This is a genomic window from Serratia sp. CY27727 (assembly GCF_052169275.1).
In the GTDB taxonomy this organism is placed as follows: domain Bacteria; phylum Pseudomonadota; class Gammaproteobacteria; order Enterobacterales; family Enterobacteriaceae; genus Serratia; species Serratia sarumanii.
In genome coordinates this window covers 613159-728501 of the sequence record NZ_JBJNLB010000001.1, presented here as the reverse complement: position 1 = coordinate 728501, position 115343 = coordinate 613159, and the positions used below count along the sequence as shown (strand labels likewise).

General features: G+C 54.7%; 94 protein-coding genes, 3 pseudogenes and 1 other annotated feature (2 of these 98 only partly in view). Of the genes and pseudogenes, 58 read left to right on the top strand and 39 right to left on the bottom strand.

The features are described from left to right. The 3 genes in view from fghA to ptrR are tightly spaced (at most 29 nt apart) and all read right to left on the bottom strand, a layout consistent with a single transcriptional unit that may run on beyond the window. On the bottom strand, positions 1-751 hold the 5' portion of the coding sequence (fghA, locus tag ACJ8HB_RS03600; protein WP_047568522.1) for an S-formylglutathione hydrolase. The gene continues 92 nt to the left of window position 1, outside the view; 751 of the gene's 843 nt are visible here — the first part of the coding sequence; it begins with the start codon at positions 749-751; its stop codon lies off the left edge, out of view. Between the two features lie 14 nt (positions 752-765). Next, on the bottom strand, positions 766-1890 hold the full coding sequence (locus ACJ8HB_RS03595) for an S-(hydroxymethyl)glutathione dehydrogenase/class III alcohol dehydrogenase (RefSeq protein WP_047568520.1): 1125 nt from the start codon (positions 1888-1890) through the stop codon (positions 766-768). Positions 1891-1919: 29 nt separating this feature from the next. After that, positions 1920-2840 carry a putrescine utilization regulator PtrR gene (ptrR, locus tag ACJ8HB_RS03590; RefSeq protein ID WP_033654969.1) on the bottom strand — a complete coding sequence of 307 codons (921 nt, stop codon included), beginning with the start codon at positions 2838-2840 and terminating at the stop codon, positions 1920-1922. A 105-nt stretch (positions 2841-2945) separates the two neighbouring features. Between ptrR and ACJ8HB_RS03585 the strand changes: the two genes are divergently transcribed. The 7 genes from ACJ8HB_RS03585 to mglC all read left to right on the top strand — a co-directional run bounded on the left by ACJ8HB_RS03585 (position 2946) and on the right by mglC (position 11317). Further along, positions 2946-4103, top strand: coding sequence for a YbfB/YjiJ family MFS transporter (locus tag ACJ8HB_RS03585; RefSeq protein WP_047568517.1), 1158 nt, complete (start codon positions 2946-2948; stop codon positions 4101-4103). 244 nt (positions 4104-4347) lie between these two features. Continuing rightward, on the top strand, positions 4348-5013 hold the full coding sequence (folE, locus tag ACJ8HB_RS03580; RefSeq protein WP_004938969.1) for a GTP cyclohydrolase I FolE: 666 nt from the start codon (positions 4348-4350) through the stop codon (positions 5011-5013). A gap of 79 nt (positions 5014-5092) precedes the next feature. Beyond that, positions 5093-6265 (top strand): DUF418 domain-containing protein YeiB, encoded by a 1173-nt coding sequence (gene yeiB / locus ACJ8HB_RS03575; protein ID WP_047568515.1) that lies wholly within the window; start codon positions 5093-5095, stop codon positions 6263-6265. A gap of 127 nt (positions 6266-6392) precedes the next feature. Next, on the top strand, positions 6393-7430 hold the full coding sequence (gene galS, locus ACJ8HB_RS03570) for an HTH-type transcriptional regulator GalS (protein ID WP_033646782.1): 1038 nt from the start codon (positions 6393-6395) through the stop codon (positions 7428-7430). A 264-nt stretch (positions 7431-7694) separates the two neighbouring features. Continuing rightward, the gene (gene mglB, locus ACJ8HB_RS03565; RefSeq protein WP_033637723.1) at positions 7695-8687 is read left to right on the top strand and encodes a galactose/glucose ABC transporter substrate-binding protein MglB; all 993 of its coding nucleotides are present in this window, start codon (positions 7695-7697) and stop codon (positions 8685-8687) included. A 99-nt stretch (positions 8688-8786) separates the two neighbouring features. Then, the gene (gene mglA / locus ACJ8HB_RS03560) at positions 8787-10295 is read left to right on the top strand and encodes a galactose/methyl galactoside ABC transporter ATP-binding protein MglA (protein ID WP_033637724.1); all 1509 of its coding nucleotides are present in this window, start codon (positions 8787-8789) and stop codon (positions 10293-10295) included. An 11-nt stretch (positions 10296-10306) separates the two neighbouring features. After that, positions 10307-11317, top strand: a complete 1011-nt coding sequence (gene mglC, locus ACJ8HB_RS03555) for a galactose/methyl galactoside ABC transporter permease MglC (RefSeq protein WP_004938953.1) — start codon at positions 10307-10309, stop codon at positions 11315-11317. 66 nt (positions 11318-11383) lie between these two features. Here the strand turns inward: mglC and sanA are convergent, their stop codons facing one another. The 8 genes from sanA to metG form a co-directional block, all read right to left on the bottom strand. Next, entirely contained in the window at positions 11384-12127 is a 744-nt protein-coding gene (gene sanA, locus ACJ8HB_RS03550) for an outer membrane permeability protein SanA (RefSeq protein ID WP_039566829.1), read from the bottom strand. A 169-nt stretch (positions 12128-12296) separates the two neighbouring features. Next, positions 12297-13994, bottom strand: a complete 1698-nt coding sequence (locus ACJ8HB_RS03545; RefSeq protein ID WP_033637726.1) for an NAD-dependent malic enzyme — start codon at positions 13992-13994, stop codon at positions 12297-12299. Positions 13995-14215: 221 nt separating this feature from the next. Then, positions 14216-15100: a cytidine deaminase gene (cdd, locus tag ACJ8HB_RS03540; protein WP_047568513.1), complete on the bottom strand. Its 885-nt coding sequence runs from the start codon at positions 15098-15100 to the stop codon at positions 14216-14218. Between the two features lie 137 nt (positions 15101-15237). Beyond that, complete coding sequence (locus tag ACJ8HB_RS03535; RefSeq protein ID WP_033646779.1) at positions 15238-15933, bottom strand: CidB/LrgB family autolysis modulator; 696 nt, start codon at positions 15931-15933, stop codon at positions 15238-15240. Next, positions 15930-16337: a CidA/LrgA family protein gene (locus tag ACJ8HB_RS03530; RefSeq protein WP_033646777.1), complete on the bottom strand. Its 408-nt coding sequence runs from the start codon at positions 16335-16337 to the stop codon at positions 15930-15932. Before ACJ8HB_RS03530 ends, ACJ8HB_RS03535 begins: the two co-directional genes overlap by 4 nt. A 138-nt stretch (positions 16338-16475) precedes the next feature. After that, entirely contained in the window at positions 16476-17690 is a 1215-nt protein-coding gene (locus ACJ8HB_RS03525) for an MFS transporter (RefSeq protein ID WP_033646776.1), read from the bottom strand. Positions 17691-17820: 130 nt separating this feature from the next. Continuing rightward, a complete protein-coding gene (locus ACJ8HB_RS03520; protein WP_047568509.1) occupies positions 17821-18888 on the bottom strand; it encodes a sugar ABC transporter substrate-binding protein in 1068 nt (355 codons plus the stop codon). A 222-nt stretch (positions 18889-19110) separates the two neighbouring features. Continuing rightward, complete coding sequence (metG, locus tag ACJ8HB_RS03515; RefSeq protein WP_047568507.1) at positions 19111-21138, bottom strand: methionine--tRNA ligase; 2028 nt, start codon at positions 21136-21138, stop codon at positions 19111-19113. A 159-nt stretch (positions 21139-21297) separates the two neighbouring features. Here metG and apbC point away from each other — a divergent pair, with 159 nt between their 5' ends. After that, positions 21298-22410 carry an iron-sulfur cluster carrier protein ApbC gene (gene apbC, locus ACJ8HB_RS03510; RefSeq protein ID WP_033637733.1) on the top strand — a complete coding sequence of 371 codons (1113 nt, stop codon included), beginning with the start codon at positions 21298-21300 and terminating at the stop codon, positions 22408-22410. 45 nt (positions 22411-22455) lie between these two features. On the opposite strand, the gene ACJ8HB_RS03505 is transcribed toward apbC, so the two are convergent. After that, complete coding sequence (locus tag ACJ8HB_RS03505) at positions 22456-23085, bottom strand: phosphatase PAP2 family protein (protein WP_047568504.1); 630 nt, start codon at positions 23083-23085, stop codon at positions 22456-22458. 231 nt (positions 23086-23316) lie between these two features. On the opposite strand from ACJ8HB_RS03505, the gene udk reads away from it, so the two are divergent. From udk to asmA, 3 genes are all read left to right on the top strand, one after another. After that, entirely contained in the window at positions 23317-23958 is a 642-nt protein-coding gene (udk, locus tag ACJ8HB_RS03500) for a uridine kinase (protein ID WP_004938922.1), read from the top strand. 126 nt (positions 23959-24084) lie between these two features. Further along, positions 24085-24666: a dCTP deaminase gene (gene dcd, locus ACJ8HB_RS03495; RefSeq protein WP_004938917.1), complete on the top strand. Its 582-nt coding sequence runs from the start codon at positions 24085-24087 to the stop codon at positions 24664-24666. 44 nt (positions 24667-24710) lie between these two features. Then, positions 24711-26543: an outer membrane assembly protein AsmA gene (asmA, locus tag ACJ8HB_RS03490; RefSeq protein WP_047568501.1), complete on the top strand. Its 1833-nt coding sequence runs from the start codon at positions 24711-24713 to the stop codon at positions 26541-26543. A gap of 54 nt (positions 26544-26597) precedes the next feature. Here asmA and ACJ8HB_RS03485 read toward each other — a convergent pair whose 3' ends face one another. Next, entirely contained in the window at positions 26598-28391 is a 1794-nt protein-coding gene (locus ACJ8HB_RS03485; RefSeq protein ID WP_072021578.1) for a hypothetical protein, read from the bottom strand. Between the two features lie 270 nt (positions 28392-28661). Here ACJ8HB_RS03485 and dcuC point away from each other — a divergent pair, with 270 nt between their 5' ends. Beyond that, positions 28662-30014, top strand: a complete 1353-nt coding sequence (gene dcuC / locus ACJ8HB_RS03480; RefSeq protein ID WP_047568499.1) for an anaerobic C4-dicarboxylate transporter DcuC — start codon at positions 28662-28664, stop codon at positions 30012-30014. Positions 30015-30045: 31 nt separating this feature from the next. On the opposite strand, the gene ACJ8HB_RS03475 is transcribed toward dcuC, so the two are convergent. Together ACJ8HB_RS03475 and ACJ8HB_RS03470 are read right to left on the bottom strand one after the other, a co-directional pair. Further along, positions 30046-31629: a TerC family protein gene (locus ACJ8HB_RS03475; protein ID WP_047568497.1), complete on the bottom strand. Its 1584-nt coding sequence runs from the start codon at positions 31627-31629 to the stop codon at positions 30046-30048. Between the two features lie 242 nt (positions 31630-31871). After that, a pseudogene (locus ACJ8HB_RS03470) lies at positions 31872-32365 on the bottom strand (transposase); the annotation flags it as partial. 515 nt (positions 32366-32880) lie between these two features. Between ACJ8HB_RS03470 and galU the strand changes: the two are divergent. From galU to gndA, 29 genes and pseudogenes are all read left to right on the top strand, one after another. Continuing rightward, a complete protein-coding gene (gene galU, locus ACJ8HB_RS03465; protein WP_047568495.1) occupies positions 32881-33780 on the top strand; it encodes a UTP--glucose-1-phosphate uridylyltransferase GalU in 900 nt (299 codons plus the stop codon). A gap of 40 nt (positions 33781-33820) precedes the next feature. After that, positions 33821-34732: a sugar phosphate nucleotidyltransferase gene (locus ACJ8HB_RS03460; RefSeq protein WP_047571666.1), complete on the top strand. Its 912-nt coding sequence runs from the start codon at positions 33821-33823 to the stop codon at positions 34730-34732. Between the two features lie 266 nt (positions 34733-34998). Further along, entirely contained in the window at positions 34999-36525 is a 1527-nt protein-coding gene (locus tag ACJ8HB_RS03455; protein ID WP_047568493.1) for a membrane protein, read from the top strand. Between the two features lie 17 nt (positions 36526-36542). Beyond that, a complete protein-coding gene (locus ACJ8HB_RS03450; RefSeq protein ID WP_047568491.1) occupies positions 36543-37526 on the top strand; it encodes a polysaccharide pyruvyl transferase family protein in 984 nt (327 codons plus the stop codon). A gap of 300 nt (positions 37527-37826) precedes the next feature. Beyond that, positions 37827-38918, top strand: coding sequence for a glycosyltransferase family 4 protein (locus ACJ8HB_RS03445; RefSeq protein ID WP_047568489.1), 1092 nt, complete (start codon positions 37827-37829; stop codon positions 38916-38918). A 29-nt stretch (positions 38919-38947) separates the two neighbouring features. Further along, positions 38948-40084, top strand: a complete 1137-nt coding sequence (locus ACJ8HB_RS03440; protein ID WP_072021577.1) for a polysaccharide export protein — start codon at positions 38948-38950, stop codon at positions 40082-40084. Between the two features lie 10 nt (positions 40085-40094). Next, entirely contained in the window at positions 40095-40526 is a 432-nt protein-coding gene (locus tag ACJ8HB_RS03435; RefSeq protein ID WP_047568487.1) for an arsenate reductase/protein-tyrosine-phosphatase family protein, read from the top strand. 15 nt (positions 40527-40541) lie between these two features. Further along, the gene (wzc, locus tag ACJ8HB_RS03430; protein ID WP_047571665.1) at positions 40542-42695 is read left to right on the top strand and encodes a tyrosine-protein kinase Wzc; all 2154 of its coding nucleotides are present in this window, start codon (positions 40542-40544) and stop codon (positions 42693-42695) included. A 99-nt stretch (positions 42696-42794) separates the two neighbouring features. Then, positions 42795-43859 carry a glycosyltransferase family 4 protein gene (locus ACJ8HB_RS03425; protein ID WP_072021576.1) on the top strand — a complete coding sequence of 355 codons (1065 nt, stop codon included), beginning with the start codon at positions 42795-42797 and terminating at the stop codon, positions 43857-43859. A 47-nt stretch (positions 43860-43906) separates the two neighbouring features. Further along, entirely contained in the window at positions 43907-45082 is a 1176-nt protein-coding gene (locus ACJ8HB_RS03420) for a glycosyltransferase family 4 protein (protein WP_373275940.1), read from the top strand. 111 nt (positions 45083-45193) lie between these two features. Next, positions 45194-46627, top strand: a complete 1434-nt coding sequence (gene wbaP, locus ACJ8HB_RS03415) for an undecaprenyl-phosphate galactose phosphotransferase WbaP (RefSeq protein WP_047568485.1) — start codon at positions 45194-45196, stop codon at positions 46625-46627. 94 nt (positions 46628-46721) lie between these two features. Continuing rightward, positions 46722-47888: a hypothetical protein gene (locus ACJ8HB_RS03410; protein WP_047568482.1), complete on the top strand. Its 1167-nt coding sequence runs from the start codon at positions 46722-46724 to the stop codon at positions 47886-47888. A gap of 1233 nt (positions 47889-49121) precedes the next feature. Continuing rightward, positions 49122-52136, top strand: coding sequence for a DUF4214 domain-containing protein (locus ACJ8HB_RS03405; protein ID WP_047571664.1), 3015 nt, complete (start codon positions 49122-49124; stop codon positions 52134-52136). Between the two features lie 389 nt (positions 52137-52525). Then, a complete protein-coding gene (locus ACJ8HB_RS03400; protein WP_047568475.1) occupies positions 52526-54298 on the top strand; it encodes a type I secretion system permease/ATPase in 1773 nt (590 codons plus the stop codon). Between the two features lie 52 nt (positions 54299-54350). Beyond that, a complete protein-coding gene (locus ACJ8HB_RS03395) occupies positions 54351-55682 on the top strand; it encodes an HlyD family type I secretion periplasmic adaptor subunit (RefSeq protein WP_033637755.1) in 1332 nt (443 codons plus the stop codon). A 2-nt stretch (positions 55683-55684) separates the two neighbouring features. Further along, positions 55685-57061: a TolC family outer membrane protein gene (locus ACJ8HB_RS03390; protein ID WP_016928415.1), complete on the top strand. Its 1377-nt coding sequence runs from the start codon at positions 55685-55687 to the stop codon at positions 57059-57061. A gap of 274 nt (positions 57062-57335) precedes the next feature. Next, entirely contained in the window at positions 57336-58760 is a 1425-nt protein-coding gene (locus ACJ8HB_RS03385; RefSeq protein ID WP_047568472.1) for a mannose-1-phosphate guanylyltransferase/mannose-6-phosphate isomerase, read from the top strand. Between the two features lie 12 nt (positions 58761-58772). After that, complete coding sequence (gene cpsG / locus ACJ8HB_RS03380) at positions 58773-60146, top strand: phosphomannomutase CpsG (protein ID WP_047568470.1); 1374 nt, start codon at positions 58773-58775, stop codon at positions 60144-60146. A 144-nt stretch (positions 60147-60290) separates the two neighbouring features. Next, positions 60291-61304, top strand: coding sequence for a UDP-glucose 4-epimerase GalE (galE, locus tag ACJ8HB_RS03375; protein WP_047571663.1), 1014 nt, complete (start codon positions 60291-60293; stop codon positions 61302-61304). A 240-nt stretch (positions 61305-61544) separates the two neighbouring features. Further along, positions 61545-62666: pseudogene (locus ACJ8HB_RS03370) on the top strand (IS3 family transposase). Between the two features lie 936 nt (positions 62667-63602). Then, positions 63603-64490 carry a dTDP-4-dehydrorhamnose reductase gene (gene rfbD, locus ACJ8HB_RS03365; RefSeq protein ID WP_047568466.1) on the top strand — a complete coding sequence of 296 codons (888 nt, stop codon included), beginning with the start codon at positions 63603-63605 and terminating at the stop codon, positions 64488-64490. 281 nt (positions 64491-64771) lie between these two features. Further along, positions 64772-65317 carry a dTDP-4-dehydrorhamnose 3,5-epimerase gene (gene rfbC, locus ACJ8HB_RS03360; protein ID WP_047568464.1) on the top strand — a complete coding sequence of 182 codons (546 nt, stop codon included), beginning with the start codon at positions 64772-64774 and terminating at the stop codon, positions 65315-65317. After that, the gene (locus ACJ8HB_RS03355) at positions 65314-66132 is read left to right on the top strand and encodes an ABC transporter permease (protein WP_072021573.1); all 819 of its coding nucleotides are present in this window, start codon (positions 65314-65316) and stop codon (positions 66130-66132) included. Before rfbC ends, ACJ8HB_RS03355 begins: the two co-directional genes overlap by 4 nt. Next, positions 66122-67459 carry an ABC transporter ATP-binding protein gene (locus tag ACJ8HB_RS03350; RefSeq protein WP_047568462.1) on the top strand — a complete coding sequence of 446 codons (1338 nt, stop codon included), beginning with the start codon at positions 66122-66124 and terminating at the stop codon, positions 67457-67459. The genes ACJ8HB_RS03355 and ACJ8HB_RS03350 overlap by 11 nt, the downstream gene beginning before the upstream one ends. Further along, positions 67456-67866, top strand: a pseudogene (locus tag ACJ8HB_RS03345) (CmcI family methyltransferase); the annotation flags it as partial. The gene ACJ8HB_RS03350 and the pseudogene ACJ8HB_RS03345, both read left to right, overlap by 4 nt. A 741-nt stretch (positions 67867-68607) precedes the next feature. Next, positions 68608-71025 carry a glycosyltransferase gene (locus tag ACJ8HB_RS03340; RefSeq protein WP_373276016.1) on the top strand — a complete coding sequence of 806 codons (2418 nt, stop codon included), beginning with the start codon at positions 68608-68610 and terminating at the stop codon, positions 71023-71025. 41 nt (positions 71026-71066) lie between these two features. Further along, complete coding sequence (locus tag ACJ8HB_RS03335; protein ID WP_047568457.1) at positions 71067-71963, top strand: glycosyltransferase family 2 protein; 897 nt, start codon at positions 71067-71069, stop codon at positions 71961-71963. Next, a complete protein-coding gene (locus ACJ8HB_RS03330; protein WP_052133453.1) occupies positions 71960-72802 on the top strand; it encodes a glycosyltransferase in 843 nt (280 codons plus the stop codon). The genes ACJ8HB_RS03335 and ACJ8HB_RS03330 overlap by 4 nt, the downstream gene beginning before the upstream one ends. Before the next feature lie 166 nt (positions 72803-72968). Beyond that, complete coding sequence (gene gndA, locus ACJ8HB_RS03325; RefSeq protein WP_004938815.1) at positions 72969-74375, top strand: NADP-dependent phosphogluconate dehydrogenase; 1407 nt, start codon at positions 72969-72971, stop codon at positions 74373-74375. A 74-nt stretch (positions 74376-74449) separates the two neighbouring features. On the opposite strand, the gene hisIE is transcribed toward gndA, so the two are convergent. From hisIE to hisL, 9 genes are all read right to left on the bottom strand, one after another. Next, a complete protein-coding gene (gene hisIE, locus ACJ8HB_RS03320) occupies positions 74450-75070 on the bottom strand; it encodes a bifunctional phosphoribosyl-AMP cyclohydrolase/phosphoribosyl-ATP diphosphatase HisIE (protein WP_033654609.1) in 621 nt (206 codons plus the stop codon). Beyond that, on the bottom strand, positions 75064-75840 hold the full coding sequence (hisF, locus tag ACJ8HB_RS03315; protein ID WP_033637764.1) for an imidazole glycerol phosphate synthase subunit HisF: 777 nt from the start codon (positions 75838-75840) through the stop codon (positions 75064-75066). The genes hisIE and hisF overlap by 7 nt, the downstream gene beginning before the upstream one ends. Beyond that, positions 75822-76559 (bottom strand): 1-(5-phosphoribosyl)-5-[(5-phosphoribosylamino)methylideneamino]imidazole-4-carboxamide isomerase, encoded by a 738-nt coding sequence (gene hisA, locus ACJ8HB_RS03310; RefSeq protein WP_033637765.1) that lies wholly within the window; start codon positions 76557-76559, stop codon positions 75822-75824. Before hisA ends, hisF begins: the two co-directional genes overlap by 19 nt. Before the next feature lie 5 nt (positions 76560-76564). Then, on the bottom strand, positions 76565-77155 hold the full coding sequence (hisH, locus tag ACJ8HB_RS03305) for an imidazole glycerol phosphate synthase subunit HisH (protein ID WP_033637766.1): 591 nt from the start codon (positions 77153-77155) through the stop codon (positions 76565-76567). Continuing rightward, a complete protein-coding gene (gene hisB, locus ACJ8HB_RS03300; protein ID WP_047568452.1) occupies positions 77155-78222 on the bottom strand; it encodes a bifunctional histidinol-phosphatase/imidazoleglycerol-phosphate dehydratase HisB in 1068 nt (355 codons plus the stop codon). Before hisB ends, hisH begins: the two co-directional genes overlap by 1 nt. Further along, positions 78219-79307 (bottom strand): histidinol-phosphate transaminase, encoded by a 1089-nt coding sequence (hisC, locus tag ACJ8HB_RS03295; RefSeq protein ID WP_041034253.1) that lies wholly within the window; start codon positions 79305-79307, stop codon positions 78219-78221. The genes hisB and hisC overlap by 4 nt, the downstream gene beginning before the upstream one ends. Continuing rightward, positions 79304-80611 carry a histidinol dehydrogenase gene (gene hisD, locus ACJ8HB_RS03290; protein WP_047568450.1) on the bottom strand — a complete coding sequence of 436 codons (1308 nt, stop codon included), beginning with the start codon at positions 80609-80611 and terminating at the stop codon, positions 79304-79306. Before hisD ends, hisC begins: the two co-directional genes overlap by 4 nt. A 4-nt stretch (positions 80612-80615) precedes the next feature. After that, the gene (gene hisG, locus ACJ8HB_RS03285; RefSeq protein ID WP_033637770.1) at positions 80616-81515 is read right to left on the bottom strand and encodes an ATP phosphoribosyltransferase; all 900 of its coding nucleotides are present in this window, start codon (positions 81513-81515) and stop codon (positions 80616-80618) included. Positions 81516-81584: 69 nt separating this feature from the next. Then, positions 81585-81711, bottom strand: a sequence feature (His leader region). Continuing rightward, on the bottom strand, positions 81687-81734 hold the full coding sequence (gene hisL, locus ACJ8HB_RS03280; RefSeq protein WP_100396937.1) for a his operon leader peptide: 48 nt from the start codon (positions 81732-81734) through the stop codon (positions 81687-81689). (Overlaps the previous feature by 25 nt.) 229 nt (positions 81735-81963) lie before the next feature. Here hisL and ACJ8HB_RS03275 point away from each other — a divergent pair, with 229 nt between their 5' ends. Beyond that, positions 81964-82788: an SDR family oxidoreductase gene (locus ACJ8HB_RS03275; RefSeq protein WP_033654614.1), complete on the top strand. Its 825-nt coding sequence runs from the start codon at positions 81964-81966 to the stop codon at positions 82786-82788. Between the two features lie 15 nt (positions 82789-82803). Here the strand turns inward: ACJ8HB_RS03275 and ACJ8HB_RS03270 are convergent, their stop codons facing one another. Beyond that, on the bottom strand, positions 82804-83688 hold the full coding sequence (locus tag ACJ8HB_RS03270) for a LysR family transcriptional regulator (RefSeq protein ID WP_033637772.1): 885 nt from the start codon (positions 83686-83688) through the stop codon (positions 82804-82806). A 137-nt stretch (positions 83689-83825) separates the two neighbouring features. Between ACJ8HB_RS03270 and ACJ8HB_RS03265 the strand changes: the two genes are divergently transcribed. Next, positions 83826-85016, top strand: a complete 1191-nt coding sequence (locus tag ACJ8HB_RS03265; protein WP_094859712.1) for an MFS transporter — start codon at positions 83826-83828, stop codon at positions 85014-85016. Here ACJ8HB_RS03265 and ACJ8HB_RS03260 read toward each other — a convergent pair. After that, entirely contained in the window at positions 85007-85912 is a 906-nt protein-coding gene (locus ACJ8HB_RS03260; protein WP_094859713.1) for a LysR family transcriptional regulator, read from the bottom strand. The two genes, ACJ8HB_RS03265 and ACJ8HB_RS03260, sit on opposite strands and share 10 nt — an antisense overlap. Positions 85913-86161: 249 nt before the next feature. On the opposite strand from ACJ8HB_RS03260, the gene speB reads away from it, so the two are divergent. From speB to ACJ8HB_RS03245, 3 genes are all read left to right on the top strand, one after another. Then, positions 86162-87094: an agmatinase gene (gene speB / locus ACJ8HB_RS03255; RefSeq protein ID WP_060387490.1), complete on the top strand. Its 933-nt coding sequence runs from the start codon at positions 86162-86164 to the stop codon at positions 87092-87094. Positions 87095-87170: 76 nt separating this feature from the next. Next, the gene (locus tag ACJ8HB_RS03250; protein WP_033646725.1) at positions 87171-88556 is read left to right on the top strand and encodes a sodium:solute symporter; all 1386 of its coding nucleotides are present in this window, start codon (positions 87171-87173) and stop codon (positions 88554-88556) included. A 99-nt stretch (positions 88557-88655) separates the two neighbouring features. Continuing rightward, positions 88656-89468 carry a nitrilase family protein gene (locus ACJ8HB_RS03245; protein WP_239505021.1) on the top strand — a complete coding sequence of 271 codons (813 nt, stop codon included), beginning with the start codon at positions 88656-88658 and terminating at the stop codon, positions 89466-89468. A gap of 62 nt (positions 89469-89530) precedes the next feature. Here the strand turns inward: ACJ8HB_RS03245 and corA are convergent, their stop codons facing one another. Then, positions 89531-90514: a magnesium/cobalt transporter CorA gene (corA, locus tag ACJ8HB_RS03240; RefSeq protein WP_033637778.1), complete on the bottom strand. Its 984-nt coding sequence runs from the start codon at positions 90512-90514 to the stop codon at positions 89531-89533. 19 nt (positions 90515-90533) lie between these two features. Continuing rightward, entirely contained in the window at positions 90534-90953 is a 420-nt protein-coding gene (locus ACJ8HB_RS03235; RefSeq protein WP_033654621.1) for a GNAT family N-acetyltransferase, read from the bottom strand. Between the two features lie 131 nt (positions 90954-91084). On the opposite strand from ACJ8HB_RS03235, the gene ACJ8HB_RS03230 reads away from it, so the two are divergent. After that, positions 91085-92185 carry a PQQ-dependent sugar dehydrogenase gene (locus tag ACJ8HB_RS03230; RefSeq protein ID WP_047568439.1) on the top strand — a complete coding sequence of 367 codons (1101 nt, stop codon included), beginning with the start codon at positions 91085-91087 and terminating at the stop codon, positions 92183-92185. Positions 92186-92198: 13 nt separating this feature from the next. On the opposite strand, the gene ACJ8HB_RS03225 is transcribed toward ACJ8HB_RS03230, so the two are convergent. After that, a complete protein-coding gene (locus tag ACJ8HB_RS03225; protein WP_047568438.1) occupies positions 92199-92819 on the bottom strand; it encodes a glutathione S-transferase family protein in 621 nt (206 codons plus the stop codon). A gap of 89 nt (positions 92820-92908) precedes the next feature. Next, entirely contained in the window at positions 92909-93565 is a 657-nt protein-coding gene (locus tag ACJ8HB_RS03220; RefSeq protein ID WP_033654623.1) for an HAD family hydrolase, read from the bottom strand. Between the two features lie 288 nt (positions 93566-93853). Between ACJ8HB_RS03220 and ACJ8HB_RS03215 the strand changes: the two genes are divergently transcribed. Continuing rightward, positions 93854-94873, top strand: coding sequence for an isopenicillin N synthase family dioxygenase (locus tag ACJ8HB_RS03215; protein ID WP_094859715.1), 1020 nt, complete (start codon positions 93854-93856; stop codon positions 94871-94873). 59 nt (positions 94874-94932) lie between these two features. On the opposite strand, the gene ACJ8HB_RS03210 is transcribed toward ACJ8HB_RS03215, so the two are convergent. Together ACJ8HB_RS03210 and ACJ8HB_RS03205 are read right to left on the bottom strand one after the other, a co-directional pair. After that, complete coding sequence (locus ACJ8HB_RS03210; RefSeq protein WP_047568434.1) at positions 94933-96078, bottom strand: trans-sulfuration enzyme family protein; 1146 nt, start codon at positions 96076-96078, stop codon at positions 94933-94935. A gap of 11 nt (positions 96079-96089) precedes the next feature. Beyond that, the gene (locus ACJ8HB_RS03205; protein WP_047568432.1) at positions 96090-97457 is read right to left on the bottom strand and encodes a pyridoxal-phosphate dependent enzyme; all 1368 of its coding nucleotides are present in this window, start codon (positions 97455-97457) and stop codon (positions 96090-96092) included. Positions 97458-97924: 467 nt separating this feature from the next. Between ACJ8HB_RS03205 and ACJ8HB_RS03200 the strand changes: the two genes are divergently transcribed. Further along, positions 97925-99130 carry a serine hydrolase gene (locus ACJ8HB_RS03200; protein ID WP_033633487.1) on the top strand — a complete coding sequence of 402 codons (1206 nt, stop codon included), beginning with the start codon at positions 97925-97927 and terminating at the stop codon, positions 99128-99130. A gap of 98 nt (positions 99131-99228) precedes the next feature. Here the strand turns inward: ACJ8HB_RS03200 and ACJ8HB_RS03195 are convergent, their stop codons facing one another. The 3 genes from ACJ8HB_RS03195 to ACJ8HB_RS03185 all read right to left on the bottom strand — a co-directional run bounded on the left by ACJ8HB_RS03195 (position 99229) and on the right by ACJ8HB_RS03185 (position 101120). Then, on the bottom strand, positions 99229-99720 hold the full coding sequence (locus tag ACJ8HB_RS03195) for a fimbrial protein (RefSeq protein ID WP_223181936.1): 492 nt from the start codon (positions 99718-99720) through the stop codon (positions 99229-99231). 19 nt (positions 99721-99739) lie between these two features. Next, positions 99740-100657: a fimbrial protein gene (locus ACJ8HB_RS03190; RefSeq protein ID WP_072022384.1), complete on the bottom strand. Its 918-nt coding sequence runs from the start codon at positions 100655-100657 to the stop codon at positions 99740-99742. A gap of 133 nt (positions 100658-100790) precedes the next feature. Continuing rightward, on the bottom strand, positions 100791-101120 hold the full coding sequence (locus ACJ8HB_RS03185) for a hypothetical protein (protein ID WP_033646709.1): 330 nt from the start codon (positions 101118-101120) through the stop codon (positions 100791-100793). 665 nt (positions 101121-101785) lie between these two features. Between ACJ8HB_RS03185 and ACJ8HB_RS03180 the strand changes: the two genes are divergently transcribed. The 9 genes from ACJ8HB_RS03180 (at position 101786) to ACJ8HB_RS03140 (ending at position 110158) form a co-directional block, all read left to right on the top strand. Beyond that, complete coding sequence (locus ACJ8HB_RS03180; protein WP_025302212.1) at positions 101786-102307, top strand: fimbrial protein; 522 nt, start codon at positions 101786-101788, stop codon at positions 102305-102307. Between the two features lie 78 nt (positions 102308-102385). Further along, the gene (locus ACJ8HB_RS03175; protein WP_033654626.1) at positions 102386-102922 is read left to right on the top strand and encodes a fimbrial protein; all 537 of its coding nucleotides are present in this window, start codon (positions 102386-102388) and stop codon (positions 102920-102922) included. A gap of 46 nt (positions 102923-102968) precedes the next feature. Then, positions 102969-105503, top strand: a complete 2535-nt coding sequence (locus tag ACJ8HB_RS03170; protein WP_049234301.1) for an outer membrane usher protein — start codon at positions 102969-102971, stop codon at positions 105501-105503. A gap of 81 nt (positions 105504-105584) precedes the next feature. Then, positions 105585-106349 carry a fimbria/pilus periplasmic chaperone gene (locus ACJ8HB_RS03165; RefSeq protein ID WP_052133451.1) on the top strand — a complete coding sequence of 255 codons (765 nt, stop codon included), beginning with the start codon at positions 105585-105587 and terminating at the stop codon, positions 106347-106349. Between the two features lie 71 nt (positions 106350-106420). Further along, positions 106421-107059, top strand: a complete 639-nt coding sequence (locus ACJ8HB_RS03160) for a fimbrial protein (RefSeq protein WP_047568427.1) — start codon at positions 106421-106423, stop codon at positions 107057-107059. A 50-nt stretch (positions 107060-107109) separates the two neighbouring features. Beyond that, positions 107110-107664, top strand: coding sequence for a fimbrial protein (locus ACJ8HB_RS03155; RefSeq protein ID WP_047568425.1), 555 nt, complete (start codon positions 107110-107112; stop codon positions 107662-107664). A 24-nt stretch (positions 107665-107688) separates the two neighbouring features. Next, a complete protein-coding gene (locus ACJ8HB_RS03150; RefSeq protein ID WP_047568423.1) occupies positions 107689-108111 on the top strand; it encodes a hypothetical protein in 423 nt (140 codons plus the stop codon). Then, the gene (locus ACJ8HB_RS03145) at positions 108108-109496 is read left to right on the top strand and encodes an FKBP-type peptidyl-prolyl cis-trans isomerase N-terminal domain-containing protein (protein WP_047568421.1); all 1389 of its coding nucleotides are present in this window, start codon (positions 108108-108110) and stop codon (positions 109494-109496) included. Before ACJ8HB_RS03150 ends, ACJ8HB_RS03145 begins: the two co-directional genes overlap by 4 nt. After that, positions 109493-110158, top strand: coding sequence for a response regulator transcription factor (locus ACJ8HB_RS03140; RefSeq protein WP_047568419.1), 666 nt, complete (start codon positions 109493-109495; stop codon positions 110156-110158). The genes ACJ8HB_RS03145 and ACJ8HB_RS03140 overlap by 4 nt, the downstream gene beginning before the upstream one ends. 54 nt (positions 110159-110212) lie before the next feature. Here ACJ8HB_RS03140 and ACJ8HB_RS03135 read toward each other — a convergent pair whose 3' ends face one another. The 4 genes from ACJ8HB_RS03135 to deoC form a co-directional block, all read right to left on the bottom strand. Further along, positions 110213-111580 (bottom strand): L-serine ammonia-lyase, encoded by a 1368-nt coding sequence (locus tag ACJ8HB_RS03135; protein ID WP_033646691.1) that lies wholly within the window; start codon positions 111578-111580, stop codon positions 110213-110215. Positions 111581-111672: 92 nt separating this feature from the next. Continuing rightward, positions 111673-112971, bottom strand: a complete 1299-nt coding sequence (locus ACJ8HB_RS03130; RefSeq protein ID WP_004938697.1) for an HAAAP family serine/threonine permease — start codon at positions 112969-112971, stop codon at positions 111673-111675. A gap of 979 nt (positions 112972-113950) precedes the next feature. After that, positions 113951-114715 carry a DNA-binding transcriptional repressor DeoR gene (deoR, locus tag ACJ8HB_RS03125; RefSeq protein ID WP_094859716.1) on the bottom strand — a complete coding sequence of 255 codons (765 nt, stop codon included), beginning with the start codon at positions 114713-114715 and terminating at the stop codon, positions 113951-113953. Between the two features lie 152 nt (positions 114716-114867). Next, positions 114868-115343, bottom strand: partial view of a deoxyribose-phosphate aldolase gene (gene deoC / locus ACJ8HB_RS03120; RefSeq protein ID WP_033637798.1) — the 3' portion only. It continues 205 nt past the right edge of the window; the window shows 476 of its 681 coding nt (coding positions 206-681); its start codon lies beyond the right edge, outside the window — the gene reads right to left on this strand; it ends in the stop codon at positions 114868-114870.

Below are 115343 nucleotides of genomic sequence, written 5' to 3'. Positions count from 1 at the left end.
GCAGCGTCAGCGGCCAGTCGCGCTGGCGCGCCAGCTCCGCCAACCGCGCCGGCTGCAGCTGGTCGGCCAGGAACTGGTCGTCGTCGCCCTGGTCGATAAGGACCGGCATTTTTTCCGCGCCGCTGGCCAGCAGATGGCAGCTGTCGTACTGCAGCCACTGGCTTTCGTCGCTGCCCAGATAGGCGGTGAACGCCTTGCGGCCCCACGGCACCTGGCACGGGTTAACGATCGGCGCGAACGCCGATACCGAGCGGAAGCGCTGCGGATTGCGAAACGCCATCATCAGCGCGCCGTGGCCGCCCATCGAGTGGCCGAAGATCGACTGACGATCGCTGACGCTGAAGTGCTGTTCGATCAGCGCCGGCAGTTCGGCGCTGATGTAGTCGTACATGCGGAAGTGGCGATCCCACGGCGCCTGGGTGGCGTTCAGGTAGAACCCGGCGCCCTGGCCCAGATCGTAGCCTTCGTCGTTCGGCACCTCGTCGCCGCGCGGGCTGGTGTCCGGCATCACCAGCACCAGGCCCAGCTCGGCGGCGATGCGCTGCGCGCCGGCTTTCAACGTGAAGTTCTCGTCGTTGCAGGTCAGCCCCGACAGCCAGTACACCACCGGCGGCGGGTTGTCATCGCGCGGCGGCGGCAGGTAGATGCTGAATGTCATGTTGCAATTCAGGCTCTGCGCCGCGTGGCGATAGCGCTGCTGCCAGCCGCCGAACATGCGGTGCTCTTCGAGAAGTTCCAATGACAACGTCATCTCTGCCTCCTGGCTTATTGGTCGAAGTGGATGACGGAACGGATCGATTTGCCTTCGTGCATCAAATCGAACGCTTCGTTGATCTGCTCCAGCCCCATGGTATGGGTGATAAAGTCGTTCAGCGCGAATTCACCGTCCAGATAGCGCTCGACGATGCCCGGCAGCTGCGAACGGCCCTTGACGCCGCCGAACGCCGAACCGCGCCAGACGCGGCCGGTGACCAGTTGGAACGGACGGGTCGAGATCTCTTCGCCCGCGCCCGCGACGCCGATGATCACCGATTCACCCCAGCCCTTGTGGCAGCACTCCAGCGCGGAACGCATCACGTTGACGTTGCCGATGCACTCGAAGGAGAAGTCGACGCCGCCGTCGGTCAGCTCGACGATCACGTCCTGAATCGGCTTGTCATAGTCTTTCGGGTTGATCAGATCGGTAGCGCCCAGCTTGCGCGCCAGATCGAACTTGCTGGTGTTGATGTCGATGCCGATGATGCGGCCCGCGCCGGCCATCTGCGCGCCGATGATCGCCGACAGGCCGATGCCACCCAGGCCGAAGATCGCCACGGTATCGCCCGGCTGCACTTTGGCGGTGTTCATCACCGCGCCCATGCCGGTGGTCACGCCGCAGCCCAGCAGGCACACTTCTTCCAGCGGCGCTTCCTTGTTGATTTTCGCCAGTGAGATTTCCGGCACCACGGTGTACTCGGAGAAGGTGGAGGTGCCCATGTAGTGGAAGATCGGCTTGCCGTCCTTGAAGAAGCGGGGGGTGCCGTCCGGCATCAGCCCTTTGCCCTGGGTGGCGCGGATCGCCTGGCACAGGTTGGTCTTGCCGGATTTACAGAATTTGCACTCGCCGCACTCCGGGGTGTAGAGCGGGATCACGTGATCGCCGACCGCCACGCTGGTGACGCCTTCACCGACCGCTTCCACCACGCCGCCGCCCTCGTGGCCGAGGATCGCCGGGAACACGCCTTCCGGATCTTTGCCGGACAGGGTGTAGGCGTCAGTGTGACAAACGCCGGTGGCGACGATCCGCACCAGCACTTCGCCTTTTTGCGGTGGCATCAGCTCGACTTCTTCGATCTTCAGCGGCTGGTTCGGGCCCCAGGCAACGGCGGCGCGGGTTTTGATCATCTCCATCATAGTCTCCTCAGTGGTTTTCTTTTAAATCAGGCGATATCGACAACGTCTGATAAATCGTTGGGGGTGCTTTCATCAACAGCGGCGGTTTCCGTCTGTTCAATAATCAATTCTTTCAGCGCGCGCACGTTCGGGCCGAACGCGTCGCGGCGCCACAGCAGCCAGGTGGCGGTGTCGGCCACGTCCGGCGGCAGGGGGTGAACCCGCACCCGCTCATGGCCCGGCAGCAGGCTGAGCACCGAATGCGGGATCATCGCCAGCCCGGCGCCGCTGGCGACGCAGGCCAGCATGGCGTGATAGGACTGGATCTCCATAATTTGCCCCGGCCGCGCGCCTTCGCGCTTGAACCAGGCCTCCAGCCGCAGGCGGTAGGAGCAGCTGGCGCGAAAGGCGAACAGCGTCTCGCCATTGGCGTCTTTGGCGCTGTGGATCGGCGCGTGATCGAGGCAGGAGATCACCACCATATGTTCAGGATAGGCGATACAGCCGTTCAGCTCGTCATAGGGTACCGGGCCGTCGACCAGCGCCGCGGCCAGCGTGCCGGCGCGCACCCGATCGGCGATTTCGCCGGAGGTGCCGGTGGTCAGCGACAGCGAAACCTGCGAGAAGCGCTGGTGGTAAGCCGCCAGCAGCGAGGGCAGCCGGGTAGCGGCGGTGCTCTCCATCGAGCCGAGGGCGAAGTTGCCCGCCGGTTCGCCGGCGTGGGTGATGCTCATCGCCTCGTCGCTCAGCGCCAGGATGCGGTTGGCGTAGCACAGAAAGTTATGGCCCATCGGCGACAGGCGCAGGCGCTGTTTTTCGCGGATAAACAGATCGGCGCCCAGCTCCTGCTCGAGCTGGCGCAGCCGGGTGGTCAGATTCGACGGCACGCGGTGCAGCTGCTCGGCGGCGCGGGCGACCGAGCCGGTTTCCGCCACGCAGCAGAACATGCGAAGCTGGGTCAGATCCATAATATTCTCGTTTCGTGATGAACTTGATTAGTATTATTCAGTTTTTGTGAGTTTAATACTGCGGCATGATACTGGCAACTTTCTTTTAACCTTTTGGATGCCGATATGGCTTTACGTATTGCCTTGAGCGGTTTTGCCGCGCTGATCGTTGCGATGGGCATTGGCCGCTTCGCTTTCACCCCCCAGGTGCCGCTGATGATCGCGGAACATCAGTTCACCCTGACCGGTGCCGGGCTGGTGGCGGCGATCAACTATTTGGGCTACCTGTGCGGCGCCTACGACGCGATGCGCGCCACGCGCCACGTCGAGCGGCGTCTGTGGCTTGGCGTGTGGGGCGCGGTGGCGCTGACGCTGCTGTCGGCGCTGGCGCAGGATGAATGGACGCACGGCGCGCTGCGCTTCGTCATCGGCTGGGCCAGCGGCTGGGCGATGGTGCTGGTGGCGGCATGGACCAATGAGCGGTTGGCGCACTACGGCCGGCCGGCGCTGAGCGCGGCGGTGTTCGCCGGGCCGGGCGCCGGTATCTTCCTCAGCGGCATGCTGGCGGTGGGCATCAACACGCTGGGGCTGACGGCGGCGCAGGCCTGGCTGGTGTATGGCGTGCCGGCGCTGGCGTTGGTGGGGGCGATTAGCGCCTTTCTGCCGCGCAGCGGCGAGCTGCATCGCCCGGACGTGGCCCCGGAACCGCTGCTGCTGACGCCGGCGCTCAAACGCCTGGTGTGGAGCTACAGCCTGGCCGGGTTCGGCTACATCCTGCCGGCGACGTTCTTGTCGCAGATGGCGGCGGCGCGTTTTCCCGGCAGCCTGTTCGCGCAGTTCGTCTGGCCGGTGTTCGGCGGCGCGGCGGTGCTGGGGATCGTTATCGGCATTTTGACCCGCCATCGTCTGACCACCCAGAGCCGGCTGGCGATCACGCTGTGGATACAGGCGCTGGGCGTGCTGAGCGCCGAAGTGGTGCCGGGCGTGGCCGGCCTGGCGCTCGGGGCGTTGCTGACCGGCGGCGGCTTCCTCTGCGTGGTGCAGCTCGCCCTTCAACACGGCCGAGAACTGGCACCGCGCCATGCGCGCTACATGGCCGGATTGCTGACCACCGGTTATGCGATCGGCCAGCTGGTCGGGCCGATGCTGTCGGCGCTGTCGACCGCCTTGACCCATCGGCTGGAGCCGGCGCTGTACGTGGCGGTGGCGGCGCTGTTGGTGGCCGGTGCGCTGGTGGTGAATACCCCGGCGCGGCGGTTGGCGCAAAAAACGGCGATGCGGTGATTGAAATCCATACAAAAAGCGTGGAATCCCGCAGCCGGCCTGATTGTGCTAAATGCGAATATTTCACCTGCGGATGAAGCACTATCACTGGATAATCGCCGCGCTCTCATCTACAGTGGGGGCAAAATCTTGACCGGGTTCACGTTATCCACCACGAAAACTCTGCCGTCACGAGAGCAAGCAATTCGCCGGCCGCACGCCTTACCAGGCCGCCGGCGGGTTCCGTCCGCAGGAGAACAAATACATGACATCATTAAGTAAAGAAGCCGCGCTGGTGCATGCGGCACTGGAAGAGCGTGGTCTGGAGACGCCGCTGCGCGGGGAAGTGCTGGATCGCGAAACGCGCAAGCGCCGCATCAAAGAGCACATGACCGAAATCATGCAGCTGCTGAACCTCGATCTGTCCGATGACAGCCTGGCGGAGACGCCGCATCGCATCGCCAAAATGTATGTCGACGAGATCTTCTCCGGGCTGGACTACGCCAACTTCCCGAAAATCACCGTTATCGAGAACAAGATGAAGGTGGATGAGATGGTGACGGTGCGCGATATCACGCTGACCAGCACCTGCGAACACCACTTCGTGACCATCGACGGCAAGGCCACCGTGGCCTATATCCCGAAAGACTCGGTGATCGGCCTGTCGAAGATTAACCGCATCGTGCAGTTCTTCTCCCAGCGTCCGCAGGTGCAAGAGCGCCTGACCCAGCAGATCCTGGTGGCGCTGCAGACTCTGCTCGGCACCAATAACGTGGCGGTATCGATCGATGCGGTCCATTATTGTGTCAAGGCGCGCGGCATCCGCGACGCGACCAGCGCCACCACCACCACCTCGTTGGGGGGGCTGTTCAAGTCCAGCCAGAATACCCGCCAGGAGTTCCTGCGCGCGGTGCGTCATCACCAGGGGTGATGGCGTAGCGGGGCGACCCGCACGACGACAACAGGCGCCTGCGGGCGCCTTTTTCATGAGCGGAAGACAGCGATAAAAAATGAACAGTCACCCTCTGCCGCGCATCGCCACGCTGGACTGCGTGCGCGGCATCGCCATCCTCGGCATTTTATTGCTGAACATCAGCGCCTTCGGCTTGCCGAAGGCCGCCTACCTCAACCCGGCCTATTTGGGCATGCCGTCATCGCGCGACGCCTGGACCTGGGCGCTGCTCGATCTGTTCGCCCAGGCCAAGTTCCTGGCGATGTTCGCGCTGCTGTTCGGCGCCGGGCTGCAAATGCTGCTGCGGCGCGGCAAAAGCTGGATCCGCGCGCGGCTGTCGTGGCTGCTGCTGTTCGGCCTTGCGCACGCCATCTTCCTGTGGGACGGCGACATTCTGCTGGCCTACGGGCTGATCGGCCTGGTGTGCTGGCGCATGATCCGCGAAGCCAAAGAAACCTTCCAGCTGCTGAAAACCGGCGTAGTGCTGTATTTGATCGGCGTGGCGGTGCTGCTTTTGCTCGGCTTCGTCTCGCACGGTGAGCCGGGCAGCTTCTGGCAGCCGGGCGCGGCGGAGCTGCAGTACGAGAAGTTCTGGAAGCTGCAGGGCGGTTTCGAAGCCTGGCGCAGCCGCGCCGATCTGCTCTCGTCCAGCCTGCTGGCCATCGGCGCGCAGTATGGCTGGGAGCTGGCGGGGCTGATGCTGTTCGGCGCCGGGCTGATGCGCAGCGGCTGGCTGCGCGGCAGTTATTCCTCCGGTTATTATTTGCGGCAGGCGGCGTGGCTGCTGCCGCTTTCGGTGCTGATCCAGCTGCCGGCGGTGGCGCTGCAATGGCAGGTGCATTGGGACTATCGCTGGAGCGGTTTCCTGCTGCAGGTGCCGCGCGAGCTGGGCGCCCCGCTGCAGGCGATGGGCTATCTGGCGCTGTGTTACGGTTTCTGGCCCGCGCTGTCGCGCATGCGCATCGCCCACTGGCTGACCCTGGTGGGGCGCATGGCGTTGAGCAACTACCTGCTGCAAACGCTGATCTGCACCACGCTGTTTTATCGCTTTGGCCTCTATGAGCAGTTCGACCGGCTGCAGCTGTTGGCGTTTGTGCCTCTGGTCTGGCTGGCCAACCTGGCGTTTTCCGCACTGTGGCTGCGTTACTTCGAACAGGGGCCGATGGAATGGCTGTGGCGCAGGCTGACGCAGCTGGCCGCCGGCGAAGCGGAACCCAAAACGCTGAAGTGAGCGCCCGCCGGCAGGTTAAAAAAATGTATGTAAACGTTTTCTTTCCTGTGACGTAATTCACGCAGAGCAGCGGGCCAATCGGGGTAGGATAGCGCCACCGGCCACTACCCCGATTTCAGGATCCCGCATGCCTCCAGTTCATCCGATCACCATCCGCGACGTGGCGAAACGCGCCGGAGTCTCCGTGGCGACCGTCTCCCGCGTGCTGAACCACAGCGCGCTGACCAGCAAGGAGACGCGCGAGCAGGTGCTGCAGGCGGTGGCGGAGCTGGGCTATCGCCCCAACGCCAACGCGCAGGCGCTGGCGACCCAAAGCAGCGATACCCTGGGCGTGGTGGTGATGGACGTCTCCGATCCGTTCTTCGGCGCGCTGGTGAAAGCGGTAGACACGGTGGCGCAGAAACACCACAAATACCTGCTGATCGGCAACAGCTATCATCAGGCGGACAAAGAGCGCCACGCGATCGAAGTGCTGATTCGCCAGCGCTGTAACGCCCTGATTGTTCACGCCAAAGCCCTGAGCGATGCCGAACTGATCGGTTTTCTGGAGCAGGTGCCGGGCATGGTGCTGATCAACCGGATTATCCCCGGCTATGAGCCGCGCTGCGTCGGGCTGGATAACGTCTGCGGCGCGGAAATGGCGATGCGTCTTTTGCTGTCGCAGGGCCATCGGCGCATCGGCTATCTGGGCTCCAATCACCCGATCGAAGACGGGCCGCTGCGCCAGCAGGGCTATGCGCAGGCGATGGCCGCCGCCGGGCTGGCCACGCCGGACAACTGGCGCGCCTACGGTTCGCCGGATCTGCAGGGCGGCGAGGCGGCGATGGTGGAGCTGCTGGGGCGCAACTTACAGCTGAGCGCGGTGTTCGCCTACAATGACGCCATGGCCGCCGGCGCCATGGCGGTGCTGAAAGAAAACGGTATCACGGTGCCGCAGCATTTCTCGCTGATCGGCTTCGACGACATCCCCATCGCGCGTTACACCAGCCCCAAGCTTACCACGGTGCGCTACCCGATCGTCTCGATGGCCACGCTGGCCACCGAGCTGGCGTTGCAGGGCGCGGCAGGCCTGACGGAGCCGCAGGCCGCTCATCTGTTCATGCCGACGCTGGTGCGGCGCCATTCTGTCGCCCCCTGGCAAAGTGAGGCGACGGTCACTCTCTGACGATTTAATCTTGTGTAACCGTTTTCAATCTGTGAGAAAATTCACAGAATATTAACATCACGCCGTCTATGCTCTAGGCGTTTTCCGGCGCAAAGGCCCTTGCCGCTGCAACCTTTATCTCGCGCTGACACAGCATTTCTCGGAAATAACAAAATCCACGGACGGCAGGTGTTGAGTGGAAATCGCCTGGCCTGGGGTGTGCGCACTGCCGGTGACCATTGGCTCAAAGACGAGTAATACCCTACACAGAACCGGAGACTGACAATGAATAAGAAGGTTTTCACCCTGGCCGCCATGGCCGCAGCCATGATGTTTGGCGCCGCAGCCCATGCTGACACCCGTATTGGCGTCACGATTTACAAGTACGACGACAACTTCATGTCGGTGGTGCGCAAGGCTATTGAGAAAGACGCCAAGGCTTCACCGGACGTCACCCTGCTGATGAATGACTCGCAGAACGACCAGTCCAAGCAGAACGATCAGATCGACGTGCTGCTGGCCAAGGGCGTGAAAGCGCTGGCGATCAACCTGGTCGACCCGGCCGCGGCGCCGGTGGTTATCGATAAGGCGCGCGCAAACGATATCCCGGTGGTGTTCTACAACAAAGAGCCTTCCCGCAAGGCGTTGGACAGCTATGAGAAGGCGTATTACGTCGGCACCGACTCCAAAGAATCCGGCGTGATCCAGGGCGAGCTGATCGCCAAACACTGGCAAGCCAACCCGGCCTGGGATCTGAACAAAGACGGCCAGATCCAGTTCGTGCTGCTGAAAGGCGAGCCGGGCCACCCGGATGCTGAAGCGCGCACCACCTACGTGGTGAAAACGCTGAACGAGAAAGGCATCAAGACCCAGCAGCTACAGATGGATACCGCGATGTGGGATACCGCGCAGGCGAAAGACAAGATGGACGCCTGGCTCTCCGGCCCGAACGCCAACAAGATTGAAGTGGTGATCGCCAACAACGACGCCATGGCGATGGGCGCGGTGGAAGCGCTGAAGGCGCATAACAAGACCACTATCCCGGTGTTTGGCGTCGATGCGTTGCCTGAGGCGCTGGCGCTGGTGAAATCCGGCGCGATGGCGGGCACGGTGCTGAACGACGCCGACAACCAGGCGAAAGCCACCTTCGAGCTGGCGAAGAACCTGGCGGCGGGCAAACCGGCCACCGAAGGCACCCAATATAAAATCGAAAATAAAGTCGTGCGTATTCCTTACGTCGGCGTAGATAAAGACAACCTGTCTCAGTTTGTTAAATAAGAATTGAGATCCCGCTAAGACCCCGCCTGCGGCGCCAACACCAGGAATACCGCCGGCGGGGATGTTTACGACTGCAAGACAGTTAAGCCAGGTGTATTTATGGCCGATAGCTCACGCGAATTTCTGCTGGAAATGACGGATATCTGTAAGTCATTTCCCGGCGTCAAAGCCTTGGACAATGTCAATTTACGCGTCCGCCCGCACTCGATTCACGCCCTGATGGGGGAGAACGGCGCGGGTAAATCGACGTTGCTGAAATGCCTGTTCGGCATTTACAAAAAAGACAGCGGCAGCATTGTGTTTCAGGGCCGGGAGATCGATTTCAAGAGTTCGAAAGAAGCGCTGGAGCACGGCGTTTCCATGGTGCACCAGGAGCTGAACCTGGTGCTGCAGCGCACCGTGATGGACAACATGTGGCTGGGGCGCTATCCGACCAAAGGCCTGTTCGTCGATCAGGAAAAAATGCTCAAAGACACCCAGGCGATCTTCGACGAGCTGGATATCGACATCAACCCGCGCGAAAAGGTGGGCAACCTGTCGGTGTCGCAGATGCAGATGATCGAGATCGCCAAGGCGTTTTCCTACGACGCCAAAATCGTCATCATGGATGAACCGACTTCTTCGCTGACGGAAAAAGAGGTCAATCACCTGTTCACCATCATCCGCAAGCTGAAAGAGCGCGGCTGCGGCATCGTCTATATCTCGCACAAGATGGAAGAGATCTTTCAGCTTTGCGATGAGATAACGGTGCTGCGCGACGGCCAGTGGATCGCTACCCAGCCGCTGGAAGGGCTGGATATGGACAAGATCATCGCTATGATGGTCGGCCGTTCGCTCAGCCAGCGCTTCCCCGACAGGCAGAACACGCCGGGTGAGGTGATCCTCGAGGTGAAAAACCTGACGTCGCTGCGCCAGCCCTCGATCCGCGATGTGTCCTTCGATCTGCATCAAGGCGAGATCCTCGGCATCGCCGGGCTGGTGGGCGCCAAACGCACCGATATCGTCGAGACGCTGTTCGGCATTCGCGAAAAGGTGGCGGGCACCATCAAGCTGCACGGCAAGGCGATCGATAACCACAGCGCCAATGAAGCGATCAACCACGGTTTTGCGCTGGTGACCGAAGAGCGCCGATCCACCGGGATTTACGCTTACCTCGACGTGGGCTTCAACTCGCTGATCTCCAATATCCGCAATTATAAAAACAAGCTCGGCCTGCTGGATAACGCGCGGATGAAGAGCGACACCCAGTGGGTGATCGACGCCATGCGGGTGAAAACGCCGGGGCATCACACCCATATCGGCTCGCTGTCCGGCGGCAATCAGCAGAAGGTGATCATCGGCCGCTGGCTGCTGACGCAGCCGGAGATCCTGATGCTGGATGAACCGACGCGCGGCATCGACGTGGGCGCCAAGTTCGAGATTTATCAGCTGATGACCGAACTGGCGAAGAAGGGCAAGGGGATCATTATCGTCTCGTCCGAAATGCCGGAGCTTTTGGGGATCACCGACCGTATTTTGGTGATGAGCAATGGTCAGGTTGCGGGCATCGTTAACACCAAACAGACCTCGCAAAATGAAATCTTACGTCTCGCCTCCCTGCACCTTTAAGGATCGGAATTATGAACGCGCTAAATAAAAAAACCTTATTTACCTATTTCAAGGAAGGCGGCATTTACGTGGTGTTGCTGGTGCTGTTGGCCATCATCATCATTCAGGATCCTACCTTCCTCAGCCTGATGAACCTGAGCAACATCCTGACGCAGTCTTCGGTGCGCATCATCATCGCGCTGGGCGTGGCGGGGCTGATCGTGACCCAGGGCACCGACCTGTCCGCTGGGCGGCAGGTGGGGCTGGCGGCGGTGGTGGCGGCCACGCTGCTGCAGTCGATGGATAACGTCAACAAGGTGTTCCCGCACATGGAAACCTGGTCGATTCCCCTGGTTATCCTGCTGGTGTGTGCGGTCGGCGCGGTGATCGGCCTGGTTAACGGCCTGATTATCGCCTATCTCAACGTGACGCCGTTCATCACCACCCTGGGCACCATGATCATCGTCTACGGCATCAACTCGCTGTATTACGACTCGGTCGGCGCTTCGCCGGTGGCGGGCTTCGATCCGAAGTTCTCCACCTTTGCCCAGGGCTTCTTGCGCTTCGGCGACTTTAAGCTGTCGTACATTACCTTCTATGCGCTGATCGCCATCATATTCGTCTGGATCCTGTGGACCAAGACCCGCTTCGGCAAGAACATTTTCGCCATCGGCGGCAACCCGGAAGCGGCCAAGGTGTCCGGGGTCAACGTGCCGTTGAACCTGATCATGATCTATGCGCTGTCCGGCGTGTTCTACGCCTTCGGCGGCCTGCTGGAAGCGGGGCGCATCGGCAGCGCCACCAATAACCTCGGCTTTATGTACGAGCTGGACGCCATCGCCGCCTGCGTGGTGGGGGGCGTCTCCTTCGCCGGCGGGGTGGGTACGGTGTGGGGCGTGGTGACCGGGGTGATCATCTTTACCGTCATCAACTACGGCCTGACCTATATCGGCATCAACCCGTACTGGCAGTACATCATCAAGGGCAGCATCATCATCTTCGCCGTGGCGCTGGACTCGTTGAAATACGCCAAGAAGAAGTAGATTTACCGCAGTACAGACGACAAGGCCGGCAAAATATGCCGGCCTTTCTGTTGGGCGTTTGCCGCGTCAGGGCTGTTTGGCTTTTTGCTTCTCTTCTTTCAGCTTGTGCTCCAGCTCCACCAACTGTTCCGGCGAAACGGCGGGATAGCCCTGGGCGTCTTCCGGCACGGTGTGCATGGCGGAGATCGGGATCAGCGGGCCGAGGAAGCGCGGTTCGCGCTTGAGGATATAGAGATCGGTCAGTGCGCCCAGGCGGGCGAAGATCTCGCGGGCGCGCACCGTCATCATGTCTTTCGGCGACGGCACCGCGTAGCACTGCGCCTGAATGCCCATGTGCAGGGCGATGAACAGCGCGCGCTCGCAGTGGAAGCGCTGGGTGATGATGATGAAATCGTTGGTGTCGAACACCTTGCGGGTGCGTACGATGGAGTCCAGGGTGCGGAAGCCGGCGTAGTCCAGCACGATATCGCTCGGCGCCACGCCGGCGGCGATCAGATCGCGGCGCATGGTCATCGGCTCATTATAGCTTTGCTGGGCGTTGTCGCCGCTCAGCAGCAGGTATTTCACCTTGCCGCTGTTATAGGCGTTGATCGCCCCCTGAATGCGGTAACGGTAGTACTGGTTGATCACCCCGGTGCGGTAATACTTGGCGGTGCCGAGCACTACGCCGACCTGGCGGTGCGGCAATGCCTGCAGTTCGTCGTAGACGTAAGGCGCGGTTTTCCAGCTGATCCAGCGATCGAGCGCAATAGCCGAACCCATCAACACCGCAATGATGATGAACAGGCTGATGATCAGGCGTTTCCACATGTTGTTGCCTTACGCGCGCCGGGCTGAAAAAGATGGATCAAGGCTACTTTACCTGACCGACCTACGCAAGACGCGAACCGCCTGAAGCACGCGCGCCGCCGCATTTTTCGGCGTTTTTGCCGCACAAAAAAGCCCGGCGGAGCCGGGCTGGGTCATTTCAGCGCGCCATTCAGAACGAGGTGCGCTTGTAGCTGCGGTACTGCGGCCGCCAGAAGTTGTGTTCGATGGCTTTCGACAGCGCATCTTCGGAGGTGACGATCGCCACGCCCTGCAGCTGCGCGGCTTTACCCACTTCCATGGCGATGCACTTCGACACGCCCTGAATATCGTCGATATTCGGCAGCAGCGCGCCGTGGCCGTCGGTGGCCAGCGGCGAGCAGTCCGCCAGCGCGCGGCTGGCGGCCATCAGCATGGCGTCGGTGACGCGGGTGGCGCCGGAGGCCAGCACGCCGAGGCCGATCCCGGGGAAGATATAGGAGTTGTTGCACTGGGCGATCGGGTACAGCTGATCTTTATAGCTCACCGGCGCGAACGGGCTGCCGGTCGCCACCAGGGCGGCGCCGTCGGTCCAGTTGATGATGTCTTCCGGACGGGCTTCCACGCGCGAGGTCGGGTTGGACAGCGGCATCACGATAGGGCGTTCACAGTGCTTGTGCATCTCGCGGATCAGCTCTTCGGTAAACAGCCCCGGCTGGCCGGACACGCCGATCAGAATGGTCGGCTTGGCGTTGCGCACCACGTCCAGCAGCGAGATGGCGTCGCTGGCGGTTTCCCAGCCGGCCAGGTTGTCGCTCTTCTGCACCAGCTTGCTCTGGAAGTCGAGCAGGTTCGGCAGTTTGTCGGTCAGCAGGCCGAAGCGGTCGACCATGAACACGCGGGCGCGCGCTTCGTCTTCGCTCAACCCTTCGGACTTCATCTGCGCGATGATCTGCTCGGCGATGCCGCAGCCGGCGGAACCGGCGCCGAGGAAGGTGACGGTCTGATCGCGCAGCTGGCTGCCGGCGGCGCGGCTGGCGGCGATCAGGCTGCCGAGGGTCACCGCGGCGGTGCCCTGGATGTCATCGTTGAAGCAGCAGATCTCATCGCGGTAGCGATTCAACAGCGGGGTGGCGTTGTTCTGCGCGAAGTCTTCGAACTGCAGCAGCACGTTCGGCCAGCGGCGTTTGACCGCCTGAATAAACTCTTCGACGAAGGCGTGGTACTCCTCGCCGGAGATGCGCGGATGGCGCCAGCCCATGTACAGCGGATCGTTGAGGCGCTGTGGGTTGTTGGTGCCGACGTCCAGCACCACCGGCAGGGTGTAGGCCGGACTGATGCCGCCGCAGGCGGTGTACAGCGACAGTTTGCCGATCGGAATGCCCATGCCGCCGATGCCCTGGTCGCCCAGGCCGAGAATGCGCTCGCCGTCGGTGACCACGATCACCTTGACGTTCTGCTTGGTGGCGTTTTGCAGCATGTCATCGATGCGATCGCGGTTCGGGTAGGAGATGAACAGCCCGCGCGCGCGGCGATAGATATCGGAGAAGTGCTCGCAGGCCTCGCCGACGGTCGGGGTGTAGATGATCGGCATCATCTCGCTCAGGTGCGAGTCCAGCAGGCGGTAGAACAGGGTTTCGTTGGTGTCCTGGATGTTGCGCAGGTAGATGTGCTTGTCGTTATCGTTCTTGAAATCCTGATACTGACGGTAGGCGCGTTCCACCTGTTCTTCGATGGTTTCCACCGCTTCCGGCAGCAGGCCGTGCAGGTTGAAGTGGCTACGTTCTTCCTCGGTGAAAGCGCTGCCTTTATTCAGCAGCGGAAATTCCAGCAGAATCGGGCCGGCGTAAGGGATGTAGAGCGGGCGTTTGCTTTCGTATTCTAGTTCCATCAGTTTTACTCTTCACGTATCAGATAACTTTATTGCCGACGATCCTAAGAGATAAAGAGCAGATGTACAGCATTTGTTGCCAGATGATGAACCAGGTTGGCGTAATTATCGACAATCAAATGATTTTTTAACTAAAGAAAGTGTCTCCGGCGGCGTCGGGGCATTGTATTTGGCGGGCGGGGCTGTTAGCGGCGGAACCGGATGGCTCCGCCGTTGAGCGCTTAGAACGCGGCGCGGCTGACGTTTTGGCAGCCCAGCGCCGCCAGGGTGACGCGGGTGGCGTCCCATTGGCTGATGATCGCCTCCTGCGGTTCGGCCAGCACGGCGCGGCGGATGTTCAGGCAGTCGCCGCCGGAGATGTTCAGCAGGATCAGCGCGGCCTGCAGCGGCGGCAGGCTCGGGTTGAAGGCGGCGTTTTCCGCATAGCGGCCGGCGTAGATGATGCCGTCCGCCGTTTCCAGCGCCACGCCGCTGTGGGCGTTGCTGTACGGCGCGTGGCTTCGGTTGGCCGCCGCCAGCGCCGCCTGTGCCAGCGCATCGTTCAGCGCCAGCTGATGGCCATGATCGACCTCGTCCATCAGCAGCGAGGCGACATCCAGATCTTTCGGGCCGAAGGCGTCCGGCAGATAGTCCGCCAGCGTGGCCGGCGCGCGGCCCGGCAGACGGATCTGCAGCTCGCCGCCGCTGTTCAGTTCATTCATAAACTGGCGGCAATGGCCGCACGGCGTGTAGTTGACGGTGACCGAGGCCAGCGCCGGTTCGCCGCGCAGCCAGGCATGGGTAACTGCGCACTGTTCCGCATGTACGGTTTGCTGCAGCGGTGCGCCGCTGAATTCCATATTGGCGCCGAAATAGAGGTTGCCGCTTTGCCCGCGCGCGATGGCGCCGACGTGGAAGTGCGATATCGGGGTTAACGAGCAGGCCGCCGCCAGCGGCAGCAGCGCGAATGCCAGCGCATCATCGTCCAGCCCGCAGCCTGTGCGGATCGCTGCCGCTTGCTCGGCCGTGAACATCGCCGGAAAGTCAGGCGCGTCCAGATAGGGCTGCAGGGCGGATTGCAGTGTCGCGGGCAGTGCGCTGAACGCGGTGTGAAAACGCGGATGCATAGAAAGTCTCTCTACAGGTTAACGGGATAACATTCTAGGCAGGCCAGAGACATTAAAGTGTGATTAATGTCTCTTAATTGATGAAATTAGTGCAATGAGATACATAAATGCGAGATGTATCGCAAGTTTCACCCTGTTCAACTGAACAGGTGCAGCAGCACCGGGAACAGGAACGGTGCCAGCAGCGAGGTGATGATGCCGCAGATCACCAGCGCCAGCGAGCCGAAAGCGCCTTCCTGGTAGTCCATCTCCGCGCAGCGTGCGGTGCCCAGCGCGTGGGACGCGGTGCCCATCGCCAGGCCGCGCGCCGAGTGGGTGGTGATTTTCAACAGGTTGAACAGCGTATGGCCGAACACGGCGCCGAGGATACCGACGAAAATGACGCAGACCGCGCTGATCGCCGGAATGCCGCCGAGCGAGTCCGCGACGGCCATGGCGATCGGCGTAGTGACCGATTTCGGCAGGATAGAGGCGGCGATTTCCGGCGTGGCGCCCAGCCACAGGGCGATGGCGCCGCCGCTGATCATGGCGGTCAGGCTGCCGATGAAGCACACCGCGATAATCGATTTCCAGCGCGCGCGGATCTGGTGCAACTGCTCATACAGCGGGAAGGCCAGCGCGACGACCGCCGGCTGCAGCAGATCGTTGAGGATTTTGCTGCCCAGGAAGTAACGCTCATAGGGGATGCCGGTGAGCAGCAGCAGCGGGATGATCACCGCCATGGAAACCAGCAGCGGGTTGAGCAGCGGCATATTCAGCTTGCGCGCCAGCCAGCGCGCGGCGAAATAGACCGCCAGCGTCAGCGGCAGCGACCACCAGATTTCATGGATCATGAGTTACCCTCCGTGTCGTCGGGTTTGCCGGCGATGCGGCGCTCGCGATGAAAATAATGTGAGGTATAGCCGACCACCACCAGCACCATCAGCGTACTGATCAGGCAAGAGATAACCAGCGGGCCCAGATGCACGACGATCTGGTCGTAGTATTTCATCACCCCGACGCCGATCGGCACGAACAGCAGCACCATGTAGCGGATCAGCAGATGGCAGCCGGGTTTAACCCATTTGGCCGGCATAATCTGGGTAGAGAGCAGGGCGAACAGCAGCAGCATGCCGAGGATGCTGCCGGGAATGGCGAACGGCAGCAGCGCCGCCAGCGCGTTGCCGACGAACAGACAAAGGTAGATGAGGAGCAGAGCCCTCAGGTATTTCCAGCATAGTGTGAGCACGTTGGCCATTGTCTTTTCCCGTTTAACCGATGCATTCATCATACAATTAAACTGTGAGCCATGCCACAGATCGCGCCATGAATTCTCGCTATGGGCGCCATGCCCGATCGGCGGGTTGACAGCCCGGAATGGCCGCTACGCGCGGATTCAGCGCGCGTCTTCGGCGGTTGCCGCAGCCTGTTCTGCCAGCCGATGGCCAAGGAAGAAAAACAGCAGGCTAAGCAGCGCGCAAACGATCAACATCACGAACATCAACGGCGGCGCGGCATAGCTGAGCAGCATACCGCTCAGAACCGGGTTGATGGCGCCGCCCAGCGCGCTGAGGTTCTGTACCCCATAGTAGCTGCCTTTCAGATGCGGCGGCGCGATAAAGTCGATGAACATGTATTCCACCGGAATGACGATGATTTCGCCGAGGGTAAACACCGCCATCGCCACCATCCACAGCCAGACCGCCTGGCCGGCCATCATGAAACCGAGCAGCCCGACGATGAAAAACAGCGTGCCCAGCACCAGCCAGCGCAGCATGTTTTCCTGGCGCATGCCGCGGCTGAGCAAGTATTGCAGGGCGATAACGATGCCGGCGTTGACGATCATTACCAGCCCGATGATCTTGTAGGCGAACTCGGCGCTGGAGACGGTGATCAGGTACTGCGACAGATAGCCGGTGAACTGACCGAACACCACGGCGCCCAGGGTGCTGCCGAGAGTGAAGTAGATAAGCCGCCGATCGCTGCGCAGGATAGTCACCGTCTGGCGGAAGTTGGGGAGCGCCGCCGGTGCGGCGGCGGTTGGCGCCGGGCGCTGTTCCCGGCCGCGCAAGCGCAGGCTCAGCGCCGCCACCGTCGCCAGCGCCAACCCGCCCGACAGATAAAACGGCAGCAGCGGGCTAAGCCCGGCCACCAGCACGCCGAGCGCAGAGCCGATCGCCCAGCCGACGTTGACCAACGTATAGTTGATGGAGAAAGCCTTGATGCGCTGCTCGACCGGCAGCCAGTCGGCGAAGCAGGCCTTGATGGTGATGCTCAGCACCGAATAGCAGGTATGCAGGATCGCCAGCACCACGATGACGCCGCCGGGGCGCGGGATCCAGGGAATGGCGAAGAAGCTCAGCGCAAACAAGACAATCGACAGCAGGATCAGGCGGTTTTTGCTGAATTTGTCCACCAGATAGCCGCCGTACAGGCTGGCAAGGATGCCGAGGGTCAGGCTGACGCCTAAAATCACGCCCACGCTCTTCGGCAGCAGATGGAAATGCTCGGTGAGGTAGATGGTGATGAACGGCAGCGTCACGCCGCGGCCGATGGTCAACACCAGCGAACTGGCCAGCAGTACGTTGATCAGCGAGGGGAATCCCTTCATTCGAAGCCTGTTTATGCATACAGTTATGGGCGATGCAGATAACATAGCGTATTTTGGCGAGGACGGAAGGGGAAAGCCGATAATTAGGTTAAAAACAGAGGCTGCGTCGCCAGCCTCGTCAAAAACAGCACTATTTACCGTGTTCGGCCTGCAGCGTGGCGAACCACGGCTGGACGAAATCGCTGCTGCTGCCCCAGCCGGGGATAATCTTCGCCAGCCCGGCGACGTTGACCGGCCCCGGCTGCGCCAGCAGCAGCGCTTGCGGAATGACCGTCGCTTTGAACTGATAGCTGTCCGGCGTGCTTTCCCCGGCGATCTTGTTGGCCACCAGGCGCAGGTTGACTGCGCCGATAAGCTTCGGATCCACCGCCACGCTGACCTGCCACGGGCTGCCGGCCTCGCGCATCAGCTGCAAGTCCTGGTTGGAGATATCGATGCTGTACAGCTTGATTTCGGTGCGGCCGTTCTCTTTCAGCGCCTTGTAAGCGCCCTGGGTGAAGGCATCCCAGGTGCCCCAGATGGCGTCAATCTTGCCTTTCGGGTATTTCGCCAGCACCGCGCCCACCTTGTTGGCGGTATCGCCCTGCACGTCGGAGGAGACCGCGCCGATCGATTCCAGCTCGTGAATGCCCGGATGCTGTTTCAGCAGCTGCTGATAGGCGGCCTGGCGGCGTTCCATCGGCGGGAAGCCGGCCACCCAGAGTTTGATGATGTTGGCCTGGCCGTTGAAATCCTTCACCAGCTGGCCGAAGGAGGCGTTGGCCAGTGAAGCGTCGTCCTGCTGTGAGACGGTGACGCCGGGAACGCTGCCGCTGACGTCGGTATCGAAAGCCGCGACGGCGATGCCGGCCGCCGTGATGCGTTTGACCAGCTCGGTGGAATAGGGGGCCCGCCCCTGCGAGAGAATGATGCCGTCATATTTCTGGCTGATAGCTTGGTTGACGAAGTCCTGGAAGCGCGCGTCGTCGCCGTTGCTGAGGAAAGTGTCCACCTTGAAGCCAAGCTTGCGCCCTTCCTGAATGGCGCCCGCCAAGAATTGTGTGGTGTTGTCGTCGGAGCCGAGATTGCGGATCACCGCGATGCGCACCGGCCCCTGATGCTGAGCGATGGCGGCCGGCACGGCGGCGGTTTCCGCCGCCTGAAGCGGCAGGGCGGCCAGCAGGCTGAGGGCGAGCAGCGAAGTCTTGAGGTTTTTCATTATTATAGGCTCCAAAAAAGCGGGTTAACGATCCCGGTGAAGGTCTGTTATAGCAGTCTTTCTGTCTGGACGTCTATTTGTTGTTGCTGAGCATCATAGCGGGATGCGGCGGGCGAGGGAATCAGAGCGGTTATGACTTTTTCTTACTGTTTATAACGTTGGGTTTGAGGCATTAAAAAAGGGCCGAGCAAGCTCGACCCTTGATGTAACGCGCCGGCGCGGTTACTTGACCTGCATGCCGGGCTGCGCGCCGCTGTCCGGGCTCAGCAGGAAGATCTCTTTCCCGCCGGGGCCTGCCGCCATCACCATGCCTTCCGAAACGCCGAAGCGCATTTTGCGCGGCGCCAGGTTGGCGACCATGATGGTCAGGCGGCCTTCCAGCGCTTTCGGATCCGGGTAAGCGGAGCGAATGCCGGAGAAGATCTGGCGCGATTCGCCGCCCAGATCCAGCTGCAGTTTCAGCAGTTTGTCAGAGCCTTCGACAAAGTCGGCGCTCTTGATCAGGGCGATGCGCATGTCCACCTTGGCGAAGTCGTCGAAGGTGATGGTTTCCTGAATAGGATCATCGGCCAATGGGCCGGTCACCGGCTTGGCGGCGGCCATGTCTTCCTTCGAGGCGTTGACCATCTCGCTGACCTTGTCCAGATCGATGCGGTTGAACAGCGCTTTGAATGCGTTCACCTGATGGCCCAGCAGCGGCTGCGGGATTGCGTCCCAGCTGAGCTCGGCGTTGAGGAACGCTTCGGCGCGCTCGGTCAGCGAAGGCAGCACCGGCTTCAGGTAAGTCATCAGCACGCGGAACAGGTTGATGCCCATCGAGCAGATGGCCTGCAGATCGGCGTCGCGGCCTTCTTCCTTCGCCACCACCCAAGGTGCCTGCTCATCCACGTAGCGGTTGGCCAGATCGGCCAGCGCCATGATTTCGCGGATCGCGCGGCTGAACTCGCGGCCGGCGTAAGCTTCGGCAATGCTCTGCGCCGCGTCAACGAAGGTCTGGTACAGCGCCGGATCGGCCAGGCTGTCGGCCAGCTTGCCGCCGAAGCGCTTGTTGATAAAGCCGGCGTTGCGCGACGCCAGGTTCACCACCTTGTTGACGATATCGGCGTTTACGCGCTGCACGAAGTCTTCCAGATTGAGATCGATGTCATCAATGCGTGAAGAGAGCTTGGCGGCGTAGTAATAGCGCAGGCAGTCGGCGTCCAGATGCTGCAGGTAGGTGCCGGCCTTGATGAAGGTGCCGCGCGATTTGGACATTTTGGCGCCGTTCACCGTCACGTAGCCGTGCACGAACAGGTTGGTCGGTTTGCGGAAGTTGCTGCCTTCCAGCATTGCCGGCCAGAACAGGCTGTGGAAGTAGACGATGTCCTTGCCGATAAAGTGATACAGCTCGGTGGTGGAGTCTTTGCGCCAGAACTCGTCGAAGTCCAGATCGCCGCGCTTGTTGCACAGGTTCTTGAAGGAGCCCATGTAGCCGATAGGCGCGTCCAGCCAGACGTAGAAGTATTTGCCCGGCGCATCCGGGATCTCGAAGCCGAAGTAAGGCGCATCGCGGGAGATGTCCCACTGCTGCAGGCCGGATTCGAACCACTCCTGCATTTTGTTCGCCACCTGCTCTTGCAGCGCGCCGGAGCGCGTCCACGCCTGCAGCATTTCGCTGAAGGCCGGCAGGTCGAAGAAGAAGTGCTCGGAATCGCGCATCACCGGCGTCGCGCCGGAAACCACGGACTTCGGATCGATCAGCTCCGTCGGGCTGTAGGTGGCGCCGCACACTTCACAGTTGTCGCCGTACTGATCCGGCGATTTGCATTTCGGGCAGGTGCCTTTCACGAAACGGTCCGGCAGGAACATGCCTTTCTCCGGATCGTACAGCTGAGAAATGGTGCGGTTCTTGATAAAACCGTTTTCTTTCAGGCGGCTGTAAATCAGGGTGGACAGCTCGCGGTTTTCATCGCTATGGGTCGAATGGTAGTTGTCATAGCTGATGCCAAAGCCGGCGAAATCCTGTTGGTGCTCCTGGCTCATCTCCGCGATCATTTCTTCCGGTTTCACGCCCAGCTGCTGCGCTTTCAGCATGATCGGCGTGCCGTGCGCGTCGTCCGCGCAGATGAAATGCACTTCGTGGCCGCGCATTCGTTGGTAACGCACCCAGATATCCGCCTGGATGTGCTCGAGCATGTGGCCGAGATGGATGGAACCATTTGCGTACGGTAGCGCGCACGTCACCAATAATTTTTTCGCGACTTGAGCCATAGTGAGAACTTGCTTTCTGTAATGAATAAAAGGGCCTTCGATGTTAACCGATCGCGCCCTTCGCTGCTAGGGCGGTTTCTTGCAGGTTATATGCGTCAGCGGCAGCGCAGTTCTGATATGCTTAGCCGGAAGCTACCCATTCAAAATCAAGGAGCCGGGATGAACGCAAAATCCCCTGAGCAGACCAACCCCGAAGTTCTGCGCGCCCTGGTGACCGGTGTACTGGCCGCCTTTGAACACCCGACGTTGAAAAACAACCTGACCGCATTGAAGGCCATTCATCACTGCGCGTTGCTGGACGATGTGCTGCATATCGAACTGACGATGCCGTTTGCCTGGCAGAGCGGTTTTGAGGCGCTGCAGGCGAGCGTCGGCCCCGAATTGCTGCGCGTGACCGGCGCTTCCGCCATCGACTGGAAGCTGAAACACGACATCACGACGCTGAAACGCGCCAACGGCCAGGCCGGCATCAAAGGCGTGCGCAACATCGTCGCCGTCAGCTCCGGCAAAGGTGGGGTGGGCAAATCCAGCACCGCCGTCAACCTGGCGCTGGCGCTGGCCGCCGAGGGTGCAAAGGTCGGCATTCTGGACGCCGACATTTACGGCCCGTCGATCCCCAACATGCTGGGCACCGAACATGAGCGGCCGACTTCGCCGGACGGTCAGCACATGGCGCCAATCATGGCGCACGGCCTGGCGACCAACTCCATCGGCTATCTGGTGACCGACGACAACGCCATGGTGTGGCGCGGCCCGATGGCCAGCAAGGCGCTGATGCAGCTGCTGCAGGATACGCTGTGGCCGGATCTGGATTATCTGGTGCTGGACATGCCGCCGGGCACCGGCGACATCCAGCTGACGCTGTCGCAGAACATTCCGGTAACCGGCGCGCTGGTGGTCACCACGCCGCAGGATATCGCCTTGCTGGATGCCGCCAAGGGCATCGTGATGTTCGAGAAAGTGCATGTGCCGGTGCTGGGCATCGTGGAGAACATGAGCGTGCATATCTGCAGCAACTGCGGCCACCATGAGCCGATCTTCGGCACCGGCGGCGCCGAGAAGCTGGTGCAGAAATACCACAGCCGTCTGCTGGGGCAGATGCCGCTGCATATCTCGCTGCGCGAAGACCTGGATCGCGGTACGCCGACGGTGATCAGCCGCCCGGACAGCGAATTCGCCGAGAGGTATCGTCAACTGGCCGGCCGCGTGGCCGCGCAAATGTATTGGCAGGGCGAGGCGATCCCGACAGAGATCGCGTTCCGCGCGCTGTAATCTGCCTATCGCACTGCAAGAACCCGGCTCAAGCGCCGGGTTTTTTTATGGGATGCGGGTGGGGTTGTGCAAATCTGCCCGGGTATAAGGGCGTTCGATCTGCGCCAGCGTTTTGGCGATATGCTCCAGCAATCCCTGGGTGGGGGCCGGCTGCCGCTGCCCCATCAGCGCCAAGGGCAAGGCCAGCGCGATGGCGAAGTGCGGCCAGGAGAGATGCGGGCGCGCTTTGTTCCGTTGCAACCGCAGGAACAGTGCGCTGGCCAGGTAGCCTAAAATCAGCCCGCTGATCACCTCTGATACCGAATGCACGCGAATTTCCAGCCGCGACACGCCGATGGCGAAAGGCAATATCCATCCGGTCAGCAAAGCGATGCTGCGTATCGGGTGGGAAAAGCGGCCGGTCAACGTCCAGAGCAGTGGCGGCCAGATGCTGGCCGCGAGGGCTGAATGGCCGCTGAATCCGATGAAATCATAGCGCTCGCTGCCGATGCCCCAGCCCATAAAGGCCAGTTTGGACAGGCAGACCACCCCGCCGGTGAATCCGAAGATCAGCGCCCACTGCCAACCCGCCGCGCGGGTGGCGGGAGACATGAGCAGCAATAAAAACAGAATCAGCGCGCAGGGCAGCAGCAGCATGCTGTCGCCGAAAAAAGTCAGAAAATACCAATCCAGCACATCAATCTCCGATGAAAGGGGGGCGGGGAGCAAAAGTCAGCGCCGAGGAGTGTAACCCGTTACGGCGCGTTGCCCTAGCCGCGAGATTCTTAAAATGCCGCGTGCCCGTGGCGTGGCAGCCCGAATTCGCCCGCCGCCGCGCAATATACAGTGGCGCAATCCCCGGCGACTCCCTATAATTGTCGCGTTTTAGTTCCCCCCTTCACATTACGAAATCAGGTCTTTAATTTTATGACTGACAATCCGCATCAGTGCGTCATTATTGGTATAGCTGGCGCATCTGCCTCCGGAAAAAGCCTTATCGCCAGCACGTTGTACCGCGAACTCCGCGAGCAGGTCGGCGATGAGCACATCGGCGTTATTCCAGAAGACAGTTACTATAAAGACCAGACTCACCTGACCATGGAAGAACGGGTCAAAACCAACTATGACCACCCGAGCGCCATGGATCACAACCTGCTGTTCCAGCATCTGCAAATGCTGAAAGCCGGCAAGGCGATCGAGCTGCCGCTGTACAGCTACACCGAGCATACGCGCAAGAAAGAAACCGTCCATCTCGAACCTAAAAAAGTGATCATTCTGGAAGGCATCTTGCTGCTGACGGATATCCGCCTGCGCCAGGAGATGAACTTCTCGATCTTTGTCGACACGCCGCTCGATATTTGCCTGATGCGCCGCATGAAGCGCGACGTCAATGAGCGCGGCCGCTCGATGGATTCGGTGATGGCGCAATACCAGAAAACCGTGCGCCCGATGTTCCTGCAGTTTATCGAACCTTCCAAACAATACGCCGATATCATTGTCCCGCGCGGCGGCAAAAACCGCATCGCGATCGATATTCTGAAAGCCAAAATCAGCCAATTCTTTGAATAATGCCGCTTACATGGCCGGAAATGCGCATTTCCGGCCGGCGGCCAACTATTTGCACCCCGGCGTAGACCTTTCGCCCGTTGTGTGGCAATTTTTGTTTAGTTACGCGTTTTGATGGAGAAGAAAGACATGAGACTGTGCGACCGCGATATAGAAGCCTGGCTGGATAGCGAGAAACTGGTGATTTCCCCGCGCCCGCCGCTCGAACGCATCAACGGGGCCACAGTAGATGTCCGTTTGGGCAATCAGTTCCGCGTGTTCCGCGGCCATACCGCGCCTTTTATCGATCTTAGCGGGCCGAAAGATGAAGTCAGCGCCGCGCTGGATCGCGTGATGAGCGACGAGATTGTCCTGCCGGAAGGCGAGGCGTTCTTCCTTCATCCCGGTGAACTGGCCCTGGCGGTGACCTTCGAATCCGTGACGCTGCCGAACGATCTCGTGGGCTGGCTCGACGGCCGTTCTTCTCTGGCGCGTCTGGGGCTGATGGTGCACGTGACCGCGCACCGTATCGATCCGGGCTGGCACGGGCGCATCGTGCTGGAGTTTTACAACTCCGGCAAGCTGCCGCTGGCGCTGCGGCCGGGGATGCTGATTGGCGCCTTGAGCTTTGAGCCGTTGTCCGGCCCCGCGGCCCGGCCATACAACAGCCGGCAGGACGCAAAATATCGCGATCAGCAGGGCGCAGTAGCCAGTCGAATCGACAAGGACTAACGGCGCGGGATGCACCGTCGGTGTGGCGCTGACAAGAGGGTGGCATGAGAAGATTACTGACGACATTGGCGATTTTACTGGTGGTCGTGGTGGCGGGGATGTCCGCGCTGGTACTGCTGGTCAATCCGAATGATTTTCGCGGTTACATGGTCAAAAAGGTCGAGCAGAAGAGCGGCTACCAGCTGACGCTCGAAGGCGACCTGCGTTGGCATATCTGGCCGCAGCTCAGCATTTTGGCCGGGCGCATGACGCTGACCGCGCCGGGCGCCAAGGCGCCGGTGGTGAGCGCGGAAAACATGCGCCTTGACGTCAAACTGTTGCCGCTGCTGTCGCATCAGCTGTTTGTGAAACAGGTGATGTTGAAAAACGCCGTCATTCGCCTCACCCCCGACAGTGAAGAGCACTCGCAAGTGGACGCCCCGATTGCGCCGGCCGGCAGCGGCGCTGATGCGGCAGACGCGGCCTGGAAATTCGATATCGATAACCTGCGCGTCGTGGACAGCCTGTTGATTTGGCAGCGCGCCGACAACGAGCAAATCAATGTCCGGGACATCAATCTTACCCTGCAGCAAACGGAGAAACGGCAGGCGCGGCTGGACATCTCCAGTCGGGTCAACCGCGATCAGCGCGACCTGGCCTTCAGCATGGCGGCCGATATCGATCTGCAGCAGTTCCCGCACCAGATCGGCGCCAAGGTGACCCAGTTCAATTACCAATTGGCGGGGGCAGATATTCCGAACGGCGGTATTCAAGGCGAGGGCAATGCTCAGGTGGTCTATCAGCAGACGCCGGCGCAGATTGCCGTCAGCCAGCTGAACGTCAGTGCCAATAACAGCCAGTTGACCGGCGATATCAGCGCCAGCCTGGGGGCGGTGCCCGGCTATGTGGTGAACCTGAGTTCGGCTAATCTCGATCTCGACGCGCTTTCCGGTTGGCAATCCAGCATCAATACCGCCGAGCAGCCCGCCGTGACCGCCGCGCCGGTGATCGCCAGCCAGGTTGACGATCGGCAGCAGAACCTGGAAGCGCTGCGCGATTTCAATGCACAGCTGAATCTGCAGGCGGCGCAGTTGACCTACCGCGGTATGAACGTTACCCAGTTAGCCGTCGCGGCGGATAATCAACGCGGCCTGCTGACGCTGCATAAACTTGCCGGGCAATTGGCCGGCGGCGATTTCTCCTTGCCGGGATCGCTCGACGCTCGCGGCAATAAACCGGTGATAAACGTGCAGCCGACCCTGAACCAGGTTGAGCTCGGCACGGTGCTCAAAGCCTTCGACATGCCGCAGATGCTGACCGGCAAATTCAGCATGAAAGGAGATTTGACCGGCGATCGCCTTTCTTCACAGTCATTTGAGCACCGTTGGCGCGGTACGGCGCAGTTGGCAATGCAGGATGCGCAGTTGCACGGCCTGAACATTCAGCAATTGATCCAACAGGCGGTGGCGCGCAACGATAACAGCGTGCGCGGGCAAGACAGCTATCAGCGCTATACCGAAGTCAAAAGCGTCTCGGCGCGGGCCAGCCTGAGCCAGGGCACTGTCAAGCTCAGCAGCCTGACGGCGGATTCGCCTTTGCTGGCGTTGACCGGCGCCGGCAGTATCGATATGCCGGGAAAACAGTGCGATATGGCGCTTAACGTGCGTGTTACAGGCGGCTGGCAAGGGCGCGGCGAACTGATCGAGCAACTGCAAAAAACGCCGATCCCGCTGCGGGTTTACGGGCCGTGGCAACGGCTGAATTACCAACTGCAGGTCGATCAGGTGCTGCGCAAAACGCTGCAGGATCGGGCTAAAGATGCGCTGAACAAATGGGCTGAAAAGAACAAGGATTCGCGCGAAGGCCAGGATCTGAAGAAGCTGCTCGACAAGCTGTGATATTAGCCCCTATGGGAGAAGTACTATCATTCCTGTAGGGGCAATTAACTGTAATTAATCAGATATTTTACCGTACCCCTTCCATACACCCGGAGAACCTGATTCTACGCATCTCCAACCGTCCCAACTACCAGCTATGGGGAGGGTATTTATGACTCTATCTCCTTGATTGTAACTACCTGATGTTGGCACTGCATTACTGTAAATTGTTCGCACATTACTTGGGATTGAAATTTTCTGTTCGGCCCCAATTAACTCTTTCCCTGCAACATTGTTAGCGTAATAAACGCCATTAATGCAGTTAAAAATCACATTTCCCAGTACAGTACTATTTATAAATGAATGAGATAATTTTCTGTCATTGAGTTTGTCATTAAAATATATGTCTTTAGATACGATAACTCCATCAAAATGAACTCCTAGGGATGGATTGACAGAGCCATTTACAGACAGTTGACCTATCGAGCCGCCAAACCATCTTATAGAACCTGCCGTTTTATTTAATATGACATCAGCTGCGTAGACGTTTGAGAACTGATGATTTCCATAGTAAGCCGAAATTATTATGTTCCCTACGCGGCAATTGGATAAAGAAATATTTCCTCTTTTCCCCTCAGCCAGAGTCTTAATATCACCACCTAATGCACGCCCCCCGCTTATCGTGGTTGCGCCGTAGCCTTTAATTAATACAGCGTTTCTGAAGCGAGAACCAGCATGTTCAATTATTTGTACATCTGCATTATCAACTTCTAAAAAGTCTCTCTTTGCCCATTGATTTTGATCTCTAACCTCGGCATGTGTTTGGGTGAACATGAGCCCAATTCCACTTTTAATGCGAACATAAGGGCTGCACTTATTGTTCTCTATTTGACAGTTGTTGAATCTTATCATGTTACACGCATCATTTTTGATGGTGCTTGTTAGTAATAATGCCGGATGCGTCGTTTGTGAATTGTCGCTAACATCACCGGTAGAGTATCCACCGTCTTGTATATTGGTTGCTTCAAAAACGGAATCTTGTACTTTATCTAGCCAAAGATTGCAACCATGAAAAGAGTAGATCTGTAGATTGTTGGTGTAAATATATCCGACGTTACTAATGCGTAGTGCACTCAACGTATAGTTATTTCCATCGAAAGAAATATTTTCTATCCTCAAGCCCCAACTGAAGATCTTCTCATGATTATATTCTAAAAGTATCACATCGGGATTTTTCGGATCCTCGCTTGGTGATATTATACAGTTTCTTGTGTTGCTCCCTCTCAGTACTCCGGCCCAATTACCCGGTATCCGTAATATGCCTGGTTTAAGATAAGTGACTCCACTTGGAAAAATCAGCTCAACTCGATAGTTATTTACCATGGATTCTTGGAGTATATTTGAATTGTCCTCGCCGTACTGAGGTGAACCAATCCTGACACCTAGCCATTCAATTGGCCAAATATTTGTTGATACGGAATCAACTCTTATCCAGCACCAGATTTCATCTACTCTAATAACAATTCCATTTTTTTCCTTTAGATCTTTTGAACGAGCTGAGTAAAACTCTCCTCCACCTGTTGATTTGATATCATTAGTGGAGTAAAAGCTAACGACATCAATTTTTTGCCCAGGAAATTGGGGGGTTATTTTTCTTAATGTATCAATATCTGGGCAACGACCTATATATTTAGCACCATCATAGCCGGATAATTTTGACGAGAGAACAGATAAATTGTTACTTGAAGATAAGTCTTGTTCCGTACTGTTGGATTCGATGCTTTTTACGGTCTCTGCCGCATAGGACTTCGCTACTAAAATACCTGAGGTGCCCGCTATGATAGTTTTTACCAGATCTCTTCTGTTCATATGTCCACCCATGAAACATAATGTAAGATGAAGGATGTTAACGATAATAGCATCTGATAAAAGCTTGTAAACATTAAGTTGTTAAATGTCTTTTCCAAATGTTATGGCATTGTTATCTATGAAAATGAAGGAAATTTATTATTAGGATTGTTCTGTCATTCAAGGGGGTATCAATTTATTGCGATATTTCCTATTTTGTTTGATTTGCATCACGATTAAGTCGTGGCGTTTCCTTAGTCTATTATTTGTCTATTTTCTTTGGGATTATTTATGACTGAGCTCGCTATTGGGATTATCGTTGCTGCCTGTGTAGGTCGTTACATCATCAAAGGATATTCCGCCACCGGCGTCTTGATGGTGGGCGGGTTACTGCTGCTCGGTATCAGCGCCCTGATGGGGAAAACGCTGTTGCCGTCCGGCGCCGCGTCTACCGGCTGGCGCGCGACCGATATTATCGAATACGTCAAGATCTTGCTGATGAGCCGCGGCGGCGATCTGGGCATGATGATCATGATGCTGTGTGGTTTTGCCGCCTACATGACGCATATCGGCGCCAACGACGTGGTTGTCAAGCTGGCCTCGCGCCCGTTGCAGATGATCAACTCGCCTTATCTGCTGATGGTGGCTGCCTATTTTGTCGCTTGCCTGATGTCATTGGCGGTCTCTTCCGCCACTGGTCTCGGCGTATTGCTGATGGCGACGCTGTTCCCATTGATGGTGAACGTTGGCATCAGCCGCGGGGCGGCGGCGGCCATTTGCGCTTCGCCGGCGGCGATTATCCTGGCGCCGACCTCCGGCGACGTGGTGCTGGCAGCCAAGGCGGCGGAGATGCCGTTGGTGGACTTCGCGTTCAAAACCACGCTGCCTATCTCGATTGCCGCCATCGTCTGCATGGCCGTGGCGCACTTTTTCTGGCAGCGTTATCTCGACAGGAAGAGTGATGAACAGCATCACATCGTGGACGTCAGCGAAATCAAAACGCATGCGCCGGGGTTCTACGCGATATTGCCGTTTACGCCGATCCTCGGCGTGCTGATCTTCGACGGCAAATGGGGGCCGGAGCTGCACATCATTACCGTGCTGGTAGGGTGCATACTGTTGGCGGCCGCGATCGAGTTCGTGCGCAGCTTCAGCGCCAAACAGGTATTCAGCGGCCTGGAAGTGGCGTATCGCGGCATGGCGGACGCATTCGCCAGCGTGGTGATGCTGTTGGTGGCCGCGGGCGTCTTCGCGCAGGGGTTGAGCACCGTCGGCTTTATCAGCGGATTGATCGGGTTGGCGCAGTCGTTCGGCACCGGCGGTTTGATCATGATGCTGGTGTTGGTGGTGATTACCATGCTGGCGGCCATGACCACCGGCTCCGGCAATGCGCCGTTCTATGCGTTTGTCGAACTGATCCCGAAACTGGCGGCGCAGATGGGCGTGAATCCGGCCTACCTGGTGATCCCGATGCTGCAGGCGTCTAATCTCGGCCGCACGCTGTCGCCGGTCTCCGGTGTGGTGGTGGCGGTCTCCGGCATGGCGAAAATCTCGCCGTTCGACGTGGTGAAACGCACTTCGGTGCCGGTGATTGTCGGGCTGGTGGTGGTGATCGTGGCGACGGAGCTGCTGGTTCCCCAGTAACACAAAGGCCGGGCAATGCCCGGCCTCAATGTTAAACCTCGTAGTCCTCCGCTGGGAGAGGCGGGGTGATCTTCACTTTAAGGATGCGGTGGCTGCTGACCTCCAACGGCTCGAACAGGTAGTCACCGATCCTGATTTGTTCGCCTTCTTGCGGCACGCGCTGGCTGTGTTCCATCAATAGCCCCGCCAGCGTGTGGTATTCGCGCTTTTCTTCCAGCGGCATCGGCAAGTACAACACCAGATCTTCCAGCGGCATATAGCCGTTGGCGATCCAGCTGCCGTCCTCGTTTTGCTGAATGTCGTGGCGTGCGTCCACCTCTTCGCCGGCCTCCGGCAGGTTGCCGGCGATGGTTTCCATCACGTCCGTCAGGGTGACGACGCCTTCGACGGAGCCGAACTCATCGACCACAAAGGCAAAGTGCGTCTGCGCCTGGCGGAATTGTTCCAGGGCGCTTAACAGCGTGAGCTGTTCCGGGAAGATCAACGGTTGGCGTATCAGCGCACGTAGATCCAGCGGCGCCTGCGCCAGCTGCTGTTTGAGGACGTCGATGGTGTGGATCACGCCCAGCGGCTCATCGCTGGCGCTGCTTTCTACCACCACGATGCGCGTGTGCTGATTACGCTCCAGCAACTGCGTCAGCTTTTCCTGCGGATCGTTCAGCTCAAGGTATTCGACGTCGTGACGCGAGGTCATGATGCTGCTGACGGTGCGCTGCGCCATGCCCAACACGCGTTCGATCATGCGCCGCTCTTGCTGGTTGAAGATCTCGCCGTTTTCGCTGTCGCTGTCCGCCAGCAGGTTGGCGGAATGGCTGTCGACCTCCGCTTCTTCATGTTTACCACTCAGCATGCGCAGTACCGCCTCGGCGGTGCGCTCGCGCAGTGGCCGCACCTTTGACAGGAAACGACGGCGGTTGAACTGCGCCAGCTGGTTCAATGCCTCGATCATCACCGAGAAGCCGATCGCCGCGTAGAGGTAACCTTTCGGAATGTGATAGCCGAAGCCCTCCGCCACCAGGCTGAAACCGATCATCAGCAGGAAGCTCAGGCATAGAATAACGATAGTCGGGTGAGCGTTGACGAAGCGCGTCAGCGGCTTGCTGGCCAGCAGCATCAGGCCGATGGCGATACAGACCGCGATCATCATCACCGCCAGGTGATCGACCATCCCAACGGCGGTGATCACCGAGTCGAGCGAGAAAACGGCGTCCAGCACCACGATCTGCGCCACCACCAGCCAGAAACGTGCGCCTTTGCGCGCGCCGTGCTGCTCTTCATCCTTGCCTTCCAGCCGCTCATTAAGCTCCATGGTGGCTTTGAACAGCAGGAATATCCCGCCGACCAGCATGATCAGATCGCGACCGCTGAAGGGGTGCTCCGCGACGATGAACATCGGTTTGGTCAGCGTCGCCAGCCACGAGATGGAGGCGAGCAGCGCCAGACGCATGACCAGCGCCAGCAACAGACCGACGACACGGGCCTTATCTCTTTGTTGTTTTGGTAGTTTGTCCGCAAGAATGGCGATGAAGACAAGGTTGTCTATACCCAGCACGATTTCCAGCACGACCAACGTGGCCAGGCCGGCCCAAATTGTTGGATCAGCGATCCATTCCATACGCCCAATTTCACCTGTAAGTTCTACGGCTTATGCCGCTCGGGAATGATGGGCGTTGAGGCGGCAAAATTCAACTTTAATCAGAGGAAGTGGATGAAAACGGGCATTTAGGCTGACAAAAGCCCCCCATAATCCTAAACGCGCTTGAGGGGGCCACTATGACCGAGCAACGGTATACGGTATATAGATCTTGTGACCTGCTCCCTAAGATCAGATACAACTGCCAGTTAGTCATATCAGTTGTGGATAACAAGCAGACCTTCTCGACGCAGTGGCTGCCATTACGGCGGGAACCGATGCGTCTGCGCTCCGGTGCCAGTTCGGTGATGCGTTCAGATAAATTCGCATCAGTCGTCGACGTTGCGCTTCATCGCGACTCGTCGACAAGTACAAACCCGCCAGCAGATCTGATATTGCGACAGGCCCGTCGCTTCACACATCATTACAACAGCTACCTGCTTGTGGTCTGTTGCCAGTACTTTCGGCGCTGCATAGCCTGTAATGTTTCCTTTTCAAGCATGGATTCTGCGAGCAACCTCTAGAGGTGAGCATTCTCTTCTTCAAGTGACTTAAGACGTTTTAATTCAGGTAATTCCATGCAGCCAAACTTCTTACGCCAAGTATAAAAGGTAGCTTCAGAGATCGCATGCTTACGGTCAAGTTCACGGGCAGGTATACGCGCTTCGATTTCACGGAGAATACTGATGAGCTGTTCGCTGGCAAAACGCTTCTTCATGCGGGGCATCATGTCGCTCATGAAGAAATTACTAACGTCAGGATGGGGTGAACAACGAAGAGCGGGTCACATGAAGCCAATTGTTCATAAAAAACACATGACTAAAAATTTAAATAAATCAGATCGTTGAAATAAATCCCTATGCTACACTTCGTCTGTATACAGATCGTTAGTAGTCTTATTCTGAAAACACCTAACCACAGGTATCTAAGGCTTGTATCAGTAAGTTAATAGTATAAGAATCTTAGCCTCATAAATGGCAACAACTAGCATTGTTTGGTTATAAGGCACACACTTTTTGCCGTTTTGTGAGTCGCAAACATTCATGTGGGCATACAAACTTCGTGGTTCGTAGAAGTGTGATGGTAATTGCCAGTAAATTCGCAACCAACAGCATTTTGGTAGCTTTAAGCCAAGGGCGGTAGCGTGCCTGAATGAATTTTCGTATTGCCATGCTTTGTCCGATTGGTGTGGTTTATGCTAAACAAATCAGTTAATTGCTTGTGGAAGTGGACATGCAGAAAAGACTAAAGGCTGTGATCCCCGTGGCGGGTCTAGGGACGCGTATGTTGCCTGCAACCAAGGCGATCCCTAAAGAAATGTTACCAGTGGTTGATAAGCCACTTATCCAATACATTGTCAGCGAATGTGTTGCCGCCGGTATCAAAGATATCGTACTGGTCACACATTCTTCAAAAAATGCGATTGAGAACCATTTCGACACCTCTTTCGAATTAGAAGCAGTATTGGAAGCGCGAGTAAAACGCCAGCTGTTGGCTGAAGTACAAAACATCTGCCCACCGGATGTGACCGTGATGCAGGTTCGCCAAGGGCAAGCGAAAGGACTTGGACATGCGGTATTGTGCGCCAAACCGATGGTGGGTGATTACCCCTTCGTAGTTCTCCTGCCGGACGTCTTACTGGATGAAGCAAAGACAGATCTTCGCAAAGAAAATCTGGCCAAAATGCTCCAGCGTTTTGATGAGACGGGATTCAGTCAAGTCATGGTTGAACCGGTACCGGAAGAAGACGTATCTAAATATGGCGTGGTAGATTGCGCGGGTGCTGCGCTCATTGCGGGTGAAAGTGCACCAATGATGGCGGTGGTAGAGAAACCGGCTCGTGAGGACGCTCCTTCAAATCTAGCTGTTGTTGGCCGTTATGTGCTTTCCGCAGACATTTGGCCTTTACTTGAGAAAACTCCGCCTGGCGCCGGCGATGAAATCCAGTTGACCGATGCTATCGCCATGCTGATGGATGAGCAAATAGTGGAAGCCTTTCATATGAGCGGTAAATCACACGACTGCGGCGATAAACTGGGTTATATGAAGGCCTTTGTGCAATACGGTCTACGCCATGCCACAGAAGGTGAGGATTTCTCGCGATGGTTGAAGCTGGCCTTGAATAACAACTAACATGTGGCTGAGTACGTTCACAAGATTGAAGAGGACGAGCATGACGAAGTTGAAAGCTGTCATTCCTGTCGCTGGCCTTGGCATGCATATGCTGCCAGCGACCAAAGCGATTCCTAAAGAGATGTTGCCGATCGTCGATAAGCCTTTGATTCAATATATTGTTAATGAGTGCGTAGCGGCAGGCATCAAAGAGATCATTTTGGTTACGCATTCATCTAAAAATGCAATAGAAAACCATTTCGATACGTCCTTTGAACTGGAAGCGATGCTCGAGGCTCGTGTTAAGCGCCAGTTATTGGATGAAGTCCAATCGATAACGCCGAAAGGCGTAACGTTGATGCATATTAGGCAAGGGCAACCTAAAGGGTTGGGTCATGCGGTGCTTTGCGCCAAACCATTGATCGGAGATGCTCCTTTCGTGGTGCTGTTGCCGGATGTGTTGCTTGACGATGCTAAAGCCGATCTGAAAAAAGATAACTTGGCACACCTGATTTCCCGTTTCGAAGCGACGGGATTGAGCCAGCTGTTGATACAACCTGTGGATGAGCATGTTTTGCGCGATTACTCTGTTGTGGAGTGCCAGAATAATACGTTGCAGTCAGGCGAATCCTCACCTATTACCGCTATCATCGAAAAGCCTGACAACCGTGTTCAACTGAAATCCAACTATTCAGCTGTTGGGCGCTACGTACTGTCAGACGCCATCTGGCCTATTTTGGAAAAAACCGAGCCGGGTGCCTGGGGACGTATTCAGTTGACGGATGCGATAGCCGAGTTACTGAAGCATCAGACGGTCGAGGCCACTGAATTAGTTGGTGAGTCGTTTAACTGCGGTGAAAAGCTAGGTTATCTACGGGCATTCGTGACTTATGGATTACGCCACCCTACACAGGGTCACGCATTTCGAGAATGGCTTAGACAATTTGATTTTGGATTGCTGTCAGCTAAGTAACTACAGCAGTATAGAAATTATTTAAACAAGTCGAGCAATCGAGAGTTTGCTCGTCTTTCTTTTTGCTATGTCACAGTCCTTGATGTTAACAAGAGAAAGTTAGTTCATTGTTTATGATAATGTAATTCGGTTAAATGAAGCCTCAATGTGATCTACCTAGAACCGCAATTCATTGTGTTCTTTACATCATAAGGATAGGGGCTGAAAGGGGAGGTGAATTATGGGCGCTCGACGTCAGTTTTATTCTACTGAGAAGAGAACTCTAAGTGGTAAATAAAAAATTAATGGCGAAAAACACTTTCATGCTGTATGGCCGCATGTTGTTAATCATGTTTGCGACGCTATATACATCACGAATGGTTCTGGAAGCCTTGGGGGTTTACGATTTCGGCTTGTATAGCCTGGTCGGCAGTATAATCGTACTGTTCTCGTTCATTCAGAATGTTTCGGCTTTGGCTACACAGCGTTTTTTATCTGTTGGCTTGGGGAAGATGGATTTCGTCTGGACGAATAAAGTATTTAACGTCAGTATAATTGTTCATTTAATCATATGTGCCTTGATAATTGTCGTTGCAGAGACAGTTGGACTTTGGTTTTTACTGCATAAGTTAAAAGTACCAGAAGCAAGGCTAGATGATATATTTTGGGTATATCAAATATCAATTCTTTCTTTGCTTTTTCAAATAATGCAAACGCCATTTATAGCATCAATGATTGCATGTGAAAAAATGGATTTATTCGCCAAAATCGGTATATTTGATGCCTTCCAGCGATGGCTTATGGTGTTTATTTTCTCGATCTCGGCGGTTGAAAATAAAATCATCGGCTATGCGATATTCTTGCTAATAGGCTACTTTCTTGTCTTTTCGGTTTATCTTAAGTTTTGTACTTCTCGGTTAAGTATTTGTAAAATAAATCTACGCCAGAAGGATAGTGCGAGTTTGCTGAAGGAAATTTTCTTCTTCTCTAGCTGGTCGATGCTGGGGTCACTAAGCGTTGTAGGGTTGTCTCAGGGGATTGCGTTACTAACCTACTATTTTGTAGGAGTCGTAGCTAACGGTGCCGTCTGGCTAGCAGAACAAATATTGATTGCCTTTAATAGAATTATCGGTACTTTGCAGACAGCATTTAATCCTCAAATAATAAAGCAGTATACGATTGGTAACCATCATGAAGTTGAGTCTCTTTTATCGCTATCCTGCAAATTAACAGCGTTTGTTGTCATGGTTTCTGCAATACCGGTTTTTATTGATGCAAAAGTTATTGCTGGAATTTGGCTAAATACTCCTCCTGAGTATTTGGTCGGTCTTATAAAAATAGTTTCCATATATGTTCTGATAGATTCAATGTCGGGGCCTTATGTAACTGCAATTTATGCAGTTGGGAGGCTTAGGAACTATCAAATTATAGTTTCTTCAATCATGTTACTCTCTCTCTTACTCACCCTAATTCTTTATTTTTCCGGCTACTCTATCTACATTGCAGTTTCTGCACGAATAGTTTGCACTTTATCTTTGTTGATATTTAGAGTCATTTATGTAAGTAAAACCATAGGGATTAGCGTCAATCGTTTTTTATTTTATGACTTCCCTCGCTTGGTATTTGTAGCTTTAGTTTGTATTCTTTTAAGTCATTACTGTAGTTATTATATGGTAGGTGGTTTCTTTGGGGTCGTTAGTTTAACGTTAGTTAACTTCTTTGCTGTCTTGATCATGTTTTCTCTGTTTATCGTGAGCAAAAAAGAGAGGGTAAACATTATCAATATGATAAAAAATCGATTTAAACGGGTTTAATATATTAAGGTTGAAATATGAATAATGAGTATGGTGTATTAACTTATGAAAGTGAAGTATATGTTAAGCGAAATTGGATTAACCTTGGTGACTATGTCCAAAGTACAGCGGCTAAACAATTTTTCCCTCATGTAGATAAATTCATCCCTCGTGACCATATGAATTCATATGCAGGCAATAAAGCCAAAATGATTATGAATGCCTGGTACATGGATTTACCTGAAAATTTCCCTCCATCAGATAATGTCTGTCCGCTATATGTATCGATACACATTAACTCGACGGTTGCAGAAAAGATGTTGACCCCGGCAGCAATCGAGCATTTCAAAAAATACTCACCCATAGGTTGTCGCGATTTCTACACTCGTGATTTGTTGCAAAAAAAGGGGATTGATGCATACTACTCAGGATGCATGACATTGACCTTAGGAGAGTCATACAAGAGAAATAAAGTTACTGATGATGTATATTTCATCGACGTAATGTATGACTCCAAAACGTTACCTGAGCTAATTCGTCAGCCTCTTCGATTCGGTAAACGAATTCTAAATGGACGGGCATTTGAATTCACCCATCGTAAAAAAATACTAAATCAGTACTTCGATGCAGAATTATTAGAGCAAGCCAAGTTTGAAACACAAATTATACCGTATATTGATGCGAAGGAAGGGTTTAAGTTAGCCGATGATTTCCTGCGACGCTTGGCTAATGCAAGACTGGTAGTGACGTCGAGAATTCACACAGCATTACCGTGCTTGGCAATGGGAACTCCAGTTATCTTCGTTAATGGCGGTTTTAAGAATAAGGTCGACAATTGTCGATTTGATGGTCTGTTTGACTTCTTCAATAGAATTGATGTTGATGATAAAGCTGAGTCGACTACAAACTTTGAGTATTCTGGTGAAAAAATAGGGCTTAGAACTCTTATCAAAAACAAAGACATTCACCTTCAATATGCAAATGAATTGATAGCAAAATGCAAAGATTTTGCACAGAGCTAATTTCTTGATGCTACACAGTAGCATGCTATTCAACCGAATACCTCGAAAATAAATTCTAGTTATTATATGGATATGGTCATAGAAACTTTTGTTTTATTTATTTATAAAGCTTCAGTTCAGATGCTCACCATATTCTAGTTGGATGATTTTTCTTGGTCGCTATAGACATAGACGTTTTGTAATATATAAATAAGGACTGCTTTGAGTTTTAGCTAACACAACAAAGTAGTCATTATTTTTTTATGAATGTTGCCTATAAATAAAAACCAAATCGTAGTATAGGTACGGGTAGCCCTGCGTATGAATGATATGATAGAAAGTGATATTAAACTCTTTTCTTCAGCGCTTGACGATTGTCCAGTATGTTTCATTTTCCCCTCCAAAATAGTGGGAGGACATGAGATTATGGCGATAGAACTTATCAAGTTACTGAGGCAGCAAAAAGAATTTAAAAAAAGAAATTTTCTGGCGTATGTTCCTATCGATAATCTAAAAATAAAAAAAACACTGTTTGAAAATGAAATTGCGTACGAATCATTTAAAGCCAATTTATTCAAACCCGAGTTCCTACATGCTCTCTTTAATCCTGTATACGTATCACGCTGCATCAGGTTGCTACGCTCAACCCCAAAGGGAAGTAAAATAATTGTTGTTCAGGGTGATATTCTCCAGGGACTGGGTTACTTTGTCGCGGGGAGATTGCTTAATAAAACTGTGAGTAGTTATATACCATATGCTCATTCTTTCAAGAGAATGGCGGCAAAAGCTGCATGGCTAAAAGATAGTTTTTCAACCTTAGCTTATAGGCTATGTAATAATTATATAACGATATCGAAAGTTTTTGAAAAAGAAATAATAAATAGGAATAGGAAAGCAAAAGTCCTTGTTGTTCATAATTTCGTTGAAAAAACCTCAGCATCTTTCACTGTGCGAGAATTTTGTGTCACTGATGTCGTTAATATTTTCATCATTGGCCGTGTGCAATTTCATCAAAAAGGGCATGATGTATTAGTAGAAGCCCTTTCGGGGATTGGCGAATATCAAATTGCATTGCATGTAGTTGGTGACGGTCCAGATCTAAAAAATTTAAAAAACATGCAGGGAAAATTACCAGACAACATATCGATGGTTTTTCATGGCTGGGCAACCAACTCTTGGGATGTGGCAGAAAAGAACAAGATTGATTTTCTGGTAATACCATCGCTGTTCGAAGGCGTACCGCTTGTCATGCTGGAAGCTTTGGAAAGAAATGTGCCAATCATTGCTGCTGCTAGGGATGGTATGTTAGATTACTTACCTACGGACAGCCTATATGATGTCAGTGGTGATTCTGTGATGGCTCTTCGGAGTAAAATAATCGCTCACATTCGCCAGCGAACGCCAAAAATTTAACTTAAATATTCAGATGGTAGTGATCAATAATGATAAACCCAAAAGTTAAAGCTTTAGCAATCATTGTATACGGAGCTATGTTAACGGGGTGTGCAATTGCACCCGGTCAGCACCTAACAACTGATAGCAAAAATGTTGTTAAACAAGAAGATAGTGACTTTCAGATTGATGAACTAGTTAACATTTACCCTTTGACTCCCTCGCTTATTGCCAAACTTAGACCGGTAAAAGTGGTTGCACAGCCTAACGTATTATTAGAGCAAGCAACGAAGAATTATGAGTACAGAATTGGCGTTGGTGATGTTTTAAACATCACAGTGTGGGATCATCCAGAACTAACTACGCCTGCAGGCCAGTATCGTAGTGCGAGTGATACCGGTAACTGGGTACAATCCGATGGGACCATCTTCTACCCTTACATAGGTAAGGTTAAAGTTTCAGGGAAAACAGCCAGCCAGGTAAGAAGTGAAATCTCTAGTCGTCTGACCCAATATATTGAAAGCCCCCAAGTGGATGTGAATATAGCTGCCTTTAGATCTCAGAAAGCTTATATTACTGGTGAGGTTGAGAAGTCAGGTCAACAGCCAATTACCAATATTCCATTGACAGTATTGGATGCCATTAATGCGGCAGGTGGACTCAGTGCTAATGCCGACTGGCGAAATGTAGTTTTGACACACAATGGTAAAGAGCAAATACTATCACTTCAAAAGTTGATGCAAAATGGTGATTTAACGCAAAATCAGTTGCTCTATCCTGGTGACATCATTTATGTACCACGTAACGATGATTTGAAAGTTTTTGTTATGGGTGAAGTCAAATCCCCGGCGACATTAAAAATGGATCGCAGTGGTATGACCTTAACAGAAGCATTAGGCAATTCTGCTGGCTTGGATCAAAACACTGCTGATGCAACAGGTGTGTTTGTTATTCGACCTCTGCGTGGAACGCAGGGAAAAAAGATTGCGGATATATATCAACTTAATATGGCTGATGCTACCGCTATGGTAATGGGTACTGAATTCCATTTACAGCCTTATGATGTTGTTTATGTTACAGCTGCACCTGTCGTTCGTTGGAACCGTGTCATAGTACAGCTTGCTCCTACAATCTCTAGCTTTAATAATTTAACCGAAGCTAGCTTGCGTATCCGAAACTGGCCGTAGGAATTGAGACATGTTTGATTCAATTTTAATTGTTTGTGTCGGAAACATATGTCGTTCACCTATCGGTGAACGTTTACTAAAGGAGTTGCTTCCTCACAAAGATATTAGCTCTGCAGGCATTTCGGCCTTAGTTGGCAACTCTGCTGATGCTAAAGCCATCAATGTTGCTAATGCACATGGGTTAAGTCTGAATGGGCATGTTGCACGCCAACTAACCACCGAAATGTGCAGGAAAAGCTCACTTATTCTTGTTATGGAACGTAAACACATTGACGCTGTGTGCCAATTCTCACCGGAAGCACGTGGAAAAACGATGCTTTATGGCCATTGGAACGATAGAAAAGAAGTCGTCGACCCCTATCGTAAGAGCGACGAAGTCTTTGAGTTTGTCTATAAGCTGTTAGCTGAGTCAGCGCAGAAATGGGTTAAAGCACTAAATTGATGAATAGAGATGACAATGACTGAAAATAAAAGAGCTGGCACTACTGGCAATGGTCAGGATGACATCGATCTCGGCAGATTATTTGGAATACTAATTGATCATCGTTGGTTGATCATTGGTATAACCCTTTTATTCTCTGTTGTGAGCATGGTATATGTCATATTCGCAACTCCCGTCTATCAATCAGATGCTTTAATTCAGGTTGAAAATAAGGCAGGGAATGCGATACTTAGCGATCTGTCACAAATGATCTCTAATAATGATTCCAGTACTTCATCGACCGAAATAGAATTGATCCAATCTAGGATGGTAGTAGGGAAAACTGTCGATGATCTTGGTCTCGATACTATAGTTTCTGTCAAAAGATTCCCTATTCTTGGTCGCGCCTGGGAGCAGCTAATCTCAGAGAAAGAACCCAAAATTGCACTCTCACGCCTTAATGTACGTGAAGATCTGATTGGTTCGCAGATGGAACTTAAGGTTGTCGATAAAAATAATTATATTCTGTCAGCTGATGATACGGAAATTCTTAAAGGGCAAGTAGGCACACTATCAACATCGGATTATGCTAGTTTACTTGTAACAGATATAGATGCGGTTCCCGAAACGATTTTTTTTGTTGAAAAAGTACACAAGATTAATGCGATAAATACAGTTTTAAAAGCTTTGACTGTTGTGGATAAGGGAAAGGATACCGGCGTTCTTAATCTCAGTTATTTGAGTACTGATCCCGTTCAAGGCAAAAAAGTGCTGCAAAGCATTAGTAATAATTATTTATTGCAAAATGTCGAAAGAAAGTCGGAAGAGGCCGCAAAAAGTCTGGCTTTCTTAAAAGAGCAATTACCAATCGTACGAGAGTCACTAGATACGGCTGAAAACAAGCTGAATCTTTTCAGGCAACAAAACTCTTCTGTCGATCTCTCTCTTGAAGCGAAATCCATGCTGGATACTATCGTATCCACAGAGTCACAGCTCAACGAGCTAACTTTCAAAGAAGCCGAGATATCCAAGCTTTACACTAAAGAGCACCCTGCCTATCGGGCATTGTTAGAAAAGCGTAAAACATTGGAGACAGAGCGAGGTAACTTAAATAAGAAAATTAATGGAATGCCGAAGACTCAGCAGGAGATAATTCGGTTAACACGTGATGTTGATGCAGGTAAAGAAATTTACATGCAGTTATTAAATAAACAGCAAGAATTAAGCATCACCAAAGCGAGTACAGTTGGTAATGTCCGTGTGGTTGATCCTGCAATCACTCAGATCAAACCTGTACAACCACGTACGTTGTTAATTATTATCATTGCAACAATTTTAGGTTTGCTGATATCCGTCAGTATTGTTTTGCTAAAAACAATGTTGCATAAGGGAATCGAAAGCCCAGAGCAGCTTGAACAGGAAGGAATAAACGTATATGCGAGCATTCCGTTTTCTGAATGGCAACAAAAGAAAGATAGAGAGACGTTTGTTCACTATAAAAAACGTCATCAACCAGGCAAAGGTAATCTTCTTTCTACAGAAAACCCTGCAGACCTAGCGATTGAAGCTATTCGAAGTCTTCGTACTAGTTTGCACTTCGCAATGCTTGAGGCAAAAAATAATGCTTTAATGATATCTGGTGCTAGTCCTAATATTGGTAAAACTTTTGTTAGCATTAACTTAGCTGCTGTTATTGCTCAAACAGGGCAAAGGGTTCTTATTATAGATGCCGATATGCGAAAAGGTTATTCGCATAGTTTGCTGGGCTTCGAAGGGACAAATGGTTTATCAGATATTTTAGCTGGGAAAATAGGAATAGAGAGCTCGATAAAGAAAACTGACATAGAAGGAATGGACTTCATTTCTCGTGGCCAGGTTCCACCTAACCCTGCTGAACTATTGATGACCTCGCGCTTTGGAGACCTTGTTGATTGGGCTACTAAAAATTATGATCTCGTGCTTATCGATACGCCTCCGATTTTAGCTGTTACTGATGCAGCTATCATAGGTCACCACGTTGGAACATCTTTAATGGTTGCCAGATTTGCGATGAATACCGTTAAAGAGATCGAAGTAAGTATGAGGCGTTTTGAGCAAAATGGCATTGAAGTTAAAGGTATTATTTTGAATGCTGTTGAGCGACGGGCTACTAACTATTATGATTATTATCAATATGAGTATAAAAGCTAGAGTTTAGTTTTTACATTAGGGTAAGATTTCTTTCTTACCCTAATTTATCACATGCTTTTTCAAAAAGATAATAGTCAAAAATAAGGTGTTTATCTGGTTATGATATATGTCAACGCGAGATTTTTAACGCAAAATCTGACTGGAGTACAGCGATTTGCAGAGCAAATTAGTCTTGAATTTAAGAAAATAAGAAACGATGTTGTATTCCTAGCACCTCCAGATATTTTGAGAGACGAGATAGCATCTAAGCTTAATGTAGTAAAAATCGGAGAGAGAGGAGGGCACTTTTGGGAGCAGATAACCCTTCCTAATTACCTTAAGAATAATGGAGGAGGGCTCCTGATCAATCTTGGTAATACTGGTCCAGTTTTTTATAGAAACCAGATCGTAACACACCACGATGTTACGTATAAAAAATTCCCTCAAAGTTATTCATGGAAGTTTCGCTCTATTTATAACACCTTTATTCCTTTGATGCTAAAGAATAGTCGTGCATTAATAACGGTTAGTGAGTTTTCTAAGGATGAAATTGAGAGTGTTTACCACTATGGAAAAAATAGAATAAATGTCATCTATAATGCATCGAGTGACATTTTCAAAAAAAAATTAACAATCTCTAACTCCCTGGGTCCGAATAAATATTTTTTGGCCGTTTCTTCTCCTAGTTTTCATAAGAATTTTCATGGTTTAATAAAAGCTTTTTCAAAGGCAGAAAACTTTGATGGTTACTCTTTAAAAATAATCGGTAAGAAGAGCAAAAATCTTGGTGGCATAGATTTGGATGAGTTGATCAGGAATTGTAAAAATAAAATTGAATTTCTTGGTCGGGTTTCAGATGAAGAACTCGTTGAACTTTATTCAAACGCATATTCATTCATATTCCCCTCTCTATATGAGGGATTCGGTATTCCTCCTTTGGAAGCGCAAGCATGCGATTGCCCCATTCTGTCATCTAACGCAGCTTCAATGCCCGAAGTTTTGTCGGATAGTGCAATCTTCTTCAATCCTGAAAATGAATCTGAAATTATTAATGCAATGTATATGATAAGAGATAACCCAACGCTTCGTGTTCAGTTAATTGAAAAAGGTCGCGAAAATGTTAAAAGATTTTCTTGGGTTAACTCAGCGCAACAATTGAATACTCTTGTTGATTGCTTAAATTAGAAACTGATCCGTTTAATGTTGCATCAGTTCATCTGAGAATAAATGTTATGACTCAAGGGATTTCTATGTTTCAAGAGAAAATCAACGTCGGAATTGTTGCTGATTGGCTAGTTACGTATGCCGGTGCAGAGAAGGTTATTAAAGAGTTTTTTGAAATTTATCCAGAAGCTGATTTATATTCTGTTGTTGACTTCTTATCTGATGAGTCACGTATTAATTTCAAAGGCAAGAAAGCCAAAACTACGTTTATACAAACTTTGCCAAGGGCGAAGAGAGCATACCAAAAATACCTTCCATTAATGCCTCTTGCCATAGAGCAACTAGATGTTTCTAATCACAATGTTATTCTGTCTAGTTCACATGCTGTATCAAAAGGGGTACTCACAGGCCCTGACCAAATGCATATTTGTTATGTTCATTCACCAATTCGCTATGCGTGGGATTTACAGCACCAGTATTTAAAAGAGTCTGGTTTAGACCGCGGGTTGAAGGGAATGCTTGCAAAATGGTTGCTACATAAAATTAGGATTTGGGACTGCAGAACGACTAATGGCGTTGACCATTTTGTGGCAAACTCTCAATTTATTGCTCGCAGAATAAAAAAAGTATACGGACGTGATGCAGATGTCATTTATCCGCCTGTGGATGTCGAGCGTTTCAACTTCTGCTCAGAGAAAGAAGATTATTATGTCACCGCATCACGCCTCGTACCTTATAAAAGAGTCGATCTTATTGTTGATGCATTCAGTGGCATGCCAGATAAAAAGTTGGTTGTGATTGGTGATGGTAGTGAGATGAAAAAAATAAAGTCGAAAGCAGCCGGAAATGTTGAAATTCTGGGCTATCAAACCAATGATGTAATGCAAAAATATATGGAAAGGGCTCGTGCATTTATTTTTGCAGCGGAAGAAGATTTCGGTATTACTCCAGTAGAAGCCCAGGCTTGTGGCACTCCTGTGATTGCTTACGGAAAAGGTGGGTCTCTCGAAACGGTAAGGCCGTTTGGAGTTATGCACCCAACGGGTATTCTATTTGATCAGCAAACGCCTCAATCTGTGATAGCTGCTGTCCAGCATTTTGAAAAAATAAAAGATAACTTTGTTGCTGAAGATTGTCGAAATCATGCGATGAAATTTTCAAGTGAACGTTTCAAGAAGGAAATGGGTGAATATATCTCATCCAAATGGGAACAGTTTGAAGAAAGCAAGAAAATTGTATACTAATTTATTATGGTGGGCTCTCGAATAGAATGCATTAGCTGAGATAAATGTAGTGTTTTATTTTGTTCGAGTTTTCATAAGGCGATTAAGGCCATTCAGGAATGGGTAAAACTGATGAAAAGAAATAATATATTTTTTGGGGGGGCTTTCCCAAAAGTATTTCTTGCTGCGGCTGATTTGTTGTTTTTTAATTTAGCAATTGTTTTTGCTTATTTTATTGTGTGTTTTGTGTTTGATAACGTGTCTGTTTTTATTCCTGCGAACGAAATGAATATGAGGTTTTTATCTCATTTCTTTCTTTCTGTCATTTGCATAGGATGGTTTTGGACTCGACTCAGACACTATTCTTACCGGAAGCCTTTTTGGTTTGAATTGAAAGAAATTATAAGAACATTACTAATTTTCGCGGTTCTAGATCTGGCATTAGTTGCATTCTCAAAATGGAACTTTTCTCGGTTACTATGGTTGGTTACCTGGACGCTGATCCTTGTTGCCGTTCCGCTAGGTCGTAGCTTAGCCAAACACATTCTGAATAAACTTAATTTGTGGAAAAAAAACACTATCATCATTGGGTCTGGCCGTAACGCATTTGAGGCATATGCTGCTTTACAAAGTGAAGAAGTGTTAGGATTCAACGTTTCCGCGTTTGTGTGCACAGATTCACCATGTGAAAGAGAATATAATGGTATTCCTGTAATTAATAGTGAAAAGGAATTATGGGAAATTGCAGACATAGAAAATACTCAATTCATTGTGGCTCTCGAATTTGAGCAACATAGCTTGCGTGATTGGTGGCTAAAAAATCTAGCAAAACACAATTGTCGTTCAGTATCTGTCATTCCTACTTTACGAGGAGTACCCCTTTACGGTACTGACATGTCATTTATTTTTAGTCATGAAGTGATGATTCTTAGGGTCAGCAATAATTTAGCAAAGCGCTCATCGCGTTTTCTTAAACGTATCTTTGATATTTTCGGTTCATTTGCAATAATGCTTGTTTTGTCACCAGTACTGCTATTCTTAGCTTATACTGTATCACGTGATGGCGGAAAGCCAATCTATGGTCATGAAAGAATTGGCCGTGACGGAAGAAAATTCAAGTGTTTAAAGTTCCGTTCAATGGTTGTAAATTCGCAAGAAGTCTTGGCTGAATTACTTGCTAATGATCCGGTGGCACGTGAAGAATGGGATAAAGATTTTAAACTAAAAAATGATCCGCGTATTACTAAGATAGGTTCTTTCATACGTAAAACCAGTCTTGATGAACTTCCACAACTTTGGAATGTTTTTATTGGCGAAATGAGTTTGGTTGGACCGCGACCTATAGTTGAGGCAGAGCTTGAGCGCTATGCAGGCGATGTTGATTACTATTTGATGGCGAAACCTGGCATGACGGGACTATGGCAAGTTAGTGGACGTAATGATATTGATTATGATACCCGAGTCTATTTTGATGCATGGTACGTCAAGAATTGGGCACTATGGAACGATATCGCTATCCTTTTTAAAACTATTAATGTCGTGCTTAAAAAAGATGGCGCTTATTAAGTGATTTGAGTTTATATGCACTTGCGTTTATCCGTTAAGTGCATATTTTTATAACGATTTTAACCTGTCATAAGTTTCTAAGAAAGGAAATATGATGACAATAGTGTCTGAGAATGTACTTCTTGAGAACAGTAAGTGTAGTGAGTCTTTTTATCTAAAAACCTTACGGTGGTTAATAGCACTATTTATAATTGCAAGCCCTTTAAGTCCCTTTGTTGCTAATACGACGATTTATTTGTGGATTCCGCTAGTATTTTTTGATTATCAATATATAAGATCTTTCAGGGCGGTCTCAAAGGCTGTCTTGCTTTGTGTCTTTATTTGGTTAAGCATGTGTTTTTTATTCTTTAGATATGATTTGGCGCTTAAGTCTTTTGTTCTTATCTTGGGGGTATCTTATCTAGTCAAAGTAGGAACACCTATTACCAATAAAGTTTATTGTTGCATGTTAATATCGATAGTATGGTGTGTAATACAATTCATTGCATATCAGATTAATCCCTCTTATTCTGCTGCGATTGGCCCAGGCTCCATATCGAAGTTTTTCTGGGGCGAGTTTGCAACGATGACTTTTACGAATCAATACACGCTTTTCCTGTTTCCCCGCATGTCAGGTTTATCACGAGAGGCGGGTTTTTTTGCTTCTCTGCTAATTATTTCTTTCATGATACGCACTAGGGATAATAAACTCAATTTTATCGAGAAATCACTTTTTCTTCTTGGTTATCTTTTCAGTCTCTCGAAATCTTCGATTACACTAGTTCTCTTCTTTATTCTTTACCCGATGAGAAAATTATTGAGAAAGGTCCCAGTTATTGTCACCTTTATCGGGTTTATTGTCATTTTCGTGTCACTAGCGCAATTTTTAAATATTGGGGCACCGAGCTACTTTATGGTTAATGACTCCATAGCTCACCGCTTATCAGCATCATATCTTATGCTCCATATGAACATTGGCAATCTTCTCTATGGCTGCAACACAGAGTACAATTGCATTGTAGACTACCAGCCCCTGGTCGGTTACCTTACTGATCAAGGTCTAATTCCTGCTGTTGGATTGTCCGGGTTAATTATGGACATGGGGTTACTTGGATTTGTTGGAGTGATATTTGCTTTTTTGATACTTAAACTGGATAGTTATGATGTTGCTATTGTAGCTATATTTACAGCAACGGTTTCTTTCTTTACGGTTGACAGTTTTATAATACTTACTTATTTTTATATCATAACTAATCATAAAGGGAAAAATAATTTTGAATAGTATTGTAAGATTGGTTGCTCAATGTTATTTAACGCTTGATCATGTTTGAAAATAAAATTATGTAAAGCTTGCCCCTCTTGAATACTGAGGGGTTATTTTTCGATAACGATTTTCTCAGCTATAAGTATTTTTTAGTGGGGCTTGACTTCGAGCCATTTTCATATGCTAATTAATCCCGTTATTTCGAAATAAATCCACTATCATCATCATCCTTGATACTGTGTGAAATTCTGCCGTTTGGCAATCCTAAGCTCTTCAACATCTCCTGCCACATCATCATCTTTCAGGGATTCCGTAGATCTTTGTGGCTTGAATATCCCAGTCTAAATTCAGTGTCCAACACGTCACCATAAACATCCCGTTCTATACAGACCCCAAACCCCAAACCCCAGTATTAAACTAATTTACTTAGTGCTGGTCTTTCCTGACTCATCCATTGCCATGATGCTATGCTTACATCTTTGGCTTAATTCCTTCTTGACAATAGTTTACAATAATTCCTTATAGTTAATTTCCACTATTCGTGACGTAGATAGATGTAAATGCATGGACATTCGTCGCGGAATATAGAGGCTATGTAGAGCGAATTTCCCTCGCATCACGCAGGCTCTGCCAGTGACAGATGATCTTTTTTTGAATCTGGCGATGTCTAAAGCCGAACCTGACATTCGTCCTTCTGCGGCTGATTTTTGCCTTCGAGTCATAATAGGCGCTGTCGTTTTGTTTCCTCATTGCTCATAAACCTTTTCCAATTGTTATATATGGCTAGGTTTCTTTTGGCTGACACACCTCGTTGTAAGAGAGAAGAAGAAATTTAGTACCTCTGTCCACCCAAGGATTGTTCTTCATACTAGATATTTTCATTAATAATATTTCCACGTTCTGTTTTAATAAATGTTTTTACGATGCCTTGTAGTTAATTTCATAATATATAATATTTTTAATTAGGTGGGCTGAGCTTATTTTTTAGAATGAGGTCAGACACGGTTTGTTCTTTATTTTTTTGTATGTGTCTGTTTTATTTGATTTTGTTCGGTTTTTATGTCGTTCTGTTAATTGTTGACTCTCTTTTTTAATTATCGTGAAATACGTTATTATCTTTTTGATTTTATATAGGAAATTTATTATTTTTAATTCTTGACAGCAAAAAGAAGCTGTACTTAACTTAAACTGTTAATCGTGGTTGTCTTTTTTGTTCTTTATCGTCCATCATATTGAATGATTGGGGGTTTTATGGCTTCTTTAGCAGTTCAAACAAATGTTGTTGCGATGTATTACGCTATACTGGGTCAGAAACCCAGTGGGGCTTTTTTTGACATTCAGGGCCAAAATATCCAGTATGGCCTGCAAACAACGAGTGATTTTGTTAACTCTGTACTGACATCACCCGATGGGCAAGCTCTTTATGCCGGGAAATCGGATTCCGATATTTTAACTGCCGTATATACCAAGGCTTATGGTGTTGCTCCTACAGCAGCTGTTCTGTCGGGGTATTTGACTAACGGTAACACGGTGGCGCAAAATATTGCATCACTTACTATTAGCCTGGTTACTTATAACGGGTTTGATAGTACTTTATTATCTCAGCAGCAAGCTTTTCAACAAATTTTGAATACTGCTCTCTATGCGGGAGATGGTGCTGCGACAGGTTTAGGGGGGACTACAGTTAAAGGGATTGCTTATATCATGGGGACTTACCCCACTGATGCTATCTTGCAATCCATTGGCACTGGGATCAACGGGGGCACAGCGACTGAAACTGACGCTGCAACTGCTTTACTGCAACTTCGTCCTGGCTTGATTACTGCTACTGCAACTAATTTTGTCAAAAGTATTTTTAAAGCTGGCTATTTACGTGATCCAACGGCTACTGAGCTTAATACCTATCTTAATGAACTCTCATCTGGGGCTAGTAGAGCTCAAGTGATTGTTAATGTATATGACACATTGAAAGCTATAACATCGGGTTCCGATTTAGCTGCCAAGCAAAAACTTGTGCTTAGTTCTCCAAGTTATAATGATGGTTATTTGCCGGCAAGCATGACCAACAAAGAGCAACTTGCATCTCTTTACTTATCTGTTTTTGATCGCCAAATTGATGCACTGGGGTTGAGCAGCTATACAAGGCAACTGGAGCGAGGAGCAAAAAATTACGACGGGATCATTAAAGAATTTTTGGTTTCTCGTGAATTTGGCATTCATTTCCCTAAAGGCATTACTTTAAGCGACTATATTCAGCTGATTTATACTGATGTGCACGGCGTTGCCGGTACTGCCGCACAGCTCGCGCCGTATATTGCTCTGGGCACGGATAAAACGGCTATCACGTTGGCCATCATAAACGACCTCCGCAACTCAACGGCCACTGACGTCACGACTGTAACCCAGCAGCATGGTTTCGAGTTCGACATCGGTACTAGCCTGCTGTACAAAACCGCAGCGTCTCTGACGGCAACGGCCGCCGGCGGCAACGCGACGGGCACCGTCAACACAGGCGCATCTCACCAAATTAGCAATGCCGAAACGGCAGTGTTGACGGATGTGCAACTGAACGCCAATGCCGCCAGCATCGTGAACCTGAAGTTCGCCGACCACCTGGCGAATCTGACCATCAACGGCACCAGTGCAGCAACGGTCAACCTGTCTGACAACGGGGTTAACCCTGGTGTCGATATTACCGTTAACAATGGCAACGTGATTCTGAACGCCAGTTCCGGGAATGATGATGTCATCGTAACGTCGACGGCCAATATCGCCACGGGCACCGGCGACTTTAACCTTGGCAACGGCAACGACTCGCTGAAATGGGCGGGGAATGCGGCAACCGGCGCAGCCAACACCGTCGGCGCCGGCATCTCCGCTAATGGCGGCGCGGGTACGGACTCCATCTCCGCCAACTTCATCACCAAAACCGTGGTGACCAACCAAAACGCCTTGGGCGTTCGTACCAGCACCGTGACCAGCAACGCCAACAACTTCTCGAACTTCGAGCAGATCGACCTGACCGGCTATATCGGCAAGTCTGTCGGCACGCTGATTACGACGCCGCTGATCGGTTCACCGACTACCACCAGCGTGACCACGCCAAACAACACCTTTGACTTTGGCCTGACCAACGGCACGTCCACGGTCGAAGGCACTACGGGCGGCACGGTTACGCAGAACGCAGCGGCCACCAATCTGGGCACACAGGGGTTTGTGGTCTCCGGTCTGGCTAACGTCAACGTCATCAACGCCGCCGGCGGCAACGCTGCGCAGTTGGCAGTGAAAGGGGACGCGACCGCTGCCAGTACGCTGAATTTCACCTTTGTCCAGAACGCCACCGATCACTTCAATATCAACTTCGATGCGGTGAGTTCTGCCAACGTGAATGCCGGCGCCATCACTCTCAACAGCAGCAGCAGTGCCTTGTTGGGCACCGCTCTGACCACGGTTAACGTGGCCTCGGGCGGTACCGGCAGCTTTGACAATATTCTGTCATTGGCCGGCACCAATGCGCAGGTTCAGACCATCAACGTGACCGGTGATCACGCGCTGGATCTGACGGTGGGCAGCGGTTTCAGCAACGTGCGTGATATCAATGCGTCCACCAATACCGCGGGGCTGAATCTCGACTCCAGCCATGGCGGTACCGGTGACGGTATCATCATTCAGTTGCTGAACATTCTGCCGCTGAGCGTTGTCACCACCAACCTGTTGGCACCGGTGTTGACGGCGTTGGGCCTGAACGGTTACCAAATGACCGTAGAAGGTTCCAGTGCTGCCGATACTCTGGGCGTGATTGGCAACACCACGCTGACCGGCGGCGCAGGTGCCAACACCTACGACATCAAAGCCAGTAACACGCAGGCGGGTGTGACCATCAAGGACTTTAATAGCCTCAAGGACTCGATTGTCGACGTGAACCATGGCGGCCTGACTATCTCCGATGACGCCAGCGGCACCGCGGTAGCGAACTACGGTACGCGTTCTGCCGACACGTTGGATGCATTGTTGGGGACACTGGTGGGCGGTTTGACCAATGGCGTTATCGGCCTGCTGGGCGGTATTCTTGGCCTGGATAGCAGCAACTCGCTGACGTCGAAAGTGGGTGTGGCATCCGTTGTATTCAGCGGTGGCGGTAACACTGCCAGCTCTTACGTGATTATCGACAACAACGATAACCACTCGCTGGACCTCAACGATACCGTGGTATACCTGACTGGGCAAAACCACCAGCAATTGGTGGATACGCTGCACTACGCGTAAGTATGAGTTCCAGTGGGTTATAATTCCCATTGAAACTGTTAGTCAATAAAGAATACGGGGTGTATAAACACCCCGTATTCTTTGAAATTTGTGAACTACGTCATTATCTCTAATTTATTCCCTTTCGTACTAAACCCGCTTTGCCCCGCCTGTTATTTACCCCACTGTTTTCATTTGTTTTTTTCTGTGGTTTGTGATGCGATTTTTTTTGCTTACGGCCTTGCTGGTATCCGCTTTCTCTACCTATAGTTAGAAAAAGTATCTGCAGTCTCGAGCATGTCTGGGGTGGGGTTCTTTAGGATTTATTTTATTTTTCCCTTTTTAGGATTTTCCTTATAAGAGTCCAATGCGGATTTTGACTGACAGTGCACATGATGTAAGGGCAGAAAGTGAACCAATTTATACCGCGCAATGAAATTGCGGATGTTATACGGACTCGCAGCAAGGTTTTCTGGACCGTTGGCATATTTACCGCATTTATTAATTTATTAATGCTAGTTCCTTCTATCTATATGCTCCAGGTTTATGACCGGGTGCTTCCTTCTCGCAATGAAATCACGCTGTTGATGCTGACGCTGATCATGCTGGGCATGTTCGGCATGATGTCGCTGTTGGAATACGTGCGCAGCATGGTGGTGATCCGCATCGGCAGCCAGCTGGATATGCGGCTCAACACGCGAGTCTATACCGCGGCCTACGAGGCGAATCTGAAAAACGGCTCGTCTGATGCCGGCCAGATGCTGAGCGATTTGACCAATCTGCGCCAATTCCTCACCGGCAGCGCGCTGTTCGCCTTCTTTGATGCGCCGTGGTTTCCAATCTATCTGTTGGTGATATTCCTCTTTAACCCTTGGTTGGGGCTTTTCGCTTTGGTCGGTGCGCTGTTGCTGATCGCATTGGCGGTGATCAACGAAATGGTGTCGAAAAAGCCGCTGGCGGAAGCCAGCAAGCTGTCGATTATGTCCGGGACGCTGGCCAGCACCAATCTGCGCAATGCCGAAGTGATCGAAGCTTTGGGGATGTTGCCCAACCTGAAACGCCGGTGGTTCGGTCTGCACCAGCGGTTCTTGAACAGTCAGCGCATCGCCAGCGAACGCGCATCGCGGGTCACGTCGATCACCAAGTTTGTGCGCATGTCGCTGCAATCATTGGTGCTGGGGCTGGGGGGCTGGCTGGCGATCGATGGGCACATCACGCCCGGTATGATGATAGCCGGTTCCATTCTGATGGGGCGAACCCTGGCGCCGATTGAGCAGGTTATTAACGTCTGGAAGAGCTACAGCGCGGCGAAGCTTTCTTATGGCCGGTTGGTCAAGCTGCTGGAAACGCATCCGCAACGGGGTACCGGCATGTCCTTGCCGCGCCCGGAAGGGGTGCTGGCCGTAGAAGGCGTCACCGCCACGCCGCCGGGATCCCAAGGCGATGCGGTATTGCATAACGTGAGTTTTGCCATCCAGCCCGGTGACGTGCTGGGGATCATTGGCCCGAGCGCGTCGGGGAAATCGACGCTGGCGCGTTTGCTGGTCGGCATTTGGCCGGTCAGCGAAGGGATTGTTCGGTTGGATAATGCCGACATCTATCAGTGGAACAAGGATGAGTTGGGGCCATATATCGGCTATCTGCCACAGGACATTGAGCTGTTTGCCGGGACTATCGCCGAGAATATCGCCCGCTTTAACGATATTGACTCAGATAAAGTCATTGAAGCCGCCAAGCTGGCCGGCGTGCACGAACTGATCCTGCGTTTCCCTAACGGCTACGATTCGGTGCTCGGCAACGGTGGCGCTGGGCTTTCCGGTGGACAGAAACAGCGTATCGGCCTGGCGCGCGCATTGTATGGCGACCCTTCGCTGGTGGTATTGGATGAGCCTAACTCCAACCTGGATGATGCGGGCGAGAAAGCGTTGAACCAGGCCATTATGTTCCTCAAGCAACGTAATAAAACGGTGGTTCTGATTACCCATCGCACCAATTTGCTGTCGATGACCAGCAAGCTGTTGCTCCTGGTAAATGGCAACGTCAACGCATTCGGCCCGACTCAACAAGTGCTTCAGGCGTTAGCCAATGCGCAAAAAGCGCAGACGCAACCGCCTCAGCAAGCGGTAAGGGCGGTAAATTCCGAGCCGGATGAAGGCAATATCCCGAAAACGCAAATTAATTAAGCCGTGAATTGCCTGGCGGCTTTATTGCCGTCCGCAGTTTAAAGGAGTTGGTATGTCGACGCACATTGGCGAGCCGCAAGACTCGTATATTGAAGAGATCCCGCAGGATGAACGGCGGTTTACCCGGATGGGCTGGCTGGTGGTGGGAATTGGTCTGTTCGGATTTTTGGCCTGGGCAGCGTTCGCGCCTCTGGATAAAGGGGTGGCATCGCCGGGATCGGTAACCGTTTCCGGCAACCGCAAAACGGTGCAGGCCCCGGCCAGCGGCATCATCAAGAATATCGCGGTGAAAGACGGCGACAAGGTGAAAGCCGGTGAAGTCCTGGTGCAGTTGAGCCAGGTGCAGGCACAGGCGCAGGTCGATTCCCTGCGCGACCAATACTACACCACGCTGGCCACCGAAGGGCGTTTACTCGCCGAGCGCGACGGTCTGAGCAACGTCACTTTTTCACCTATTTTTGCCCAGATCAAAACTCAGCCGCGCGTGGCTGAAATCATCGCGTTGCAAACGCAGCTGTTCGCCTCCCGCCGCCAGGGGCTGCAAAGTGAAATTGACGGTTATAAGCAGTCGATGGACGGGATTCGTTTCCAATTGAAAGGCCTGCAGGATTCGCGTGCCAACAAGCAGATTCAACTTTCCAGCCTGCGTGAGCAGATGAACAGCATGAAGCAACTGGCGGCGGACGGTTACCTGCCGCGCAACCGCTACCTGGAAGTGCAGCGTCAGTTTGCCGAGGTGAACAGCAGCATCGATGAAACCGTCGGGCGGATTGGCCAGCTGCAAAAGCAGCTGCAGGAATCTCAGCAGCGTATCGATCAGCGTTTCGCCGACTATCAGCGCGAGGTCAGAACGCAACTGGCGCAAACCCAAATGGACGCCAGCGAGTTTCGCAATAAGCTGCAAATGGCCGATTTCGATCTGGGCAACACTGCCATCACCTCACCGGTGGACGGCACCGTGGTCGGATTGAATATCTTCACTCAGGGGGGCGTCGTGGGAGCGGGTGACCACCTGATGGACGTTGTACCCAGCCAGGCGACATTGGTGGTGGATTCTCGCCTCAAAGTCGACCTGATCGACAAGGTGTACAACGGGTTGCCGGTGGATCTGATGTTTACCGCCTTCAACCAAAACAAAACCCCGAAAATTCCGGGAACGGTCACGTTGGTTTCCGCCGATCGCCTGGTCGACAAAGCCAACGGTGAGCCTTACTACCAGATGCAGGTCACGGTCTCGCCGGAGGGCATGAAGATGCTCAGTGGCGAGGACATCAAGCCGGGGATGCCGGTGGAGGTGTTCGTGAAAACGGGGTCGCGCTCGCTGCTGAGCTATCTGTTTAAACCTATTTTGGATCGCGCTCATACTTCATTAACCGAGGAATAATTTTGATTCAATCAAAACGACAGGCTGCCGGTCTGGTTATCGGCACCCTTTTGTTTGCGATATCTGCGCCGGTTTATTCGATAGGGATTTTAGACGCATATTCGCTGGCATTAGAAAAGGACCCGACTTTCCGGGCGGCTATAAAAGAGAAAGAAGCGGGAGATGAGAACGAAAACATCGGCAGGGCGGGGCTGCTGCCGAAAGTGTCGCTGAACTATCAGAATTCGCCGCGCAACTGGCAGACGCAAAAATATCCGCAGAGCGACTTTTTCGGCAATGTTTCGGAGGTCACCCGGCGGCAGCAATATCGCAGTTATTCCAGTTCGATCACGCTGACGCAGCCGCTGTTCGATTATGAAGCGTACGCGCGCTACAAAGCCGGCGTAGCGCAGACGATGATGTCGGACGAGCGCTATCGCGGTAAGTTGCTGGATCTTGCGGTTAGGGTGATTAACGCCTATGTCGAAGTGGCCTATTCCAAGGATCAAATCGCGTTGGCCGAGGCGCAAAAGGCGGCTTACAAGGAACAGCTGACCTTGAACGATCGCCTGATGAGCGCCGGTGAAGGCACCATTACCGACGTATCGGAAACCCAGGCGCGCTACAGCCTGGCCGAAGCGCAGGTCATCGAAGCGCGCGATGCGCTGGATGCCGCGCAGCGCGAATTGGAAGTAATTATCGGCATGCCGCTGAACCAGCTGGATGAGTTGCAGGTGTTGCGGCCGGGCAAGTTCAAGGTGGCGCCGCTGATCCCGTCCAAGTTCGAAGAGTGGCAAAAGATCGCGCTGGAGAATAACCCGGTGCTGGCCGCCTCGCGTCATGGCGTGGATGCCGCCAAGTATGACGTTGAAAGGAATCGGGCGGGCTTTATGCCGCAGGTTCAGCTGTATGCTTCGCATTCGGAAAACGACTCCAGCAGCGATAACACGGTTAACCAGAAATACCGCACCGACAGCATCGGCGTGCAGGTCAGCATGCCTATTTATTCCGGCGGCGGCGTTTCGGCGTCGACCCGGCAGGCGGCGGCGCGCTATGGCCAGGCGATGTATGAAATGGATGCGCAGACGGGCACCACGCTCAACGATCTGCGCAAGCAGTACAATCTGTGCATCAGCAGCCGCGCCAAGGTGGCGGCCTATGAGCTGGCGGTACAATCGGCCACCACACAGGTGACTGCGACCCGGCAAAGCGTGCTGGCCGGGCAACGTGTCAACGTTGACGTGCTCAACGCCGAACAGCAGCTCTATAGCGCCCAGCGCGATCTGGCCTCCGCCAAGTACGCCTACATCAAGTCGTGGATTACCTTGCTGAGCGACTCCGGGACGTTGGATGAAAAAGACGTTATGCGGGTAGCGCAGTATTTTGCCCGCAGTCGCTAGCAGCATATTCACTATGAGCATTAATCTGAAAGAGCAGCACTATGCTGCTCTTTTTTGCGTTAATACGTTATGTTATTGGCTGGTAGTTCCTTCTGTATTTATACTTGCCTGGTTTATTTTCATACATAATTTTCTGTTAAGGAACGGTAGGTTAGAAGGATGCATGCTTTTCGCAAAGTGTAACGATTGGTTAATATCCGTACGAATTTTAGAGTGATGCTGCTGACGTGCGGCGGCGTCCTTGTAAGAACGATGGCTGAGTAAAGGGTAGATAATGTCCAAACTAATTCCTGTGGTTATGGCCGGTGGTACTGGGAGTCGTCTGTGGCCGATGTCGCGAGAATCGTTTCCTAAACAGTTTTTATCTATTGATGACAGCGGGGTGAGCCTGCTGCAACAAACGTTACAGCGTTTGTCGGGTCTGACCGGTATCGAAGTTGCTGCTCCTCTGGTCATCTGCAACGAGGAACACCGTTTTTTAGTTGCCGAACAATTACGTGAAATTGGACAATTAGCGACCAATATTATTTTAGAGCCCGTAGGGCGTAATACTGCCCCAGCAGTGGCGTTAGCCGCTCATCTTGCTGCAGAGGAAGACGAAGAGAGTATGCTTTTGGTGCTGGCAGCGGACCATCTGATCACCAAAGTGGATAATTTTCACGCGGCTATTCAGACGGCTATTTCGTTTGCAGAAAACAACCAATTGGTCACGTTTGGCATTATCCCTGAGCACCCTGAAACGGGCTATGGCTATATTAAGCGTGGCGAGCACCTTTCCAATGCATGTTTCAAAGTTGATTCGTTCGTTGAGAAGCCGCGTTTGGAGAAAGCGGTCGAATACCTCGCCAGCGGTGATTACAGCTGGAATAGCGGTATGTTTATGTTCAAGACGGCCAAATTCCTGCAGGAACTGCAGCAGTTCAGTCCTGAAATTTTCAGCACAACCCAGCAGTCTGTGAGCAACAGTCAACGCGACATGAATTTTATCCGGGTTGAGCAAGACATCTTCAAGCACTGCCCTAGTGACTCCATCGACTATGCGGTGATGGAAAAGACACATGACGCGGTGGTGATTCCTATTGATGCGGGCTGGAGTGACGTCGGTTCCTGGTCCTCATTGTGGGAAGTGTCAAAGAAGGATCATTTGGGTAATGTCAACGTGGGTGAAATTATCTCAATCGATTCCAATGATAACTACATTTCCTCTGAGTCCGCGTTGGTGGCGACCATCGGGTTGGAAAACCTGGTTGTGGTCAACACCAGTGATGCCTTGCTGATCGCTCACAAGGACAAGGTGCAGGATGTGAAGAAAGTGGTTGATGAGCTTAAAAAACGCAATCTTCATCATTTTCGCCAGCATTCCACCGCCTATCGTCCCTGGGGCAAGATTTGCGATATCGACAGCGGCACGCACTTCCAGGTGAAGAAAATCATTGTGCGGCCAGGGGAGGGGCTGTCGGTACAACGCCATCTCCACCGTGCCGAACATTGGGTCGTCGTGAGTGGGACAGCAAGAGTTAACGTTGATGATCAAGAGTTCTTCTTGTCGGAAAATCAGTCTACCTTCATTCCTGCGGGCAGTGTCCATACGTTAGAAAACCCGGGAAAAATCGATTTGGAAATGATCGAGGTCAGGTCGGGGCACTATCTGGAAGAAGATGATATTGAGCGTTTGCAAGATCGCTATGGCAGAGTTTAATAGGGTTTGGTAATGCAAAAATTGACGTGTTTTAAAGCTTATGATGTACGCGGTAAGCTGGGCGAAGAGCTGAATGAGGACATCGCGTATCGTATTGGACGCGCCTACGGCGAGTTTTTGAAGCCCAAAAATATCGTGTTGGGCAGCGATGTTCGGTTAACCAGTGAAAGCCTGAAACTGGCGCTGGCGAAGGGTTTGCAGGATGCGGGCACTGATGTGATAGACATCGGCTTAACCGGTACCGAAGAAATCTATTTCGCCACAACCTATTTAAAAACGGATGGTGGCGTGGAAGTCACCGCCAGCCACAACCCGATCGATTACAACGGCATGAAGTTGGTGCGTGATGGCTCTCGGCCGATTAGCGGCGATACCGGGTTACGGGCGATCCAAGAACTGGCGGAGAAAAACCAATTTCAGGCCCCGACTGCAATGCGCGGTAGCTATGTTCGCCAGGACGTATTAGGGGCTTATGTAGAACACATTCTGTCCTACGTCGACGTGAAAAATTTCAAACCATTGAAGCTGGTGATCAACTCGGGCAACGGTGCGGCGGGGCATGTGATCGATGCTATTGAAGCGCAACTGAAGGCGCGGGGCGTGCCGCTGGAGTTTATCAAGGTGCATCACCAGCCGGACGGCACTTTCCCTAACGGTATTCCCAACCCATTGCTGCCTGAGTGTCGCGCGGATACCGCCGATGCGGTGCGTGAGCATAGCGCTGATATGGGCATCGCGTTCGACGGCGATTTCGACCGCTGCTTCCTGTTCGATGAAAAAGGCGATTTTATTGAGGGTTATTATATCGTCGGCTTGCTGGCGGAGGCCTTCTTGCAGAAACAGCCGGGCGCGAAGATCATCCACGATCCACGTCTGAGTTGGAACACCGTCGATGTAGTCACCGATGCCGGGGGCGTACCCGTGATGTCGAAAACCGGCCATGCTTTCATTAAGGAACGCATGCGTGCGGAAGATGCCATTTATGGCGGAGAGATGAGCGCTCACCACTATTTCCGTGATTTTGCTTATTGCGACAGCGGCATGATCCCGTGGCTTCTGGTCGCTGAACTGGTCAGTGTGAAGGGACAAACTCTGGGGCAACTGGTACAGGATCGCATTGCCGCCTACCCGTCTTCCGGTGAGATCAATATCAAACTGGCTCAGCCAGACGTATCCATTGAAAGCGTTAAACAACACTATTTACCGCATGCCGATGAGGTAGACTACACAGATGGCATCAGCATGGCGTTCGCAGGCTGGCGTTTCAATCTGCGTTCCTCCAATACGGAACCTGTGGTACGTCTTAATGTCGAGTCGCGGGCCGATGTTGCACTGATGCAAGAAAAAACCGACGAGATTTTGGCGTTGCTCGGTGCACAAAATTAACGCTTAATACATTGAATAGTCGAGGATGAGAGCGATTTTTACCGCTCTCCCCATGGTAGGCTCAGAAGGTTGTATGATGCGCCCGGTATCGATGAGGGAGTTTTTGTAGAATCAAGCATGTTGCCGAAGTATAAGGGGATTGATATGGCAATTTTAGTTACCGGCGGTGCTGGTTACATCGGATCACACACTGTGCTATCGCTCCTGGAGCGTGGCGAGGACGTCGTGGTGTTGGATAATTTGTCCAACTCATCTGCGGAGTCATTGCAGCGGGTGGAGAAACTGTCGGGGAAAGCCGCGGTATTCCATCAGGGAGACGTTCAGGATGCCGAATGCCTGCATCGCATCTTCGGCGCTCATGAGATCACTGCCGTGATCCATTTCGCCGGTCTTAAGGCGGTGGGGGAGTCTACGCGCAAGCCGCTGGAGTATTATCAGAATAACGTTACCGGCACGCTGGTGTTGTTGGATGCTATGCGTCGTGCCGGCGTGCACGACTTTATCTTTAGCTCTTCTGCCACTGTCTATGGTGCCAATTCGCCAGTGCCTTATGTAGAGACGACACCGATCGGTGGGACAACCAGCCCTTATGGGACATCAAAGTTGATGGTAGAGCAGATCCTGCAAGATTTCGCCAATGCTGAACCGCAATTTTCGATTATTGCTTTGCGTTACTTCAATCCAGTGGGGGCTCACGAGTCCGGCCTCATTGGCGAAGACCCTAACGGTATCCCCAATAACTTGCTGCCTTACATCTCACAGGTGGCTATCGGCAAGTTGGAAAAGCTGGGTATTTTCGGCGGAGATTATCCGACGAAGGACGGCACGGGAGAGCGCGATTACATCCATGTCATGGATTTGGCTGAAGGCCACCTGAAAGCCATGGATCATTTGCCGAAGATCAACGGATTTAAGGCTTATAACCTGGGGGCTGGCGTAGGGCACTCGGTGCTGGCGATGGTTCAGGCGTTTGAAAAAGCGTCCGGCGTAACGATCCCTTACCAAATATTACCTCGCCGTGACGGCGATCTGCCTGCTTTCTGGGCGAACGCCGATCTGGCTTATCAGGAGTTGGGTTGGAAAGTCAGTCGGGGTATCGATGACATGATGCGCGATACCTGGAACTGGCAAAGCAAAAATCCACATGGTTATCGCTAACCTTGATTGATATGTCTTGATAGTGATAAATAGGCATGAAAGGCTAATTAAGCATAAAACGAAAAACGATGGGGCATGTAGAATTCCTAGCCCCTATAGAGATTTTTTATAAGGGCCTGACATGGCTCTCATATTTTACCTGGGGTTTTATTATTATATACATGAAGTGTGATCTGCTCCCCGTTGATTAATACACCGCGATGTTAGTAATGTCTTCATAAGCCACATGAGGACATCCCCATGAAGAAGCGTTTTTCCGACGAACAGATCATCAGTATCCTCCGCGAGGCTGAAGCCGGGGTTTCTGCCCGTGAGCTATGCCGTAAGCACGCCATACTTCTTACGCCACCTTTTACACCTGGCGTAAGAAGTATGGCGGTATGGAGGTGCCCGAGGTTAAGCGCCTGAAGTCGCTTGAGGAAGAGAACGCCAGACTCAAGAAGCTGCTTGCCGAAGCCATGCTGGATAAGGAGGCGCTTCAGGTGGCTCTGGGGCGAAAGTACTGACGACAGGCCAGAAGCGGGAACCGTTGAGTTTATGTGTGATGCGACCGGTCTGTCGCAACGTCGTGCCAGCAGGCTTACAGGTTTGTCTCTGTCGACCTGCCGCTACGAAGCTCAGCGTCCGGCGACTGACGCGCATTTATCGGGGCGCATTATTGAGCTGGCACTGGAGCGCAGGCGTTTTGGCTACCGCCGCATCAGGCCGTTACTGCGCCGTGAAGGCCTTCAGGTTAATCACAAGCGCGTGTACCGCCTTTATCATCACAGCGGGCTGGGCGTAAAACGCAGACGACGTCGTAAAGGACTGGCAACGGAACGTCTGCCGCTGCTCCGCCCGGCAGCGCCCAACCTGACCTGGTCGATTGATTTCGTCATGGACGCACTGGCCACCGGTCGCAGGATAAAGTGCCTGGCCTGTGTGGACGACTTCACGAAGGAGTGTCTGACAATTACCCCCGCATTCGGGATTTCAGGCGCTCAGGTAACGCGTATTCTGGAAAGCATTGCACTGTTTCAGGGCTATCCGGCGACGATAAGAACTGACCAGGGACCAGAGTTTACTTGCCGCGCACTAGATCAATGGGCCTTTGAGCATGGTGTTGAGTTGCGCTTAATCCAGCCAGGCAGGCCAGCGCAGAACGGATTTATTGAGAGCTTTAACGGACGATTTCGCGATGAATGTCTGAATGAGCACTGGTTCAACGATATCGTTCACGTCAGGAAAATCATTAATGACTGGCGGCAGGATTATAACGAGTGTCGTCCACATTCGGCACTGAATTATCAGATGCCATCAGAGTTTGCAGTACGGTGGCGAAATGGAAAATGTGAAAGTAAACAAGCCGACATTGCTAACTGACGGTTGTATCTAATACTGGGGGTAGGTCAGGGATACTTACACTCCCTTCTCATGTCAATAAATGGTCGGTTGGCAAAGACGCAGGCACTGCTTGGAACATCTTAGAGAGCCTAGCATGAGCTTTTTATCTCTCCTAAGGGCTTACTTACACCTCTCTGTGATCGCGATAAAAGGGGATGATTGGTTCCGACTTGCAGTGAATTATTCGTCTTTTCATCTTAAGGGAACAGTTGTTTCGATAAGAAATCGCTTTGCTTTCATCGAAGTCTGATTGCTTTTTTTGCGGTTTCTCAGCGCTAATGCCAAACGTCATCAAGTGGTCAATATTTAACCTTGTGAAGGTTTTTTGTGGGTATTTAGTTCGTGTTTGAAAGGTTCAAATGGTACAATTTATCATAGAAAATCCCGTTTTCTAGGGGGGCGGGATGATTAACATTATGTTTAAAAAGAGGTTTTTTGTTTTTCTTTAATCAGCGTGAGCTGAAGGCGGGAACGCTGAATGATGAAGATAAACGGGCACGTAGCACTCTGGGAGCTGAAACCTAGGGGCGGTAGCGTGCTTTTTTAGGGGTTAAGAGAAATCCCCGTTCCGTAGGCGTTTGGCAGGATGATAGCTAGGTAAAGTAAAAACATAAGCAAAATTTGCTATTGTTTGTCCTCCTTGGCACTAGACGAATGCCGCGGAAATTTAGTTTTTGATATACCCACTAATCATCAACACATTCTACTCCCGGCTGTACGATAAATCAGTGGCTAAATGAGCTTTTTGACCTTTGAATGTACAATTTTTGGCGAAAAATGACTCTTCTTAACTGTTGTAAGTAGGATGGCTGTGATGCGGCTGAATGCCACAGCGTTGACGGATAGTGAGTAATGCTAATTTTTTGAAATGTTTAGTGCAGCTTCTGCGCTAAACAACGATGAGATATCGCGCAAATGAATATTTTACTGTTTGGTAAAAATGGGCAAGTTGGTTGGGAATTACAGCGTGCCTTGGCGCCATTGGGACAGGTGGTGGTGCTCGACTACAATACTACAGAATATTGCGGTGACTTCACTAATCCGAAAGGGATCGCCGAAACGGTTCGGCGTGTAAAGCCGCATGTTATTGTTAATGCCGCCGCTCATACCGCGGTGGATAAGGCTGAAAATGAAACGGAGTTGGCAGAGCTCATTAATTCGACATCAGTCGCCGCTTTAGCTAAAGCTGCAGAAGAAGTCGGAGCGCTGCTGGTTCATTATTCTACTGATTATGTATTCAACGGCCGCGGCGAATCGGCTTGGACGGAAAACGACCCAACATCGCCGCTGAATATTTATGGGCAAACAAAGTTGAGTGGGGAGCAGGCGATTCAGAAGTATGCGTCACGCTACCTGATTTTCCGCACCAGCTGGGTCTATGCCGCAAAAGGCAATAACTTTGCGCGTACGATGATTCGTCTGGCGCAAGAACGTGATTCTCTTTCGGTGATCAACGATCAATTTGGGGCTCCAACGGGAGCAGAGTTGCTGGCCGACTGCACCGCACATGCGATTAAAACCGCCATGCTTTGCCCTGAAGTGAGTGGGGTGTATCATCTGATAGCTTCTGGCGAAACAACCTGGCATGCATATGCTTCGTTGGTCATAGATTATGCCAGAACAAAAGGTGTTGAGTTTAAGGTTTCCAATATTACTGCAGTACCGACAACTGCTTTCCCGACGCCAGCTGCACGTCCATTAAATTCTCGTTTGTGTACAGAAAAATTCCAACAAACATTTGGCCTGACATTGCCGCATTGGGAGCTTGGTGTGAAGCGGATGCTTGACGAAATATTGTGGTAGTACAAAGGCAATATTTATCATATGAAGCCTTGGCAGAAAGTTGTTCTGAAAGATTATCGACGGTTAAATCTCAGTCGTCGGCTTAACATTAAACGATAACTCACTAATAATTTCATACCGTAATGCACGCTTGTGAAAAAATATCGGTATATTTCTTCATCCGTAGTAGTGGTTATCGTCAGTGAAGGCCTGGATAAGTGGCACTCCATTGTTCCTATATGAAGCGCCTATGTTTTCTGGTTTTGTTAAATTTCTGTTGATGTAAACGGAAGGAAAGTGTAATGAAAGTGATTGCTACAGCGCTGCCAGATGTTTTGATTTTTGAGCCGACAGTTTTCGGTGATCCGCGTGGGTTCTTTTTTGAGAGTTTCAGTCAAAGAGTTTTTGATGAGGTGGTTGGGCGTCATGTCGATTTTGTGCAAGATAACCACTCAAAATCGACGAAAGGAGTTTTACGCGGCCTCCATTATCAACTGAATCCTGATGCTCAAGCAAAACTGGTACGCTGCGTTGAAGGTGAGGTTTTCGATGTCGCGGTTGATATTAGACGTCAGTCTAAAACCTTCGGGCAATGGGTAGGTGTTAAGTTAAGCGCTGAGAATAAACGTCAGCTTTGGATACCAGAAGGTTTTGCCCATGGTTTCTTGACGCTGAGTGACACTGCGGAATTCGTTTATAAAACTACTAATTATTATGCTAAAGAAAGCGAGAGAAGTATTCTTTGGAATGATAAAGATATCAATATTGGTTGGGAAACCAATAATTGCCTGCTTTCTGATAAAGATTTATCTGCCTCACGATTTATTGATGCAGAGGTTTTTGAATGAAAACAATAGTAAAAACGACGTTAGACCTTTTCGGCACAACCTTTAAAAATAAGCGTTTAATCTATACGCTAACTAAACGGGAAGTTATCAGCCGGTACCGTGGTTCTGTGTTTGGCCTATTGTGGTCGTTTTTTACGCCTATTTTAATGCTAGTTGTTTATACTTTTGTATTTAGTGTTGTCTTTCAGGCTAAGTGGAGTGAGGGACAAACGTCTAAGTCGGCTTTTGCATTAGTGCTATTCTCCGGCCTTATCATATTTAATCTTTTCTCTGAGTGTGTTAATCGTGCACCGACTACGATCCTTGCTAATTCAAATTATGTAAAAAAAGTTATATTTCCGTTAGAAATATTACCATGGGTGAATATGGGGGCTGCGCTATTTCACTTCTTTATTAGTTGTTCTGTTTGGTTGGTTTTCTATATTTTTGAAGTGGGTGTTCCACATGCTACGATTTTGTTACTTCCATTCATTCTCTTACCATTGGTTTTAATGGTTATGGGGCTTAGTTGGATTTTATCTTCATTAGGCGTGTATTTGCGAGATGTGGGTCAACTAGTTGGTATAATTACCATGGTATTAATGTTCCTGTCTCCGATCTTTTTCCCCATTTCAGCATTGCCTGCTGAAATAAAACCGCTTCTTTCGCTCAATCCGTTGGCGGTTTTTATTGAGCAAGCACGAGATGTTATGTATTGGGGGCGCATCCCTGATTTTTATTCGTGGGTAAAAGCGTTGGTTTCCGGCTCTTTAATTGCATGGTTTGGTTTTTTCTGGTTCCAAAGAACACGAAAGGGGTTTGCTGATGTCATCTGATAATATTATTGAAGTAGAAGGCCTCAGTAAATGTTACCAGATTTATGACTCACCGAAGGATCGCTTACTGCAGATGTTTTTTCGCGGAAGCAAAAAACTATTTCGTGAGTTTTGGGCGTTGAAGAATGTCTCATTTAGCTTAAAAAAAGGTGAAACGGTAGGCATTATTGGTCGTAATGGTTCAGGTAAATCAACGTTACTTCAAATGATCTGCGGCACTCTGACACCGACAGATGGTACGGTTAAAGTTAACGGAAAAATAGCGGCTCTACTGGAGCTGGGTGCCGGGTTCAACCCTGAGTTCACAGGGCATGAAAATATCTTTATGGCGGCATCACTGTATGGTTTGAGCAATGAGCAGATCCGCGAGCGTTATGAAAGTATTCTGGCCTTTGCTGACATTGGCGAACATATTGATCAGCCGGTAAAAACATACTCCAGTGGTATGTATGTCCGTCTTGCTTTCGCTGTAATTGCTCATGTTGATGCCGATATTCTTGTAGTGGATGAAGCCTTAGCGGTTGGCGACGCTGTCTTTACGCAAAAATGCATGCGTTTCATCCGTAAGTTTAAAGAGAATGGGACACTGCTTTTCGTTAGCCATGATACCAACTCCGTTATTAATCTTTGTGATAAAGCTATCTGGCTTCATCAAGGAGAAATGGTCACTTCAGGTAAAGCAAAGAGTATAGCTGAAAAGTATTTGCAGTATACTCTCCAGGAAGTTTATGGCGACGAAACGAAGTTGGATAGCCTTAAAAAAGAAACAATTGGGGATGTCGATGACAAACCTCAAACGGTAGAAGTTACTGCTGATAAATCTATCATTAATTACAACTCTCAGTATGGCATGGGAGAAAATTTGTCCGAGGCTGAAGGTTGGAAAACAGGGGCCGGCGAAATCCTTTCTGTTTCATTTTCAGAATTGACAAGTGGCAATACGCTACATGTTTTTAAAGGCGGAGAAAAAGTCAAGCTGACTATTGAAGCTGTTGCACATGAGTTTTTTGATGCACCTATAATCGGTTTTTTGGTAAAAGACCGCTTGGGGCAGGTATTATTTGGAGAAAACACTCTGCCATTTACACAGAGTGAGCCAAAAAAAATTAGTGCAGGAGAGATTTTCTCCGCGCATTATGTGTTCACATTGCCGATGCTGCCAAATGGAGAATATGCAATGATGGTATCGTTGGCAAATGGTGATATAAATAACCATGTTCAGCACCATTGGATGCATGACGCTGTCATCATTAACGTTTCATCTAGTGAGGTCCGTTGGGGGCTCGTTGGTATTAAATTTGATGAAGTGAAGCTGGAAATTAAATGAAAACTTTAGTTGAACTCTATGAAGAGCATCATGGAAAATCTTCTGATAAATGGTCTATATATCTTTCCTCTTACCATGAAGTATTGTCTCACCTTAAGTTTAACCCTGTTAACTTTATGGAGATAGGTGTTCAGAATGGAGGCTCATTAGAGGTCTGGAATACATATTTCCCAAATGCAAAAAATATTATTGGCTGTGACATTGATGCTAATTGCGCTCAGCTGAAGTATGAAGAGAAAAAAATACAGGTTGTCATCGGAAATTCTTCGACTGTAGAAGTAAAAGAAAAAATAGAGTCTATAACACCTACAATAACTATCGCTATTGACGATGGTTCACATGATTCCTCTGATATTATTAAGTCATTCCTTCTCTATTTTCCGCTGGTGGAAGATGGTGGCTACTATATTATTGAAGATTTGCACTGTAGCTATTGGCAGGCTTTTGAAGGTGGTTTATATGATCCATATTCTTCAATGGCATTCCTTAAAAAACTTGCGGATATTCCTAACCATGAACATTGGGGAGTTGAAAAATCTGAGCATGATTACCTAAAACCTTTTTATCAGCATTACAATTGTGAAGCATTGGATTCGGTTGACTATAGCCATATACATTCTGTTCAATTTATCAACTCGCTCTGTATTATCAAGAAAAAATCGCCCCAAGAAAATATCCTTGGTCCTCGAGTTATTATCGGAGACGAAGAAGCGGTAGTTAAAGGGAACCTAAAAGTTGATGGTAGTTTGAATGTTGCCCCCGCGCAGGATAAAAATCCTTGGGGCGATCTACCGACGTTCCCTGAGATGGAATGGCAAAGCTTAACTGAAAATAACAAAAGTCAACTCGAGGAAAAAAAACAAGCACTGGCGAAAATAGAGAAGCTAAACCGCGATATTATCTATTACAAGAGTGTCGAAGAGGTTCTTCGCCAAGAGGTTGATGTAAACCGACAAAGTATGGCCGAGAAAGATCGGTTGGTGCACTCTTTGTCACACGACAACCATGCACTATTAACATCGACAAGTTGGAAAGTCACACAGCCAATGCGAACGGGTGTAGCGAATCTGCGTAAATTAAAACGCGGCGTAGTCGTTTCTAAGAATGTTATCAAAATACACGGTCTTCAATATAGCCTGAAAAAGGCTATGGCAGTGTATAAGCAGTTTGGTATGCGTGGTGTGATTGACAGGCTACGTTTGATAAATCAACAGCACGTTGCCTCTCACGTTATAGAACGCAAGGAATTGGCCACTGTTGGCGTTGTGGCCGAAGCGGTTTTGATGCCTAAAGTGCTGATTATTGCTGAAATGTCTATTCCCCAATGCCGCAAATATCGTGTTGACCAAAAGGTAGAGCTTTTCAAAAAGCTTGGGATTGAAGCCACTGCATTAAGCTGGACTCAGCAAAATGAGTGTATGGAAGCGTTGCAAACGCATTCAATAGTTATCTTTTATCGCGTTCCCGCTTTTGAAAGTATGGATCGTATTTTCGATGAATGTGAACGTTTGAATCTGACCACTCTCTGGGAAGTTGACGATCTCATTTTTGATAGGGACGTGCTGGCTAATAGCAAGACCTTGAATGAACTAGATAAAAATACATTTAATGGGCTTCTTGAAGGTGCCAGCCTTTATAAGCGAGCAATGCTGAAATGTCGGGGGACGATTGCTTCCACGCAACATCTGGCCGAGGCAATGATCGATGCGGGCGCGAAATACGCCTACGTGATAGAGAATGCGCTGGATCCTGAAACTATTATTACGGCTCAAAACCTGCCAGTTTCGCGCACGAGTGAAACCGATGGGATTGTTCGAATTGTTTATGGCTCTGGAACCAGTACACATAATGTTGATTTTCAGGAAGCAGCCAGTGCTATTCTTAATGTATTGAAAAATAATGAAAATGTACGTTTTCGTTTAATTGGGGTTTTAGAACTTCCGCCATCGTTTGATGCGGTGAAATCGCAGATTGAACGCGTTGAACTTTGCCCTTATAAAGACTATCTTAAGGTTTTGGCAGAATGTGACATCAGTTTGGCTCCGCTGGAAGATTACGTATTTAATTATTCCAAAAGCAACATCAAGTTTATTGAGGCCTCTATTCTTGGTATACCAAGCATTTGCTCACCACTGCCGACCTTTAGTCGAGTTATAGAGCATGGTGTGAATGGTTACCTATGTAAAACCCCTGTGGAGTGGGAGACGACGCTGCTCCAGTTGGTTCAATCTGCTGAGTTAAGAAGCGAAATTGGATCGCATGCTCAGACGACGGTGCTGCATCATTATTCGCCGGATAATATAGCTAAAGAACAAGTTTCTGTTATTGCTGATAAATTTATTAGACGCAATAAAGCAGCTAAGCAGAAAAATATACTCTCGGTTAATTGTTATTATAACCCTCGTTCATTTGGTGGGGCGACCGTTGTTGCAGAGGAGCTTAATAAGCGTTTCGATTCCAATGGAAATATTAATATTCATGTTGTGACATCCCTCTCTGAAGATTATGTAATGCCATACTATATACGGCGTTATGGTGCTTTTGGTCATGATTGTTATGGCATTGGGTTGCCTCACTTCTTGCGTGAAGAAGAACAAATACTGAATCACAATATTGATCCTGCATTTAAGCAGATTCTCGATGTTGTCAAACCGGACTGTGTTCATTTTCACTCTATTCAAGGCCTAGGCATTTCTATGTTGGAGGTCTGTGCTGAAAGAGATATCCCAATAATTGTCACTGCGCATGATTATTGGTGGTTATATGACCATCAGTTTATTCTCAGCTTCGACGATAAGCACAAGTTGCGTGGTGTTTTCGAGGGTCACGAATCGGAAAAACTGAAGGATAAAGATACGGTCAGTTATTATGTCCTGAAGAAACGCAAGGCGCTGATGTTGGCGAGTAAAATTCTTGCGCCAAGTGCATTTACTCGTCAACTTTATGCTAGTGAAGGCTTCGGTAATGTTCATCTGAATAAAAATGGTGTAAATTATCCGCAGTTGACTAAAGATAGAGAGGTTTCAAAAGTGATAACCTTTGGTTATGTTGGTGGAAACACCAACATTAAGGGATATCATTTAATCAAGGAAGCTTTCAGAAATATTGCTGCTGAAGATGCCAAGGTTGTGATTGTTGATAATACGTTGAATCTTGGCTTTAGAACTTTTCATGACAGTGACCTAGACGGGTTGAATAATTATGAAGTTGTTCCCGCATTTACTCAGCAAAATATGGATGATTTTTATGGCAGTATTGATGTTCTGCTCTATCCGACGCAATCTAAAGAAAGCTTTGGCTTGACGGTTCGCGAAGCCTTAATCCGCAATGTTTGGGTGATTACCTCTGATGCGGGGGGAGCTCCTGAAGATATTATTGATGGAGAAAATGGTATTGTTATTCCATTTGATAACGATGCCATGAAGTTGCTGGCTGCTGTTGAGGCAACGATACAACATTTCCGTCAAATGCCAGATGGACGTTTGCCTGTCATGCCTCACTCTCATATTCGTTCTTTTGATGAACAGTATGAAGAACTAGCAGAGATCTACCTTTCTACTCACTAAGAAAAGGGCCGAGAGGCCCTTTTTTTCTTAGGGAAACTAGTGTGAATAGGAAAATAATCGCAATTACGGTAAGTTATAATCCTAATATCCCCAGCCTTAAACGACAGATTAAGGTACTGTTGGCAAGCCAGGTTGCTGTAGTTGTTGTTGACAATAATTCAACCAATTCTGAACAGCTGGCAATTGCCTTGGCCGAGTTTTCTGGGCAATTAACATTAATGTGTTTGGCCGAAAATGAAGGGATAGCTGCAGCTCAGAATCGCGGTATCCGAATGGCAAAAGAGCAAGGGTTCGACTATGTGTTGTTGATGGATCAGGATAGTCTCCCGGCAGATAATATGGTTGAAGAACTTTTGACGGCGGCTAAGCACAAGAATGGATTAGCCGCCGTTGGTCCCTGTTTTATTGACGCAGATCAAAGCGTCAGGGCTCGGTTTATTCGCGTTGAAGGGATTCGTATTATCAAAATGTCATCAAGTTCCTGCGATAATATCGTTGAGGTTGATCATCTTATTGCATCCGGGTCGTTGATTCCTGTTGCTGTTTTCGAACGGGTGGGGCTAATGGATGAATCCCTCTTTATCGATTATGTCGACATAGAGTGGGCACTGCGTGCTCGGGCAAAAGGGTTGTTGTCATATGGTGTTTTTTCCGCGCAAATGCATCATAGCCTGGGAGACGGACGCATTGAGTTTGCCGGAAGGCACATTGCAATACATAGCCCCCTTCGTCATTATTACCTCGTTAGGAATGCCATACTTTTGTATAAGAAAGATTATATTCCTTTGAATTGGAAATTGGTCGACACGTACAAGCTTGTCTTGAAATTGACTTTTTTGTTACTGTTTTCTGGTCAGCGGTTGCAGAACTTAAAAGCAATTGTACAAGGGGGTATTCATGGTATTACGAGTAAATCAGGTAAGTGTCCATTACAATGAATTATACACATATTGATAATGATATAATTTCAGGGCAGTGTGCCAAAATCCGTGTGCAAATTTCAGTTGTGTCTTTTTACATTAATGATGACATCTTTACTTTGATGGATTCCATCGTGAAAGCTGAACGAGCCTGCCCAAATATTCAAGTGGACGTGACTGTCGTCGAGAATGGTTTCAAACAGAAAACGGATCTCCACCATTTCCTTGAGGAGCAATATCCCTGCTGTCGAGTAGTCATTTCGGGTGAAAATATCGGTTATGGCCGTGCGCACAATCTGACATTAAGTCATGACTATGATTACCATCTTATTTTAAATCCCGATATTATTCTGTACGAAGATACACTGGCCGTAGCTATGCGGTTTATGAACGATAACCCTCAGTGCGGATTATTGACGCCGTTGGCCCGATGGCGAAATGGTGAGCGACAGTTTTTGTGCAAACGCTATCCATCAGTATTCACTTTGCTGTTGCGGGCATTTGCTCCTGCGATAGTAAAGAAATTTTTTAAGTTCAGACTCGACCACTATAATATGGTGGACGCTATTAATGAGACAGATAACTACTGGAATCCTCAAATTGTCAGTGGTTGTTTTATGCTATTCCGTAGTGATGTTTTGCAGCAACTCGCAGGATTTGACCCTCAGTTTTTCTTGTATTTTGAAGATACAGACCTCAGTTTTCGAGCCAGCAGCATTACGCATGTTGCTTATGTGCCTAGCGTGAAAATCATCCATCATGGCGGAAATGTATCAAAAAAAGGAATCAAACATATTCTATTTTTCTGTCATTCGATGGTTAAATTTTTTAATAAGTATGGCTGGAAAATACGGTAACTATAATAAAAATGTGGTTTTTGATGGTATTGTAATCAGTAATTGATTTTTCATGCCTATCACACCTATTGCTACCCTACATGCCAAAACTTCGGTTACTATCCTCTAACAGTAGATAAATAACAGACGCTTCAGGTCTGTGTCATTCAAAGACAGGAGTTCCTAAATGTCCAAGCAACAAATCGGCGTTGTCGGCATGGCGGTAATGGGCCGCAACCTCGCGCTGAACATCGAGAGCCGTGGTTACACCGTTTCCATTTTCAACCGTTCTGGCGACAAAACTGACGAAGTGATCGCTGAGAACCCGGGCAAGAATCTGGCGCCGTATTATACCGTTGAAGAGTTTGTCGAATCGCTGGAAAAACCGCGCCGCATCCTGCTGATGGTGAAAGCGGGCGAAGCAACGGATAAAACCATTGCCTCGCTGACTCCGCACCTGGACAAGGGCGATATCCTGATCGACGGCGGCAACACCTACTATCAGGACACCATCCGTCGTAACCGCGAACTGTCCGACCAGGGCTTCAACTTCATCGGTACCGGCGTTTCCGGCGGTGAAGAGGGCGCGCTGAAAGGGCCTTCCATCATGCCTGGCGGCCAGAAAGAAGCTTACGAGCTGGTGGCGCCGATCCTGGAGAAAATCGCTGCGGTTGCCGAAGGCGAGCCTTGCGTGACCTACATCGGCGCAGACGGCGCCGGCCACTATGTGAAAATGGTGCACAACGGCATCGAATACGGCGACATGCAGCTGATTGCCGAAGCCTATTCCCTGCTGAAGCAGGCGCTGAACCTGAGCAACGAGCAACTGGCCGAAACCTTCGCCGAGTGGAACAAGGGCGAACTGAACAGCTACCTGATCGACATCACCAAAGACATCTTCACCAAGAAAGACGAAGAGGGTAAATACCTGGTCGATGTGATCCTGGACGAAGCCGCCAACAAAGGCACCGGCAAGTGGACCAGCCAGAGCTCTCTGGATCTGGGCGAACCTCTGTCGCTGATCACCGAGTCGGTGTTTGCGCGCTACCTGTCCTCGCTGAAAGACCAGCGCGTTGCCGCGTCTAAAGTGCTGACCGGCCCGAAAGTGGCGCCGTTCACCGGCGACAAAGCCGAATTCATCGAGAAAGTGCGTCGCGCGCTGTATCTGGGCAAGATCGTGTCCTACGCGCAGGGCTTCTCTCAGCTGAAAGCCGCGTCTAAAGAAAACAACTGGGATCTGCACTACGGCGAAATCGCCAAGATCTTCCGCGCCGGCTGCATCATCCGCGCCCAGTTCCTGCAGAAGATCACCGACGCTTACGCGGCGGATGCCGATATCGCCAACCTGCTGCTGGCGCCATACTTCAAGCAAATCGCCGACGAGTACCAGCAGGCGCTGCGTGACGTGGTGGCCTATGCCGTGCAGAACGGTATTCCTACGCCGACCTTCTCCGCTGCGATCGCCTACTACGACAGCTACCGCTCCGCGGTGCTGCCGGCGAACCTGATCCAGGCGCAGCGCGACTACTTCGGTGCGCACACCTATAAACGCATCGACAAGGAAGGCGTATTCCATACCGAATGGATGGAATAAGCCCGCCCGTTGAGCGATAAAAAAAGCCGCCGAGGTTAACGCCCGGCGGCTTTTTTATTGGGCGCGAGTTAGCGTCACGCTTTTTTCTGATGCCGCTCGCGCAGCCGGCCGATCACCACGCTCAGGTCCAGATCCTGGTCCTGCAGCAGCACCAGCAGGTGATAGATCAGATCCGAGGCCTCGTTGGTCAGCTCTTCGCGATCGTTGACCGTGGCGGCCAGCGCGGTTTCCACGCCTTCTTCCCCGACCTTCTGCGCAATGCGCTTGGTGCCGCTGGCATACAGGCTGGCAGTGTACGAGCTGTCCGGGCTGGCGTGCTTGCGCTCCGCCAACAGCTGCTCCAGCTGATAGAGGAACGTCCAGTCGCTGGCGGCCGGGTGGAAGCAGCTGCTGTTGCCGAGGTGGCAGGTCGGGCCGATCGGGTTGGCCAATACCAGCAGCGTGTCGTTATCGCAGTCCGGCGTGATGCTGACCACCTTGAGGAAGTGGCCGGAGCTTTCACCCTTGGTCCACAGGCGCTGCTTGGTGCGCGAGAAGAAGGTGACGTTGCCGCTCTGCTCGGTGGCCGCCAGCGCTTCCGGCGTCATGTAACCCAGCATCAGCACTTCGCCGGAAACGGCGTGCTGCACGATAGCCGGCATCAGGCCGTCGGTTTTTTCCCAGTCCAGCTGGTTGTTCTGTTGTTCTGTCAGCACACGCGAATCTCCACGCCTTGTTCAACCAGGAACCTTTTCAGCTCGCCGATATTGATGATTTGTTTGTGGAACACCGACGCCGCCAGCGCGCCGTCGACGTCCGCATCGCGGAACGCTTCCAGGAAGTGCTCCATGGTGCCCGCGCCGCCCGAGGCGATCAGCGGCACCTTGCAGGCCTCGCGCACCCGGCGCAGCTGCTGCAGATCGTAACCGTTGCGCACGCCGTCCTGGTTCATCATGTTCAGCACGATCTCACCGGCGCCGCGGCGCTGCACTTCCTGTACCCAGTCGAGGGTTTCCCACTGGGTGATGCGGGTGCGGCTCTCGTCGCCGGTATATTGGTTGACGTGATACTTGCCGGTTTCACTGTCGAACCAGGTGTCGATGCCCACGACGATGCACTGCACGCCGAAGCGTTCCGCCAGGCGGCTAATCAGCTCGGGATCGGCCAGCGCCGGCGAGTTGATCGAAATCTTGTCGGCGCCGAAAGACAGGATCTGGCTGGCGTCCTCGGCGCTTTTAATGCCGCCGGCGACGCAGAACGGAATATCAATCACCTCCGCCACGCGCGATACCCAGCTTTTGTCCACCACCCGGCCGTCGCTCGAGGCGGTGATATCGTAAAACACCAGCTCGTCCGCACCTTCTTGCGCATAGCGCTGCGCCAGCGGCACGATGTCGCCGATGATTTCGTGGTTGCGGAACTGCACGCCTTTCACCACTTGCCCGTCTTTAACATCCAGGCACGGGATTATCCGTTTTGCCAGCATGCGATCGCCTCCTCAACGCTAAATTTACCTTCCAGCAGGGCGCGCCCCACGATCACGCCGGCAACGCCGCTGCCGCGCAGCTGGGCGATGTCGTCCAGATTGCCGATGCCGCCCGAGGCCTGGAAGGCCACCTGCGGATAGCGGCGACTGATCGCCTGATACAGCGCCACGTTGGAACCGGCCAGCGTACCGTCGCGCGAAATGTCGGTGCACAGCACGTGCTTCAGCCCGTAGGGCAGGAACTGCTCCACCACCTGTTCCAGCGTGGCGTCGGAATCCTCCTGCCAGCCGCTGATGGCCACGCGTTTCACGCCCTGCGCGTCGATGCGCACGTCCAGCGCCAGCACCAGCGCGTCGGCGCCGTAGCGCTCGAACCAGCTCTGCACCAGTTGCGGCTGTTTCACCGCGGTGGAGCCGATCACCACGCGCGTGGCGCCAGCCTCCAGCAGGGCGCTGACGTCTTGCTCGTTGCGGATGCCGCCGCCGACCTGCACCGGCACATTAACCCCCGCCAGCAGTTTGCGCAGCAGCGGGATCTGGCGCGCCGCCGGATCCTTGGCGCCGGTCAGATCGACCAGGTGCAGCACCTGCGCGCCCTGTTGTTGATAGTCCTGCAGGCGTAACAGCGGATCGTTGCCGTAGTCGCGCTGTTGGCCGTAATCGCCCTGATGCAAACGCACCACCTTGCCGTCGATCAAATCCAAAGCCGGAATAATCATGCTGCCTACATCTCCAGAAAGTTTTTCAACAGTTGTGCGCCGGCCGCTCCAGAACGTTCTGGATGAAACTGCACGCCGAAGAAGTTGTCTTTTTGCACGGCGGCGGTGAAGGGCTCGCCGTAGTTCGCCTGGGCGATGGTGCTGGGGCATATCGGCATCGCATAGCTGTGAACGAAATAGAAGTAGGCGCCGTCATCGATGCCGCGGAACAGATGGTGGCCCGCCTGCGCGGACACCTGGTTCCAGCCCATGTGCGGCAGCGGCAGGCCAAAGTCGGTCATCTGCTTGACCGGCGTATCGATGAGGCCGAGCGTGGTCACGCCGCCGTTCTCTTCGCTGCTGGCCGCCAGCAGCTGCATGCCGAGGCAGATGCCCAGCACCGGCTGCGTGCAGGCCTTGATCAGCTCGATGAGATCCCGTTCGCGCAGTTGATCCATCGCCGCCTGCGCGGTGCCGACGCCCGGCAGGAACAGCTTGTCGGCGCGCAGCACGATCTCCGGATCGCGGCTCACCTCCGGCTGGTAACCCAGGCGCCGCACCGCGTAGGTGACGGAGGCCAGGTTGGCGCAGCCGGTATCCAAAATCACCACGTTCATCACAGCACTCCTTTCGAGCTCGGCAGGGTATTGCCCTCGACGCGGATCGCCTGGCGCAGCGTGCGGCCAAACACTTTGAACAGGCTCTCGACCCGGTGGTGGTCGTTTTTGCCCTTGGTCTTCAGGTGCAGCGTGCAGCCCATGGTGTAAGAGAGCGAACGGAAGAAGTGCTCGACCATTTCGGTGCTGAGATCGCCGACGCGCTGATAGTTGAACTCGGCCTTGTATTCCAGGTGCGGGCGGCCGGAAATATCCAGCGCGCAGCGCGCCAGGCACTCGTCCATCGGCAGCACGAAGCCGAAGCGGGCGATGCCGCGCTTGTCGCCAAGCGCCTTGTTCAGCGCTTCACCCAGCGCCAGACCGGTGTCTTCCACCGTGTGGTGATCGTCGATATACAGATCGCCTTTGACGTCGATCTCCATGCGGAAGCCGCCGTGGGTGGCGATCTGATCCAGCATGTGATCGAAGAAGCCGACGCCGGTTTTGATCTTGCTGCCGCCTTCGCGATCCAGCCAGACGTTGACGTCGATCTGCGTCTCTTTGGTCACGCGGTTAACCCGCGCGTGGCGGTCGCGCAGGGTCAGCTGGCGCACGATCTCTTTCCAGCCCAGCACGCCGTGCTGGTAGCGCAGCCCCTGGATGCCCATGTTTTCCGCCAGCTGCACGTCGGTCGGCCGATCGCCGATCACGTAGCTGTGGGCGGCATTCAGCACGCCGGGTTCGAGGTAGCCCTTCACCAGCGCGGTTTTCGGTTTGCGGCAGTCGCAGTTGTCCGCCGGCAGGTGCGGGCAGATCAGCACATCGGCGAACTGAATGCCCTGCGAGCTGAGGATCTGCATCATCAGGTTGTGCGGCGGATCGAAGGTTTCCTGCGGGAAACTGGCGGTGCCGAGCCCATCCTGATTGGTGATCATCACCAGCTGATACCCCGCCTGTTGCAGCGCCAGCAGGGAAGGGATCACGTCCGGCTCGAGCGCCAGCTTGTCCAGGCGGTCAACCTGGAAATCTTCCGGTGGCTCGGCGATCAGCGTGCCGTCACGATCGATAAAGAGGATTTTTTGGCTCACATTGGCTCCTGGCGAGTCTGGTTGGCGCCGGGCAGGGCGGACAAGGCGTCCACCACGCGTTGACATTCGTCGCGGGTGCCTATGGTGATGCGCAGGCAGCCGGACAACCCGGGCTGTTTGTTTTGGTCTCGTAAGATAATGCCCTGATCCCACAAGCTTTTAAACACATTACTTGAGGCGGTGAAGCGGGCCAGCAGGTAATTGCTGTCGCTGGCGAAAACCTGCTCGACGCAGGCGCATTTTTCCAGCTGTTGCTGCAGCCAGCTGCGGGTGGCGGCGATGTCGGTGACGCGCTGACGCATGGTGCGGATACCTTCTTCGCTCAGCGCCTGCGCGGCGATATCCGCCACCGGCGTCGAGAGCGGGTAAGGCGCGATCACCTTCAGTAGCAGGGCGATCAGATCTTCGTTGGCGAGCGTAAAGCCGCAGCGCAGGCCGGCCAGCGCAAAGGCCTTCGACAGCGTGCGCAGGATAGCCAGATGCGGATAGTCGCTCAGCCACCCGGCCACCGAGGCCTGCGGGCAAAACTCGATATAGGCTTCGTCCACCGCGACGATCGCCTTGCCTTTGGCCAGCTCCAGCAGGTTGCGCAGCGAGTCCGGGTCGATCAGGTTGCCGGTCGGGTTGTTCGGGCTGCAGACGTAGATCAGCTTCACGTTGTCCATGCTGTCTGCGATGGCCGGCAGATCCAGCTGCCAGTCCTCTTTGGCGGCCACGGTGCGGCGCTCCACGCCGAAGGTTTCGGCGCTGACGGCGTACATGCCGTAGGTCGGCGGGCAGAACAGAATGGCGTCTTTGCCCGGCTCGCAGAAGGCGCGGATCAGCAGTTCGATGCCTTCATCGGCGCCGCGGCTGACCAGCACCTGCTCTTTCTTCACCCCGGCGTAGGCGGCGTAGCGTTCGATTACCTGCGCCGGCTGGCACTCCGGATAGCGGTTGAAGGTTTGCGCGGTCAGCTGGAACTCGGGCGCGATCGGGTATTCGTTGGCGTTCAGCCACACGTCGCCCTTACCGCCGAGGCGGCGCGCCGATTGATAAGGGGTCAGCTCGCGAACGTTGGCGCGCGCCAGTTTTTCGATGCTCATGCTTGCTCCTTCAGGGCGGCGACGCGCAGGGTCACGGCGTTCTTGTGGGCGATCAGCTGCTCGGCGGCGGCCAGCGTCTCGATGGTGGCGGCCAGGTTGCTGAAGCCCTGCGGCGTCAGCTCCTGCACCGTCATGCGTTTTTGAAAATCGGCCAGCCCCAGGCTGGAGCAGGTGGCGGTGTAGCCGTAGGTCGGCAGCACGTGGTTGGTGCCGGAGGCGTAATCGCCGGCGGACTCCGGCGACCAGTCGCCGAGGAACACCGAACCGGCGCTGGTGATGTCGTCTACCAGCTCGCGCGCATTGCGGGTCTGAATGATCAGGTGCTCCGGGCCGTAGCGGTTGCTGATGGCCACGCACTCTGGCAGATCGCGCGCCACGATCAGGCGGCTGCTCGCCAGCGCCTGGCGGGCGGTCTCGGCGCGCGGCAACTCGGCCAGCTGGCTTTCCACCGCTTCGGCCACCGCCTGCGCCATCGCCGCGTCCGGCGTCAGCAGGATCACCTGCGAATCCGGGCCGTGTTCGGCCTGCGACAGCAGATCGGAAGCGACGAACGCCGGGGTGGCGCCGGCGTCGGCGATCACCAGCACCTCCGAAGGCCCGGCCGGCATGTCGATAGCCGCGCCGTCGAGACGCTGGCTGACCTGCCGCTTGGCTTCGGTCACGAAGGCGTTGCCCGGCCCGAAGATTTTCGCCACGCGCGGTACGCTTTCGGTGCCGAACGCCAGGGCGGCGATCGCCTGCGCGCCCCCGACCTGAAACACTTCCTGCACGCCGCACAGCTGTGCCGCATACAGGATCTCATCGGCGATCGGCGGCGGCGAGCACAGCACCACCCGGCGGCAACCGGCGATGCGCGCCGGCGTCGCCAGCATCAGCACGGTGGAGAACAGCGGCGCCGACCCACCGGGAATATACAGGCCCACCGAGTCGATTGGGCGGGTCACCTGCTGGCAGCGCACGCCCGGCTGCGTTTCGACGTCCACCGGCGGCAGTCGCTGCGCGTTGTGGAAGGTGTCCACGTTGGCGACGGCCACCGCCATCGCCTGTTTGATGTCATCGCCCAGTCGCGCGCAGGCGGCGGCGATCTGCTCGGCGCTGACGCGCAGCGCGGCGACTTCCGCCTTGTCGAAGCGGGCGCTGTAGTCGCGCAGCGCCCGATCGCCGTTGGCCTTCACGTTGTCGAGGATCTCGCTCACCGTGCGGGTGATGCTGTCGGAAGCGGCGATTGCCGGGCGCATCAGCAGCTCGGCCTGGCGTTCGGCGCTGCACGTTGCCCAATCGATCGGCGTGTTGAAGGTCGACATGGCGTTACTCCATCATCTTTTCAATCGGCAGCACCAGAATCGAGCTGGCGCCGAGCGCTTTCAGTTTTTCCATGGTTTCCCAGAACAGGGTTTCGCTGCTCACCATGTGCATCGCCACGCGGTTCTGCGCGCCGGCCAGTGGCAGAATGGTCGGGCGTTCGGCGCCCGGCAGCAGCGCGACGATCTCGTCCAGCTTCTCGCTCGGCGCGTGCAGCATGATGTATTTGGATTCGCGCGCCTGGATCACGCCCTGAATGCGGGTCATCAGGCGGTCGATCAGCTGCTGTTTGGCTTCCGGCATTTCGCCGTCGCGCTGGATCAGGCAGGCCTTGGAGCGGTAGATCACCTCCACCTCGCGCAGGCCGTTGGCCTCCAGCGTGGCGCCGGTAGAGACCAGATCGCAGATGGCGTCGGCCAGGCCGGCGCGCGGCGCCACTTCCACCGAACCGTTCAGCAGGCAAGATTTGAAGCGCACGCCCTGCTTGTCGAGGTATTGCTTCAGCAGGTGCGGGTAAGAGGTAGCGATGCGGGCGTCCTGCAGGCTTTGCGGGCCGGCGTATTCGGCGTCGAGCGGGGTGGCCAGCGACAGGCGGCAGCCGCCGAAATCGAGGCGGCGCAGGGTGAAGTAACGCGGGTCTTCGCCCTGAGCGCGGCGGCTGAGCAACTCTTCTTCCAGCACGTTTTCGCCGATGATGCCCAGATCGACCACGCCGTCCATCACCAGGCCCGGAATGTCGTCGTCGCGCACGCGCAGGATATCGATCGGCATGTTTTCCGCGAAGGCGATCAGGCGCTGCTGCTGCAGGTTGATCTTGATGCCGCAGCGCGCCAGCAGTTCCTGGGATTCCTCGCTCAGGCGGCCCGACTTCTGCATTGCGATCCGTAAACGTGTCTTGTCCAGCATGGTAACCTCTGTTTAATCTGTAATTTTATGAATTTGTTGTAAAAATATTCTTTCTGTCTGTCCGAAGCCAAAAAAAAACCCTCGGAAGAAATCTTCCGAGGGCTCTCTCTTGCGTTCTGCGCGCCACTGGAAGATTAACAAACCGTCTTCCAGCACTCATCGCCTGAAAGACTAGTCAGGGTGATGGTGATGATGGTGGTTGAACTGAACGCGTGTCATGGTGTTTTTCTCTAATCAAAAGCCGGTAAAAACCGTATGCCAATTAAGCTAAACTATCCGCTGTCCACCGCGCAACCCTTTTTTAACGTCATAAATTTAATTTATTGAAACAGGTTAGGTTATTAGCCACACACGGCTTTACCTAACCTTAAGCCGGGCAGATTGTATCGCCGTGCACAGTGGCGTAGCCTTAGGGGTAGGGCGCTGCGATCTTCAGGAGAGGAAGAGGATGAAAAAGGTAGCCATTATTGGTTTGGGTTGGCTGGGCATGCCGTTGGCGCTGTCGCTGATGGGGCGCGGGTATGACGTGGTCGGCAGCAAAACCACGCCGGACGGCGTCGAGGCCGCGCGCATGAGCGGCATCGAATGCTATCAACTGGAGCTGACGCCGGAGCTGGAGTGCGATCCGGACGATCTGGAATCGCTGCTGCGCGTGGATGCGCTGGTGGTGACGCTGCCCGCACGGCGCACCGTCGAAGGCAGCGAGAACTATTTCAATGCGGTGCGCATGCTGGTGGACAGCGCGATGGCCTTCGGCGTGCCGCGGGTGATCTTTACCAGTTCCACCTCGGTGTACGGCGAAACCGCCGGCACGCTGCGCGAAGAGTCGCCGCTGCGGCCGGTCTCGCCGTCGGGCCGGGTGCTGGCCGAGCTGGAGCGCTGGCTGCATGAATTGCCGAATACCTCAGTGGACATTCTGCGGCTGGCGGGGCTGGTGGGCGCCGACCGCCACCCCGGCCGCTTCCTGGCGGGCAAACTCGACGTGAAGGGCGGTTCGCAGGGGGTGAATCTGGTGCATCAGGACGACGTCATCGCCGCCATCCAACTGCTGCTGAAGCTGCCGAAGGGCGGCCATGTGTACAATCTGTGCGCGCCGCATCATCCGGCCAAACGCGAATTTTATCCGGCGCTGGCCGAGCAGCTGCACCTGGAGCCGCCGCAGTTCGCCGACGAAGCGGAGCAGGATGAGCGGCTGGTGGACGGCAACCGCATCTGCAACGAGCTGGGTTTTGAGTATCAGTATCCCGATCCGGCGCGCATGCCGGTCAGTTAAGGCAGCCTACGTCGTTTAAAGCGGGAAAAGGTGGCTCGTCACAAAGTCGACGAACAGCCTGATTTTGACTGACAGGTGGCGGCCCGACGGCCAGAGGACATGAAAAACCATGTTCTCGCGGTCGTATTCATCCAGGACCGTCACCAGGCTGCCCTGTTCCAGCTGTCTGCGCACGGCGATTTCCGGCAAATAAGCGATGCCGAGCCCTTGCTCCGCGAAGCACACCTGCGGATCGAGAGTATTTGTCACCATGCTGGCCGGCCGTTCGGGGATCATCTCCGTCTTGTCTCCCAGCGGCCAGACATCCAGTTTGCCGGTGCTGGGAAAGCGATAATGCAAACGGGCATGGCTTGTCAGATCCTCGGGCTTGCTCGGCATACCCGCTTTGCTGAAATAACCCGGCGCGCCAACGAAAACCTTGCGGCAGGTACCCAGCCGGCGGGCAACCAGCCGTGAGTCGCTCGGGGTTCCGCTGCGGATAACGGCATCGAAACCTTCCTCAATCACGTCAACCAGCCGATCCGAATAATCAATATCCAGCTCGATCTCAGGATAGCGGCGTTTGAAGTCCCCCAGTTTTGGCATGAAAAGCGTGCCCAGCGACGGCAGACTGATGCGCAGCTTGCCCTGGGGCGTTCCCCGCGTTTGCAACAGTTCGGCTTCCGCCTCTTTCACCTCGCTCAAAATGCGTCGGCACCTTTCCAGGAACAAGGCCCCTTCCGGCGTCAGGTTGACCGTGCGGGTGGAGCGGTGAAACAGCCGCACGCTGAGCCGTTCCTCCAGCCGGGCGATGGTTTTGCTGACCGCTGACGCGGAGATCCCCAACTGTTGCCCGGCCGCCGTGAAACTGCGGCTTTCGCTGACCCGCACGAAAACGTCGAGAGAACCCAAGCTTTCCATAGGCTTCCATTCTATTGATGACTTTTTTGTCATGAGTGTTATTCACTTTAGCCTGTTTTTCTTTTATCGGCGAGTGGGCAGCATGATGCAAACGTCATCCGCAATGGGCGGAAACATCTTTGAATGGGGAGTGATTGATGAATCAAACGACGATATCTGCGCCTGCCGGGAGCAGCGAGCGGTTGCCGCTGGGGGGCCTGCTGGCGTTGGCGATGGCCACTTTTATCACGCTGCTGACCGAGATCATGCCGGCGGGCGTGCTTTCTTCGATCGCGGGCGATTTGAACGTATCTGAAAGTCTGGCGGGGCAGTTCATCACCGCCTATGCGGTGGGGGCGTTGGTCGCCGCTATTCCGCTCACCGCATTGACGCAAGGCATGCGGCGCCGCCCCTTGCTCTTGAGTGCGATCGGCGGTTTTGCCATCGTTAACCTCGTCACGGCGCTGTCGCATGATTACCACGTCTCATTGGCGACGCGTTTCTTCGCCGGCGTTTTCGGCGGCATCGTTTGGTCCTTGCTGGCCGGTTACGCCGTGCGCATGTCACCGGCCCATCTTGGCGGCCGTGCTATTGCGATCTCCGGCGCCGGCGCCACCCTGGCGCTGGTGCTCGGCGTACCGCTCGGCACGTTGCTTGGCCGAGCCATCGGCTGGCAGGGCGCCTTTGGCCTGATGACGTTGATGGCGCTGATGCTCGTGGTGTGGATCATCGCCATCGTGCCGGATTTCCCCGGCCAGGCTAAGGCGCATCGCCCGTCTCTGAGCGGCGTATTCTTGCAATGCGGGATCCGCGCCGTGCTGTTCGTGGTGTTCACCTTCATCGTTGCCCACAACATTCTGTATATCTACCTGGAGCCTTTCCTCACGCCGTCGGGGTTATCCGAGCGGGTCGATATCGTGCTGTTTATCTTCGGGCTGGGCGCGATTGCAGGATTGGGCGTCGCCGGGATGCTGGTCGATCGACGAGTCCAATCTCTTACGGTGATGAGCATCGTCATCTTTGCCCTCGCCGCCGTGCTGCTGGGAAGTGGGGGGCGGATAGCCCCGATGGTGTATCTCGCGGTCGCATTGTGGGGCGCGGCTTTCGGCGGTTTTGCCACCCTCACGCAGACGGCATTGTCACGCCTTTCCGGCCGTGCGGGCGACGTGGCACAGTCCATGTATACCACGGGCTGGAATACCGCCGTGGCCGCCGGTGGCGCGATCGGCGGCATGCTGCTCGACAGGGGCGGGGCGGCCTCTTTTGCCTGGGCCATTATCGGGCTTCTCATCCTGTCTTTAACCGGCACGCTGTTTGCCATGAATCGGGCGCTGGCCTCTCAGCGATGAGGCGATTGGCGTGCGGCGCGCGCCAAATCCTCCAGCAGCGCGTTCAACGCCTCGTCGGGCTGGACGGGGCGGCTGACCAGGCTAAGCGTGGCGCGGTAAGAGAGCGCCGTGCCGCCCAGCTGCCGCAGCAGCCCCTGTTCCACCCAGCGCGCCGCGTAGTGGGTGGGCAGATAGCCGAGACAGGTGCCGCTCAGCACCAGATGGGCGACGCTTTCCATATGGTGGGCCACCGCCGCCAGGTGAGGCGGCGCGATCGGGCACAACTGCTGCGCCAGCAGGTAGCCGCGCTTGACCCAGCGCGCGTTTTCAATCTGCTCGCGCTCCGGTTCTTCCACCGTGAACAGCGGGTGATCCGCGCTGCAGTAGATCGCCTGCGTCTCCTCCAGCCACGGCTGATAACGCAACGCCTCCAACTGCTGGCCAAAGTAGCCGATGCCCAGATCGAGCTGCCGGTGCAGCAGCCCTTGCTCAATCTCGTTCGGCGAACAGATGCGGCACTGCAATTGCACGTCCTGGTGGCGGCGCTGGAAATGTTTGATGGCCTGGCTGAACGGATTGCCCGGCAGCGAAACCAGATTATCCACCAGACCGATCTGCAGATCGCCGGTCAGCAGGCCGTTCAGCGACTGGCTGACCCGGGTGAAGTCGCGGGCGGCGTTGAACAGCGAGCGGCAGGCGATCAGCATGCGTTCGCCCTTGGGCGTCAGCCGGAAGCCGGAGCGTCCGCGCTGGCACAGGCGAAAACCCAGCCGGGTTTCCAGCGAGGCCAAGTGAGTGCTGATGGTGGACTGGTTCATCAGCAGCGCTTCCTGCGCGGCGCTGACACCCTGAGCTTCCGCCACCGCGACGAATACCCGCAGCAGTTTCAGATCGATATCGCTTAGGTTGGTGAGCATCGTCCCCTCCGCAGAACGTCGGCCGGTTAACCCATTTTTAACATCGAGAAAATAGGTGCGGCGCTGAAGATATGGCCTCCCTTATGGCATGAAGTTGAAATAAAAATCAATACTTCAATAGGTTAGTTACATCGCGTTTTTCGATGTTTACATGCAAAAGCGGGAATGGTAGCCGGGGTGGCCAGCGGGGTAGTCTGCGAATGTTGCTCAAATGTTTCAATTCATCGCAAATCAAGACAAGGAAACGCCATGCTGAACCAACCCCAAAGCGGTAACGATATGCCGCGCTTTGCCGGTATCCCCACCATGATGCGCCTGCCCGCCGCCGAACAGGCGCGCGGTCTGGACGCCGCCTTTGTCGGCATTCCGCTGGATATCGGCACCTCCAACCGCAGCGGCACCCGCTATGGCCCGCGCCAGATCCGCCAGGAATCGGTGATGATCCGCCCCTACAACATGGGCACCGGCTCCGCCCCGTTCGAACGGCTGCAGGTGGCCGATCTGGGGGATGTCGCCATCAACCCTTACAGCCTGGCGGATAGCGTGCAGCGCATCGAGGCGGCTTACCACGAGATCCTGGCGCACGGCTGCATGCCGTTGACGCTCGGCGGCGACCACACGCTGACGCTGCCGGTGCTGCGCGCCGTCGCCCGTCGACATGGCCCGGTCGGGCTGATCCACGTCGATGCACATTCCGACACCAACGAAGAGATGTTCGGCGAACAGCTGGCGCACGGCACCACCTTCCGCCGCGCGTTCGAGGAAGGGTTGCTGGCGCCGGAAAAAGTGGTGCAGATCGGCCTGCGCGGCAGCGGCTATGCGGCGGACGATTTCGACTGGTCGCGCCGTCAGGGCTTTCGCGTGGTGCCGGCCGAGGCCTGCTGGCACCGATCGCTGACGCCGCTGATGGCGGAGATCCGCGAACAGATGGGCGATGCGCCGGTTTACCTCAGCTTCGATATCGACGGGCTGGATCCGGCCTTCGCGCCGGGCACCGGCACGCCGGAGGTCGGCGGACTGTCGGTCTGGCAGGGGCTGGAGATCGTGCGCGGCTGCCACGGGCTGAACCTGGTGGGCGGCGATGTGGTGGAAGTGTCGCCGCCTTACGATCGCTCCGGCAACACGGCGCTGCTGGCGGCCAACCTGCTGTTTGAAATGTTGTGCGTGCTGCCGGCCCGCTGAGGCGGCGCACTGACCCTACCGGCGGAGCGGTTGCGTCGGGGCCCCTGATAACAATAACAACTGAGTGGAGGTACCCATGAATCTCGATCTGCTGGTCGTGGTGTTTTACTTTCTGGTGATAGGCGCGGTGGGGTGGATGGGCATTCGCCGCGCCAATTCCAAAGAGGCGTATCTGGTCGCCGGGCGCAACCTGGGGCCGGGGCTGTATCTGGGCACGCTGTCGGCGGTGGTGCTCGGCGGCGCGTCGACCATCGGCAGCGTCAAGCTCGGCTACACCTACGGCATCTCCGGCGTCTGGCTGTGTGGCGCGCTGGGGCTGGGCATCGTGGTGTTGAGCCTGGTGCTGGCCAAGCCGCTGCTCAAGCTGAAGCTGTATACCGTCAGCCAGGTGTTGTCGCGGCGCTATCATCCGGCGGCGCGGGTTACCAGCGGCGCGATCATGCTGGCGTATGATCTGATGGTGGCGGTGACTTCGATCATCGCCATCGGCAGCGTGATGCAGGTGATGTTTGGCCTGTCGTTCAGCGCGTCTATCCTGCTCGGCGGCGGGCTGGTGGTGCTGTATTCGACGCTGGGGGGCATGTGGTCGCTGACGCTGACCGACATCATTCAGTTCATCATCATGACCGTCGGCATGATGCTGGTGCTGATGCCGATGAGCATCGTCAAGGCCGGCGGCTGGGAGGCGTTCACCAGCCTGCTGCCCGCCGGTTACTACCAGCTGTCGTCGATCGGGCTTGACACCATTCTGGTATTTTTCCTGATCTATTTCTTCGGCATTCTGATCGGCCAGGACATCTGGCAGCGGGTATTTACCGCCCGCAGCGCCAACGTGGCGCGCTTCGCCGGGCTGGGGGCGGGCGTCTACTGCGTGCTGTACGGCGTGACCGGCGCGCTGATCGGCATGGCCGGCAAGATCGTGCTGCCGTCGCTCAGCAACACCGACGGCGCCTTCGCCGCTATCGCGCAGGCGGTGTTGCCGGTCGGCGTCAGCGGGCTGGTGGCCGCCGCGGCGTTGGCGGCGCTGATGTCCACCGCCAGCGCCTGCCTGCTGGCCTCTTCCACCATCGCGCTGGAGGACGTATTGCCGGCCATCCGGCGCAAACCTTCCGGCGGGTTGGCCGCCGGGCGCTTCACCACGCTCCTCATGGGCGCGGTCATGCTGGGGCTGGCATTCGTGGTGCGCGACGTGCTGGCGGCGCTGACCCTGGCTTACAACCTGCTGGTGGGCGGCATGCTGATCCCGCTGGTGGGGGCGATCTTCTGGCCGCGCGCCACCAGCGCCGGCGCCATCGCCAGCATGCTGACCGGCAGCCTGTGCGTGGTGGGGCTGATGGTCTGGCACGGCATCGACGCCAACAGCCCAATCTACGGCGGCCTGCTGGGCGGCGGCGTCGCCTTCGTGCTGGGCAGCCTGTTGAGCCGCCCGGCAGCGCAGCTGCAGACCCAAACCGAGCGCTGAAACGCACTGAGCTTTTATCGCGGCGCCTTTGCTGCTTTACTGGAGGGCGGGGCGCACGGCTCCCGAATGGGTTTAACGGCGGTCGTAAGGAGATTGGGAGTGAAGGAAAAAATCAAAGTCGCATGCTGCCAGTTAGCGTTGCGGGTCGGGGAAACGGAACATAATCGGGCGCTGTCCGCCCAGGCGATCCGCCGGGCGGCGCAGCGCGGCGCCAACGTTATCGTGCTGCCGGAGTTGGTGAACAGCGGCTACGTGCTGCGCGATAAGGCGGAGGTGCGGGCGTTGGCCGAGGCTGAAGACGGGCCTAGCCTCAGCCTGTGGGGAGCCCTGGCGCGCGAGTTGGATGTGGCGATCGTCGCCGGTTTCTGCGAGCGCCTGCCCGATGGCGAGGTGGCCAACAGCGCGGCATTGATCGATGCGCAGGGGGTGAGGGCGATTTATCGCAAAGCGCACCTGTGGCACGAAGAGAGCACCATCTTTACCGCCGGCGATCGGCCGCCGCCGGTCGTCGAGACCCGCTTTGGCCGGTTGGCGGTGATGATCTGTTACGATCTCGAATTCCCTGAGTGGGTACGGCTGCCGGCGCTGGCCGGCGCTCAGCTGCTGTGCGCGCCGGTCAACTGGCCGCTGGCGCCGCGCCCGCAGGGCGAACGGCCGGCGGAGATGGTGAAGGCGCAGGCCAACGCCGCCGTCAATCGGCTGTTCATCGCGGTGTGCGATCGTTGCGAAACGGAGCGCGGCGTTGCGTGGATCGGCGGCTCGGTGATCGTCGACGCCGACGGCTATCCATTGACGCAGAGCCTGGCAGGCGAAGGCATGGTGCTGGCATCGATGGATATCTGCGCGGCCGATAACAAGCACATCGGCCGCCACAATCACGTGCATCGCGATCGGCGGCCGATGCTGTATTGAAGCGGCGTGGCGGGCCGCTCCGCAGATCGTTTCTCCGGCGGGAAAACCCGCCGTTTTGGCGCTTACAGCCAGCCCGATTTCTTTAGCTTCTGATACAGGAAAATGCAGCCGACGGCGGTCACCCCCAGCGTGGCGTGATAGGCCCACGGGAACTTCAGCTCCGGCATGTCGGCGAAGTTCATGCCGTACAGGCTGAAGATCACCGTCGGGATGGCCAAAATCGCCCCCCAGCCCGCCAGGCGTTTCACCACTTCGTTCTGTTTGACCGTCACCAACGCCAGGTTGACGTGCATGGCGTTGGTCAGCATTTCGCGCATGTCGTCGATATTGCTGACCACCTGATGCGCGTGATCCTGCACATCACGCACATAGGCGCGCAGCTCTTTCGGGATCACCTCTTCGTGCAGGCGGATCAGCTGGTTGCAGATTTCATCCATCGGCAACGCGGCGTTGCGCAGCGCCAACAGGTGGCGGCGCAGGGTATAGACGTTCTCGATCGCCGCCTGATCGAACTCCGACTGAAACATGTTGGCTTCGATATTCTCGATGGTGCTCTCGAAGCGCGTCACCACGCTGCGGTAGTTGTCCACCACGAAGTCCAACACCGAATAGAGGGCGAAGCCTGGCCCGCGGCACATCTGCTTGCGGTTCTCCTCCGCCTTGGCGCGGATCGGCGCGTAGCTGGGCGAGGCGCCGTGGCGCACCGTCACCAGAAAGTTTTTGCCGACGAAGAAATGGGTTTCGCCGTATTCGATTTCGTCGTTCTCGCCCCACTGCGCGGTTTTCACCACGATGAACAGCGAGTCGCCGTAGGTTTCCAGCTTCGGCCGCTGGTGCGCGCACAGCGCGTCTTCGATCGCCAGATCGTGCAGGCCGAACTCTTCCTGCACCTTGCGCATAAACGCCGGCTCCGGCTGCCGCAGCCCCAGCCAGATGAAGGTATCCGGCTGTTTGACCACCTCGCTGATATCGTCGATGGTCACTTCGCCCAGCCGTTGGCCGGCTTTGTACGCCACACAGTTCACCACCATGCTTTTGCTGTCCATCCGTCCATCCGTCCATCCATTAATCAGTCAGAGTTTTGGTGAGAAAATAACACTCATGTTCCACCGGATAATCTTTCAGCGTCATTTGCAGCTGATAGCCGAGCTTTTCGTAGAACGGCCGCGCCTGGAAGCTGAAGGTATCCAGGCGAGCGTAGCGGCAGCCGCGCGCCTGCGCCTCGCGTTCGGCGGCGCGCATCAACCGGCCGCCGAGGCCGCTGCCGCGTTGGGAGTCCGCCACCCACAGCCATTCGACGCTCAGCCAGTTGCCCCAGGTTTCGGCGGTCAGCCCGCCGATCACCGTGCCGGCCTCGTCGCGCGCATAGACGCTGAGCGGCTTGCGGTGACGGGCGTCGATATGCGGCAGGTTGTAAGCGCGCAGGCCTTGCCTGATCGCATCGAGGGTGTGTTCGTCAATCGCGTCGGTAACGGTAATGTCCATGATTCCTCCTGGGTGATGGGTTAACTTAAGCACACTGCGGCTAAAAGGCAACCTGTTGAAATGTAATGCAAACGACCGCGCCCGCTGAGTGGGCTACACTAAACGGGTCATTTCACCCTCAGGAGGACGCCATGCCCCGATTGACTTTGCTGGCCGGTTTGCTGCTGTGCAGCGGCCTGCTGCACGCCGCGCCGACGGTCAGCCAACTGCAGGACGGCCTGGAACACCCGTGGTCGCTGGCCTTTTTGCCGGCGGAACAAGGCCTGCTTATCACCGAGCGGCCCGGCCGGCTGCGGCTGTGGCAGCAGGGCAAAGGCCTGTCGCCGCCGATCGCCGGCGTGCCGCAGGTTTACGCCGAGGGGCAGGGCGGCCTGCTGGAAGTGTTGCCGGCGCCCGACTTCGCCGCCAGCCGCCGGGTGTACCTCAGCTTTGCCGAACCGGGTGACGGCGGCAAAGCCGGCACGGCGGTCGGCTACGGCCGTTTGAGCGACGACGGCGCGCGGCTGGAAAACTTCAAGGTGATCTTCCGCCAGCTGCCCAAGCTGTCGGTCGGCAATCACTTCGGCGGCAAGCTGGCGTTCGACAGGCAGGGCTACCTGTTTATCGCGCTGGGCGAAAACAACCAGCGGCCGACGGCGCAGGAGACCGACAAGCTGCAGGGCAAGCTGGTGCGGCTGACCGCCGAAGGCGCGGTGCCGCCGGACAACCCCTGGGTCGGCCAGGCCGGCAAACGGCCGGAGGTTTGGTCCTACGGCCACCGCAATCCGCAAGGGCTGGCGCTGAACCCGTGGAGCGGCGCGATCTGGGAACACGAGCACGGCCCGCGCGGCGGCGATGAGCTCAACCTCCCGCTGCCGGGTAAAAACTACGGCTGGCCGCTGGCCACCTACGGCATCAACTATTCCGGCCAGCCGATCCCCGAGGCCAAAGGGGAACGGGTGCCCGGCACCGAACAGCCGCTGCACTATTGGCGGGTATCGCCCGGCCTCAGCGGCATGGCGTTTTATGACGGGCAGCGCTTCCCCGCCTGGCGGCACTCGCTGTTCATCGGCGCGCTGGCGCAAAAGGAACTGATTCGCCTGACGCTGGAAGGCGACAAGGTGGTGGCGGAAGAGCGGCTGCTGGGCGATCGCGGCGAGCGCATTCGCGAGGTGCGCAGCGGGCCGGATGGCTATCTGTATCTGCTGACGGACGAGCGGAACGGCAAGCTGCTGAAGGTCGGGGCGTCGTAACGCCCCGCAGCGATCAGGTGAGTTCGCTCATCACGCCGCGCTGATAGGCCGGGCGGGCGCGCAGCTGCTGATACCAGCGCTCTATGTTCGGCCGCGGGCGGCGGGCGATCGGCATTTCGAACCAGGCGTAGGCGAAGCTGCCGAGCGGGATATCGCCGAAGCCGAACGCCTCGCCGGAGAGGTAAGGCTGGCGCGCCAGCGTCTGTTCGATGACGTCGAAGTGCTTTTCCAGCGTGGCGATCGCCGCTTCGATTTTCGCCATGTCGCGCAATTCCGGCGCGGTGCGGATCAGGCCCCAAAAGACGATGGTGAAGGCCGGGACGATGGTTGAGGTGGTCCAGTCCATCCACTTCTCGGCGGCGGCGCGCGCCTGCAGATCTTGCGGATAGAACGTCGCGTCGCCGAATTTCGCCGCCAGATAGCGCACGATGGTGTTGGATTCCCACAGCACGAAGTCATCGTCCTGCAGCAGCGGCACCAGGCCGTTCGGGTTCAGCGCGCGATAACTCTCTTCGTTCACCTTGCCGAACGCGCCGCCGGCGTTGATGTGGGTATAGCTCAGCCCCAGTTCGGCGGCGCACCACAGCACCTTCCTGACGTTGTTCGAATTCTCACGGCCCCAAATGGTCAGCATTGCGCAACTCCGTTAGTGGATTAAGGACCCTCTATACCTACGCCACAAAACGCTATTTGTCACACCGCAGGGCACTTTTTGCCTGCCGCTCAGCGTTCCCAGCGGCACACTTCCCAGCCGTGCTCCGCCGCCAGCGCGCTCAGTTCGCTGTCGGGGTTGATCACCGTGGCGCTGTCGACGAATTGCAGCATCGCCTTATCGTTGAGGGAGTCGCTGTAGCCGTGGCTGTGTTCGAATTGCAGGTGCGGATGCTGCGCCAGCCAGCGTTGCAGGCGGATCACCTTGCCCTGTTGATAGGTCATGGTGCCGTAGGTGTTGCCGGTGAAGCGGCCGTCGCTGATTTCCACGCCGATCGCCAGCGCATCATCGGCGCCGAGCTGTTCGGCGATCGGCGCCACCAGATGCTCGCCGGTGGCGGAGATCACCAGAATGCAGTCGCCGCGCTCGCGGTGCCACTGCAGGCGTTCACGGGCGGCGGGATAGACGCGCGGCAGGATGTCGCGGCGGATGTAACGCTGTACCCAGCCGGCCACGGTTTGCACGCTCAGGCCGGCCAGCGGCGCCAGCGTGGCCTGCATGTAATCCTCCATCGACAGCTTGCCCTGATAATAAAGCTGCATCAGCTGCTGCTCCTGCAGCTCCAGCTCCGCCGGCGCGAAGCCCTGGCCGACCAGCCAGCGGATCCACAGGCTGGCGCTGTCATCGTCAATCAGGGTTTCATCCAGGTCGAATAAGGCTAAATCCATCAGTATTTCTCCGGCAGGCAGGGTATGAGGTCGTTTACAGGATAGCGGATAGCGCCCGTCGCCAGCCAGCGGCGTCGGCGAAATTGCGCAGAGCATAAGAAACATTGATGACGGTTTTGCGACAGTTTGTTGAACGTTTGCATAACTTAGAACGCAACAATATTGGCCGCCCCGGCGAGCGCGGTGATAACTATGGAGCAAATGCAGCTACCCGGTAGGGAGTGACAATGTTGATTATTCGCCTGTATGGCAGCCCGATCGTGATTGGGGAAGAAGAGGAACCGCATGATGACGCATCTGACGACGCTGAAGACGCTGCCGCTGCTGGATCTTTCGCAGCTTGACGGCGATGCGCGTCAGCGGCGCGCCTTTCTCGACGATCTGCGCGCGGCGGCCCGCGACGTCGGTTTTTTCTATCTGCGCGGGCACGGCGTGGACGGCGCGCTGAATGCGCGGCTGCAGCAGGGCGCGCGGCAATTTTTCGCGCTGCCGGAAGCCGACAAGCTGGCGGTGCAGATGGTGCATTCGCCGCACTTTCGCGGTTACAACCGGGCGGCGGCGGAGCTCACGCGCGGCCAGCCGGACTGGCGCGAGCAGTTCGATATCGGCGCCGAACGCCCGGCGCTGACGCTGTCTGACGACACCCCGCGCTGGGCGCGCCTGCAGGGGCCAAACCAGTGGCCGGCGGCGCTGCCGACGCTGAAACCGCTGCTGCTGCAGTGGCAACAGGCGATGACCGCCATGTCGCTGCGGCTGCTGCGCGCTTTCGCTTTGGCGCTGTCGTTGCCGGATCAGGCTTTCGATCGCTTGTATGGCGATAAGCCCAACGAGCACATCAAACTGATTCGCTATCCGGGGCGGGACGCTACCGCCAGCGCACAGGGCGTCGGCGCGCACAAGGACTCCGGGTTTCTCAGCTTCCTGCTGCAGGACGAGCAAAAAGGGTTGCAGGTGGAGGTGAGCGAAGGGCAGTGGCTCGATGCCCAGCCGCGTGAAGACACCTTCGTGGTGAACATCGGCGAGCTGCTGGAACTGGCGACCAACGGCTATCTGCGCGCCACGGTGCACCGGGTGGAAACGCCGCCGGCGGGGCGCGACAGGCTGTCGATCGCTTTTTTCCTCGGCGCGCGCTTGGACGCGGTGCCGTTGTATCAACTGCCGCCGCCGCTGGCGGCGCAGGCGCGCGGCCCGGCCAGCGATCCGCTCAACCCGCTGCTGCGCGACGTGGGGTATAACTACCTGAAAGGCCGCATCCGTTCCCACCCCGATGTGGCGCAGCGCTTTTATCGGGACGTCATCGGCGTCTGAATAGCGGGCACAAAAAAGCCCGGCGCGCCGGCCGGGCTGATGGCGCTTGATGCGGGCGATTATTCCGCCAGCGCCTGCTGCAGATCGGCGATCAGATCTTCCACATCCTCAATCCCCACCGACAGGCGCACCAGCTGCGGCGTGATGCCGGTTGCCAGGCGCTGTTCCAGCGGAATGGAGGCGTGCGTCATGCTGAACGGCTGGCTGATCAGGCTTTCCACGCCGCCCAGGCTTTCCGCCAGGGTGAACAGGCGCGAGCGCTTGATGACCCGGCGCGCATAGGCGTCGTCGCCTTTCAGCCGCACCGAGATCATGCCGCCGAAGCGCGTCATCTGGCGCGCCGCCAGCGCGTGCTGCGGATGGCTAGGCAGGCCGGGATAGTAGACGTTTTCCACCTGCGGCTGGCTCTCCAGCCACTGGGCGATGCGCAGCGCGCTGTCGCTGTGGCGCTGCATGCGCAGTGCCAGGGTGCGAATGCCGCGCAGCGTCAGGAAGCTGCTGAACGGATCGAGAATGCCGCCGACCGCGTTTTGCAGGAAACCGAGCTGTTCCGCCAGCGCCGGGTTATCCCCCACCGCCGCGACGCCGGCCACCACGTCGGAGTGGCCGTTGAGGTATTTGGTGGCGGAGTGCACCACCACGTCAAAGCCCAGATCCAGCGGGCGCTGCAGATACGGCGAGGCGAAGGTATTGTCCGCCACGCTGATGAGCCCATGCTTTTTGGCGATCGCGGCAATGGCGCTCAGATCCGCCAGCTTCAGCAGCGGGTTGGTCGGGGTTTCTACCCAGATCATTTTGGTGTCCGGCTCGATCACCTGCTCCAGCCCGGCGAGATCCGCCGGCGACACGTAGGTGACGCGCAGGCCGGCGGTGCGGCTGCGCACTTTTTCCAGCAGGCGATAGGTGCCGCCGTACAGATCGTCTACTGCGATCAGGTGGCTGTCCTTATCGAGCAGCTCCAGCACCGTGGAGCAGGCCGCCAGGCCGGAGGCGAAGGCGTAGCCGCGGCTGCCGCCCTCCAGTTCGGCGATGGCGCTTTCCAGCGCGGTGCGCGTCGGGTTGGCGCTGCGGGAGTATTCATAGCCGGTATGTTCGCCCGGCGCCGGTTGGGCGTAGGTGGAGGTGGCGTAAATTGCCGGCATCACGGCGCCGGTGGCGTCCGGGGTGTAACCGGCGTGAACGGTCAACGTATCAAACTTGGCCATAATGGATCCTTTTAACGTAATTTTTGGCGCCAGGCGTTAAGCACGTCTGTGCGGGTAATCAGGCCGAGGAAGCGCTCGCCGTCGAGCACCACCGCGACGTGGCCATGGTTGAAGGTGGCCTGCAATTCGTCGTAGCCGGCTTCCTTTTGCAGCGTATGGACTTGCTTGGTCATCGCGCTGCCGGCCGGCAGGCTGAAGTGGGCGGCGTCGGCCTGGACGGCGTTCAGCAGATCCCACTCATCGATCAGGCCGACCACCCGATCGCCTTCCAGCACCGGCAGCTGCGAGATGTCGTACAGCCGCATGCGGGCATGCACAATCGCCAACGTGTCGTCCGGCGCGGCAGAAACGGCCGCGCCTTCGTCGTGGCGGTAGGCGATCAGATCGCGCAGATCGCCGTGCTGCGGCTTGCTCAGCAGGCTCTGTTCCAGCATCCAGTGGTCGTTATACATTTTAGACAGGTATTTGTTGCCGCTGTCGCAGACGAAGGTCACCACCCGCTTGGGTTCGGTCTGTGCGCGGCAGTAATGCAATGCGGCGGCCAGCAGGGTGCCGGTGGACGATCCCGCCAGCACGCCTTCCTTGCGCAGCAGATCGCGCGCGGTGGTGAAGGCTTCGGCGTCGCCGATGCGGTAAGCGTGGCGGACCTGGTCAAAGTCGCTGAGCGGCGGGACGAAGTCTTCGCCGATGCCTTCCACCAGCCAGCTGCCCGCTTCGCCGATGTGACCGTTGTCGAGGTAGTCCGCCAGGATAGAGCCGGCAGGGTCGGCCAGCACAAATTCCGTCTGCGGCGAAACCTCGGCGAAATAGCGGCTCAACCCGCCCAGCGTGCCGCCGGAGCCGACGCCAACCACGATAGCGTCCACGTCATGCTCCATCTGCCGCCACAGTTCGGGCGCGGTGGTGGTGGTATGGGCCGCCGGATTGGCCGGGTTGTTGAACTGATCGATATAAAAGGCGCCGGGGATCTCCCCGGCCAGGCGTTTGGCGTAATCCTGATAGTAAGCCGGATGCCCCTTGCCGACGTCCGAGCGGGTCAGCAGCACTTCCACGCCCAGCGCGCGCAGGTGGAAGATCTTCTCGCGGCTCATCTTGTCCGGCACCACCAGCAGCAGCTTATAGCCTTTCAGCGCCGCCACCAGCGCCAGCCCCAGGCCGGTATTGCCGGCGGTGGCTTCGATGATGGTGCCGCCCGGCTGCAGCTTGCCGTCGCTCTCGGCCTGTTCGATCATCGACAGCGCCACGCGGTCTTTGATCGAACCGCCGGGGTTTTGATTCTCCAGCTTGACGAACAGCCGGCACGGGCCGGTATCGAACCGGGTCAGTTCCAGCATCGGGGTATTGCCAATCATCTCGATGACGGAATGGGGGATTGCCATGACTCATCTCCAGGATTATTCGGTATAAAAGTCGTTATGTGGATGATAGCGCTGAGAATAAGCGCTTTAAAAAGAACAAATAACGGTTATATATGCCATTATGGAATATATTAATCTTTTTTTAGACGTATGGATGCGCAGATGTTTAGCAGTGCAGATGCTTGGCCGTGTAGCCGTAGGTGGGTGCAAAAATGCGCGTCGCGATGCTTTTCTGAACGATAAGCGGGGGGCTGCGTACAGTTATGTAAAAATGCTGAAAATTCACGCTAAACCCTGCAAAAATAAGATAAATCACATAAACTCACAGCAAGGGCATTTTCGGTGCGCTGCGTTACCCGCTACGGGCGCCGCAGGGGGTTGCGGCCGGCACGCGCGCACCGGGCCACTCTCGCTGGTTGGCTTAAAACGTGAACATGTTTGAAAGTTAACGCTATTTCAATGATTTGAATGGACACTCTGGCGACGTCATGATGAAAAAAAACTTATCCACTTCCCTGAAAAAACTGACCTTCAGCGTAGGCATCCTGTTGCTGGCCGCCCCGGCCGTGCATGCGGCCGAGCCGCCGGCGCCGCCGCAGGTAGACGCCAAGGCCTTCATTCTGATGGATTACAACAGCGGCAAGGTGTTGACCGAAGGCAATGCCGACACCCGCCTCGATCCCGCCAGCCTGACCAAGATCATGTCCAGCTACGTGATTGGGCAGGCGATCAAGGCCGGCAAGATCAAGCCGGAAGACATGGTCACCGTCGGCAAAGACGCCTGGGCGCCCGGCAACCCGGCGCTGCGCGGTTCTTCGCTGATGTTCATCAAGCCGGGCGATCAGGTGCCGGTGCTGGAGCTGAATAAAGGCATCGTGATCCAGTCGGGCAACGACGCCAGCATCGCGCTGGCGGACTACGTGGCGGGCAGCCAGGATTCGTTCGTCGGCCTGATGAACAATTACGCCAAATCTCTGGGGCTGCAGAACACCCACTTCCTGACGGTGCACGGCCTGGATGCGGAAGGGCAGTACAGCACCGCGCGCGACATGGCGCTGCTGAGCCAGGCGCTGATCCGCGACGTGCCGGACGAATACGCGCTGCATAAAGAGAAAGAGTTCACCTTTAACAAGATCCGCCAGATTAACCGTAACCGCCTGCTGTGGAGCAGCAACCTGAACGTCGACGGCATCAAGACCGGTTACACCAGCGGCGCCGGCCACAACCTGGTGGCGTCGGCCACCGACGGCCCGATGCGCCTGATCTCGGTGGTGCTGGGCGCGCCGAGCGATCGCGTGCGCTTTAGCGAAAGCGAAAAACTGCTGACCTGGGGCTTCCGCTTCTATGAAACCGCGACGCCGATCAAGGCCGATAAGCCGTTCGTCACCCAGAAAGTGTGGTTCGGCGACGTCAGCGAAGTGCCGCTCGGCGTGGCGAAAGACGCCTCGGTCACCATTCCGAAAGGGCAGATGAAAAACCTGAAGGCCAGCTACAAGCTGACCCAGCCGACGCTGGAAGCGCCGTTGGCGAAAAACCAGGTGGTCGGCACCATCGATTTCCAGCTGGACGGCAAGACCATCGAGCAACACCCGCTGGTGGTGATGCAAGAGGTGAAAGAGGGCAACTTCTTCAGCCGCATCTGGGATATGGTGATGATGAAGCTGAGCCAGTGGTTCGGCGGGATCTTCGGCTGAATACCCTGATGTGAGGAGCGCGCCCCGGGCGCACGATCCTCGACCAGGCCGCAACTGAGAGGTTGCGGCTTTTTTTTCGCGATTTTTTGGGGCGGTGATTAAAAGTAGTCCACCAGCATGGTGGCGCCGCTGGTGAAATCGCCTTCCGCCAGGGTGACGGCGCTGTTTTTCACCGGCACCGCATCAAGCGTCGGCGGATTGGCGTAGTCGATGTTCAGCGGCGTATTGATGGCGAAGGCCTTACCGTTGGCCAACAGTTTGATGCCCAACCCATTGACGCTGCTGGTTAACACGCTGCCGTCGAAGGCCGCCGCGCTGCCCATGATCTTCATTTTCAGCTGGCGGCTGTTATCCAGAAACTCGCATTTGATGCTGTAATCGATGCGTTGCATATAGCGATTGCCGTCGATGCGCTTGATGCCGACCTTGCCGAAGTCGATATCGATGGTGCGCCCGTCGTTGATCACGCAAGGCGGGGGCGCCACCACGGTGGCGGTGATGTTGACCTTGGTACCCTGGTCGGCGGCCTGAGCCGCGGCGCTAATCAGGCTCAACGCCCATAGCAGAGCGCAGCGCGTTTTACTCGTCATGTTCATTCTGGCTCCCGTCTCAAGGTGCGCTGAAGATCAGCGTGGCCGAACCCGACAGCGGGCCGGTGGCGATGCTGGTGTAAGGGACATTGTTCTTTACCGGTACAAAGGTCACGGTATCGTTGCCCTGGCCGTTGACGATGCGCGTTCTGAAGGCATTGTTCGGCTTCACCACCGCGCCGTTGTACATCATCGCCACGCCGACGTTAGGATTGGTGGTCTTGATAAAATCGCTGGAGAAGCCGCTGGCATCGCTGACCATGCGGATCAGAATATCCTGCGTCGCGCTCTGGTCGTCGCATTGGTAGCTGAGCGCTTTGTCCTGTTTTATCTGGGCATCATTGGCGCTCTGGGTCAGAAAGTCCTGACGGATCTGGCCGAAGTCGACGTTAATCTGCTGGCCGTTGTTGATGGTGCAGCTGGTGGTGACGAAGTAAGCGTCGTTGTCGGCGATCAGGCGCCAGCGATAAACGCCGCACTGTGGGCAACCCGGCTGATCGTTGGTCTGAATAAAGTTGATTTGGCCGATGACGTCGCCCTTGTTCACCTTGATGTCCGGCGTTGGGAAACGGTTCAACACGATATAAACCCGGATGGCGACCGACTGGGTTTGCAGGCCGGTAAGGCTGAGTACGCTGATGCCTGATGGCACCGGGGAGTTGTAATCGCTGCCGTTGATGGTGGTGCCGCTGCCGATGGCGCCAAAAATCGCACTGTTCATCGACAGCGCCGGGCTGTCGGTTTTGAGATAGTCATACCAGCTCGCGACGTCGTTTTTACAGGTGACCTGGCTGACGTTGACGATTTCGTTTTTGCCATAAGAAAGCTGTGGCCCGATGCGCACCCGGACGTCAACCGGCGTGGTCGAGCCCCCGGGTGGAATCAGTCCGCCATCGGACGTGCGGCAGGTAAACGCGTTGGCGTTGCCAAACAGCATGAAGAAAGATAATGCCAGGCAGCAACGTAAAAATAGCAGGGCTGTTTTTCTCACGATAATATCCCAATATATATAAATAGTGTGCGGCGTTACTCCGCAATGAAATATTGCCAATCAGGCCGGCTGGCCATATTTATTCCGTTAAAGGGGAGTGAGGGGCATCGCTGTTGGAGATGCCGTCGTTATCACCGTTCAGCAACGCGGTGGGATACCACCTCAATGAGTTGTTGATAGAGCCGTCCGTCACAATCACTTTTTTCCGGGAGACAAGATCCAACAATAGCCGCCGCGCCCGGTAAACACCGACGTTGACGGCATTGGCCAGTTGCCGCGTCGATAGCCATTGCTGCTGTGGCGGCAAGCCGCCGATAGGGCACTTACGGGGCGACTGCGCGAATAATGTTTGCAGCAGATCGTGCTGCAATTGCCGTATTTCCTTTTGTTTCGGAGATAACGCTTCCATAGCACTTCCTCTGTATTCCGATTGCCGTATTCCTAAGAAAAAACAAACTTTCGCTGCCTACCAACAACGAGGTAAAACGCGAACAAAGAAAATTCCTATCTATTTATCAGGATTGAAAAAAAAGGCGTTGCCCGCCCCGTTTTTACCTGTGCTTAGGCAGGGGTGGCGTCACGCTGAAACCTAAAATTTTGGTTTATTATATTCACAAAGCGCCACTTTGCGATCTGATTACTTGGGAATCCAAGAAAAACAGGATATTGCTCTATAAAAGCATCTTTTACGATCTATGAGGCTAAAAATAACAGTAAATTAACTTCAATTAGGAAATAAATTGCGAATGTTCGCCTTGATCAAAAAAAGCCTTTTTTTGCTGAGAGGCATTTGCCAGAATATTCATCGCCGGACAAGAAGGACGGATTAGAAAGTATTGGCCTCTGCTTGTTGTGATTTCGTTTATTTTTATATGACGGATTCATTAATGGGTGGGCCGCTGCAGACTTGCCGTTATCGACGTATTTATTGTCGATGCCTTTGGGTTTTGGCAGTTAACCAACCAGCAAGATGCTAAAGAATCAGGGCTGCGCACATATAAGCGCGAGCAGGTTTCCTGTTGCTCTTTTTCTTGATTGGAATATGCATTTTTTCTTATAAGGAATATAGGTTCTATGAAACTTAACAAAATCATGATGGCTGCAGTGATTGCATTTGGCGCAAGTTCTTTTGCACAGGCAGCCGATCAGGGACACGGTAAGGTCACCTTCACGGGCTCTATTATTGATGCGCCATGCTCTATTGCGCCCGAGTCGATCGATCAGACCGTAGATCTGGGCCAGGTTTCCAACGTGGCGTTGAAAAACGGCGGCAAATCCAACCCGCGTCCGTTTGAAATCAAACTGGAGCAGTGCGACATCACCACGCTGAAAACCGTTAAAACCACCTTCAGCGGCGTCGCATCGTCCACCGACAAGGATCTGTTGGGTATCGCGGGCACCGCCAGCGGCGCCGGCGTAGCCATCTCTTACAATGGCCAGCCGATCAAACTGGGTGAAGCGACTACCGCGCAGACCCTGAATACCGGCAACAACACCCTGCATTTCGCCGCCTACCTGCAGGGCGAAGGCGCTTCCGCCGCCATCGTTCCGGGCGATTTCACTGCCGTAGCCGATTTCACCCTGGCTTATCAGTAAGTGAGCCCGAAGGCTTAATCAACCAGGCATGGGGTTCGCCGCATGCCTGGTGAATCTCCCTGTCAAAGGAATGTCGCGATGTTTTTACCAAGGAATCGAGCGGGTGCCGTTCTTTTGGCGTCGTTGGCGTTTGCGCCCGGCCATGCAACTTCCGCCGCGCAGGGGTGGGGCAAAGTCAACATGCACGGCGCCATTATCGACACCGCCTGCGCCATTGCCGCCGGCAGCCGCGATCAGACGATCGATATGGACACTATTCCTCTCGGGCAGATCATTCGTGACGGCCAGGGGATGACCAAACCTTTCAGTATCGAATTGGTCAATTGCATTTTGGAACGGCCGGAAAACAAGCCTGACTGGAAATTCTTTCAGGTCACGTTTGATGGTTATGCGGAAGGCGCTCTGTTTGGCGTACAGGGCGATGCGCGCGGCGTTGCATTGGAGATAAAAGACAGCAGCGGCACGGCGGTTATTCCAGGGAAACCTTTGCCGATGGAGGGAATAATACCGGGGAACCGAGTGCTGAATTATTCCATGACGTTGATGCCGAATCACCAGCCGTTGAAGGTGGGAGCGTATTTTTCCACAGTGCGTTTTAAGCTGGATTATTTTTGATTTTTTCTCGTACTGACGGTTAATTCGTTATTGAAAGGACTTTATTATGCTTTCACCGGCAGGGAAGTTATTTCGTCTTCAGGCCTTGGGGCTTTGCGTTGCCCTTTCTCTGGGAAATCCAATCGCGTTGGTCTATGCCGCCGACGTGATTCAATTCAATACCGACGTATTGGACATCAACGATCGCAAAAATATCGATCTGAGCCAATTCACGCGCAGCGGCTACATCATGCCGGGCGTTTATACCATGGTGGTGCACGTCAATAAGAACGATCTGCCGGAACAGCCGGTGACGTTTATGGCGCCCGAGAACGATCCTAAAGGCAGCGAAGCCTGTCTTTCGCCGGAGTTGGTCAACCAACTGGGGCTGAAAGAAAAACTGTTAAGCACGCTGAACTGGACGCACGGCGGCCGTTGCCTTGACGCCTCCAGCCTGGCGGGGATGGAAGCCCGCGGCGATCTTGCCAGCTCCTCACTGTATCTCAACATTCCTCAGGCCTATCTGGAATACAGCTCGGAAAACTGGGACCCGCCTTCGCGCTGGGATGACGGTATTCCTGGGCTGCTGTTTGACTATAACGTCAACGCCCAAACGCAAAAACATCAGAAGGGCGGCAGCAGTTACAGCCTGAGCGGCAACGGCACCGGCGGCGCCAACCTGGGCGCCTGGCGTCTGCGCGCCGACTGGCAGGCCAACCTCAACCATCAGACCGGTTCTTCTCAGCCGACCGACAAACAGTTCGACTGGAGCCGCTATTACGCCTACCGGGCGATCCCGGCGCTGCGTTCGCGGCTGACAATGGGTGAGGATTACCTGAACTCCGACATTTTCGACAGCCTGCGCTTTACCGGCGTCAGCCTGCGATCCGACGACAGCATGTTGCCGCCCAACCTGCGCGGCTATGCGCCGGAAGTGACCGGCGTGGCGAAAACCAACGCCAAGGTGGTGGTCAGCCAGCAGGGGCGCGTGCTGTATGAAACGCAGGTGGCGGCGGGGCCGTTCCGCATTCAGGACATCAACGATGCGGTTTCCGGCGAGCTGGACGTGCGCGTCGAAGAGCAGGACGGCAGCGTGCAGGAGTTCAAGATGAACACCGCCAACATCCCTTATCTGACGCGGCCGGGTACGGTGCGTTACAAGCTGGCGACGGGCAAGCCGTCGGAGTGGGGGCACCATCTGCGCGGGCCGATGTTCGGCACCGGCGAGTTCTCCTGGGGGATCAGCAACGGCTGGTCGCTGTACGGCGGGGGCATCGCCGGCGGCGATTACAACGCGCTGTCGCTGGGGATCGGGCGCGATCTGATGGCGCTGGGGGCGCTGTCGTTCGATGCCACGCAGTCGCGTGCGCGTCTGCCGCAGGATGGCACGCTGACCGGCGGTTCGTACCGGCTGAGCTATTCGAAGAACTTCGATGAATACGACAGCCAGGTCACCTTCGCCGGTTACCGCTTCTCTCAGGAAGACTTCATGAGCATGGGGGACTACCTGGATGCGCGTTACGAAGGGGGGCGCAGCGGCAAGAGCAAGGAGATGTACACCATCACCTTCAACAAACAGTTCCGCGATCTGGGGCTGAGCACCTATCTCAACTACAGCCACCAAACCTACTGGGATCGGGCGCCGAACGATCGTTACAACCTGATGGTGTCGCGCTACTTCGACATCGGCGATTTCAAAAACGTCAGCGTGTCGCTGTCGGCCTATCGCAACCGTTACAACGAGCGCAACGACGACGGGATGTATCTGTCGCTGTCGCTGCCCTGGGGCAGCGCGGGCACGCTCAGTTACAACATGACGCTCGATCGCGAAGAGAACGCCCACCGGGTCGGGTACTACAACCGGGTCGATGAACACAACAACTATCAGATCAGCGCAGGCGCCGCACGCAGCGGAGCGACGGCCAGCGGCTATTACAGCCATCAGGGCGACATGGCGCAGATCAACGCCAACGCCAGCTACCAGGCCGGCCGCTACAGCGCCGTCGGTATCGGCGCGCAGGGCGGCCTGACAATGGCGGCGGAAGGGGCGGTGCTGCACCGCGTCAATACGCCGGGTGGCACGCGTTTGCTGCTCGATACCGAAGGCGTCGCCGGTGTGCCGGTGCGTGGCTACGGCAGTACGGTGCTGACCAACCGTTACGGCAAGGCGGTGGTGGCGGATGTAAACAGCTACTACCGCAACAAGGCCAGTATCGATCTCAACAGCCTGAGCGACAACGTCGAGGCGACGCGTTCGGTGGTGCAGGCCACGTTGACCGAGGGGGCCATCGGCTACCGCAAGTTTGAGGTGATTGCCGGCGAGAAGGCGATGGCGATCGTCAAGCTGGCGGACGGCAGCGAGCCGCCGTTCGGCGCCACGGTGCTGAATGCCCGCAAACAGGAGACCGGCATCATCAATGACGGCGGCAGCGTTTACCTGTCCGGCCTCAATCCCGGTGAGCGCATGAGCGTGCACTGGAACGGCGCGGCGCAGTGTGAAATCCAGCTGCCGGCGCCGCTGCCGGCCGAAATGTTGATGAACACGTTGCTGCTGCCTTGCCGTCCTCTTGCCGGCGACAAGCCGGCGGCCGACGCCAACTGACATACACCCGGCGGAGTGCGCTCCGCCGCTAAACCGCCGGGGCGGGCTCGTCCGCTTCCGGCCGACTGGAACCGTGAAGACATGATGAATCTGACTATGACCAGAAAGACCGTTTTCCTTGTGGGCCCGCTCGCCGCCGCGTTGACGATCGGCGCGGTCAGCCTGCCCGCCCATGCGGCCATCGCGCTGGATCGCACGCGCGTGATTTTCGACGGCGACCTGAAAACGGTCAGTCTTAACATCAGTAACCAGAACAAACAGTTGCCGTATCTGGCGCAGGGATGGATCGAAGACGATCGCGGCAACAAGATCCAAAGCCCTTTCACCGTGCTGCCGCCGGTGCAGCGGGTGGAACCGGGCAAACCGAGCCAGGTGAAGATCCAGTCGCTGCCGGCGGCGCGTCAGCTGCCGCAGGACAGGGAGACGCTGTATTACTTCAACCTGCGCGAGATCCCGCCGCGCAGCAATAAGCCGAACACGCTGCAGATAGCGCTGCAGACGCGCATCAAAATGTTTTATCGCCCGGCGGCGCTCGCCCCGAAAAAGAATGCCGCACCGTGGCAGGAGCAGCTGACGCTGACCCGGCAGGGCGACAAGTACGTGGTGAACAACCCGACCCCGTATTACGTGACGATCGTTGAGGTGAGCGCCGGCAAGGGCGGGAAAGGGGCGGCGGGCTTTGAACCGCTGATGGTGGCGCCGAAGGCCAGCGCCCCGCTGAACGTCTCCGCCGCGAGCCTCGGCAACGGGCCGTCGCTGGCGTACATCAACGATTACGGTGGGCGGCCGCAGTTGAACTTCCGCTGCGCCGGCAATGCCTGCCAGGTCGTGCCGGTCGCTAAATGACGAGCCGCACGCCAGCAGGGAAGACAGAGTGAACACAGCGGAGTGAACGAATCATGCAACGAAATATCCCCATGCTGTTGGGAAAAGCCTATGAACGTCATCAGCGACGCACTATCGGCCTGACGGTGTTGGCCGCGCTGATGGTGCCGCTGACGGTGGGCACGATGCTGGTGCTGATGCCGCCGGCTCGGGCGGTGGACAACTGGGAGGTGGAGGGCGCGAACGGCACGCTCCACGTCTACGGCGCGTTGACGGAAAGCGCCTGCAGTCTGGAAATGACCACCGCTCGTCAGGAAGTGTGGCTGGGGGAGACGGGAACGGCGCATTTTCAGCGCCCGGGCGATCGCGGCACGCCGGTGGCGTTCGAGCTGACGCTGAAAGACTGCCTGCGGGCGCCGGCGAGCAACCGCGACGCCTGGACCGGGGTGCTGGCCTGGAGCGGCAGCCAGCCTGCGGTGTCCGTGGCGTTTGCCGCGCCGACGGATGACGACGCGCCGAGCCTGGTCAGGGTCGCCGGCGTTACCGGCTTGGGGCTGCAGTTGGCGGATGCCAGCGGCCTGCCGGTGCGCCTCGGCGCGCGTAACAAACCGATCTTGCTGACGCCGGGGCAAAACACCCTGACGTATACGGTGACGCCGGTGCGCACCCCGGCGACGCTGAGCGCCGGCGCCTACCGTGCGGCGATCGATTTCCGCCTTTATTACGACTAATACGCCGCTTGCGCCGAGCCGGCGCAAGCCTAACCAAAGGGAGTGGCGTCATGCGCGCGACAGAGACAAACCGGCGCCGGAGCGCGCTGTTGGGGGCAGGCATGGTCATGGTGGCCGGCATGATGGCGCCGCCGGCGGACGCGGCGGAAAACATGCGCTTTCACGGGACGCTGGTGGCCGAGCCGTGCGTCATTCAGCCGGGAGATGAGGATATCCAACTGGATTTCGGCACCATCGTCGACAAATACCTGTATCTGAACACCCGCACCCATAGCCAAACCTTCGCGTTGCACCTGACCGAGTGCGATCTCAGCCTGGGCAATACGGTGGCCATTACGTTTACCGGCACCGAGAACGCCAAACTGCCCGGCCTGCTGGCGCTGGATGCCGGCAGCCTGGCCTCGGGGATCGGCATCGGGCTGGAGGACAGCAGCGGCAAGGCGCTGCCGCTCAATCGCGCCAGCGATAAATTCCGCCTGAATGCCGGCAACACCACGCTCACGCTGCAGGCCTATGTGCAGGGGGAACCGGAGGCTATCCAAACGAAGACCATCGGCCGCGGCACCTTCAGCGCGGTGGCCACTTTTACGCTGGAATACGAATAAGCGTCTACAAGGACAAAAAACGCAATGATGATAAAGCCCCTCAATCGCACCCTGCGCATGGGCCTGCTGTGCCTGTTGGCGTTGAGCGCCGCCGCCTGTCAAAACCAAAAATCGGGCAAACCCGCCGTGAACACCCAAAATCAGGCTGTGCAAGCGCCGTCAGAAGAGGCTTTGCGCAAGCAGCGTGAGGCCGAGCAGCTGCAGCAGTGCCAGCAGCAACTGGGCGCATTGCGCACCATCAACGAGAAACAATATCAGCGCTATAAACAGGCCTTCGACAGCCTGATGAGCGGCGCTTCGCAGTACGCCAATCTGCGCGCCCGGGTAAACGGCGACACGCAGGAGACGGTGGATGCGCTGTATCGCTACAAGGTCAACTATCTGTGCGCCGGGGTGAATCAGGCGGTGTTGACCGGGCTGGCGGATCGCGGAGAGCAGGTTAAATGAGGCTGCGTCTGTTCGGCTGTGTCGCTCTGCTGTTCACCGGCGTTGCGCAGGCGGACGACGGCGTGCCGGCGCTGCTGCAGTTTGCCGAACAGTATCAACGGCAGAGCACCGGGCCGAAGAGCGAAAACGCGGCGCCCGCCGACCGCGCGTCGGGGCAAAAAAAGCGTGAGCCGGCGAAGCGCCCGTTGGACACCCACCAGCCGGCTTCACCGGCCAAAGCTTTTACGCTGAGCCAGGCATTATTGGCGCGTGACCAACAGCTGGCGCGCCAGCGAATGGAACTGACGATGTTGCGCCAGGAACTTGCCGCGCTGCGGGCGGAGAAAGCGGCGCCACCCGTCGCGACGTTGCCTGATTCGTCAACGCTGCAGCAGTGGATCGCCGGGCTGGGCGCCGCCTGGCGCGGTTCGCCCGATGCCCAGCGCGCCGAGGCGCTGCTGCGTCAGGCGACGCAGGAAACCGCCAAAACCAAAGCGGCGGCGATGCAGGCCGAACGGCGCGCCAGCGAGCTGGAGTCCGCCGCACAGGCATCGGCACAGACGCTTGCACAACGCCAGCGCGAGCACCAGGAGGCGCTGCACGCTCTGCGCGCCGCGTTGGAAGCGAGTGAGCAGAAGCGAGCCGCTGAGCAGAAGGCGACCCAGCAGGCGCGCGAGGCGCTGTTGGCGCTGCATCAGCGGCTGCAATGGGAGATGACGCCGGAGCAGTTGAAGGATAAACGCAAGCGTTTGTCCTACGCGGCGGGCAGTGCGCTGGGGCGCGACATTCAGGGGGTAGTGGCGGAGCGTCAAAGCTGGGGCGTACCGGTGGATCGCGACAGCCTGTTGGCGGGCGTCATCGATAGCGTGTCGGGGCGTTTGCAGCTGCCGCCGGATGAACTGAATGCGCTGACGGCGCAGGCGGATGCCGCCGCCGTGGCCGCGCGTGAGAAACGCGTTAACGAACAGCGGCGGCGTGACGAAGATTACCTGGCGCAGTTCCGTCAACAAAAGGGCGTTAAGCCGTCGGCGATGGGCTTCTGGTATCGGGTGGATTACGCCGGGGAGGGGGCGTTGGCGCCAACGGCGGTGGTCGATGTGGTGGTGAAGGAGAAACTGACCGACGGCACGGTGATCCAGGATATGGAACTGAGCGGCAAGGTGCTGTCGCAACCGCTGTCCGAATATCCGCCACTGTTCCGGGAGGCGATAAGCCATCTGCATAACCACGGTTCGCTGACGATGGTCGTGCCGCCGGCGCTGGCCTACGGCGAAACCGGCTATCCGCCGAAGGTGCCGCCCAACGCCACCATGATTTATGAATTACGCATCGACAACAGTCAGGCACCGGCAAAGGGTGCCAAGGCGGTTAAACGGGAAGCCGACACGGCGGGAGGGCAGGGATGAACACCATGATAAAAATCGCGCTATTTGATGAAAATCGCTACTTCAGCGCCGGTTGGCAGGAGGCTCTGGCGCTGCACTTCAGCACTTACGGCAAGCGCACGCTGTTACTGGATGCGCAGCAGGTTCACGAAGCCGATCTGGTGTTCTGCTATTTTCCTCCCGGCGTGCAAAGCTGTTTTTGTCACTTCTTTGAGGCGCAGGCTGCGGGGCGCCAAACGCTGTATTTCTCGTTGCGAACGCCGGAGGGGCGGCATAAACGCACCGCCGGCACCCGCTGCGCGCTGGAGGCCGGCGTCATCTACCACGATACGCCGCTGGTATCGGCGCTGTATCAGGTGAACGCCGAGTTGGAGCGGCGCAGCAAATGGCCGGGCAGGCCGAGTTGTGGCATGAACTGCGTATGCCAGCACCGAGGACTGACGCTGCGCGAACAGGAGATCATGCGCTGCATGACGCGGGAGATGGGAGTGACGCAAATCGCACGGATGCTGGACATCAGCGTGAAAACCGTCAGCAATCACAAGATGAGCGTTATGCGCAAGATGGGGTTCCGGCGTAATGCCGAACTTTACGGCTGGCTGCGGCACAGCGCCCGTCCCGGCACCGTGGGGGCGCGGGCCGGCATTCAGCCTGGCATTGCGGTAGGGAAGGCGCAGCACTGAGACGGCGCCGGCCCAATCGGAGCGGCCGGCGCCTTAAGTGCCTCGCCGTGGCGGTCAGTTGCAGGCCACGACCTTGATCGCCAGCCCGCCCTGTGAGGTTTCACGGTATTTGGCGTTCATGTCTTTGCCGGTTTCGTACATGGTTTCGATCACCTTATCCAGACAAACTCGCGGTTCGCTGGTGCGGCGCATCGCCATGCGTGCGGCGTTGACCGCCTTGACGGCGGAAATGGCGTTACGCTCGATGCAGGGCACCTGAACCTGGCCGGCGAGCGGATCGCAGGTCAGCCCCAAATGGTGCTCCATGGCGATCTCCGCCGCGATGCACACCTGCGCCGGGCTGCCGCCCAGCAGCTCGGTCAACCCGGCGGCCGCCATCGAACAGGCCACGCCCACTTCCCCCTGGCAGCCCACTTCGGCGCCGGAGATCGAGGCGTTCATCTTGTACAGCGCGCCAATCACGCCGGACGCCAGGAAGTAACGGGTGTAGGAGTTGGCGTTCACCGGGCGGATGAACTTGTCGTAGTAAGCCAGCACCGCAGGAATGATGCCGCAGGCGCCGTTGGTCGGCGCGGTGACCACGCGGCCACCGGCGGCGTTTTCTTCGTTGACCGCCAGCGCGAACATGTTGATCCAATCGACCACGTTCATCGGGTCGATATTGTTCTTGTCTCCGGTCACCAGAATGCGGCGCAGCGCGGCGGCGCGACGCGGCACCTTCATCGGGCCTGGCAGCAAGCCTTCGGTGTTGATGCCGCGCTCTATACCGGCGCTCATCACCTGCCAGACGTCGGCGAAGTGCGCGTCGATATCGGCCTTGCTGCGCAGCGCCAGCTCGTTCTGCATCACCAGGCCGGACAGCGACAGCCCGGTGTCTTTGCAATGCTGCTGCAGATCGTGCGCCGATTTGAACGGGTAGGGCACCGGCGTGGCGCCCTCGGCGGACTGGCCGAAGTGCTCTTCGTCGACGATGAAACCGCCGCCGATCGAGTAATAGGTTTTGCTGTGCAGCAGGCGCTCACCGGCGAAGGCGCGGATGCGCATGCCGTTTTCGTGCAGCGGCAGGTTGTCGCTGTGGAAATTCATGCCGCCGTGCTGCGGGAAATCCACCTCGTGATGGCCGTTGGCCAGCGGCAGGCGGCCGCGCTGTTCGACGTCGCGAATAAAACCGGGAATGCTGTCGATGTCCACGTCGTGCGGCAGGTTGCCGGCCAGGCCCATGATGATGGCGATATCGGTGTGGTGGCCTTTACCGGTCAACGACAGCGAACCGTACACGTCGACCACCACGCGGGTGGTGTCCTGCAACTGCTGGTGGGCGATCAGATCGTCGACGAACTGTTTGCCGGCTTTCATCGGGCCAACGGTGTGGGAACTGGATGGGCCGATGCCAATTTTGAAAATATCGAAAACGCTGACCATGGTCTCGCCTCCTTCTTCAGGTTTCAGGCGGTGAATACGGGAAATGGGGGAGTGCGGGAGGGCCGGCGCGCAGCGGCGCCGGCCGGACGTGATTAGCCGAGCAGGCTGAACACGATAGCAGAGATGGCGATCAGACCCATCACAACCACGAACACGTTGCTGATGTGGCCGCTGTACTTGCGCATGGCAGGCACTTTACGGATGGCATACATTGGCATCAGGAACAGCAGCATGGCGATGATTGGGCCGCCCAGGGTTTCGATCATGCCCAGGATGCTTGGGTTCAGGGTGGCGACGATCCAGGTGGTCACCAGCATGAAGATAGCGGTCATGCGGTTCAGCTTGGCGGTGCTGACGGTTTTGCCGCGGCTCTTCATCGACTTGGCAACCAGGCCGTTGAAGCCTTCACGCGCGCCCAGGTAGTGGCCCAGGAACGATTTGGTGATGGCGACGAAGGCGATAACCGGCGCGATGTACTCGATCATCGGGTTATTAAAGTGGTTAGCCAGGTAAGACAGAATCGAGATGTTCTGCGCCTTGGCTTCCGCCAGGTTTTCCGGCGTCAGGCTCAGCACGCAGCTGAACACGAAGAACATTACGGTCAGCACCATCATGATGTGTGCGTAGGCCAGAATGCGGGAGCATTTCTTCTCGGCGTCTGCGCCGTACTCTTCGCGTTTGGCGACGGCGAAGGCGGAGATGATCGGCGAGTGGTTGAAGGAGAACACCATTACCGGGATCGCCAGCCACAGGGTCATGATCAGGCCGTGGCCCATGCCGGTACCGCTGCCGGACAGCGACACGTTTTCGAAGATGGCGCCGGTCCAGTTAGGGATCAGATACACCGCCAGCAGCATCAGCACCGCGACGAACGGGAAGACCAGGATGCTCATGGTTTTCACGATGGCCTGCTCACCGAAGCGCACGATGGTCATCAGGCCGACGATCAGGATCAGCGACAGGATGGCGCGCGGTGGCGACGTCATACCCAACTGGTGGGTGATGAAGCTGTCGACGGTGTTGGTGATCGCCACGCTGTAAACCAGCAGAATCGGGTAGATGGCGAAGAAGTACAGCAGGGTGATCAGTTTACCGGCGGTGATGCCGAAGTGCTCTTCTACCACGGCGGTGATGTCTTCACCGGGATTCTTGCCGGACAGAACGAAACGGCACAGGCCGCGGTGGGCAAAGAAGGTCATCGGAAAAGCGATGATGGCCATGATGATCAGAGGAATCAAACCGCCGATGCCGGCGTTGATTGGCAAGAACAGGACGCCTGCGCCGATGGCGGTGCCATACAGGCCCAACATCCACATGGTATCCGTTTTACGCCAGGTACTGCTGGAGCCCGAGGCCGCAGAGGCAATTGTGCCGGTCTGTGTAGTGTCCATAAATATCTCCGAAGTGAACACGAATTTAAAATTAAAAGGCAAAACTTAAGGTTAAACCGTCAAACGTCCTATTCAGGCAACGCTTGCGGTAAGAATCAGGTGTTGCTTGCGGGGATGTTTTGGCGTCCCCCTGGTTGTTTATTGTGTTCATTACCAAGGCACAGCGCCGGGTAATTCACTAAAGACTTTTCACCGTCACGGGCGATAAAAGTCGTTACCGCTGCCGACAGGTCTTTGCCTGTCGATTTTTGTTGGCGGCAAGATAACGATTTACAGTAGAAACAACCGTGATCCTGCTCTCAAATGCGCAATATGTGCAGTTATCTGCTTTTTTATCGATTTTTCGCGCATTTGTTGCACATTTGTGTAAGATTTTGTGCTGAGAACGCTCTCATAATAATTTCTGCGATTATGCGGTTTGTACAATAATTAGCCGGATAAAGCGCTGTGCTCAGCAGCAAGCCGAGCAATATATTTTATGCGTGGTTTTGGATCTAGCGAAAAACCCGGATTAAGCAGTTTTAGTGATGTGGATCACATTGTATTTTTAAGTAAAATTTCATTCATCGATTTGTTTTTAAATAGTTTTTAATGAAAATCGCCGTTAATAACGAAGGGAAATTACTTACGTGGTTAGCGGATAGAAATGCGTAACCATTCATCATATAAATAACAGATGCCTAACAGGTATTGGCGATATTTGCTGCAACCGCTTAAACCGCCGTTTATTTAAACATCGCGGCCTTTGGCGCGATTTATCATATAAAAGCCATAAATAGTCGTTAATTTACCCAGCCGGCAGCGGGTTTAGCCTGCGAGAAAATAATCACCCGGGTGACCTGTTGCATTTTATTAACCTGATGTTGCGTGCGGATAAGCGAAAAACGCGAATCGATTGCGCATTATTTGTTCATTTTCGGGCGGGGAAAGAAGGGGATTGCAGCGGTGCGCCGTCGGTTTCGACGGCGCAGAAGGCGAATTAATAGCGGGTAGCGATGGCGTTGTCGTTGAAGAACGCCATGAAGTCGGCGTCCGGTTGGCGGTCGCTGATCACCCGATCGAACTGCGTCAGCGGGCCGATGCAGGCCGGTTTGGTTTTGCCGAACTTGCTGTGATCCGCCACCAGGATCTTTTGCTGCGCCATCGCCATGGCGCGATGCTTCATCTCCAGCTCGTCGAAGTTGAAGCAGGTGGCGCCATGCTGCAGGCTGAGGCCGGCGGCGGAGATAAAGGCGATGTTCGGGCAGATGTGATCGAGCTCGTTGCGGCCGCCGACGCTGGAAAAGATGTAGTTGTTCGGCTTGAACTCACCGCCGCACAGGACCGCTTTGCAGTTCGGTTTGTCCTGCAGCGCCAGGAAGGTGTTCAGCGAATGACACACGGCGGTGAAGATCAGCTCGTCGGCGATGGCGTCGATGATCGCCGGGGTGGTGGTGCCGCAGTCGAAAAACACCGTGTCGTTTTCATTGATCAAGGGGGCCGCCAGCAGGCCGATGCGCCGTTTCTCCGTCACCTGCTTGGCTTTTTGATCGGAAACGAAGTAGTTGGTTACGCCGTTGCTGCGTGGATCGGTCACCACGTAGCCGCCGAGCAGCACCACCGCCGCCGGTTCGGCGCTCAGATCGCGGCGAATGGTCATCTCCGAGACCCCCAGCAGCACGGCGGCTTCTTTCAGGTGGATCTTGTCAGCGCGTTTTAACGCCTGAACTAACCGGTTGATACGTTCTTCGCGCCGCGTTTCCATAGATCCGTCTTCCCACAGGTAGTAGAGGTAAAGGGCGTGCCGGCGTTTCCGGCGTTAAACACAACGATGCGGGGCAATATCGGGCCGCATTGGCCGCCCGTATTGTCCCGCATCGTTGTGTATTGGCTATGCCCGTCAGGGCATGCCGACGATCAGTAGCTGCCCGCCGCCGGCTGGGCGCCGGATACGATGGCGACGCCGGAGCTGGTGCCGATACGCGTGGCGCCGGCGTTGATCATCTTCTCGGCGGTGGCGCGATCGCGCACGGCGCCGGAAGCTTTCACGCCCATTTCGCTGCCCACGGTCTCGCGCATCAGTTTGACGTGCTCTTCCCGCGCGCCGCCGGTGCTGAAGCCGGTAGAGGTTTTCACGAAGGCGACATCGAGTTCGCGACACATTTCACAAACCTGGACGATCTGCGCATCGCTGAGCAGGCAGGTTTCCAATATTACCTTCAACGGGATCGCCGCGCAAACCTCGCGCACGGCGGCGATGTCGGCTTTCACTTCGTCCAGCAGGCCGCTTTTCAGCCAGCCGACGTTGATCACCATATCGATCTCTTGCGCGCCGGCGGCGATTGCCGCTTTGGCTTCAAAGGCTTTGGCGACGGTCAGGCCGGCGCCCAGCG

What these genes read in the sequence shown, in the direction of transcription:
- ACJ8HB_RS03595 (WP_047568520.1), bottom strand. Translation starts at nt 1,890, where the DNA reads ATGGAGATGATCAAAACCCGCGCCGCCGTTGCCTGGGGCCCGAACCAG.
- ptrR (WP_033654969.1), bottom strand. Translation starts at nt 2,840, where the DNA reads ATGGATCTGACCCAGCTTCGCATGTTCTGCTGCGTGGCGGAAACCGGC.
- ACJ8HB_RS03585 (WP_047568517.1), top strand. Translation starts at nt 2,946, where the DNA reads ATGGCTTTACGTATTGCCTTGAGCGGTTTTGCCGCGCTGATCGTTGCG.
- folE (WP_004938969.1), top strand. Translation starts at nt 4,348, where the DNA reads ATGACATCATTAAGTAAAGAAGCCGCGCTGGTGCATGCGGCACTGGAA.
- yeiB (WP_047568515.1), top strand. Translation starts at nt 5,093, where the DNA reads ATGAACAGTCACCCTCTGCCGCGCATCGCCACGCTGGACTGCGTGCGC.
- galS (WP_033646782.1), top strand. Translation starts at nt 6,393, where the DNA reads ATGCCTCCAGTTCATCCGATCACCATCCGCGACGTGGCGAAACGCGCC.
- mglB (WP_033637723.1), top strand. Translation starts at nt 7,695, where the DNA reads ATGAATAAGAAGGTTTTCACCCTGGCCGCCATGGCCGCAGCCATGATG.
- mglA (WP_033637724.1), top strand. Translation starts at nt 8,787, where the DNA reads ATGGCCGATAGCTCACGCGAATTTCTGCTGGAAATGACGGATATCTGT.
- mglC (WP_004938953.1), top strand. Translation starts at nt 10,307, where the DNA reads ATGAACGCGCTAAATAAAAAAACCTTATTTACCTATTTCAAGGAAGGC.
- sanA (WP_039566829.1), bottom strand. Translation starts at nt 12,127, where the DNA reads ATGTGGAAACGCCTGATCATCAGCCTGTTCATCATCATTGCGGTGTTG.
- ACJ8HB_RS03545 (WP_033637726.1), bottom strand. Translation starts at nt 13,994, where the DNA reads ATGGAACTAGAATACGAAAGCAAACGCCCGCTCTACATCCCTTACGCC.
- cdd (WP_047568513.1), bottom strand. Translation starts at nt 15,100, where the DNA reads ATGCATCCGCGTTTTCACACCGCGTTCAGCGCACTGCCCGCGACACTG.
- ACJ8HB_RS03535 (WP_033646779.1), bottom strand. Translation starts at nt 15,933, where the DNA reads ATGATCCATGAAATCTGGTGGTCGCTGCCGCTGACGCTGGCGGTCTAT.
- ACJ8HB_RS03530 (WP_033646777.1), bottom strand. Translation starts at nt 16,337, where the DNA reads ATGGCCAACGTGCTCACACTATGCTGGAAATACCTGAGGGCTCTGCTC.
- ACJ8HB_RS03525 (WP_033646776.1), bottom strand. Translation starts at nt 17,690, where the DNA reads ATGAAGGGATTCCCCTCGCTGATCAACGTACTGCTGGCCAGTTCGCTG.
- ACJ8HB_RS03520 (WP_047568509.1), bottom strand. Translation starts at nt 18,888, where the DNA reads ATGAAAAACCTCAAGACTTCGCTGCTCGCCCTCAGCCTGCTGGCCGCC.
- metG (WP_047568507.1), bottom strand. Translation starts at nt 21,138, where the DNA reads ATGGCTCAAGTCGCGAAAAAATTATTGGTGACGTGCGCGCTACCGTAC.
- apbC (WP_033637733.1), top strand. Translation starts at nt 21,298, where the DNA reads ATGAACGCAAAATCCCCTGAGCAGACCAACCCCGAAGTTCTGCGCGCC.
- udk (WP_004938922.1), top strand. Translation starts at nt 23,317, where the DNA reads ATGACTGACAATCCGCATCAGTGCGTCATTATTGGTATAGCTGGCGCA.
- dcd (WP_004938917.1), top strand. Translation starts at nt 24,085, where the DNA reads ATGAGACTGTGCGACCGCGATATAGAAGCCTGGCTGGATAGCGAGAAA.
- asmA (WP_047568501.1), top strand. Translation starts at nt 24,711, where the DNA reads ATGAGAAGATTACTGACGACATTGGCGATTTTACTGGTGGTCGTGGTG.
- ACJ8HB_RS03485 (WP_072021578.1), bottom strand. Translation starts at nt 28,391, where the DNA reads ATGAACAGAAGAGATCTGGTAAAAACTATCATAGCGGGCACCTCAGGT.
- dcuC (WP_047568499.1), top strand. Translation starts at nt 28,662, where the DNA reads ATGACTGAGCTCGCTATTGGGATTATCGTTGCTGCCTGTGTAGGTCGT.
- ACJ8HB_RS03475 (WP_047568497.1), bottom strand. Translation starts at nt 31,629, where the DNA reads ATGGAATGGATCGCTGATCCAACAATTTGGGCCGGCCTGGCCACGTTG.
- galU (WP_047568495.1), top strand. Translation starts at nt 32,881, where the DNA reads ATGCAGAAAAGACTAAAGGCTGTGATCCCCGTGGCGGGTCTAGGGACG.
- ACJ8HB_RS03460 (WP_047571666.1), top strand. Translation starts at nt 33,821, where the DNA reads ATGACGAAGTTGAAAGCTGTCATTCCTGTCGCTGGCCTTGGCATGCAT.
- ACJ8HB_RS03450 (WP_047568491.1), top strand. Translation starts at nt 36,543, where the DNA reads ATGAATAATGAGTATGGTGTATTAACTTATGAAAGTGAAGTATATGTT.
- ACJ8HB_RS03445 (WP_047568489.1), top strand. Translation starts at nt 37,827, where the DNA reads ATGAATGATATGATAGAAAGTGATATTAAACTCTTTTCTTCAGCGCTT.
- ACJ8HB_RS03440 (WP_072021577.1), top strand. Translation starts at nt 38,948, where the DNA reads ATGATAAACCCAAAAGTTAAAGCTTTAGCAATCATTGTATACGGAGCT.
- ACJ8HB_RS03435 (WP_047568487.1), top strand. Translation starts at nt 40,095, where the DNA reads ATGTTTGATTCAATTTTAATTGTTTGTGTCGGAAACATATGTCGTTCA.
- wzc (WP_047571665.1), top strand. Translation starts at nt 40,542, where the DNA reads ATGACTGAAAATAAAAGAGCTGGCACTACTGGCAATGGTCAGGATGAC.
- ACJ8HB_RS03425 (WP_072021576.1), top strand. Translation starts at nt 42,795, where the DNA reads ATGATATATGTCAACGCGAGATTTTTAACGCAAAATCTGACTGGAGTA.
- ACJ8HB_RS03420 (WP_373275940.1), top strand. Translation starts at nt 43,907, where the DNA reads ATGACTCAAGGGATTTCTATGTTTCAAGAGAAAATCAACGTCGGAATT.
- wbaP (WP_047568485.1), top strand. Translation starts at nt 45,194, where the DNA reads ATGAAAAGAAATAATATATTTTTTGGGGGGGCTTTCCCAAAAGTATTT.
- ACJ8HB_RS03410 (WP_047568482.1), top strand. Translation starts at nt 46,722, where the DNA reads ATGACAATAGTGTCTGAGAATGTACTTCTTGAGAACAGTAAGTGTAGT.
- ACJ8HB_RS03405 (WP_047571664.1), top strand. Translation starts at nt 49,122, where the DNA reads ATGGCTTCTTTAGCAGTTCAAACAAATGTTGTTGCGATGTATTACGCT.
- ACJ8HB_RS03395 (WP_033637755.1), top strand. Translation starts at nt 54,351, where the DNA reads ATGTCGACGCACATTGGCGAGCCGCAAGACTCGTATATTGAAGAGATC.
- ACJ8HB_RS03385 (WP_047568472.1), top strand. Translation starts at nt 57,336, where the DNA reads ATGTCCAAACTAATTCCTGTGGTTATGGCCGGTGGTACTGGGAGTCGT.
- cpsG (WP_047568470.1), top strand. Translation starts at nt 58,773, where the DNA reads ATGCAAAAATTGACGTGTTTTAAAGCTTATGATGTACGCGGTAAGCTG.
- galE (WP_047571663.1), top strand. Translation starts at nt 60,291, where the DNA reads ATGGCAATTTTAGTTACCGGCGGTGCTGGTTACATCGGATCACACACT.
- rfbD (WP_047568466.1), top strand. Translation starts at nt 63,603, where the DNA reads ATGAATATTTTACTGTTTGGTAAAAATGGGCAAGTTGGTTGGGAATTA.
- rfbC (WP_047568464.1), top strand. Translation starts at nt 64,772, where the DNA reads ATGAAAGTGATTGCTACAGCGCTGCCAGATGTTTTGATTTTTGAGCCG.
- ACJ8HB_RS03355 (WP_072021573.1), top strand. Translation starts at nt 65,314, where the DNA reads ATGAAAACAATAGTAAAAACGACGTTAGACCTTTTCGGCACAACCTTT.
- ACJ8HB_RS03350 (WP_047568462.1), top strand. Translation starts at nt 66,122, where the DNA reads ATGTCATCTGATAATATTATTGAAGTAGAAGGCCTCAGTAAATGTTAC.
- ACJ8HB_RS03340 (WP_373276016.1), top strand. Translation starts at nt 68,608, where the DNA reads ATGGCAGTGTATAAGCAGTTTGGTATGCGTGGTGTGATTGACAGGCTA.
- ACJ8HB_RS03330 (WP_052133453.1), top strand. Translation starts at nt 71,960, where the DNA reads ATGAATTATACACATATTGATAATGATATAATTTCAGGGCAGTGTGCC.
- gndA (WP_004938815.1), top strand. Translation starts at nt 72,969, where the DNA reads ATGTCCAAGCAACAAATCGGCGTTGTCGGCATGGCGGTAATGGGCCGC.
- hisF (WP_033637764.1), bottom strand. Translation starts at nt 75,840, where the DNA reads ATGCTGGCAAAACGGATAATCCCGTGCCTGGATGTTAAAGACGGGCAA.
- hisA (WP_033637765.1), bottom strand. Translation starts at nt 76,559, where the DNA reads ATGATTATTCCGGCTTTGGATTTGATCGACGGCAAGGTGGTGCGTTTG.
- hisH (WP_033637766.1), bottom strand. Translation starts at nt 77,155, where the DNA reads ATGAACGTGGTGATTTTGGATACCGGCTGCGCCAACCTGGCCTCCGTC.
- hisC (WP_041034253.1), bottom strand. Translation starts at nt 79,307, where the DNA reads ATGAGCATCGAAAAACTGGCGCGCGCCAACGTTCGCGAGCTGACCCCT.
- hisD (WP_047568450.1), bottom strand. Translation starts at nt 80,611, where the DNA reads ATGTCGACCTTCAACACGCCGATCGATTGGGCAACGTGCAGCGCCGAA.
- hisG (WP_033637770.1), bottom strand. Translation starts at nt 81,515, where the DNA reads ATGCTGGACAAGACACGTTTACGGATCGCAATGCAGAAGTCGGGCCGC.
- ACJ8HB_RS03275 (WP_033654614.1), top strand. Translation starts at nt 81,964, where the DNA reads ATGAAAAAGGTAGCCATTATTGGTTTGGGTTGGCTGGGCATGCCGTTG.
- ACJ8HB_RS03270 (WP_033637772.1), bottom strand. Translation starts at nt 83,688, where the DNA reads ATGGAAAGCTTGGGTTCTCTCGACGTTTTCGTGCGGGTCAGCGAAAGC.
- ACJ8HB_RS03265 (WP_094859712.1), top strand. Translation starts at nt 83,826, where the DNA reads ATGAATCAAACGACGATATCTGCGCCTGCCGGGAGCAGCGAGCGGTTG.
- ACJ8HB_RS03260 (WP_094859713.1), bottom strand. Translation starts at nt 85,912, where the DNA reads ATGCTCACCAACCTAAGCGATATCGATCTGAAACTGCTGCGGGTATTC.
- speB (WP_060387490.1), top strand. Translation starts at nt 86,162, where the DNA reads ATGCTGAACCAACCCCAAAGCGGTAACGATATGCCGCGCTTTGCCGGT.
- ACJ8HB_RS03250 (WP_033646725.1), top strand. Translation starts at nt 87,171, where the DNA reads ATGAATCTCGATCTGCTGGTCGTGGTGTTTTACTTTCTGGTGATAGGC.
- corA (WP_033637778.1), bottom strand. Translation starts at nt 90,514, where the DNA reads ATGGACAGCAAAAGCATGGTGGTGAACTGTGTGGCGTACAAAGCCGGC.
- ACJ8HB_RS03235 (WP_033654621.1), bottom strand. Translation starts at nt 90,953, where the DNA reads ATGGACATTACCGTTACCGACGCGATTGACGAACACACCCTCGATGCG.
- ACJ8HB_RS03230 (WP_047568439.1), top strand. Translation starts at nt 91,085, where the DNA reads ATGCCCCGATTGACTTTGCTGGCCGGTTTGCTGCTGTGCAGCGGCCTG.
- ACJ8HB_RS03225 (WP_047568438.1), bottom strand. Translation starts at nt 92,819, where the DNA reads ATGCTGACCATTTGGGGCCGTGAGAATTCGAACAACGTCAGGAAGGTG.
- ACJ8HB_RS03220 (WP_033654623.1), bottom strand. Translation starts at nt 93,565, where the DNA reads ATGGATTTAGCCTTATTCGACCTGGATGAAACCCTGATTGACGATGAC.
- ACJ8HB_RS03215 (WP_094859715.1), top strand. Translation starts at nt 93,854, where the DNA reads ATGACGCATCTGACGACGCTGAAGACGCTGCCGCTGCTGGATCTTTCG.
- ACJ8HB_RS03210 (WP_047568434.1), bottom strand. Translation starts at nt 96,078, where the DNA reads ATGGCCAAGTTTGATACGTTGACCGTTCACGCCGGTTACACCCCGGAC.
- ACJ8HB_RS03205 (WP_047568432.1), bottom strand. Translation starts at nt 97,457, where the DNA reads ATGGCAATCCCCCATTCCGTCATCGAGATGATTGGCAATACCCCGATG.
- ACJ8HB_RS03200 (WP_033633487.1), top strand. Translation starts at nt 97,925, where the DNA reads ATGATGAAAAAAAACTTATCCACTTCCCTGAAAAAACTGACCTTCAGC.
- ACJ8HB_RS03195 (WP_223181936.1), bottom strand. Translation starts at nt 99,720, where the DNA reads ATGACGAGTAAAACGCGCTGCGCTCTGCTATGGGCGTTGAGCCTGATT.
- ACJ8HB_RS03190 (WP_072022384.1), bottom strand. Translation starts at nt 100,657, where the DNA reads ATGCTGTTTGGCAACGCCAACGCGTTTACCTGCCGCACGTCCGATGGC.
- ACJ8HB_RS03185 (WP_033646709.1), bottom strand. Translation starts at nt 101,120, where the DNA reads ATGGAAGCGTTATCTCCGAAACAAAAGGAAATACGGCAATTGCAGCAC.
- ACJ8HB_RS03180 (WP_025302212.1), top strand. Translation starts at nt 101,786, where the DNA reads ATGAAACTTAACAAAATCATGATGGCTGCAGTGATTGCATTTGGCGCA.
- ACJ8HB_RS03175 (WP_033654626.1), top strand. Translation starts at nt 102,386, where the DNA reads ATGTTTTTACCAAGGAATCGAGCGGGTGCCGTTCTTTTGGCGTCGTTG.
- ACJ8HB_RS03170 (WP_049234301.1), top strand. Translation starts at nt 102,969, where the DNA reads ATGCTTTCACCGGCAGGGAAGTTATTTCGTCTTCAGGCCTTGGGGCTT.
- ACJ8HB_RS03165 (WP_052133451.1), top strand. Translation starts at nt 105,585, where the DNA reads ATGATGAATCTGACTATGACCAGAAAGACCGTTTTCCTTGTGGGCCCG.
- ACJ8HB_RS03160 (WP_047568427.1), top strand. Translation starts at nt 106,421, where the DNA reads ATGCTGTTGGGAAAAGCCTATGAACGTCATCAGCGACGCACTATCGGC.
- ACJ8HB_RS03155 (WP_047568425.1), top strand. Translation starts at nt 107,110, where the DNA reads ATGCGCGCGACAGAGACAAACCGGCGCCGGAGCGCGCTGTTGGGGGCA.
- ACJ8HB_RS03150 (WP_047568423.1), top strand. Translation starts at nt 107,689, where the DNA reads ATGATGATAAAGCCCCTCAATCGCACCCTGCGCATGGGCCTGCTGTGC.
- ACJ8HB_RS03145 (WP_047568421.1), top strand. Translation starts at nt 108,108, where the DNA reads ATGAGGCTGCGTCTGTTCGGCTGTGTCGCTCTGCTGTTCACCGGCGTT.
- ACJ8HB_RS03140 (WP_047568419.1), top strand. Translation starts at nt 109,493, where the DNA reads ATGAACACCATGATAAAAATCGCGCTATTTGATGAAAATCGCTACTTC.
- ACJ8HB_RS03135 (WP_033646691.1), bottom strand. Translation starts at nt 111,580, where the DNA reads ATGGTCAGCGTTTTCGATATTTTCAAAATTGGCATCGGCCCATCCAGT.
- ACJ8HB_RS03130 (WP_004938697.1), bottom strand. Translation starts at nt 112,971, where the DNA reads ATGGACACTACACAGACCGGCACAATTGCCTCTGCGGCCTCGGGCTCC.
- deoR (WP_094859716.1), bottom strand. Translation starts at nt 114,715, where the DNA reads ATGGAAACGCGGCGCGAAGAACGTATCAACCGGTTAGTTCAGGCGTTA.